At 58.1% G+C, this 114,409-nt stretch carries 103 protein-coding genes and 1 pseudogene (2 of these 104 only partly in view); 67 read left to right on the forward strand and 37 right to left on the reverse strand.

Annotated features, from left to right (window positions below; translation table 11 throughout):
• The 5 genes from ACWNZ1_RS01430 to ACWNZ1_RS01450 all read right to left on the reverse strand — a co-directional run.
• A protein-coding gene (locus ACWNZ1_RS01430; protein WP_135844347.1) for a GGDEF domain-containing protein crosses the window boundary here: on the reverse strand, positions 1-517 show its 5' portion. The gene continues 410 nt to the left of window position 1, outside the view; 517 of the gene's 927 nt are visible here — the first part of the coding sequence; its start codon is at positions 515-517; the stop codon falls past the left edge of the window.
• Positions 518-876: 359 nt separating this feature from the next.
• A complete protein-coding gene (locus ACWNZ1_RS01435) occupies positions 877-1,617 on the reverse strand; it encodes a YciK family oxidoreductase (protein WP_135844348.1) in 741 nt (246 codons plus the stop codon).
• Positions 1,618-1,807: 190 nt separating this feature from the next.
• Positions 1,808-2,479 (reverse strand): N-acetylmuramic acid 6-phosphate phosphatase MupP, encoded by a 672-nt coding sequence (mupP, locus tag ACWNZ1_RS01440; RefSeq protein ID WP_135844349.1) that lies wholly within the window; start codon positions 2,477-2,479, stop codon positions 1,808-1,810.
• A gap of 4 nt (positions 2,480-2,483) precedes the next feature.
• Positions 2,484-3,182 carry a bifunctional 2-polyprenyl-6-hydroxyphenol methylase/3-demethylubiquinol 3-O-methyltransferase UbiG gene (gene ubiG / locus ACWNZ1_RS01445; RefSeq protein WP_135844350.1) on the reverse strand — a complete coding sequence of 233 codons (699 nt, stop codon included), beginning with the start codon at positions 3,180-3,182 and terminating at the stop codon, positions 2,484-2,486.
• A gap of 61 nt (positions 3,183-3,243) precedes the next feature.
• Positions 3,244-4,575, reverse strand: a complete 1,332-nt coding sequence (locus tag ACWNZ1_RS01450) for a TRZ/ATZ family hydrolase (RefSeq protein ID WP_135844351.1) — start codon at positions 4,573-4,575, stop codon at positions 3,244-3,246.
• Positions 4,576-4,681: 106 nt separating this feature from the next.
• On the opposite strand from ACWNZ1_RS01450, the gene mtnA reads away from it, so the two are divergent.
• The 12 genes from mtnA to ACWNZ1_RS01510 all read left to right on the forward strand — a co-directional run bounded on the left by mtnA (position 4,682) and on the right by ACWNZ1_RS01510 (position 20,230).
• Complete coding sequence (gene mtnA / locus ACWNZ1_RS01455) at positions 4,682-5,758, forward strand: S-methyl-5-thioribose-1-phosphate isomerase (RefSeq protein ID WP_135844352.1); 1,077 nt, start codon at positions 4,682-4,684, stop codon at positions 5,756-5,758.
• Between the two features lie 447 nt (positions 5,759-6,205).
• On the forward strand, positions 6,206-8,869 hold the full coding sequence (gene gyrA / locus ACWNZ1_RS01460) for a DNA gyrase subunit A (protein ID WP_025212561.1): 2,664 nt from the start codon (positions 6,206-6,208) through the stop codon (positions 8,867-8,869).
• A 230-nt stretch (positions 8,870-9,099) separates the two neighbouring features.
• On the forward strand, positions 9,100-10,185 hold the full coding sequence (gene serC, locus ACWNZ1_RS01465; RefSeq protein WP_135844353.1) for a 3-phosphoserine/phosphohydroxythreonine transaminase: 1,086 nt from the start codon (positions 9,100-9,102) through the stop codon (positions 10,183-10,185).
• Complete coding sequence (gene pheA, locus ACWNZ1_RS01470; protein WP_135844354.1) at positions 10,185-11,279, forward strand: prephenate dehydratase; 1,095 nt, start codon at positions 10,185-10,187, stop codon at positions 11,277-11,279. Before serC ends, pheA begins: the two co-directional genes overlap by 1 nt.
• Positions 11,280-11,292: 13 nt before the next feature.
• On the forward strand, positions 11,293-12,405 hold the full coding sequence (hisC, locus tag ACWNZ1_RS01475) for a histidinol-phosphate transaminase (RefSeq protein WP_135844355.1): 1,113 nt from the start codon (positions 11,293-11,295) through the stop codon (positions 12,403-12,405).
• A 28-nt stretch (positions 12,406-12,433) separates the two neighbouring features.
• Positions 12,434-14,641, forward strand: coding sequence for a bifunctional prephenate dehydrogenase/3-phosphoshikimate 1-carboxyvinyltransferase (locus ACWNZ1_RS01480; protein WP_135847961.1), 2,208 nt, complete (start codon positions 12,434-12,436; stop codon positions 14,639-14,641).
• Complete coding sequence (gene cmk, locus ACWNZ1_RS01485) at positions 14,638-15,327, forward strand: (d)CMP kinase (RefSeq protein ID WP_135844356.1); 690 nt, start codon at positions 14,638-14,640, stop codon at positions 15,325-15,327. Before ACWNZ1_RS01480 ends, cmk begins: the two co-directional genes overlap by 4 nt.
• 120 nt (positions 15,328-15,447) lie before the next feature.
• Positions 15,448-17,142 carry a 30S ribosomal protein S1 gene (gene rpsA / locus ACWNZ1_RS01490; protein ID WP_007939922.1) on the forward strand — a complete coding sequence of 565 codons (1,695 nt, stop codon included), beginning with the start codon at positions 15,448-15,450 and terminating at the stop codon, positions 17,140-17,142.
• A gap of 225 nt (positions 17,143-17,367) precedes the next feature.
• Complete coding sequence (locus ACWNZ1_RS01495) at positions 17,368-17,646, forward strand: hypothetical protein (RefSeq protein WP_256452379.1); 279 nt, start codon at positions 17,368-17,370, stop codon at positions 17,644-17,646.
• A gap of 145 nt (positions 17,647-17,791) precedes the next feature.
• Positions 17,792-18,091: an integration host factor subunit beta gene (gene ihfB / locus ACWNZ1_RS01500; RefSeq protein ID WP_135844358.1), complete on the forward strand. Its 300-nt coding sequence runs from the start codon at positions 17,792-17,794 to the stop codon at positions 18,089-18,091.
• 26 nt (positions 18,092-18,117) lie between these two features.
• Positions 18,118-18,360, forward strand: coding sequence for a lipopolysaccharide assembly protein LapA domain-containing protein (locus ACWNZ1_RS01505; protein WP_135844359.1), 243 nt, complete (start codon positions 18,118-18,120; stop codon positions 18,358-18,360).
• A gap of 883 nt (positions 18,361-19,243) precedes the next feature.
• A complete protein-coding gene (locus tag ACWNZ1_RS01510; RefSeq protein WP_135844360.1) occupies positions 19,244-20,230 on the forward strand; it encodes a glycosyltransferase family 2 protein in 987 nt (328 codons plus the stop codon).
• Between the two features lie 74 nt (positions 20,231-20,304).
• Here ACWNZ1_RS01510 and ACWNZ1_RS01515 read toward each other — a convergent pair whose 3' ends face one another.
• The 7 genes from ACWNZ1_RS01515 to ACWNZ1_RS01545 all read right to left on the reverse strand — a co-directional run bounded on the left by ACWNZ1_RS01515 (position 20,305) and on the right by ACWNZ1_RS01545 (position 28,745).
• The gene (locus ACWNZ1_RS01515) at positions 20,305-22,020 is read right to left on the reverse strand and encodes a hypothetical protein (protein WP_265072829.1); all 1,716 of its coding nucleotides are present in this window, start codon (positions 22,018-22,020) and stop codon (positions 20,305-20,307) included.
• Positions 22,021-22,028: 8 nt separating this feature from the next.
• On the reverse strand, positions 22,029-23,150 hold the full coding sequence (locus ACWNZ1_RS01520; protein ID WP_456027303.1) for a hypothetical protein: 1,122 nt from the start codon (positions 23,148-23,150) through the stop codon (positions 22,029-22,031).
• Between the two features lie 53 nt (positions 23,151-23,203).
• Complete coding sequence (locus tag ACWNZ1_RS01525; RefSeq protein ID WP_135844363.1) at positions 23,204-24,604, reverse strand: ABC transporter ATP-binding protein; 1,401 nt, start codon at positions 24,602-24,604, stop codon at positions 23,204-23,206.
• Positions 24,601-25,452 carry an ABC transporter permease gene (locus ACWNZ1_RS01530; protein ID WP_135844364.1) on the reverse strand — a complete coding sequence of 284 codons (852 nt, stop codon included), beginning with the start codon at positions 25,450-25,452 and terminating at the stop codon, positions 24,601-24,603. Before ACWNZ1_RS01530 ends, ACWNZ1_RS01525 begins: the two co-directional genes overlap by 4 nt.
• Complete coding sequence (locus ACWNZ1_RS01535; RefSeq protein WP_256452382.1) at positions 25,445-27,010, reverse strand: hypothetical protein; 1,566 nt, start codon at positions 27,008-27,010, stop codon at positions 25,445-25,447. Before ACWNZ1_RS01535 ends, ACWNZ1_RS01530 begins: the two co-directional genes overlap by 8 nt.
• Before the next feature lie 192 nt (positions 27,011-27,202).
• Positions 27,203-27,628, reverse strand: a complete 426-nt coding sequence (locus ACWNZ1_RS01540) for a hypothetical protein (protein WP_135844366.1) — start codon at positions 27,626-27,628, stop codon at positions 27,203-27,205.
• A gap of 61 nt (positions 27,629-27,689) precedes the next feature.
• Complete coding sequence (locus ACWNZ1_RS01545) at positions 27,690-28,745, reverse strand: nucleotidyltransferase family protein (protein ID WP_202879086.1); 1,056 nt, start codon at positions 28,743-28,745, stop codon at positions 27,690-27,692.
• Positions 28,746-29,675: 930 nt separating this feature from the next.
• On the opposite strand from ACWNZ1_RS01545, the gene ACWNZ1_RS01550 reads away from it, so the two are divergent.
• The 20 genes from ACWNZ1_RS01550 (at position 29,676) to ACWNZ1_RS01645 (ending at position 51,968) form a co-directional block, all read left to right on the forward strand.
• Entirely contained in the window at positions 29,676-30,656 is a 981-nt protein-coding gene (locus ACWNZ1_RS01550; protein ID WP_135844368.1) for an NAD-dependent 4,6-dehydratase LegB, read from the forward strand.
• Between the two features lie 8 nt (positions 30,657-30,664).
• On the forward strand, positions 30,665-31,816 hold the full coding sequence (locus ACWNZ1_RS01555) for a LegC family aminotransferase (protein ID WP_135844369.1): 1,152 nt from the start codon (positions 30,665-30,667) through the stop codon (positions 31,814-31,816).
• Positions 31,813-32,967, forward strand: a complete 1,155-nt coding sequence (neuC, locus tag ACWNZ1_RS01560; RefSeq protein ID WP_456027304.1) for a UDP-N-acetylglucosamine 2-epimerase — start codon at positions 31,813-31,815, stop codon at positions 32,965-32,967. The genes ACWNZ1_RS01555 and neuC overlap by 4 nt, the downstream gene beginning before the upstream one ends.
• Positions 32,968-32,970: 3 nt before the next feature.
• Positions 32,971-34,056: an N-acetylneuraminate synthase gene (gene neuB, locus ACWNZ1_RS01565; RefSeq protein WP_135844371.1), complete on the forward strand. Its 1,086-nt coding sequence runs from the start codon at positions 32,971-32,973 to the stop codon at positions 34,054-34,056.
• Positions 34,053-34,745 (forward strand): acetyltransferase, encoded by a 693-nt coding sequence (locus ACWNZ1_RS01570; RefSeq protein ID WP_280944782.1) that lies wholly within the window; start codon positions 34,053-34,055, stop codon positions 34,743-34,745. The genes neuB and ACWNZ1_RS01570 overlap by 4 nt, the downstream gene beginning before the upstream one ends.
• Positions 34,742-35,797 carry a nucleotidyltransferase family protein gene (locus ACWNZ1_RS01575; RefSeq protein WP_456027305.1) on the forward strand — a complete coding sequence of 352 codons (1,056 nt, stop codon included), beginning with the start codon at positions 34,742-34,744 and terminating at the stop codon, positions 35,795-35,797. The genes ACWNZ1_RS01570 and ACWNZ1_RS01575 overlap by 4 nt, the downstream gene beginning before the upstream one ends.
• Positions 35,798-35,825: 28 nt before the next feature.
• Positions 35,826-37,130: an N-acetyl sugar amidotransferase gene (locus ACWNZ1_RS01580; protein ID WP_456027306.1), complete on the forward strand. Its 1,305-nt coding sequence runs from the start codon at positions 35,826-35,828 to the stop codon at positions 37,128-37,130.
• Positions 37,127-37,888, forward strand: coding sequence for an imidazole glycerol phosphate synthase subunit HisF (gene hisF / locus ACWNZ1_RS01585; RefSeq protein ID WP_135844375.1), 762 nt, complete (start codon positions 37,127-37,129; stop codon positions 37,886-37,888). The genes ACWNZ1_RS01580 and hisF overlap by 4 nt, the downstream gene beginning before the upstream one ends.
• Entirely contained in the window at positions 37,881-38,531 is a 651-nt protein-coding gene (hisH, locus tag ACWNZ1_RS01590) for an imidazole glycerol phosphate synthase subunit HisH (protein WP_135844376.1), read from the forward strand. Before hisF ends, hisH begins: the two co-directional genes overlap by 8 nt.
• Entirely contained in the window at positions 38,528-39,223 is a 696-nt protein-coding gene (locus ACWNZ1_RS01595; RefSeq protein WP_135844377.1) for an acylneuraminate cytidylyltransferase family protein, read from the forward strand. Before hisH ends, ACWNZ1_RS01595 begins: the two co-directional genes overlap by 4 nt.
• A 563-nt stretch (positions 39,224-39,786) precedes the next feature.
• Positions 39,787-41,058 (forward strand): lipopolysaccharide biosynthesis protein, encoded by a 1,272-nt coding sequence (locus tag ACWNZ1_RS01600; RefSeq protein WP_456027307.1) that lies wholly within the window; start codon positions 39,787-39,789, stop codon positions 41,056-41,058.
• A gap of 227 nt (positions 41,059-41,285) precedes the next feature.
• Positions 41,286-42,554, forward strand: a complete 1,269-nt coding sequence (locus ACWNZ1_RS01605) for a hypothetical protein (protein WP_456027308.1) — start codon at positions 41,286-41,288, stop codon at positions 42,552-42,554.
• Between the two features lie 306 nt (positions 42,555-42,860).
• Entirely contained in the window at positions 42,861-43,895 is a 1,035-nt protein-coding gene (locus ACWNZ1_RS01610) for a polysaccharide biosynthesis protein (protein ID WP_456027309.1), read from the forward strand.
• A gap of 5 nt (positions 43,896-43,900) precedes the next feature.
• Positions 43,901-45,019 (forward strand): UDP-2-acetamido-2,6-beta-L-arabino-hexul-4-ose reductase, encoded by a 1,119-nt coding sequence (wbjC, locus tag ACWNZ1_RS01615; protein WP_456027310.1) that lies wholly within the window; start codon positions 43,901-43,903, stop codon positions 45,017-45,019.
• A 22-nt stretch (positions 45,020-45,041) separates the two neighbouring features.
• Entirely contained in the window at positions 45,042-46,172 is a 1,131-nt protein-coding gene (gene wecB, locus ACWNZ1_RS01620) for a non-hydrolyzing UDP-N-acetylglucosamine 2-epimerase (protein ID WP_135847962.1), read from the forward strand.
• Between the two features lie 14 nt (positions 46,173-46,186).
• Entirely contained in the window at positions 46,187-47,443 is a 1,257-nt protein-coding gene (locus ACWNZ1_RS01625) for a glycosyltransferase family 4 protein (RefSeq protein ID WP_178084242.1), read from the forward strand.
• The gene (locus tag ACWNZ1_RS01630; RefSeq protein WP_135844384.1) at positions 47,440-48,405 is read left to right on the forward strand and encodes a UDP-glucose 4-epimerase family protein; all 966 of its coding nucleotides are present in this window, start codon (positions 47,440-47,442) and stop codon (positions 48,403-48,405) included. Before ACWNZ1_RS01625 ends, ACWNZ1_RS01630 begins: the two co-directional genes overlap by 4 nt.
• On the forward strand, positions 48,402-49,418 hold the full coding sequence (locus ACWNZ1_RS01635) for an MraY family glycosyltransferase (protein WP_256452385.1): 1,017 nt from the start codon (positions 48,402-48,404) through the stop codon (positions 49,416-49,418). The genes ACWNZ1_RS01630 and ACWNZ1_RS01635 overlap by 4 nt, the downstream gene beginning before the upstream one ends.
• A gap of 105 nt (positions 49,419-49,523) precedes the next feature.
• Positions 49,524-51,518, forward strand: coding sequence for a polysaccharide biosynthesis protein (locus tag ACWNZ1_RS01640; RefSeq protein ID WP_135847963.1), 1,995 nt, complete (start codon positions 49,524-49,526; stop codon positions 51,516-51,518).
• 114 nt (positions 51,519-51,632) lie between these two features.
• A complete protein-coding gene (locus ACWNZ1_RS01645; RefSeq protein WP_135844386.1) occupies positions 51,633-51,968 on the forward strand; it encodes a ComEA family DNA-binding protein in 336 nt (111 codons plus the stop codon).
• 245 nt (positions 51,969-52,213) lie between these two features.
• On the opposite strand, the gene ACWNZ1_RS01650 is transcribed toward ACWNZ1_RS01645, so the two are convergent.
• Positions 52,214-53,290 (reverse strand): acyltransferase family protein, encoded by a 1,077-nt coding sequence (locus ACWNZ1_RS01650; RefSeq protein ID WP_456027311.1) that lies wholly within the window; start codon positions 53,288-53,290, stop codon positions 52,214-52,216.
• 335 nt (positions 53,291-53,625) lie between these two features.
• On the opposite strand from ACWNZ1_RS01650, the gene ACWNZ1_RS01655 reads away from it, so the two are divergent.
• Both ACWNZ1_RS01655 and ACWNZ1_RS01660 read left to right on the forward strand, forming a co-directional pair.
• On the forward strand, positions 53,626-54,279 hold the full coding sequence (locus ACWNZ1_RS01655; protein WP_135844387.1) for a GntR family transcriptional regulator: 654 nt from the start codon (positions 53,626-53,628) through the stop codon (positions 54,277-54,279).
• A gap of 15 nt (positions 54,280-54,294) precedes the next feature.
• Positions 54,295-55,146, forward strand: a complete 852-nt coding sequence (locus ACWNZ1_RS01660) for an urea carboxylase-associated family protein (protein WP_135844388.1) — start codon at positions 54,295-54,297, stop codon at positions 55,144-55,146.
• A gap of 75 nt (positions 55,147-55,221) precedes the next feature.
• Here ACWNZ1_RS01660 and ACWNZ1_RS01665 read toward each other — a convergent pair whose 3' ends face one another.
• A complete protein-coding gene (locus ACWNZ1_RS01665; RefSeq protein WP_003183831.1) occupies positions 55,222-55,389 on the reverse strand; it encodes a DUF2897 family protein in 168 nt (55 codons plus the stop codon).
• Between the two features lie 120 nt (positions 55,390-55,509).
• The gene (gene eat, locus ACWNZ1_RS01670) at positions 55,510-56,874 is read right to left on the reverse strand and encodes an ethanolamine permease (protein WP_456027312.1); all 1,365 of its coding nucleotides are present in this window, start codon (positions 56,872-56,874) and stop codon (positions 55,510-55,512) included.
• A gap of 406 nt (positions 56,875-57,280) precedes the next feature.
• On the opposite strand from eat, the gene kdpF reads away from it, so the two are divergent.
• The 6 genes from kdpF to ACWNZ1_RS01700 all read left to right on the forward strand — a co-directional run bounded on the left by kdpF (position 57,281) and on the right by ACWNZ1_RS01700 (position 65,315).
• Complete coding sequence (gene kdpF, locus ACWNZ1_RS01675; RefSeq protein WP_123414586.1) at positions 57,281-57,370, forward strand: K(+)-transporting ATPase subunit F; 90 nt, start codon at positions 57,281-57,283, stop codon at positions 57,368-57,370.
• Between the two features lie 8 nt (positions 57,371-57,378).
• Complete coding sequence (gene kdpA, locus ACWNZ1_RS01680) at positions 57,379-59,073, forward strand: potassium-transporting ATPase subunit KdpA (protein WP_135844390.1); 1,695 nt, start codon at positions 57,379-57,381, stop codon at positions 59,071-59,073.
• An 11-nt stretch (positions 59,074-59,084) separates the two neighbouring features.
• The gene (gene kdpB / locus ACWNZ1_RS01685; RefSeq protein WP_135844391.1) at positions 59,085-61,139 is read left to right on the forward strand and encodes a potassium-transporting ATPase subunit KdpB; all 2,055 of its coding nucleotides are present in this window, start codon (positions 59,085-59,087) and stop codon (positions 61,137-61,139) included.
• A gap of 85 nt (positions 61,140-61,224) precedes the next feature.
• On the forward strand, positions 61,225-61,770 hold the full coding sequence (kdpC, locus tag ACWNZ1_RS01690; protein WP_135844392.1) for a potassium-transporting ATPase subunit KdpC: 546 nt from the start codon (positions 61,225-61,227) through the stop codon (positions 61,768-61,770).
• Positions 61,771-61,916: 146 nt separating this feature from the next.
• Positions 61,917-64,568: a sensor histidine kinase gene (locus ACWNZ1_RS01695; RefSeq protein WP_135844393.1), complete on the forward strand. Its 2,652-nt coding sequence runs from the start codon at positions 61,917-61,919 to the stop codon at positions 64,566-64,568.
• 48 nt (positions 64,569-64,616) lie between these two features.
• Positions 64,617-65,315, forward strand: coding sequence for a response regulator (locus tag ACWNZ1_RS01700; RefSeq protein WP_456027313.1), 699 nt, complete (start codon positions 64,617-64,619; stop codon positions 65,313-65,315).
• Between the two features lie 77 nt (positions 65,316-65,392).
• Here ACWNZ1_RS01700 and ACWNZ1_RS01705 read toward each other — a convergent pair whose 3' ends face one another.
• Positions 65,393-66,430, reverse strand: a complete 1,038-nt coding sequence (locus ACWNZ1_RS01705) for a patatin-like phospholipase family protein (protein ID WP_135844395.1) — start codon at positions 66,428-66,430, stop codon at positions 65,393-65,395.
• Between the two features lie 207 nt (positions 66,431-66,637).
• On the opposite strand from ACWNZ1_RS01705, the gene ACWNZ1_RS01710 reads away from it, so the two are divergent.
• The 3 genes from ACWNZ1_RS01710 (at position 66,638) to ACWNZ1_RS01720 (ending at position 68,711) form a co-directional block, all read left to right on the forward strand.
• Positions 66,638-66,928 carry a hypothetical protein gene (locus tag ACWNZ1_RS01710; protein ID WP_135844396.1) on the forward strand — a complete coding sequence of 97 codons (291 nt, stop codon included), beginning with the start codon at positions 66,638-66,640 and terminating at the stop codon, positions 66,926-66,928.
• An 85-nt stretch (positions 66,929-67,013) separates the two neighbouring features.
• Positions 67,014-67,775, forward strand: coding sequence for a CHAD domain-containing protein (locus ACWNZ1_RS01715; protein WP_135844397.1), 762 nt, complete (start codon positions 67,014-67,016; stop codon positions 67,773-67,775).
• 138 nt (positions 67,776-67,913) lie between these two features.
• Positions 67,914-68,711, forward strand: coding sequence for an acyl-CoA thioesterase (locus ACWNZ1_RS01720; RefSeq protein WP_135844398.1), 798 nt, complete (start codon positions 67,914-67,916; stop codon positions 68,709-68,711).
• 5 nt (positions 68,712-68,716) lie between these two features.
• Here the strand turns inward: ACWNZ1_RS01720 and ACWNZ1_RS01725 are convergent.
• The 3 genes and pseudogenes from ACWNZ1_RS01725 to ACWNZ1_RS01735 all read right to left on the reverse strand — a co-directional run.
• Positions 68,717-68,938, reverse strand: a pseudogene (locus ACWNZ1_RS01725) (terminase); the annotation flags it as partial.
• Positions 68,939-69,117: 179 nt separating this feature from the next.
• A complete protein-coding gene (locus ACWNZ1_RS01730; protein ID WP_256452389.1) occupies positions 69,118-70,599 on the reverse strand; it encodes a methyl-accepting chemotaxis protein in 1,482 nt (493 codons plus the stop codon).
• Positions 70,600-70,750: 151 nt separating this feature from the next.
• Positions 70,751-71,560, reverse strand: a complete 810-nt coding sequence (locus tag ACWNZ1_RS01735; protein WP_256452390.1) for a TatD family hydrolase — start codon at positions 71,558-71,560, stop codon at positions 70,751-70,753.
• A gap of 234 nt (positions 71,561-71,794) precedes the next feature.
• Between ACWNZ1_RS01735 and ACWNZ1_RS01740 the strand changes: the two genes are divergently transcribed.
• The 3 genes from ACWNZ1_RS01740 (at position 71,795) to ACWNZ1_RS01750 (ending at position 74,309) form a co-directional block, all read left to right on the forward strand.
• A complete protein-coding gene (locus tag ACWNZ1_RS01740; protein WP_256452391.1) occupies positions 71,795-73,216 on the forward strand; it encodes an MltF family protein in 1,422 nt (473 codons plus the stop codon).
• A 100-nt stretch (positions 73,217-73,316) separates the two neighbouring features.
• Complete coding sequence (locus ACWNZ1_RS01745) at positions 73,317-73,751, forward strand: DoxX family protein (RefSeq protein WP_135844402.1); 435 nt, start codon at positions 73,317-73,319, stop codon at positions 73,749-73,751.
• A gap of 249 nt (positions 73,752-74,000) precedes the next feature.
• Positions 74,001-74,309, forward strand: coding sequence for a class I SAM-dependent methyltransferase (locus ACWNZ1_RS01750; RefSeq protein WP_456027314.1), 309 nt, complete (start codon positions 74,001-74,003; stop codon positions 74,307-74,309).
• A gap of 25 nt (positions 74,310-74,334) precedes the next feature.
• On the opposite strand, the gene greB is transcribed toward ACWNZ1_RS01750, so the two are convergent.
• The 3 genes from greB to ACWNZ1_RS01765 are packed head-to-tail and all read right to left on the reverse strand — an operon-like array spanning position 74,335 to position 78,054.
• The gene (gene greB, locus ACWNZ1_RS01755; RefSeq protein WP_256452392.1) at positions 74,335-74,832 is read right to left on the reverse strand and encodes a transcription elongation factor GreB; all 498 of its coding nucleotides are present in this window, start codon (positions 74,830-74,832) and stop codon (positions 74,335-74,337) included.
• 34 nt (positions 74,833-74,866) lie between these two features.
• Positions 74,867-77,371 carry an ABC transporter permease gene (locus ACWNZ1_RS01760; RefSeq protein ID WP_135844405.1) on the reverse strand — a complete coding sequence of 835 codons (2,505 nt, stop codon included), beginning with the start codon at positions 77,369-77,371 and terminating at the stop codon, positions 74,867-74,869.
• Positions 77,371-78,054: an ABC transporter ATP-binding protein gene (locus ACWNZ1_RS01765; RefSeq protein ID WP_123342073.1), complete on the reverse strand. Its 684-nt coding sequence runs from the start codon at positions 78,052-78,054 to the stop codon at positions 77,371-77,373. The genes ACWNZ1_RS01760 and ACWNZ1_RS01765 overlap by 1 nt, the downstream gene beginning before the upstream one ends.
• 10 nt (positions 78,055-78,064) lie before the next feature.
• Between ACWNZ1_RS01765 and ACWNZ1_RS01770 the strand changes: the two genes are divergently transcribed.
• The 3 genes from ACWNZ1_RS01770 (at position 78,065) to ACWNZ1_RS01780 (ending at position 80,164) form a co-directional block, all read left to right on the forward strand.
• The gene (locus tag ACWNZ1_RS01770; protein WP_135844407.1) at positions 78,065-78,670 is read left to right on the forward strand and encodes an arylesterase; all 606 of its coding nucleotides are present in this window, start codon (positions 78,065-78,067) and stop codon (positions 78,668-78,670) included.
• Positions 78,671-78,726: 56 nt separating this feature from the next.
• The gene (locus ACWNZ1_RS01775) at positions 78,727-79,020 is read left to right on the forward strand and encodes a hypothetical protein (RefSeq protein WP_003199347.1); all 294 of its coding nucleotides are present in this window, start codon (positions 78,727-78,729) and stop codon (positions 79,018-79,020) included.
• A gap of 172 nt (positions 79,021-79,192) precedes the next feature.
• Positions 79,193-80,164 carry a L,D-transpeptidase family protein gene (locus ACWNZ1_RS01780; RefSeq protein ID WP_135844408.1) on the forward strand — a complete coding sequence of 324 codons (972 nt, stop codon included), beginning with the start codon at positions 79,193-79,195 and terminating at the stop codon, positions 80,162-80,164.
• A gap of 122 nt (positions 80,165-80,286) precedes the next feature.
• On the opposite strand, the gene oprI is transcribed toward ACWNZ1_RS01780, so the two are convergent.
• Entirely contained in the window at positions 80,287-80,538 is a 252-nt protein-coding gene (oprI, locus tag ACWNZ1_RS01785) for an outer membrane lipoprotei OprI (protein WP_003199355.1), read from the reverse strand.
• A gap of 635 nt (positions 80,539-81,173) precedes the next feature.
• On the opposite strand from oprI, the gene ACWNZ1_RS01790 reads away from it, so the two are divergent.
• Positions 81,174-81,455: a GNAT family N-acetyltransferase gene (locus tag ACWNZ1_RS01790; RefSeq protein ID WP_003183779.1), complete on the forward strand. Its 282-nt coding sequence runs from the start codon at positions 81,174-81,176 to the stop codon at positions 81,453-81,455.
• A gap of 85 nt (positions 81,456-81,540) precedes the next feature.
• On the opposite strand, the gene ACWNZ1_RS01795 is transcribed toward ACWNZ1_RS01790, so the two are convergent.
• Positions 81,541-82,617 carry a 3-deoxy-7-phosphoheptulonate synthase gene (locus ACWNZ1_RS01795; RefSeq protein ID WP_003183777.1) on the reverse strand — a complete coding sequence of 359 codons (1,077 nt, stop codon included), beginning with the start codon at positions 82,615-82,617 and terminating at the stop codon, positions 81,541-81,543.
• Between the two features lie 268 nt (positions 82,618-82,885).
• On the opposite strand from ACWNZ1_RS01795, the gene ACWNZ1_RS01800 reads away from it, so the two are divergent.
• The 4 genes from ACWNZ1_RS01800 to cysB all read left to right on the forward strand — a co-directional run bounded on the left by ACWNZ1_RS01800 (position 82,886) and on the right by cysB (position 86,448).
• Positions 82,886-83,839, forward strand: a complete 954-nt coding sequence (locus ACWNZ1_RS01800) for a putative 2-dehydropantoate 2-reductase (RefSeq protein ID WP_135844409.1) — start codon at positions 82,886-82,888, stop codon at positions 83,837-83,839.
• Between the two features lie 21 nt (positions 83,840-83,860).
• Complete coding sequence (locus ACWNZ1_RS01805) at positions 83,861-84,766, forward strand: 5'-nucleotidase (RefSeq protein ID WP_135844410.1); 906 nt, start codon at positions 83,861-83,863, stop codon at positions 84,764-84,766.
• Positions 84,767-84,862: 96 nt separating this feature from the next.
• Positions 84,863-85,363 carry a universal stress protein gene (locus ACWNZ1_RS01810; RefSeq protein ID WP_135844411.1) on the forward strand — a complete coding sequence of 167 codons (501 nt, stop codon included), beginning with the start codon at positions 84,863-84,865 and terminating at the stop codon, positions 85,361-85,363.
• 110 nt (positions 85,364-85,473) lie between these two features.
• Positions 85,474-86,448, forward strand: a complete 975-nt coding sequence (gene cysB, locus ACWNZ1_RS01815; protein ID WP_003199376.1) for an HTH-type transcriptional regulator CysB — start codon at positions 85,474-85,476, stop codon at positions 86,446-86,448.
• A 12-nt stretch (positions 86,449-86,460) separates the two neighbouring features.
• Here the strand turns inward: cysB and ACWNZ1_RS01820 are convergent, their stop codons facing one another.
• Positions 86,461-86,943: a GreA/GreB family elongation factor gene (locus tag ACWNZ1_RS01820; RefSeq protein WP_135844412.1), complete on the reverse strand. Its 483-nt coding sequence runs from the start codon at positions 86,941-86,943 to the stop codon at positions 86,461-86,463.
• 2 nt (positions 86,944-86,945) lie between these two features.
• The gene (locus tag ACWNZ1_RS01825) at positions 86,946-87,332 is read right to left on the reverse strand and encodes a cytochrome b/b6 domain-containing protein (RefSeq protein WP_256452393.1); all 387 of its coding nucleotides are present in this window, start codon (positions 87,330-87,332) and stop codon (positions 86,946-86,948) included.
• Between the two features lie 121 nt (positions 87,333-87,453).
• Here ACWNZ1_RS01825 and earP point away from each other — a divergent pair, with 121 nt between their 5' ends.
• Together earP and ACWNZ1_RS01835 are read left to right on the forward strand one after the other, a co-directional pair.
• Positions 87,454-88,587, forward strand: coding sequence for an elongation factor P maturation arginine rhamnosyltransferase EarP (earP, locus tag ACWNZ1_RS01830; protein WP_135844414.1), 1,134 nt, complete (start codon positions 87,454-87,456; stop codon positions 88,585-88,587).
• Positions 88,588-88,635: 48 nt separating this feature from the next.
• A complete protein-coding gene (locus tag ACWNZ1_RS01835) occupies positions 88,636-89,205 on the forward strand; it encodes an elongation factor P (protein WP_003199385.1) in 570 nt (189 codons plus the stop codon).
• 208 nt (positions 89,206-89,413) lie between these two features.
• Here ACWNZ1_RS01835 and ACWNZ1_RS01840 read toward each other — a convergent pair whose 3' ends face one another.
• The 3 genes from ACWNZ1_RS01840 to ACWNZ1_RS01850 all read right to left on the reverse strand — a co-directional run bounded on the left by ACWNZ1_RS01840 (position 89,414) and on the right by ACWNZ1_RS01850 (position 91,738).
• Positions 89,414-90,427, reverse strand: coding sequence for an alpha/beta hydrolase (locus ACWNZ1_RS01840; protein ID WP_456027315.1), 1,014 nt, complete (start codon positions 90,425-90,427; stop codon positions 89,414-89,416).
• Positions 90,428-90,462: 35 nt separating this feature from the next.
• Positions 90,463-90,882 carry an organic hydroperoxide resistance protein gene (locus ACWNZ1_RS01845; protein ID WP_135844416.1) on the reverse strand — a complete coding sequence of 140 codons (420 nt, stop codon included), beginning with the start codon at positions 90,880-90,882 and terminating at the stop codon, positions 90,463-90,465.
• A 394-nt stretch (positions 90,883-91,276) separates the two neighbouring features.
• Positions 91,277-91,738, reverse strand: a complete 462-nt coding sequence (locus ACWNZ1_RS01850) for a MarR family winged helix-turn-helix transcriptional regulator (RefSeq protein ID WP_135844417.1) — start codon at positions 91,736-91,738, stop codon at positions 91,277-91,279.
• Between the two features lie 129 nt (positions 91,739-91,867).
• On the opposite strand from ACWNZ1_RS01850, the gene ACWNZ1_RS01855 reads away from it, so the two are divergent.
• Positions 91,868-92,635: a sulfite exporter TauE/SafE family protein gene (locus ACWNZ1_RS01855; protein WP_406550129.1), complete on the forward strand. Its 768-nt coding sequence runs from the start codon at positions 91,868-91,870 to the stop codon at positions 92,633-92,635.
• Here ACWNZ1_RS01855 and ACWNZ1_RS01860 read toward each other — a convergent pair.
• A complete protein-coding gene (locus tag ACWNZ1_RS01860) occupies positions 92,625-93,479 on the reverse strand; it encodes a LysR substrate-binding domain-containing protein (RefSeq protein WP_178084303.1) in 855 nt (284 codons plus the stop codon). The genes ACWNZ1_RS01855 and ACWNZ1_RS01860 overlap by 11 nt on opposite strands.
• A 97-nt stretch (positions 93,480-93,576) precedes the next feature.
• Here ACWNZ1_RS01860 and ACWNZ1_RS01865 point away from each other — a divergent pair, with 97 nt between their 5' ends.
• Both ACWNZ1_RS01865 and ACWNZ1_RS01870 read left to right on the forward strand, forming a co-directional pair.
• Positions 93,577-93,795, forward strand: a complete 219-nt coding sequence (locus ACWNZ1_RS01865; RefSeq protein WP_003199394.1) for a DUF1127 domain-containing protein — start codon at positions 93,577-93,579, stop codon at positions 93,793-93,795.
• Between the two features lie 64 nt (positions 93,796-93,859).
• Positions 93,860-95,089 (forward strand): winged helix-turn-helix domain-containing protein, encoded by a 1,230-nt coding sequence (locus tag ACWNZ1_RS01870; protein ID WP_135844420.1) that lies wholly within the window; start codon positions 93,860-93,862, stop codon positions 95,087-95,089.
• A gap of 133 nt (positions 95,090-95,222) precedes the next feature.
• Here the strand turns inward: ACWNZ1_RS01870 and ACWNZ1_RS01875 are convergent, their stop codons facing one another.
• Entirely contained in the window at positions 95,223-96,569 is a 1,347-nt protein-coding gene (locus tag ACWNZ1_RS01875) for a class II 3-deoxy-7-phosphoheptulonate synthase (protein WP_135844421.1), read from the reverse strand.
• Between the two features lie 155 nt (positions 96,570-96,724).
• Here ACWNZ1_RS01875 and ACWNZ1_RS01880 point away from each other — a divergent pair, with 155 nt between their 5' ends.
• A complete protein-coding gene (locus ACWNZ1_RS01880) occupies positions 96,725-97,480 on the forward strand; it encodes a spermidine synthase (RefSeq protein ID WP_135844422.1) in 756 nt (251 codons plus the stop codon).
• A 402-nt stretch (positions 97,481-97,882) separates the two neighbouring features.
• Complete coding sequence (locus tag ACWNZ1_RS01885) at positions 97,883-99,556, forward strand: DEAD/DEAH box helicase (protein ID WP_135844423.1); 1,674 nt, start codon at positions 97,883-97,885, stop codon at positions 99,554-99,556.
• Between the two features lie 214 nt (positions 99,557-99,770).
• Here the strand turns inward: ACWNZ1_RS01885 and ACWNZ1_RS01890 are convergent, their stop codons facing one another.
• Positions 99,771-100,538, reverse strand: a complete 768-nt coding sequence (locus ACWNZ1_RS01890) for a DODA-type extradiol aromatic ring-opening family dioxygenase (protein ID WP_256452397.1) — start codon at positions 100,536-100,538, stop codon at positions 99,771-99,773.
• Positions 100,539-100,641: 103 nt separating this feature from the next.
• Here ACWNZ1_RS01890 and ACWNZ1_RS01895 point away from each other — a divergent pair, with 103 nt between their 5' ends.
• Positions 100,642-101,298: a thiopurine S-methyltransferase gene (locus ACWNZ1_RS01895; RefSeq protein WP_456027316.1), complete on the forward strand. Its 657-nt coding sequence runs from the start codon at positions 100,642-100,644 to the stop codon at positions 101,296-101,298.
• A gap of 56 nt (positions 101,299-101,354) precedes the next feature.
• On the opposite strand, the gene htpX is transcribed toward ACWNZ1_RS01895, so the two are convergent.
• Both htpX and ACWNZ1_RS01905 read right to left on the reverse strand, forming a co-directional pair.
• Positions 101,355-102,242, reverse strand: coding sequence for a protease HtpX (gene htpX / locus ACWNZ1_RS01900; RefSeq protein WP_135844426.1), 888 nt, complete (start codon positions 102,240-102,242; stop codon positions 101,355-101,357).
• Positions 102,243-102,544: 302 nt separating this feature from the next.
• On the reverse strand, positions 102,545-103,756 hold the full coding sequence (locus tag ACWNZ1_RS01905; RefSeq protein WP_025212629.1) for a pyridoxal phosphate-dependent aminotransferase: 1,212 nt from the start codon (positions 103,754-103,756) through the stop codon (positions 102,545-102,547).
• 220 nt (positions 103,757-103,976) lie between these two features.
• Here ACWNZ1_RS01905 and msrB point away from each other — a divergent pair, with 220 nt between their 5' ends.
• The 3 genes from msrB (at position 103,977) to ACWNZ1_RS01920 (ending at position 105,467) form a co-directional block, all read left to right on the forward strand.
• Entirely contained in the window at positions 103,977-104,372 is a 396-nt protein-coding gene (gene msrB / locus ACWNZ1_RS01910; RefSeq protein ID WP_135844427.1) for a peptide-methionine (R)-S-oxide reductase MsrB, read from the forward strand.
• 151 nt (positions 104,373-104,523) lie between these two features.
• Positions 104,524-105,009, forward strand: coding sequence for a glutathione peroxidase (locus ACWNZ1_RS01915; protein WP_135844428.1), 486 nt, complete (start codon positions 104,524-104,526; stop codon positions 105,007-105,009).
• Entirely contained in the window at positions 105,006-105,467 is a 462-nt protein-coding gene (locus tag ACWNZ1_RS01920) for a MarR family winged helix-turn-helix transcriptional regulator (RefSeq protein WP_135844429.1), read from the forward strand. The genes ACWNZ1_RS01915 and ACWNZ1_RS01920 overlap by 4 nt, the downstream gene beginning before the upstream one ends.
• Here ACWNZ1_RS01920 and ACWNZ1_RS01925 read toward each other — a convergent pair.
• Entirely contained in the window at positions 105,451-107,772 is a 2,322-nt protein-coding gene (locus tag ACWNZ1_RS01925; protein ID WP_135844430.1) for a hybrid sensor histidine kinase/response regulator, read from the reverse strand. The two genes, ACWNZ1_RS01920 and ACWNZ1_RS01925, sit on opposite strands and share 17 nt — an antisense overlap.
• A 163-nt stretch (positions 107,773-107,935) precedes the next feature.
• On the opposite strand from ACWNZ1_RS01925, the gene ACWNZ1_RS01930 reads away from it, so the two are divergent.
• Entirely contained in the window at positions 107,936-108,826 is an 891-nt protein-coding gene (locus ACWNZ1_RS01930; protein WP_135844431.1) for an ATP-binding protein, read from the forward strand.
• Positions 108,823-109,305: a GAF domain-containing protein gene (locus ACWNZ1_RS01935; RefSeq protein ID WP_135844432.1), complete on the forward strand. Its 483-nt coding sequence runs from the start codon at positions 108,823-108,825 to the stop codon at positions 109,303-109,305. The genes ACWNZ1_RS01930 and ACWNZ1_RS01935 overlap by 4 nt, the downstream gene beginning before the upstream one ends.
• 117 nt (positions 109,306-109,422) lie before the next feature.
• Here the strand turns inward: ACWNZ1_RS01935 and ACWNZ1_RS01940 are convergent, their stop codons facing one another.
• A complete protein-coding gene (locus ACWNZ1_RS01940) occupies positions 109,423-112,371 on the reverse strand; it encodes an HD domain-containing phosphohydrolase (protein ID WP_256452399.1) in 2,949 nt (982 codons plus the stop codon).
• Positions 112,372-112,487: 116 nt separating this feature from the next.
• Positions 112,488-114,409: the 3' portion of a transporter substrate-binding domain-containing protein gene (locus tag ACWNZ1_RS01945; protein ID WP_256452400.1), read on the reverse strand. The gene runs 1,699 nt beyond the window's last position; the window shows 1,922 of its 3,621 coding nt (coding positions 1,700-3,621); its start codon lies beyond the right edge, outside the window — the gene reads right to left on this strand; it ends in the stop codon at positions 112,488-112,490.

Consider the following 114,409-nt stretch of genomic DNA (forward strand, 5'->3'; position numbering starts at 1 on the left):
TGGCCATGTCGATTTCACGCACCAGGGTCTGGTCCATGGCAATGCGGTTACCCGTGCCGGTCAGCGGGTCGCGCAGGGCGCTCTGGGTGGCGGCCCGGTAAAGCAGGGCATTGCGCAGCGGGTACAGCAACGTCGAGAGCACCGACTCCAGGTCGCCCTGTTCCGCTTCGCTGAAGCGTTGGTTGCGGCGGAATACCAGCTCCCCCAGGTGTTCGCCTTCATGGCTGAGGGTGTAGCTGAGGCTGTGATGTCCGCGCTGACCGAATTCGAGACGCAGATCACTGGGCTTGTGCTGATAGGCCAATGCATCCAGGGGCACCAATCGCTGAACTTCCCGGAAAAACAGGCCCAGGATGCGTTGTGGCTCCAGGCTGGTCTGCAATTGTTGGCCCAGTTGCTGGCGCAATTGCGAAAGGCTGACCGAGCGTGCCACGAGCGGCGACGGCTGGCCGAAGCCCAGGCGCTGCAACTTGGCGCTGTCGAAGTCAATCGCGTTGATCTGGGTGGGCGTTTTCATTTGGCGTTAGCCCCTAAGCTAATCTGTCCTGCCGGGCTGGGTGATGCGGCTTTGGGCTGCGTGTCGTACTGGTCCTTCAGTCCCGTAGGACATCTGATCTGAGTTTAGTCCGCTTTCCCTGGCAGGCGTAAGACTCGTCTCAACGTCCGTTCCCCGCCGAACATGGCGTGTTTGAGGATATTTAGAGCGAAAGTCGTGCCATTCAGTTCATAAGAATAAAAAATCGATTGGAATCAATTGGTTGAGTCATGATCGGAAGTGTCGCGCAATCATTTTGGCGACGTGGACTTGGCGGTTCGCTTGGCTGGGTATCGAAGGCGCCCGCGTCGCGACGGGAAATCGTCGCGACGCGGGGGGGATTATTGCGCGTTGAAGGCTTGGCCGTTGACGCCGGTGCTGTCCGGTCCCATCAGGTACAAGTAGACCGGCATGATTGCTTCAGGCGTCGGGTTGTTGAGCGGGTTTTCCCCCGGATAAGCCTGGGCGCGCATGCTGGTGCGGGTGGCGCCGGGGTTGATGCTGTTGGCGCGCACCGCTGCGACGGTATCGACTTCGTCGGCCAAGGTTTGCATCAGCCCCTCGGTGGCGAACTTGGACACGCCATAAGCCCCCCAATACGCCCGGCCCTTGCGGCCGACGCTGCTGGAGGTGAAGACCACGGACGCGTCCTGGGACAGCTTGAGCAGCGGCAGCAGGGTGCTGGTGAGCATGAACATGGCGTTGACGTTTACATGCATCACCCGCATGAAGTTCTCGCCGGACAATTGCTCAAGTGGCGTGCGTGGACCAATGATCGAGGCGTTGTGCAGCAGGCCGTCCAGATGACCGAATTCGCTTTCGATCATGGCCGCCAGCTCATCGTACTGATGGGGCAGGGCGGTTTCGAGGTTGAACGGAATCACCGCCGGTTGCGGATGGCCGGCCGCCTCGATTTCATCATAGACCTGGGTCAGGTTGGCTTCGGTCTTGCCCAGCAACAGCACAGTGGCGCCGTGGGCGGCGTAGGCTTTCGCTGCCGCGGCACCGATCCCGCGACCGGCGCCGGTGACCAGAATGACCCGGCCATTGAGCAGGTCGGGACGGGCGGAATACTCAAACATAAAAAACCTCAACAATTAAAGCAGCACAGTACCTGCGGCACAGGGCTGTCATGGCAAGTGAGCTTTTTGTGGCGAGGGAGCTTGCTCCCGCTGGACCGCGAAGCGGTCCCTGAGTCAGCGGGCGACGGCTTTGCCGTCGAGCGGGAGCAAGCTCCCTCGCCACAAGAGCGTTAGCGCCGATTCGGTCAGCTCAACAGCCGCACAACGCGTTATCCAGCACTTTGCGCAGCGCCGAGGGGTGATCGATGACCACATCCGCGCCCCAGTGCCTGGGGTTGTCGTCCGGGTGGATGTAGCCGTAGGTCACCGCGCAGGTCTTGGTGCCGGCGCTGCGGCCAGACTCGATGTCCCGCAGGTCATCGCCGACGAACAGTACGCTGGCCGGGTCCAGGTCGAGCATCTTGCACGCCAGGGTCAGGGGCTCCGGATCGGGCTTGCTGTTTTTCACATGGTCAGGGCAGATCAGTACCTTCGAGCGTTCGGCCAGGCCCAACTGCTGCATGATCGGCTCGGCGAAGCGCACCGGTTTGTTGGTGACCACGCCCCAGATCAGGTTCGCCGCTTCAATATCGGCCAGCACCTCGGCCATGCCGTCGAACAGGTGACTGTGGACTGCGCAACCCTTGAGGTAGCGGTCGAGGAATTCCTGGCGCAGTTCCTCGAATCCCGGTGATTCCGGGTCCATGGAAAAGGTCACCGCGACCATCGCCCGGGCACCGCCGGAAATTTCGTCGCGAATGTGCTGCTCGTTCATGGCTGGCAAACCACGGTCGGCACGCATGGCCTGGCAGATGGCGATGAAGTCGGGCGCGGTGTCGAGCAACGTGCCGTCCATGTCAAAGAGAACCGCTTTGAGACGCATCGACTTATTCCTCGCGCAGGGTCTGGATCATGTAGTTGACGTCAACGTCGGCGGCCAGCTTGTAGTGCTTGGTCAGCGGGTTGTAGGTCAGGCCAATGATGTCCTTGACGGTCAGCCCGGCCATGCGGCTCCAGGCGCCCAGCTCGGAAGGCCGGATGAATTTCTTGAAGTCGTGGGTGCCACGTGGCAGCAGCTTCATGATGTATTCGGCGCCGATGATCGCGAACAGGTACGCCTTCGGGTTGCGGTTGATCGTGGAGAAGAACACCTGGCCGCCGGGCTTGACCATGCGAAAGCACGCGCGGATGACCGATGACGGGTCCGGCACGTGTTCGAGCATTTCCAGGCAGGTGACCACGTCGAACTGCTCGGGCATTTCTTCGGCGAGAGCTTCGGCGGTGGTCTGCCGGTATTCCACGCTGACGCCAGACTCCAACTGATGCAGTTGCGCAACCGCCAGTGGCGCCTCGCCCATGTCGATGCCCATCACCGTGGCGCCGCGCTGGGCCATGGCCTCGCTGAGGATGCCGCCGCCACAGCCGACGTCGAGGACCTTCTTGCCGGCCAGATTGACCCGCTCATCAATCCAGTTGACCCGCAGCGGGTTGATGTCGTGCAGCGGTTTGAATTCGCTTTCACGGTCCCACCAGCGATGGGCCAGGGCTTCGAATTTGGCGATTTCGGCGTGGTCAACGTTGCTCATGTGCAGATCCTCGAAAAACTTGAAAAATCGTGTACCCCGAGCCATGGCTCCAGGGGCATGGTTATTCGTTGTGGCCGCTGATGCGACGCCCCCAGGCCTGGGCCGAGGCGGTCAGTTGCGACTCGTCCAGGCGCGTCAGCCGGCCATCTTCGAGCAGCGGCTTGCCGGCCACCCACAGGTGTTTCACGCAGTCGCGGCCCGTGGCGTAGATCAGTTGCGACACGGGGTCATAGACCGGTTGCTGCGCCAAGCCCGACAGGTCGAAGGCCACCAGGTCGGCGGCCTTGCCGACTTCCAGTGAGCCCACCGTTGCCTCGATGCCCAGCGCCCGGGCGCCATTGAGCGTGGCCATGCGCAGCGCCCGGTGCGCGTCCAGGGCTGTGGCCGAACCGGCGACCGCCTTGGCCAGTAGCGCGGCGGTGCGCGTCTCGCCGAGCAAATCCAGGTCGTTGTTGCTCGCCGCCCCATCGGTGCCGACCGCCACATTGACCCCGGCCTGCCACAGGCGCTCCACTGGGCAGAAACCGCTGGCCAACTTCAGGTTCGATTCCGGGCAATGGATCACGCTGCAGTTGCTTTCTACCAGCAACGCCTGGTCTTCATCGCTGACCTGGGTCATGTGCACGGCCTGGAAGCGCGGCCCCAGGAGCCCCAGTCGGCCCAGGCGGGCCATGGGCCGCTCACCGGTGTTCTCCACAGCCTGCTGCACTTCGAAGGCGGTTTCGTGAACATGCATATGAATGGCCGCGTCCAGCTCTTCGGCGATCACGCGGATTTTCTCCAGGTTCTCGTCGCCCACGGTGTACGGCGCATGGGGGCCGAACGCAACTTTGATCCGTGGGTGGTGCTTGAGGTCGCCAAAAAGCTCGATGCCCTGACGAATGGCGTCGTCGGCGCTGGCGGCGCCTGGGATAGGGAAATCGAGGATTGGGATGGCGATTTGCGCGCGGATTCCGCTGTTATGCACGCGTTCACTGGCAACCTTGGGGTAGAAGTACATGTCAGAGAAACAGGTGATGCCGCCCTTGATCTGTTCGGCGATCGCCAGGTCGGTGCCATCGCGTACGAAGTCTTCATCGACCCATTTGGCTTCAGCTGGCCAGATGTGCTGTTCGAGCCAGGTCATCAGGGGCAGGTCGTCGGCCAGGCCACGGAACAAGGTCATCGCCGCATGGCCGTGGGCGTTGACCAGGCCCGGGCTGAGCAGCATGCCCGGCAACTCACGGACCTGGGCCGCGTCACACTTCAGGGCTTCTGCCCGTGGGCCGATGAACACGATGCAACCGTCGCGGATGCCCAGGCCGTGATCCTTGAGCACCACACCGGCGGGTTCGACAGGCACCAACCAGGTCGGCAGCAATAATAAGTCGAGCGCAACGGCAGGCTTGGGCATCGTGGAACGGTTCCATGGGTTATAAAGGATGGCGAAGTATACCCGAGCGTCTTCGCGGAGGGATCGCTATAATCGGCGGCTTTTGTTCATGAGTGCGGGGTGAAGGATGCGCGATCGACTGTTGGCTGCGGAGAAGGTGAAGGCCATCGATTGGCGGGATGGCGCCCTGTACCTGCTGGATCAGCGTATTTTGCCGTTCGAGGAAAACTGGATCGCCTGCACCAGCGCGGCCGGTGTGGCCGAGGCGATTCGCTCGATGGTGGTACGTGGCGCGCCGGCCATCGGTATCAGTGCGGCCTATGGTGTGGTGCTTGCGGCGCGAGCCAGGATGGCCGAGGGCGGTGACTGGCAAGCGGCGCTGGAAGCTGACTTTGCCTTGCTGGCCGATTCCCGGCCGACAGCGGTGAACCTGTTCTGGGCATTGGACCGCATGCGTGACCGACTGGGGCGCTTGAAAGAGCATGCCGAGCCGTTGGTTGCCCTTGAGGCCGAAGCTATCGCGATCCATGAAAGCGACCGTGAAGCCAACCTGACCATGGCCCAGCTCGGTGTTGACCTGATCCGCAAGCATCAGGGCAACGCCCAGGCCATCCTGACCCACTGCAACACCGGCGCCCTGGCCACCGGCGGCTTCGGCACGGCCCTGGGGGTGATTCGCGGTGCGTTCCTCGAAGGCATGGTCGAGCGCGTCTATGCCGACGAAACCCGGCCATGGCTCCAGGGCTCGCGCCTGACGGCGTGGGAGTTGGCCAACGAAGGCATCCCGGTGACCCTCAATGCCGATTCCGCTGCGGCCCACATCATGAAGACCAAAGGCGTGACCTGGGTGATCGTCGGCGCCGACCGCATCACCGCCAACGGCGACGTGGCGAACAAGATCGGTACTTATCAACTGGCGGTCTGCGCCATGCACCACGGCGTGCGCTTCATGGTGGTGGCGCCGAGCTCGACCATCGACATGAACCTGGCCAGCGGGGACGATATCCCGATTGAAGAGCGCGACGGACGCGAGCTGCTGGAAGTCGGCGGCAAGCGGGTCGGGGCGGATGTGGAGGCCTTCAACCCGGTGTTCGACGTCACCCCGGCGGACCTGATCGACGTCATCATTACCGAGAAGGGCATTGTCGAGCGGCCGGACACGGCGAAGATGGCGCAGTTGATGTGTCGCAAGCGGTTGCACTGACGATTTGTATTGCCTGGTCTATCGCCTTCGTGAGCAAGCCCGCTCCCACATGGTGACCGTGTCGTTCGTGTGATTGATGCACGACACAGGTCCAGTGTGGGAGCGAGCTTGCTCGCGAAGAGGCCCCAACAGTCAACAAATACCTTGCATTTACCCTTCCAATCTTCATTCACCCCGCCTCTAAGCCCCTCTCGTCCTCTATCAGCCTGTCACCGGTCAACTAACTATGCTCCATGCGCATCAGGGGGATAGGTGCGTGGCGGCTCTTGTGATAACATCCGGCGGTTTCCAGGGCTGCCTCGCGAGGTGGCCTTTACTGCGCAGATCCAAGGCATAACTCGTTGATTTGTCGTAAGTCGCTGCATGGCACTTGTTCTGCAGCGGCGAGCTTCGTTCGTCCCATCTGGATGTGACGAGGTTTCACCAGAAAAAGGAATCAGGCTTCTCATGGGCGAACTGGCCAAAGAAATCCTCCCGGTCAATATCGAAGACGAGCTGAAACAGTCCTACCTCGACTACGCAATGAGCGTAATCGTCGGGCGGGCGCTGCCGGATGCGCGCGATGGCTTGAAGCCCGTGCACCGGCGCGTGCTGTTCGCGATGAGCGAGCTGGGCAACGACTTCAACAAGCCGTACAAGAAATCCGCCCGTGTCGTCGGCGACGTGATCGGTAAGTATCACCCCCACGGTGACACCGCCGTGTACGACACCATCGTGCGGATGGCCCAGCCATTTTCCCTGCGCTACCTGTTGGTAGACGGCCAGGGCAACTTCGGTTCCGTGGACGGCGACAACGCCGCAGCCATGCGATACACCGAAGTGCGCATGACCAAGCTGGCCCACGAGCTGCTGGCCGACCTGCACAAGGAAACCGTGGACTGGGTGCCGAACTACGACGGCACCGAAATGATCCCGGCGGTCATGCCGACCCGTATCCCCAACCTGCTGGTCAACGGCTCCAGCGGTATCGCCGTGGGCATGGCGACCAACATCCCGCCGCACAACCTCGGTGAAGTCATCGACGGTTGCCTGGCCCTCATCGACAATCCCGAGCTGACGGTCGATGAGCTGATGCAATACATCCCCGGTCCGGACTTCCCGACCGCCGCGATCATCAACGGTCGTGCCGGCATCATCGAAGCCTACCGCACCGGCCGTGGCCGCATTTACATGCGCGCCCGTTCGACCATCGAAGACATCGACAAGGTCGGTGGTCGCCAGCAGATCGTTATCACCGAGCTGCCGTACCAGCTGAACAAGGCCCGCCTGATCGAGAAGATCGCCGAGCTGGTGAAAGAGAAGAAACTCGAAGGCATCACCGAGCTGCGTGACGAGTCCGACAAGGACGGTATGCGCGTCGTGATCGAGCTGCGCCGTGGCGAAGTGCCTGAGGTGATTCTCAACAACCTCTACGCCCAGACCCAGCTGCAAGCGGTGTTCGGTATCAACATCGTGGCGCTGATCGACGGCCGTCCGCGGATCCTGAACCTCAAGGACCTGCTGGAAGCCTTCGTGCGTCACCGTCGCGAAGTGGTCACCCGTCGCACCGTGTTCGAGCTGCGCAAGGCCCGCGAGCGTGGTCACATCCTCGAAGGCCAGGCCGTTGCCCTGTCGAACATCGACCCGGTCATCGCCCTGATCAAGGCCTCGCCAACGCCGTCGGAAGCCAAGGAAGCGCTGATCAGCACGCCTTGGGAGTCCTCCGCGGTGGTGGCGATGGTCGAGCGTGCCGGGGCCGATTCGTGCCGTCCGGAGAACCTCGATCCGCAATACGGCCTGCGCGAGGGCAAGTACTTCCTGTCCCCGGAACAGGCCCAGGCCATCCTGGAACTGCGTCTGCACCGCCTGACCGGTCTGGAGCACGAGAAGCTGCTGGCCGAGTACCAGGAGATCCTCAACCAGATCGGCGAGCTGATCCGCATCCTCAACAGCGCCACGCGCCTGATGGAAGTGATCCGCGAAGAGCTGGAAGTGATCCGCGCCGAGTACGGCGACGTGCGCCGCACCGAGATTCTCGATGCGCGTCTGGACCTGACCCTGGGTGACATGATCCCGGAAGAAGAGCGCGTGGTGACCATTTCCCACGGCGGCTACGCCAAGACCCAGCCGCTGGCCGCCTACCAGGCCCAGCGTCGTGGCGGCAAAGGCAAGTCGGCGACTGGCGTCAAGGACGAGGACTACATCGCTCACCTGCTGGTCGCCAACAGCCACACCACGCTGTTGCTGTTCTCCAGCAAGGGCAAGGTGTACTGGCTGAAAACCTACGAAATCCCTGAAGCGTCCCGTGCGGCTCGCGGTCGTCCGTTGGTCAACCTGCTGCCGCTGGACAGTGATGAATACATCACCACCATGCTGCCGGTGGAGGAATACACCGAAGGTCACTTCATCTTCATGGCTACCGCCAAAGGCACCGTGAAGAAGACCCCGCTGGAATCCTTCAGTCGCCAGCGCAGCGTTGGCCTGATCGCTCTCGAATTGGACGAAGGCGACGTGCTGATTTCCGCCGCCATCACCGACGGCGAGCGAGAAGTCATGCTGTTCTCCGACGGCGGCAAGGTCACCCGCTTCAAGGAATCCGACGTCCGTGCCATGGGCCGTACCGCCCGCGGTGTGCGCGGCATGCGCCTGCCGGAAGGCCAGAAGCTGATTTCCATGCTGATCCCCGAAGAAGGCAGCCAGATCCTCACCGCTTCGGCGCGTGGTTATGGCAAGCGCACCGCTATCAGTGAGTTCCCTGAGTACAAGCGTGGCGGCCAGGGCGTGATCGCCATGGTCAGCAACGATCGTAACGGTCGTCTGGTTGGCGCTGTCCAGGTACTCGATGGTGAAGAGATCATGTTGATCTCCGACCAGGGCACCCTGGTGCGCACGCGAGTCGCCGAAGTGTCGAGCCTGGGGCGTAACACCCAGGGCGTGACGCTGATCAAGCTGGCCAGCGATGAAACGCTGGTAGGGCTTGAGCGGGTCCAGGAGCCATCGGAAGTCGAAGGCGAGGAACTGGAAGGCGAGGAAGGCGTGGCGTTCGACGGCACCCTCGGTGCCGATGTCGACGACATGACTGGCGACCAACCGCTCGACGCTGCTGCTGACGAAGAAGAACCGCAGGACTAAGCGGACGCGCAAGGGGGCGGATGAGAATTCGCCCCCTTGTTGTTTGTCCCGTTTGAAAATTTGCGACACTGCACGTCCTATCCTTTGTGGAAGTGGGCTTGCTCGCGAATGCGGTGTGTCAACCAGTCAGATGTCGACTGACACACCGCATTCGCGAGCAAGCCCGCTCCCACATGGATAGATGTGTTGAACAAGATTTATGTGACCACCAGATCAGAGCGAGATTGGATGTGAGCAAGAGAGCCTATAACTTCTGTGCCGGCCCGGCGGCGTTGCCTGAAGCGGTCCTGAAACGTGCCCAGGGTGAACTTCTCGACTGGCATGGCAAGGGCCTGTCCGTCATGGAAATGAGCCATCGCAGCGATGAGTTCGTGTCCATTGCCACCAAGGCCGAGCAGGACCTGCGTGATCTGCTGAACATCCCGTCCAATTACAAGGTGCTGTTCCTTCAGGGCGGCGCCAGCCAGCAGTTCGCCCAGGTTCCGCTGAACCTGCTGCCGGAAAGCGGCACGGCTGACTACATCGACACCGGCATCTGGTCGCAGAAAGCTATCGAAGAGGCCTCGCGCTACGGCCACGTCAACGTTGCCGCCACCGCCAAGCCCTACGACTACTTTGCCATTCCCGGTCAGAACGAGTGGAAGCTGTCCAAGGATGCGGCCTACGTTCACTACGCGCCGAACGAAACCATCGGTGGCCTGGAATTCAACTGGATCCCGGAAACTGGCGACGTGCCCTTGGTGGCCGATATGTCTTCGGACATCCTCTCGCGCCCTGTGGATATCTCCCGTTTCGGCATGATCTACGCCGGTGCCCAGAAGAACATCGGCCCGAGCGGCATCCTGGTCAGCATCATTCGTGAAGACCTGCTGGGGCGCGCCCGTTCCCTGTGCCCGACCATGCTCAACTACAAGGTCGCGGCCGACAACGGCTCGATGTACAACACCCCGCCGACCCTGGCCTGGTACCTGTCGGGCCTGGTGTTCGAATGGCTGAAAGAGCAGGGCGGTGTCGAAGCCATCGGCAAGCTCAATGAAGTGAAGCAGCGCACGCTGTACGACTTCATCGACGCCAGCGGCCTCTACAGCAACCCGATCAACAAAACCGATCGGTCGTGGATGAACGTGCCGTTCCGCCTGGCCGATGACCGTCTGGACAAGCCATTCCTGGCCGGCGCCGACGAGCGCGGTCTGCTGAACCTCAAGGGCCACCGTTCGGTCGGTGGCATGCGCGCCTCCATCTACAACGCCGTCGACATCAATGCGGTCAATGCGTTGATTGCCTACATGGCAGAGTTCGAGAAGGAACATGGCTAATGTCTGAGCAAGAACTCAAGGCGCTGCGCCTGCGCATCGACGCCCTGGACGAAAAAGTCCTGGAACTGATCAGTGAGCGCGCGCGCTGCGCCCAGGAAGTCGCCCGGGTGAAGATGGCCTCTCTGGCTGAAGGCGAAGTGCCGGTGTTCTATCGCCCTGAGCGTGAGGCGCAGGTGCTCAAACGCGTCATGGAGCGCAATAAAGGGCCACTGGGCAATGAAGAAATGGCGCGGTTGTTCCGCGAGATCATGTCTTCGTGCCTGGCCCTTGAGCAACCGCTGAAAGTCGCCTACCTGGGGCCGGAAGGGACCTTCACCCAGGCCGCGGCCATGAAGCATTTTGGTCACGCGGTGATCAGCAAGCCAATGGCAGCCATCGACGAAGTCTTCCGTGAAGTGGCGGCCGGGGCTGTGAATTTCGGCGTGGTTCCGGTGGAGAACTCCACTGAAGGCGCCGTCAACCACACGTTGGACAGCTTCCTCGAGCACGACATGGTGATTTGTGGCGAAGTCGAGCTGCGCATCCACCATCACCTGCTGGTGGGCGACAACACCAAGACCGACAGCATCAGCCGGATCTATTCCCACGCCCAGTCCCTGGCCCAGTGCCGCAAGTGGCTGGACGCGCATTACCCGAACGTCGAGCGCGTGGCGGTATCGAGCAACGCCGAGGCGGCCAAGCGGGTCAAGGGTGAGTGGAACTCGGCGGCGATTGCCGGTGACATGGCGGCCGGCCTCTACGGCCTGACGCGCCTGGCCGAGAAGATCGAGGATCGTCCGGACAACTCCACGCGATTCCTGATGATCGGCAGCCAGGAAGTACCGCCGACCGGCGACGACAAGACGTCGATCATCGTCTCCATGAGCAACAAGCCCGGCGCGCTCCATGAACTGCTGGTGCCGTTCCACGACAACGGTATTGACCTGACCCGGATCGAGACCCGTCCGTCGCGCAGCGGTAAATGGACTTACGTGTTCTTCATCGATTTCGTCGGCCACCACCGCGATCCGTTGGTAAAAGGTGTGCTGGAAAAAATCAGTCAGGAAGCAGTGGCACTCAAAGTGCTGGGTTCCTACCCCAAGGCAGTTCTTTAAGGGCGGATAGCAAATGAGTGGCAACTTCCTCGCCCTGGCACAGCCAGGCGTGCAACAACTCTCGCCTTACGTTCCGGGCAAGCCTGTGGATGAGCTGGCTCGTGAGCTGGATCTGGACCCGGCCAGCATCGTCAAATTGGCCAGCAACGAAAACCCGCTGGGCGCGAGCCCCAAGGCGCTGGCGGCGATCCGCGATGAGCTGGCTGAGCTGACCCGTTACCCTGATGGCAACGGCTTCTCGCTCAAGAGTCTGCTGGCCGAGCGCTGTGGCGTGGAGCTGAACCAGGTGACCCTGGGCAACGGTTCCAATGACATCCTCGAGCTGGTGGCGCGGGCCTATCTGGCACCGGGCCTCAATGCGGTGTTCAGCGAGCACGCGTTTGCGGTCTACCCGATCGCGACCCAGGCCGTCGGTGCCGACGCCCATGTGGTTCCGGCCAAGAATTGGGGGCACGATCTGCCGGCCATGCTGGCTGCCATCGACGCCAACACCCGTGTGGTCTTCATTGCCAACCCGAACAATCCGACTGGCACTTGGTTCGACGCCCAAGCGTTGGACGATTTCCTGCAGGATGTGCCCGAGCACGTGCTGGTGGTGCTGGATGAGGCCTACATCGAATACGCCGAAGGCAGCGACTTGCCCGATGGCTTGGACTTCCTCGCGGCCTACCCGAACCTGCTGGTCTCGCGCACCTTCTCCAAGGCCTATGGCCTGGCCTCGCTGCGAGTCGGCTACGGCCTGTCCACCGCTGTGGTGGCCGATGTGCTGAATCGCGTGCGCCAGCCGTTCAACGTCAATAGCTTCGCCTTGGCCGCTGCCTGCGCCGCCTTGCAGGATGACGCCTATCTGGCCGAAAGCCGTCGTTTGAACGAGGCTGGCATGCAGCAACTGGAAGCCGGGTTCCGTGAGCTGGGCCTGAGCTGGATTCCATCCAAAGGCAATTTCATCTGCGTCGACCTCGGGCGTGTCGCGGCGCCGGTGTTCCAGGGCTTGTTGCGCGAAGGCGTGATCGTGCGTCCGGTGGCCAATTACGGCATGCCGAACCACCTGCGCATCACCATTGGCCTACCAGCGGAAAACAGCCGTTTCCTTGAGGCGTTGAGCAAGGTTCTGGCTCGTGGTTGATGTCACTTCACTGCAACCTGTTGCCCCTATGATCGGTCGCCTGGTAGTGGTCGGCCTGGGGTTGATTGGCGGTTCGTTTGCCAAGGGGCTGCGCGAAAGCGGCCTGTGCCAAGAGGTGGTCGGTGTCGATCTGGATCCGCAGTCGCGCAAGCTGGCGGTGGAGCTGGGGGTGGTGGATCGTTGCGAAGATGACCTGACGATCGCTTGCCAGGGCGCAGACGTGATTCAGCTGGCGGTGCCGATCCTGGCCATGGAAAAGTTGCTGGCGCGCCTGGCCACCATGGACCTGGGGCGCGCCATCCTCACGGATGTCGGCAGCGCCAAGGGCAATGTCGTGCGCGCCGCCACCGAAGCCTTCGGCGGCATGCCGACGCGCTTCGTGCCCGGTCATCCGATTGCCGGTTCGGAGCAGAGCGGGGTGGAAGCCTCCAACGCGGAACTGTTTCGTCGTCACAAAGTGATATTGACGCCGCTGGAGCAGACCGACCCGGCTGCGCTGGCGGTGGTGGACCGGTTGTGGCGCGAACTGGGTGCCGATGTCGAGCACATGCAGGTCGAGCGCCACGATGAAGTGTTGGCCGCCACCAGTCATTTGCCGCACCTGTTGGCATTCGGCCTGGTGGATTCATTGGCCAAACGCAATGAAAATCTTGAGATCTTCCGTTACGCTGCCGGCGGTTTCCGCGATTTCACGAGAATCGCCGGTAGCGACCCGGTCATGTGGCACGACATCTTCCTCGCTAACCGCGAAGCTGTCCTGCGCACACTCGATACATTTCGCAGCGACCTCGACGCCTTGCGCGACGCGGTCGATGCAGGGGACGGGCACCAATTGCTGGGCGTTTTCACACGCGCCAGGGTGGCCCGCGAGCATTTCAGTAAAATCCTGGCCCGTCGGGCCTATGTGGACGCTATGAACTCCAATGATCTGATTTTCCTGGCACAACCTGGTGGCTCCCTGAGTGGGCGTATTCGTGTACCGGGCGATAAATCGATTTCCCACCGTTCGATCATGCTCGGCTCCCTGGCCGAAGGCGTGACAGAAGTGGAAGGCTTCCTCGAGGGCGAAGACGCCCTGGCGACGCTGCAAGCGTTTCGCGACATGGGCGTGGTCATCGAAGGCCCGCATCACGGTCGCGTGACCATCCATGGTGTCGGCCTGCACGGCCTCAAGCCTGCCCCTGGCCCGATCTACCTGGGCAACTCCGGTACTTCGATGCGCCTGTTGTCCGGCCTGCTGGCCGCGCAGGACTTCGACAGCACCCTGACCGGTGACGCCTCGCTGTCCAAGCGTCCGATGAATCGTGTCGCCAACCCGTTGCGGGAAATGGGTGCGGTCATCGAGACCGCGGCCGAGGGCCGTCCGCCGATGACTATTCGCGGCGGCAACAAGCTCAAGGGCCTGACCTACACCATGCCGATGGCCAGCGCCCAGGTTAAGTCCTGCCTGCTGTTGGCGGGGCTCTATGCCGAAGGCAAGACCACTGTCACCGAGCCAGCTCCGACCCGCGACCACACCGAGCGCATGTTGCGCGGCTTTGGCTACCCGGTCACAGTCAACGGTGCCACCGCTTCCGTCGAGTCTGGCAGCAAACTGACCGCGACCCACATTGAAGTGCCGGGCGATATCTCCTCGTCGGCATTCTTTCTGGTGGCCGCCTCGATTGCCGAAGGTTCCGACCTGGTGCTCGAGCATGTCGGCATCAACCCGACCCGCACCGGCGTGATCGACATCCTGCGTCTGATGGGTGCTGACATCACCCTGGAAAACCAGCGTGAAGTCGGCGGCGAGCCGGTGGCAGACTTGCGCGTACGAGCAGCTAAACTCAAGGGTATCGAGATTCCCGAGGCGTTGGTTCCGCTGGCCATCGATGAATTCCCGGTGCTGTTCGTGGCGGCCGCGTGTGCCGAAGGGCGTACCGTGTTGACCGGCGCCGAAGAGCTGCGGGTCAAGGAATCGGATCGTATCCAGGTGATGGCGGACGGCTTGCTGGCCCTGGGCGTCAAGTGCCAGCCAACGCCGGACGGCATCATCATCGACGGCGGCCAGATCGGCGGTGGCGAAGTCCATGGTCACGGTGACCACCGCATCGCCATGGCCTTCAGTGTTGCGTCGTTGCGCGCCAGTGCGCCAATTCGCATCCATGATTGCGCGAACGTCGCGACGTCGTTCCCGAACTTCCTGACGCTGTGCGCGCAGGTTGGTATTCGAGTAGCACAAGAGGCACAGTCGTGAACATAAAGGCACCGGTCGTCACCATCGATGGCCCAAGTGGCTCGGGCAAGGGGACCGTCGCCGGGATCCTGGCCAGGCAACTGGGCTGGAACCTGCTCGATTCGGGTGCCTTGTATCGCCTGCTGGCATTCGCCGCCGCCAATCATGGCGTCGACCTGACCAACGAAGAGTTGCTCAAGGCGTTGGCCGCGCATCTGGACGTGCAGTTCATCGCGGCGACCGACGGTCAGTTGCAGCGCATCATTCTGGAAGGTGACGAAGTCAGCGATGTCATCCGGACCGAAAGCGTTGGCGCCGGGGCTTCCCAGGTCGCCGCGCTGCCGGCGGTGCGCGAGGCGTTGCTGCAACGCCAGCGCGCCTTCCAGGAGCCACCGGGGCTGGTGGCCGACGGTCGCGACATGGGCACGGTAGTGTTTCCCGATGCGCCGCTGAAGATTTTCCTGACCGCCAGTGCAGAGGAGCGGGCGCGTCGCCGATATTTGCAGTTGAAGGGCAAAGGCGAGGATGTTAGTCTGTCGAGTCTGCTAGATGAGATCCGTGCACGCGACGAGCGTGACACCCAGCGCGCAGTAGCCCCGCTCAAGCCGGCGGCTGACGCGATACAGCTGGATTCCACGGAGTTGTCCATCGATCAGGTGTTGCAACGCATCATGAGCGAGATCGCCATTCGCGATATCGCCGGGTGACCAGGAAGCTCCGCAGGGGACCAGTCATAGTCCTGTGGTGCTTCTTTTATATGAAACTAACCCACACCGTCTGGGGTGTGGAGGCGGGCGTATTCTTCGCCCTAATCAACAGGAATTAAAATGAGCGAAAGCTTTGCGGAACTCTTTGAAGAAAGCCTGAAAACCCTGAACCTTCAGGCAGGCTCCATCATCACCGGTGTTATCGTTGATATCGATTACCAAGCTCGCTGGGTAACCGTTCACGCTGGTCTGAAGTCTGAAGCACTCATCCCGCTTGAGCAGTTCTACAACGACGCTGGCGAACTGAACATCAACGTAGGTGACGAAGTTCACGTTGCGCTGGACTCGGTTGAAGATGGCTTTGGTGAAACCAAGCTGTCCCGTGAAAAAGCCAAGCGCGCTGAATGCTGGATCGTTCTGGAAGCGGCTTTCGCAGCTGAGGAAGTGGTCAAGGGCGTTATCAACGGTAAGGTTAAAGGCGGCTTCACTGTCGACGTTAACGGCATCCGTGCGTTCCTGCCAGGTTCCCTGGTTGACGTCCGTCCAGTGCGCGACACCACGCACCTGGAAGGCAAAGAGCTGGAATTCAAGGTCATCAAGCTGGACCAGAAGCGCAACAACGTTGTCGTTTCCCGTCGCAGTGTCCTGGAAGCCGAGAACTCCGCCGAGCGTGAAGCTCTGCTGGAATCGCTGCAGGAAGGCCAACAGGTCAAAGGTATCGTCAAGAACCTCACCGATTACGGCGCATTCGTCGATCTGGGTGGCGTCGATGGCCTGCTGCACATCACCGACATGGCCTGGAAGCGTATCAAGCATCCTTCGGAAATCGTCAACGTTGGCGACGAGATCGATGTCAAGGTTCTGAAGTACGATCGCGAGCGCAATCGTGTTTCCCTGGGCCTCAAGCAACTGGGCGAAGATCCATGGGTTGCTATCAAAGCCCGTTACCCAGAAAGCACTCGCGTCACCGCTCGTGTTACCAACCTGACCGACTACGGCTGCTTCGCTGAGCTGGAAGAAGGCGTTGAAGGCCTGGTACACGTTTCCGAAATGGACTGGACCAACAAGAACATCCACCCTTCGAAAGTCGTACAAGTCGGCGACGAAGTGGAAGTCATGGTTCTGGACATCGACGAAGAGCGTCGTCGTATCTCCCTGGGCATCAAGCAGTGCAAATCTAACCCATGGGAAGATTTCTCTGGCCAGTTCAACAAGGGCGATAAAATCTCCGGCACCATCAAGTCGATCACCGATTTCGGTATCTTCATTGGTCTGGACGGCGGCATCGACGGCCTGGTTCACCTGTCCGACATCTCCTGGAACGAAGTGGGCGAAGAAGCCGTACGCCGCTTCAAGAAGGGCGACGAGCTGGACACCGTTATCCTGTCGGTTGACCCAGAGCGCGAGCGCATCTCCCTGGGTATCAAGCAACTGGAAAGCGATCCGTTCTCCGAGTACGTTCAAGAGAACGACAAGGGCGCAATCGTTAAGGGCATCGTGAAAGAAGTTGACGCTAAAGGCGCCATCATCACCCTGGCCGACGATATCGAAGCGACTCTGAAAGCCTCCGAAATCAGCCGTGACCGCGTTGAAGACGCGCGTAACGTCCTGAAAGAAGGCGAAGAAGTAGAAGCCAAGATCATCAGCGTTGACCGCAAGAGCCGCGTAATCCAGCTCTCCATCAAGTCGAAAGACGTTGAAGAAGAGAAAGAAGCTATCCAGAGCCTGCGCGACAAGCCGGCTTCGGACACAGCTGCTCCTGGTCCTACCACTCTGGGTGACCTGTTGCGTGCACAAATGGAAAAACAGAACTGAGTTCTGTCAGACCATAGAAAAAGGGCGACTTCGGTCGCCCTTTTTTGTGCCTGCGATTTATCTGAATTCTTCCTCCGCGTCCGCGAGTACTGCAGTCTCTCACGTTCAATATGAAACCAATCCCGTTGCCAGGGTGTCTGTTTTGTTAAGCAGATCAATCATCTATTCAAGTCTGGCCGGCCTGAGATAAATCATCGGATCGAGCCTCTTGTACCAAGGATGTGAATGAACAAATTATTTTGGGTAATGGTCGTGCTGGCGCTGGCCGGCTGTGCCACAAGCGCCAAGACCCATGCAGTGCGGGGCGTCAGTGGTATCGAGATCGATTGTTCAGGATTGGGTTCCGGCTGGGAGAAGTGCCATAAGAGGGCTGCCAGAGAGTGCAAGGGCGCAGGCTACAAGGTGATTACCCGATCCGACGACGCGAAGGATGAAGATCAATACCCCTTTGGTTTCAATCCGGCAGGTTATCTGACGCGTACGATGCTGGTCATTTGTCGCTGAGTACATCCAAATGCAGCGCGTGCGCAGAAATGGGGCAAATACGACACCGAGAAGATATGTCAATACTCGGGCTGTTCAAAATCCTCCGGTCATGCTAAAACCTTTGAAGCGATTTTCCTAGCTGCTTGAAAAAGAAGGGAAAAATATGACGAAGTCGGAGTTGATCGAACGAATTGTCACCCATCAAGGGCTACTCTCATCCAAGGATGTAGAGCTGGCTATCAAGACCATGCTTGAGCAAATGTCCCAATGCCTGGCTACGGGAGATCGTATCGAGATCCGTGGCTTCGGCAGCTTCTCCCTCCACTACCGCGCCCCGCGGGTAGGTCGTAATCCAAAAACCGGTCAGTCCGTTAGCCTTGATGGGAAATTTGTTCCTCATTTCAAGCCGGGTAAAGAGCTTAGGGACCGGGTGAATGAGGAAGAGGAGGGGGATGACCTTTAACGGGATGTACAGAAGAAGGGATATTCATGTGGAACTTTAAACGTCTGGCGCTAGCCTTGCTCGTGATGCTGGTGGCTTCAGCTGTTGTTCTGTTCGTGCTTGAAAATAATCAGTCTGTCGCTCTGATGATTTTTGGTTGGGGCGCACCATCGCTGCCAGTTGCGGTACTGGTGCTAGGTGCCTTTTTGGCTGGCCTCACGCTGGGGCCTTTACTGGGTACCTATATTGCGCTGCGGGAGAGGCGTCGTACGCGCAAGACGGCTGTTTGAGCGACCTTTTTCTATAACTAGGTTGTTGACTACAGGTATAGGTCCGGAGCTCCTGACCGTTACGTCATGCATTTAGAATGCAATCATGGCGTTGTGGCTCGAATGGCTCATTTCATCGCTGCTCACCATGGCGTTACGTGTGGTGTCAGTAGCTATTGTCGTGATTATTCTCCGAGCTTTCGGCCAAACCTGGTCCTTCGTCCTCAAGATGCTATCGAAACCTCTGGAGAGTGTCTGACACCAGGGTTGTCGTACGCCATCGAGATGGGCTAACCCATCGTCGCTACTCTCTAGCAGGCCACGTCGCACGTCCTGTGCTTGCCTGTAAATGTAGGGAACAGCATGACCTTTTAGTCCCGTTGATCTGCAACCTAATTCAGGATTCGCTTGTCGAAGTGACACATTGATGCGGTATTTTGTTCAGAATAGAGCCAAAGTACGCTGGTGTTGGAGTTTTGTGGCCTGCAATTGTGCAACATTTAGGAAAAACTGCAGCAACCGCATAAGTCCAAGCTACGCTCAATGTGAGGCTGGAAGGATGTGTTGCGTCGGCGATATGCGAATTGCGGGTAGTATGCATATTCTGGATTTTTGATATTAAATTAGTGGCTCTATGCCACTCAGTAAAACCGATGCTCTACTCCCCTGAAGTGCCATTATTCCAATATCAAAGGATGGATAACGTGTGGAAAGAACGGCCAAGCGTCGACAATTGTGGTGGTAGCAGCCAAAATGTTGCTTAACGACATTACATTTTGCTGAAGTGATTGGGATGTTGAAGGATTGGAGTTCAGCACCTAATGTTTTAGTGATACTTAGACATAATTAGAAGCATGGATTTTTTCGTAGTGTCAGCGGCACGTGCGAATTTTGAGGAGAGCGAATGTTGAACGGGACTACAGCTGCATCTGAGTTTTTCCCTTTGGATGATCGCTCGAGCGTTAATCACGTCGCTACCGTAGCCGTACTGCTGTGTACAAGAAATGGCGAACGTTATCTGGCCGAACAAATGATCTCGTTGGAAAGGCAAACTTTTCAAAACTTTAAGGTCTTTGTTTCAGATGATGGTTCGAATGATGCAACAGTTGCAATGCTCAAAGAATATGCTGACCGTTGGGGGCATGATCGGATATCAATATACGAGGGGCCGCTGAAAGGTTTTGCTCGAAATTTTCTCTCAATAAGCTGCAGGCAAAATGTCGAGGCGGACTATTATGCTTGGTGTGATCAGGATGATATCTGGAACAGTGACAAGTTGGAAAAAGCAGTTGGCCAGTTGTCGAGAGTGCCTCGTAATGAACCCGCATTGTACTGCTCGCGGACCGAACTTATCGATGAGAGTGGCAAGCATATAGGCTTTTCTCCGTCGTTTTCTCGTCCTGCAAATTTTCGCAATGCACTGGTTCAAAATATCGCGGGCGGTAATACCATGGTATTCAATCATGCGCTAATGAACCTACTGCGTGAGGCGGGGGCGGAAGTGCCGGCAGTTTCTCATGATTGGTGGGCGTATATGATCGTAAGCGGCTGTGGTGGAAAAGTCCTGTATGATGTTGCCCCGTCTGTCCGTTATCGGCAGCATAGTGCCAACTGTGTAGGTTCGAATACGGGAATTTTTGAAAAAAGTAAAAGAATTAAACAGTTGTTACATGGTCGCTTCCGCTTCTGGATGGATCAGAATCTTGTAGCCTTGCAGGCGATCAGTCATCGTTTTACTTCTGAGAATATACAGACGTTGGAGAAGTTTGGTGCCGCTCGTCAATATAGGTTACTGCGCAGGGTGTTGGAAATTCAGCGAGCCGGAGTCTACAGACAGACGTTCCTGGGAAATCTGGGGTTGACAGTTGCCACGTTGATACGTCGTGTATAACTGCTGAACACTGTACTTAAAAATTTGGGAGGACTCGATTTCAGTGTAACGAAAGCGAGTCATCCCCCGTCCCGTTAGAACTTAAAGCTTGCTGGCCGCAGATCTTCTTTTTGAACATTTTTCAGTGTGATGGAGTCATCGGTTGTCAAAGTGATGATGATGTCCTCATCCACTTGGGTCGTCGCTTCCATTACTTCCTCGTAGGAGTGGAAGGCGCCTGCAAAGTCGACGATGTCCTGCTCAGTTGTACTCACTGAAAAGTCCCCAATGGTATCGTGGTCGATGCCCGAGCGTTTCCAGAAAGCAAAGGTGTCCACATCGGGGCCGCCCCACATTACGTCGTTACCAGGCCCACCGTCGAAAAAGTCATTTCCCTTAGCCCCCCATAACTCGTCGTCTCCTTCATCTCCGAAGAGGTAGTCATCGCCTTCGCGACCGTCTATACGATCATTCCCCAGTCCACCCGCAAGCAGGTTCGTTTTGTCATCTCCTTGCAGGACGTCTTCGTAGGGAGTGCCTTGAGCGCCTTGAATATTGATCAAGTGATCGGTTTCGCAGCAGTTCCAAGCCCTGCCAGTTGCCAGGTCGACATAGATCGGGTGTTTTGCTCTACCCGGGTAGAGTGGATGCCAGTAGTCCACCATATTGGCAGCGTTTTTACCTTCAATGGTTTTTTGGCCAACCCTGGTTTTGCTGACCGGTAGAAAGGCCGGTGACATCAACCGGTGTAATGGGGACAAATAGGTGGATATGGGGGGTTCAACAGTTTCGACCTGCCCTGGGGTTGCGCGACCTGGTTTCAGTAATAGATTCTGCTCATCGGATGAGTTGCCACCCAAGTCTCTTACGCGGGTTCTCTTGTGATTATCCGGTAGATAATAAGGAATGAAGGATGCTGTAACATTATTTCCTCCAAGGGCGCCAGACTCTGAGCGTTTGAAAGTAATGCCCTGTTGGAAGTTCTTGATAGTGTTATCGGCCACTAGTACATCGCTGATGCCATCACCACCCACCCATATGCCGTAGCTGGAGCGTGAGCGGGTAGTCCAGCCAGGTGAGTCGGTAGGGATTTCAAGGGAATTGTTGGTGATCCGATTGCCTTTCACGATGCTCCCGCTACCAAAGCGTGTGAGTGAGATGCCTACGCCTTCTCCTATGTCCGCTGCTCCTGTCCCGCGTACCTCTTCAACCTGATTGTTGAGGATCAGCGTCTTTTCTCCATAGGTTTCGATGCCCATGGCATAAGCGTTGTCGCTGGTCATATCGCCACCGACATTACTGATTTTATTCTCGCGAATTACAGTGTTCTGCCCTTCGGTACGAATCCCCCTGAAACTGCTCTGGCTTATGCTTAGGTGTTCAATGACGTGTCCGCCAGGGCCGAGGTCTTTCGACGTTTGAGCTTTGTCGGCATAGCCAGATAAATAGACGCCGTGCTGAAAGCCGCGAATCTTACCGTTTCTTATTTCAATGTGATGGTGGCCAAAAGAGACGATGCCAGACGATGTGGTGTCGGTAGTCAGAGGGCCGGTGATGGATTGCCCATTCAGGTCAATTATCACATTGTCGGCGGCAACAGATATACCGTCGGTAGTAGTGTCCAGAGAGGTGGCCAGTTTGTAGTGGCCACTTTTCTCAATCGTGTAAGGCAGCGCATTGATGTACCGGGGTTCGGTTTGTGGGTGAGGCGTTGTCGGCTGTGCGATGCTATGAGTGGGAATGAATCCTAAGGTGATAATAATCACCGTGTTTAATGCCGTTGGTCCAGTTTTCTTGATTTTTACTTGCATGGAATTATCTATTCAGAAGAGGGGGATTTCTGCAGGATCCGGCTGTTTGCAGAAATCATGTAATTTCGGTAGGCCGGGTTGAAATACCGGTTTATATGTTCTTGCGTGAGGGCGTGTTTCGTACGGGCGCCGGGGATGCGAGAAAAAAGAGCTGATGCCGAGGAAACTGAAATTATTTCGCAGCAGTGATGAAGTTTGGTAAATAACTCAATGGGTATGTGTTCAAGTTCACTCGGGAAGGCTGCAGCACAATACTCCTCCAGTGTGACTAAAAGCTTGCCCATGAATGCCTGGCTTGTTCCAGCATGCTTTTTTATATAGATATGGTCACCTGGCTTCAGATTGGCCCTGCAGATGGCTTTATACAGGGCCAGTTCGTCGTTTTGGCTGGTCAGCTTGCTGTTGGTGAAGTTGCTGAGGATCAGAATGGCCTTGTTGGCATTGTTGGGCTGCTTCGAAAGATATCGCTCGAAGTTTGCGATCTCGGGAAATGCGGCTTTCAATGCTGCAAGGGTGCGATTGAATATAGCGTCGGGGATGACAACGGGAAGGGGCAGACCGCATTCTTTTTCCCACTCGCCGAAGTCAACAGCAATCATGGCTGATTCAGCTGCCAGCCAAGGCGTGACATCGCCAATACGAGAAAACCAGAAGAGCTCCTTGAGCCAGCGTAAGCTCAGTGGCAAAGGTGTTCTGACTGGTTTTGTCGAAGGATAGAGAAAGCCCGGGGCATCGCCATAGCATATGTTTTTTTCGGCCTGCAGCGCCTGCATGAAGGCTTGGGCTGTGTGGTCCGCACTTGCATCGTGGGCATAGTAGAAGCTGAGCCGCTCTGAGCCCGAAATGCCAAGTGCTTTTCGTATCCAGTTCGCCCGGGAAGTCAATTTTCGGTAGGGCGAAAGTGCGAATCTGCGCTCGTGGCGCGAAAGGAATAGGCATTCGATGTGGGGATAATTGCGCAACGCCGAGTCGAAGAACTGGCGGGCACGGGAGCCTGGTTCGTGGTCGCTTTCTTGATATGACCACACGACAAGCAACGCTCTGGTATCAAGAGCTATGCCTCTGCCTGCCCTGTCATGCTGAAGCGCGCAGAGGGCGTGTAAAAGTTGATGCGGGAATGAGATCATCATTACCGCGCATCCAGGTGAAATATGACATGACGAGGCGCTTTGCATTTGTCTGTTCAAAGCAATCTGCGATTTACCGGTGATTGAATATCCCACGGAAGATGTGGGCGAAGCAGGCAACTGGGCCAAGCATTTGGCCAATTTCCGCGAACGCCTTCGGCAGCGCTGTCATCGACTACGGTAAAACTCAATGCCGCCATTTGAATGATGCGATGATCGACTTCCGAGCCAGGCCACAATTCAATGTCGAAGCGATAGTCTCCAACGTTGAGTAGCGGTGATTGGATAGTGCAGCGTTCGACGTACTGTCCCGCGGGTCGGAGACCTGAGTGTGCATGGTGGTTATCCATGCCTACCAGAATATAGTGGCCTGCCAAGTCCTTAAGGTGGATATGGACGTTCACCGGCCATTTTTCCTTCAGTACGGTGAACTTGACTTCAACGATGAAGCTTTGCTTTACGTCGAATTGGGATGTCACTTGTCCGTCCAGATCAACGATTCTCGCAGCGTCCAACCTTATACAGTCATCGAAAACCGGGGCTTCGGCTTCCGCCCACACCATCTCGGGTGTTAGCTGTATGCCTGAACGGATATATGATCGGGTAATGTCTGAGACGGTCTGAGTTGACTGGCTAGGCGCCGAGCTTGACTGCTCTTTTTCGATCTTGCTGTCATTTATGACTCGGCCATGTGCCATATGCACTGCGCGATTACAAATACGATTCACTGCATCCATATCGTGGCTGACGAAAAGCAGTGTGCGTCCTTGGTCTGCGACTTGAAGCATTTTTTCGGTGCATTTCCGTTGAAACGCCGCATCGCCCACAGCCAGGACTTCGTCCACGATCAGAATCTCTGACTCAAGGTGCGCAGCGACTGCAAAGGCCAGGCGTACATACATGCCGGAGGAGTAGCGCTTGACTGGCGTATCGATAAGCTCGCCCAGTTCAGAAAAGTCGATGATTTCCTCAAGCCGACGGCTAATCTCCCGCGGCTTCATGCCCATGATCGAGCCGTTAAGGAAGATATTCTCTCGACCCGAGAGATCACCATGAAATCCGGTTCCAATCTCCAGGAGGCTTATTAGTCGGCCGCGAAAGCGAAATAGCCCGGACGAAGGCGCTGTAATGCGTGAAAGAATCTTGAGTAGAGTACTTTTCCCGCAGCCGTTCGGGCCAATGATGCCTACCCGATCGCCTTGATTGATTTCCAGGCTAACGTCTTTTAGCGACCAGAAGTGATTGGCTGGCGCGTGTTGGGTTTGAAGCTCGTTCAAAATTGTATGAGCGGGGGGGGCGCTTGCTAGCGAGTCACCGCCCGACGGTTTGCTCAACGGTCTGACGACGCGGCCAAGCATCCATTTAAGTCGCTGATTGATCATTTCCGCAGCGGTCACATTGGACTTGCCGATTCGGTATAACTTTGAAATTTCCTCGCAACGAATGGCCCAGCTCATAGTGTATCCACCACATTCTTGTCGAAATGCTGAAAAACCAGTACCCCAGCGGAGAAGCACACGATGGCGATGGCTATCAGCGTCAATAGCGTGCTCTGCGCGGGCCAATGGCCTTGCATGGCGTCACGGTACCCGGTAATGACCAGCGATAGCGGGTTGACGGCGTACCACGGCTTGGCCCACGACGGGACTGCAGAAACTGGATAGATTGCCGGTGTCGAGTAGTAGAACAGTTGCAGCGCGAGCGGGACAAGGTGCTTGACGTCCCGGTACTTGGCGTTCAGGGGGGCGAGCATCAAGCCAACACCAAGACCGGTCATCAGCGTGCAGGCCAGAAGTAATGGCATCACCAGCAGAAGTTGCGGCGTCCATACGCCATATCCGATCGCAAAAGGGGTAATGAGCAATGTGTAAGCAATCAGGAAGTCCACGGCAGCCCCCACCGCATACGACCCACCTATGAGGAGTCTTGGAAAGTAAACTTTGCTTATCAGGCCCGCGTTACCCTCGATCATCTGGACCGAAGGGTTGAGCACGTTCATGAACGCGTACCAGGGGATTACCGCTACCAAATAAAACATGATGGTCGGTAGCCCGTCTGTGGGTACCTTTACCATCACGCCGAACACAATGACGAATACCCCAACGGTAATGAGTGGTGTGAGGATAACCCAGCCCAGCCCGAATATGGTTTGTGTATAACGGCCTTTCAGGTCACGTTTGCAAAATACCCAGAGCAGTAAGCGAAAGTCCCAGAGGTTTTTGAGCAAGGCCAGAAGATTGAACTGGCTATTGTTATTGACCACCGTTTCCTTGAGGGCAGGGCGGTTTTTTCCGTCGTTACTCATTGGCATGAAATTCTGATGGAGAGGTGGATTTGGATGGGGGGCCGGCCAGTTCATCGATCAGGTTGATGATGCGTTCCATGGAGCGTCCATCCTGCATGCCCCATTCCTTGGCACAGGCCATCTGTTTGGTGCGAGCTTCTTCATAAACTGTCTTGTTTTCAGTCAAGCGTTCAACCAGCGACACAAAAGTACTGTACCGATTGGTTGTGAATAGACCTTCGGCACCGTTGAAGTCCGTGTAGCCGTAGTCATAACAGTCATAGTTGATCGCCGGAATTGCGCAGGCAGCAGCCCAGCGCAAGGTTGAGGACACGCAGGCAACAAACAGATCACAGGCTGGAACCAGGTCCAGTGTGTCGATATCTGTCACGCGATGATGTAGGCGATAGGGACGTAGGACCTCCATCAACAGGTTGGGGTCGGTGACCGGATGTGGGCGGATCACGACATTGAAGTCGCTAAAGCGACTCGCCGCAGCCAGTGTCTTGGCCCAGGCCATGCACAATGCCTTGTAGTTGGGGAACTCCAGCGGTATATCGCGCGAACCATATTGGTCGGTCGGCCAGGCGCATACTAGCAATGGCTTGTTCGGGTCGAGCCTGAGACGGCGGAAAATCAAGCTTCTCGCAGTATCGGATTTGCGTGCAGTGTAGAGAATGTCGTCATAAGCCGCACCGGTGACCCTCAATTGGCTCGGTGGGAAGAGCATGCGCTGGTAGTAGCGTTGCATCTCCGGACTTTCTACCCCGATGCAGGTGGTGCGGCTATTGTTGGGGATCCAAGGGTGCTCTGGCGCAATACCGAGTGTCTCGAGCAGGAATATTTTCTGTCCGGGCAGGCGCAGCAGTTTTTTCGACGCGTAGTAGTTGACCCAGTGCGGGAATAGCGATGCAGCGAGTTTGTTGATGATATTTCGTTCAGCGTCGTAAGGCGGCTTGTCGGAAAGGCTCTCAACCATTTCCTTGGCGGTACCCACGGCGAACGGAATAATCAGCGTCGGGACATTGTCTCTGTTGCACAACTTGGTCAGGAGCGAGTTGACCGAGCCGGGAAACTCCTGGCCATAGATGACGAGCGCCGGAGTGACGTGTTTATAGACGAGGCGTGCATAGTTGAATGGCTGGAGAGTCCGCGCATGTTTCCTCTTCTTGCGAGCATCTAATACACCAGCGGTGCGCTCAGTCAGTGCCAGCAGGGGGGTTGCTAAGGCTGAGAGCAAGAGTGCGGCACCAGTGGCGAATGGGCGCTTGGGTTTCCTTTCCTGGCGCAGCGAATGCGGGATATAACCGTTTTCCAGCCCGTCGGCGATTTCCTGATACTGCTTCGACTGCAGCGAGCGCCTCAAGGAGCGGCCGGGGAAATAATCATCGAAACCATTCAGGCGGCAGGAGGCGCGATCCTGCTTGAGATTTATATATCCTTGTTGGGCGAAAAGGAACGCGACGCCATAACCTGCATCTTTCGCGGCCAGGGCAACTCGGCGGAGTTCTACGAACTCACCAGCTTCATTGACGACAAAAAGTATTTTTTTGTCGGGGGAGGGAGAACCGAATTTCATCCACCACCTCTTGCGCGCATTTTGTTTGAATCTCCGTTCTGAAACATTAGAGGAAACAGCCTGGGGGTCAGCCCATCCTGCTGATTCCGGAGCTGGTCCAGCAGCCTACCATAGCGATCATGCAGCAGAGCCGCGTCAAGCCTTAAAGGGGTTAGTCTTGATCCGGGCGGGAGATTCACTCCCGTCCACTGCCTACTTTTGCTTGGCGTCAGCGAGCGCGCTAACTGCCCGCAATCTTGCGTTTTCGGTTTTTTCAGCCGCATCGCGTAGGACTTCTGAGCTCGGTGATGCGGCAGCGATTGCAGCCGTCAATTGGGCGTAGGAGGTCAGTTTCAACATCGCTGATTCGGGTGAGATTTGAAGTTCGCTCAGTGCTTGCTCGGCTCCCTCGAGCGCCGCTTGAGCCACCGACTCGGGAGCTTTTGCTGCCATTTGAGCCGCCGATTCCGGTGAGGAAAGGGACATCTCAAGCACCTGACTCGCAATGACTTGAGAGGGGGTAGCGACCTGCTCAGGTCTGCCCACTACATTGTTCTGCGGCTGCGATGATTCGTCGCAACCGGTTAGCGTGACGCTGGCAACAGCGAGTGTTCCGAGGAACAAGACGATTTTTTTCATGAGGTCGCTCATTTTTTGAGTATTTTGCAATGGACTTCGATGTCTGGGGGGCGGCTTGAGTTCAAGCGATGTTTCCCGTGTGGGAAGGCCATTCATGCTGGGCTCGCTCGAACTCTTCCATCCGACCGATGTCCAGCCAATACTCTCGAAGAGGAAAGGCTGCTGTCGTTTCTTCGGCCGCGATCAATTCTTCGAAGAGGGTTGGCATGTCATAGAACGTATCCGATGGAATTCGGTCAAGCGCGCTGGGTGATATTGCGTAAATCCCTGCGTTCACATAGAAGTTATGAACGGGCTTTTCATCAATGCAGGCGATTTTTGATCCATTCATCCTCACGACGCCATAAGGTACTTGGAAGTCGTACTCGCGCACCGTCATGGTTGCTGCGGCGTCATGCTCGGAGTGAAACTGTAAAAGGCCATCGAAGCGCGCTTGTGTAAGCAAGTCGCCGTTCATTACGAGAATTGGATGCTCAGGGCGCGTGGTCAGTAGTGACAGTGCACCTGCTGTCCCCAAACGCTTGTTTTCTTCCAGGTATTGAATGCGAACCCCCCATCTGCTGCCATCGCCGAAGTGGTCGCGTACGACATTGGCCAGATAATTCACTGACAAGAAGAAATTACGGAAACCCTGTTCGACGAATTTTTCGAGGATGCATTCAAGGATGGGCTTGCCAGCGATCGTCAGCATCGGTTTTGGGCAGCTTTCGGTCAGTGGGCGCAGACGTTCGCCTAGTCCGCCAGCCATGAGGACTACCCAGTTGGGGCGCTCGATGATGCCGGTGAGTGCATCGAGTGTAGAAAGGCCGACGACGTGCTGCTGCTCATCCAGTAAAGGAAGATGGTGTATTACATTGCGGCGCATCAGTGCCAACTGTTCGCATTGCGAGGACGAGGCGCGTGCGGTTATGGGGCATCTATTCATGACTTGCGCAACAGGAGTGTCCAGGCTCACATCTCGAAGAACGGCCCGGCGCACATCCCCATCGCTCAGGGTGCCGACCAGTTTCTGCTGTGCGTCCAGCACCAAGGCCAATTGCGTCGCGCAGTTGTCAATGCGAACGATGGCATCACGTAGGGAGGTCTCTGCGGCAACTACTGTGTCTCTCCAATCCATCACTTAATGATTTCCTAATCTGATCTGGTTGCCGAGGACAGAAATGTCCTGTTGTATCAAGCCTAGCGGTACAGTATGGCTAATTGATATTGTTTTTTTGGTGGTGAGTATGGCGAAGTGATATTAATTTTTTGCGTCTGCGGTGATCTCGTATGGGTGGCGGTAAAAGCGTCTATTGTCTCTGATCTCAACAGGTTGATCTAGATCTATTACGGTGACTGGTCAAATGGAGTGTTTAGTTGCCCGTGCGAGGCGGGTTCAAGGTGGGCTTGTCCTTGCTGTGGATTCGGGTTGATGGCATGCGAGATAGTTGGTCTGAAGCTCGGTTATAATCCGTCTGCTTTGAATAGGGAGGAGCCTGTGTTGCAAAATGTTTAGTTAAGCAGGGTATGGCATTTGGCGCATTGCAATTGCGGGCTTTTCAGGCAAACTCTTTGGCTTGTGTGGGTGTGCGTAAGGTCCTAATGTATAGTGCCGGGGCGGTACGCCTTTAAGGTGCGGGTCGTCAAGAGTGGAGCTGGTCATGCTCGGCCGGAGGCAGGTGCTTCGCTATCTTGGTCGTCGTGCTCGATGCCTGGCATTTTTTGGCATGATGGTCTGGATAGGGTGGGATGCTCTGGGATCCAGATTGCGATAAGGCGGGCTGGGCGTGAAAGCTTGGTCGAGTGGATCGTTTTGGTATGCGTCAAGGCCAGGTCGCTGTGTTGTGTCAGTCTGTCGATGTTGTAGGGGTGTCTACGAACTCTCAGTTTGCGGGTCTGTTTGGCGTACTCTAAGATTTTCCGATAGCCTCGATGATGCCTTGAAATTTTCGAGGTGCAGTAACAGTGCTTTTGCAGTGAATGGCATGGATTTGGTGTAAGAATAGTCCTATTTATTTTTTGGTGGCCCTTTGGCTGTTGTGGTCTAGGGAACGTTAAGGGTTGAGCGATGACTACAGTTTTGGTAACCGGCGCCGATGGATTTATTGGTTCGCATTTGACTGAAATGCTGGTGCGTGAGGGCTACAAGGTCAAAGCGCTTTCCCAGTATAATTCGTTCAACTACTGGGGTTGGCTGGAAGATGTAGACTGTCTGTCTCAGATTGAAGTGCTTAATGGGGATGTTCGTGATCCGCATTATTGCAAGCATATTACCAAGGATGTGGATATTGTCTTTCATCTTGCGGCTCTGATTGCGATTCCTTATTCATATGTCGCACCTGATAGTTACGTTGATACGAATGTCAAAGGGACGTTGAATATTTGCCAGGCCGCTCTGGAAAACGGCGTAAAGCGTGTTATTCATACGTCGACCAGTGAGGTTTACGGTACCGCGCAGTACGTGCCGATCGACGAGCTCCACCCGCTGCAAGCGCAATCCCCTTACAGTGCATCGAAAATTGGTGCAGATGCGATGGCCATGAGCTTCTTCAATGCGTTCGATTTGCCGTTGACTATTGCGCGCCCATTCAATACTTATGGCCCGCGTCAGTCGGCCCGTGCGGTTATTCCGACGATCATCAGTCAGATTGCTTCGGGTCAGAAGCAGATCAAATTGGGCGATGTGACGCCGACGCGAGACTTCAACTATGTTACTGATACTTGCCGTGGCTTCCTGGAGCTGGCGCGTTGTGAGCAGGCTGTTGGTGAGACAGTCAACATTGGCTCGAATTTCGAGATTTCGGTAGGTGATACCCTCAACCTGATCCGCGAGCTGATGGGCAGTGATGTCGAGTTCCTTACCGACGAGCAGCGGATGCGTCCAGGAAAGTCCGAAGTTTTCCGTTTGTGGTGTGATAATTCCAAAATCAACGGACTTACCGGCTTCAAACCTGAGTACTCAATCCGCGATGGCTTGGAAAAGACTGTTGAATGGTTCACTCAGCCACAGAACCTTGCAAAGTATAAAGCCAATATCTACAACGTTTGAGGCTCGGTATGTTTGATTCCCTTGTCAGGTTTGTGCGCGAGCAATACGGCACGCAGGATTTCATCCCGCTGCATGCTCCGGTATTTGCAGGAAACGAGCAAAAGTATCTGGCCGATACCATCGTCTCGACTTTTGTTTCGAGTGTGGGAGCGTTCGTCGACCGATTTGAGCATGACATGCAGGCCTATACAGGCAGTGCGCGCGCGGTCGCTACTGTCAATGGTACGGCGGCACTCCACGTGGCACTGCTGCTTGCCGGCGTCAAGCCAGGTGAGTTGGTGATCACGCAATCATTGACGTTTGTGGCTACCTGTAACGCTATCACCTATTGTGGCGCTCAGCCGGTCTTCGTCGATGTGGATCGCGAAACGCTCGGTTTGTCACCTGTTGCGCTGGAGGCTTGGCTTGAGCAGGAGGCTGTTATCGATGCTGATGGTGTCTGTCGTCTACGCAGTGATGGTCGGGTAGTACGTGCCTGTCTGCCGATGCATACATTCGGCCATCCAGTCGCGCTGGACGAGTTGATGTCTGTGTGCTCGCAATGGGGGCTGGCGCTCGTCGAAGATGCCGCCGAGTCATTGGGTAGCACCTACAAAGGTCGTCATACGGGTACCTTCGGCCTCATTGGAACGCTGAGTTTCAATGGCAATAAAGTGATCACTACCGGCGGCGGCGGCATGCTGCTGACCAATGCAGAGTTGGGTGCGCGGGCGAAACATTTGACCACGACCGCCAAGCAGCCACATCCCTTTGAATTCGTTCATGACGAAGTCGGGTTCAATTACCGTTTACCTAACCTGAATGCGGCACTGGGATGTGCGCAGCTTGAGCAGCTCGATGGATTTCTGGCTGCCAAGCGCGAACTTGCGCTGAATTACCAGCAGGAGCTGCTGGCCAGCGACCTGCAATTTGTAGTTGAGCCGCATGAATGTCGCTCCAACTATTGGCTTAACGCGGTTATTTGCCAGGATCGCGGACATCGTGATGCCTTGCTTGAGGCGACAAATGGAGCGGGTGTCATGACGCGCCCTATTTGGGCTCTGATGAACCGTCTTCCTGCCTTTAAGGAATGTCTCAAGGGTGATTTGAGCAACGCCGAGTGGCTGGAGGCGCGAGTTGTCAACCTGCCGAGCAGTGTGCCTTCGAGACAGGCTTCATGACGCGTCGTGTTGCCGTTTTCACGGGCACTCGAGCAGAGTATGGCTTGCTCTATTGGTTGATGAAGGAGATTGAGGGCAGCGCGCATCTGGAGCTCCAAGTCATTGCCAGTTGCATGCATCTATCTCCGGAGTTTGGAGAAACCTGGCAGCAAATCGTTCAGGACGGCTTCCAGATCGACGCAAAAGTCGAGATGTTGCTCTCCTCGAATACCGATGTCGGTACTGTCAAGTCGATAGGCATCGGTACGTTGGGTTTTGCCGATGCGCTGGATCGGCTGCGCCCAGACCTGTTGGTCGTGCTAGGTGATCGGTTCGAGGCGCTGAGCATTGCCCAGGCGGCACTGATCATGCGGATCCCGATTGTTCACCTGCACGGCGGGGAATTGACCGAGGGCGCTTATGACGATGCTATTCGTCACGCGATCACCAAAATGGCGTATTTGCACTTTGTGGCGGCGGAGCCCTACCGCGATCGTGTGATTCAGATGGGTGAGTCGCCGGAGCGTGTGTTCAACGTGGGGGCCGTGGGTCTGGATCATCTCGCACGAACGCCTCCCATGTCGCTTGAGGCATTACGTGAAAGCTTGGACTTCGACCTGAGCAAACCGTTTCTGCTGGTCACTTATCATCCAGTGACAGTCCTTAACGAAGATCCAGTGAATAGTTTTGAGGCGCTGCTTCAGGCGCTGGAAATGTTTCCGGCTTATCAAGTGGTAATTACGTATCCGAACGCTGACAACGGAGGTCGCGCGATCATTCCGATGATCGAGAAATTCGCGGTGCTGCATAAAGAAAGGGTTCTGGTCGTACCATCTTTGGGGTTCCGTCGTTATCTCAGCGTGGCGGGGCGGGCTGCGGCAGTTGTGGGTAACTCTTCCAGTGGTGTGATTGAGGTGCCTTCGTTTGGTGTTCCAACCGTGAACATAGGTAGTCGTCAGGCTGGTCGCCTATGTGCGGACTCGATAGTTCACTGCGAGGCGGATAAGCAGTCGATCGTGGGGGCGTTGAGCAAGGTTCTGGAGGAGTCTTTCACTCAAGCCAGCCGGAAAACCGTGAACCCTTATGGGCGGGGCGATGCCGCGAGGAGCATCGTGGGTATACTCGAAAACTGTGACCTCTCGGGGCACAAATCATTTCACGATCTGAGTTGATCTATGAAACCAGAAAACAAGGATTCCGTGTACATCATCGCCGAGGCGGGGGTGAACCATAACGGTCAGCGTGATCTGGCATTCAAGCTGGTGGAGCTGGCGGCGGCGGCTGGCGCAGACGCGGTAAAATTTCAGACCTTCGATGCGCGCAAGCTGGCGTCAACGACTGCACCCAAGGCGCGTTATCAGCAGCAAACCACGGATGCCGCTGAAAGTCAGTTGGCAATGCTTCAGAAGCTCGAGTTGCCGCGAGATTGGCATGCGGAGCTGCAGGCCCATGCCAGGGCGAACGGCATAGAGTTCATCAGTACCGCGTTCGACGGCGATAGCCTGGAGTTCCTCTGCTCATTGGGTATTCCATTCTTCAAGGTCCCTTCCGGTGAGCTAACCAATGGTCCATTGTTGTGGCAGTTTGCCCGCACGGGCAAGCCGCTGATCGTATCCACTGGGATGGCAACGTTGAGTGAGGTGGAGCAGGGGCTTGCCATCATTTCTCATGCGCTGACCAATGATCGTGAGCCTGCGAGCATGGACGAGGTGTGGCGCTGCTGGAGCGATGAGCAGGCACGTAACCATTTGCACGGACATGTAACGCTGCTGCATTGCACCTCCCAGTATCCTACGCCGTTCACGGAGGTGAACCTGCGTGCAATGGACACCTTGCGGCAGGCGTTCGGACTGGAGGTCGGCTATTCGGACCATACGGAAGGGCTGCTCATCCCGCTGGCGGCAGTTGCTCGCGGGGCTTGTGTCATTGAAAAACACTTCACCTTGGACCGCAGCATGGCAGGTCCTGATCACAAGGCCTCTCTGGAGCCAGCCGAGCTGGCCGAAATGGTCGTAAAGATCCGTGGGTTGCAAGGCGCGTTGGGCGGTGCTGCCAAAGCGCCACAGCCGAGCGAGTGGGACACCCGCACCGCTGCCCGACAGCAGGTCGTGGCGGCTTGCGATATTGCGGCCGGCAGCCGCTTCTCGCGAGAGCATTTGACGACTGCTCGTTGTGGTGGCGGGCTTCCGGCCGTCGCCTTGTGGGAGCGCGTTGGCGCCGTTGCGGGCAGAAACTATCGGTCTGGCGAGGCGATTGAGTGACTTTGTCGGGCTATGGTTTCAGCTCCCCTCCCTTGATCGTTCTTGGTGCTGGAGGGCACGCGAAAGTTGTGGTCGCGTTACTCAGGGCGCTCGGTGCTGACGTGAAGGGGGTGTGTGACCCCGGCCTGGTGTCGACGTCGATCACATCCTGGCGTGGCCTTGAGGTATTAGGCGGTGATGAGGTTCTTCAGCGCCTTGACGCAGGGAGCGTCGCATTGGTCAACGGTCTCGGGCAGGTCGTTGGGTCTTCCCGGCGCAAAGATATGTTTTTGGAGTTGAAGGCACGGGGATATCAGTTTCCTTCGTTGGTGCATCCGACGGCCTGGGTCGATCCGAGTGTCGAACTGGGTGAAGGCGTACAAGTGATGGCGGGGGCGGTCATTCAGCCAGACGTCACCATTGGTGAGGATACGATCATAAATACCGGATCCAGAATTGATCACGATTGTATAATCGACCGTCATGTTCACGTTGCACCTGGTGCTGTCCTCTGTGGTGCTGTGCGCGTAGCATCCGATGTCTTCATTGGTGCGGGTTCCACAATCATCCAGGGCCTGTCGGTGGGACAGGGAGCCATAGTGGGAGCCGGGGTGACGGTCATAAGAGACCTGCAAGCGAGGCGCGTGGTGGTGAGTTCACCCGTGCGAATCCATGAATCCAAGTACCCAATTCAGCCGAAAAAATCATGAAACCACTTGATCAGAAAATTTGGCGAAAAGTGTTGCTTTCCCCTGCTGCAACCATTCAGCAGGCTATCAGTAACCTGGACGAGTCCGGACTACAGATCGTGCTGGTGGTCAATGCTGAAGGCTTGTTGCAAGGAAGTGTGACCGACGGCGACGTTCGGCGTGGTCTGCTGCGCGGGCTGAGTCTGAACAGTCCGGTAGACCAGATCATGTCAGTGAATCCTTTGGTCGTGCCGCCGGAAATGGGACGCGACATGGTGCTGCATCTAATGCACGCCAACAAAATTCACCAGATCCCGGTCGTTGACACGAGCCGTTGTGTCACTGGTTTGCACTTGTGGGATGAGGTTCTGGATACGAGCGAGCGTACAAACACGATGGTGATCATGGCGGGAGGCCTTGGCAAGCGTTTGCTTCCGCTGACAGAGGACTGCCCAAAACCCATGCTTTCTGTGGGGGGCAAGCCGATACTCGAACTGATTATCGAGCGTGCAAAGGCTGATGGTTTCGTAAACTTCGTACTGTCTGTGCATTACCTGGGGCACATGATCGAAGAGTATTTTGGTGACGGTCAGAGATGGGGGGTCAATATAAGTTATCTTCACGAGGACTCCCCGTTGGGTACAGCAGGCGCAATCAGTCTGTTGTCGCCTCGACCTACCTTGCCGTTTCTAGTAACCAATGGCGATGTCCTCAGCGACATTCGTTACGGAGAAATGCTTGATTTCCACTTACGACATGGAGCGTTGGCAACAATGGCAGTAAGGCTCCACGAATGGCAGAACCCGTTCGGGGTAATCCGCACGGATGGAATCAGGATTACCGGCTTCGATGAGAAGCCCGTTTATAGGACTCATGTAAACGCTGGTATCTATGTTCTGGATCCGATGGTACTCGATGAACTAGCTGTCGGCGCGCAATGCGACATGCCGACCCTGTTCGAACGTGTGCAGCAGAAAGGTGAAGGCACTATAGCCTATCCCATGCACGAGCCTTGGCTGGATGTGGGGCGCCCGGACGATCTACAGCTGGCTCGTAATAAGTACCCTGTTTGATTGTTGATTTTGAATTTGGAGACCGATTTTGAAAATTTCCCCTAGCTCATCTGTAGATCTTTCGAAGTTTGCCAAGCCTCACAGTGAACTCGAAGTGTTTTATGGGTTACCTCGTGATGTTAAGTTTTGCAAAGTCTGCAACATGTCGAACCAGCAGCCAATGTCGAGCAACGAGTATGCCCACAGCAATAGCTCGAAAAAATCGACATTGAGCTTCGATGAGCATGGCGTCTGCCATGCTTGCAATTTCAATAAGCTCAAGGAAGATGGCGAGATCGACTGGGATGAGCGCGAGCGCGAGCTGGTCGAGCTGTGCGACCGCTATCGCAAGTCCGATGGTACCTACGACTGCATCGTTGGCGGCAGTGGTGGTAAGGACAGTGCCATGCAGTCTCACCTGCTCAAATACAAGTATGGTATGAATCCTCTTACCGTTACTTGGTCTCCACACCTGTACACGGATATTGGCTGGAAGAACTTTCAGAATTGGCTGCACGTGGGGGGGTTCGACAACTTCCTGTACACGCCGAACGGCAAGATTCATCGGCTGCTCACCCGTAACGCCACCATCAATCTGCTGCATCCCTTCCAGCCCTTCATCCTGGGGCAGAAGACCTTCGTCGCGAAGATGGCTGCGCAGCTCAATATTCCCTTGATTTTCTACGGGGAAATGCCAGGCGAGTACGGCGAGAAAATTTCGCACAAGACGTCGAGCTATGCCGCCAAGGATCAGGAAGTCGAGAGCGAGGGCTTCTCTCTGGACTATTTGGGCGACAAGGACGTGCGTGATGTTTATCTGGGTGGCAAACAGATTGGTGAATACCTGGAAGAAGGCATTCCGCTGGTCGATCTCACGAGCTACCTGCCGATGGCGCCGGATGTGCTTGAGAAGAAAGGCATCGATTTCAAATACCTTGGCTACTACAAGAAGTGGGTACCGCAAGAAGCCTACTATTACGCAGTTGAGCACACGGGCTTTGAAGCCAACCCTGTTCGCACCGAAGGTACGTACTCGAAGTACAACAGCCTTGATGACAAAGTCGACGGTTTCTTCTATTTCACTCGCTGGATCAAGTTCGGTGTCGGTCGGACGATGATGGATTCCGCTCAGGAGATTCGTAACCATCATATCGACAAGCAGGAAGCGATTGCGCTCATGCAGCGTTATGAAGGCGAATACCCATCGCGCTACGAAAAAGAGTTCCTCGATTACATCAGCATGACGCGTGAAGAGTTTCTGGCCACTTGTGACAAATTCCGCTCTCCGCACTTGTGGCATGTTGTCGACGGTGAGTGGAAGCTGCGTTATACCCCGTGGGACCAAGCTGAATGAGTAATACGCGACTGATTGCCCGCCTGGATGTAAAGGGGGCCAACCTGATCAAGGGTATTCATCTAGAGGGGCTGCGCATCATTGGCTCCCCCGCCGAGCATGCCCAGTTTTACTACGATCAGGGTATTGATGAGTTGATATATATGGACTGCGTGGCGAGCCTGTACGGTCGCAACAGTCTCGGCGAGTTGATCAAGAAGACGGCTGAGAACGTCTTCATTCCCATGACTGTCGGCGGGGGCGTTCGTTCGATTGAGGATGTTGCTCATCTGCTGCGCTGCGGTGCCGACAAGGTTGCAGTGAATACCGCTGCCGTTGGCAACCCACAGTTGATTACTGAAATTGCGCGCCGCTTTGGTAGTCAGTGCATGGTGCTCTCGGTGGAAGCAAAGCGAGTCGGGAATCAGCGTTGGGAAGTGTTCACCGATAACGGTCGCGAAAGTACGCAGCTGGATGTCGTGGAATGGGTCCGTAAAGCTGCTGCTCTCGGAGCAGGCGAAATACTGCTGACTTCGGTCGATCGCGAAGGAACGCGAAAGGGCTTTGATTTGGAGTTGGTTGAGGCGGTCGCCGAGGCTGTTGAAATCCCGATTATAGCCAGCGGTGGCATGGGCAAGACGCAGGACCTCGTCGACGTGGTGGGGCGTGGCGCAGACGCCGTTGCAATGGCTGATATTCTGCACTACAAGCGGGCCTCTTTGAATGACATCCGGGCAGGCGCTTTGGCTGCCGGGATTCGAGTGCGTACTTATGAGTAATGTTGTGGCTGTTGTTGATTACGGCGTAGGCAACCTGTTCAGTGTCCAGAGAGCGCTGGAGCATTGCGGTGCCACTGTCGTTCTGGTGGATGATCCAGAGAAGCTGAAACAGGCTTCCAAAGTCCTGTTGCCAGGGGTCGGGGCATTTCCGGATGCCATGGCGGCTCTGAGTCGCAACGGTATGGATCAGGCTATCAAGGAGTATGCCCGCTCGGGTGCGCCGCTGTTCGGAATCTGTCTTGGTATGCAGATGCTGCTCGACAGCAGTAACGAGTTTGGATTTGCCAGCGGCTTGAGTTTGATCCCGGGTACTGTCGAGCCGATCCCGACGCGTGATGAGTCCGGCAAGCGTTTCAAAGTGCCGCATATTGGTTGGTCCGATCTTGTCTATCCCGAAGGGCGGAGCTCGTGGGATGGCACGTTGTTGTCCTCAATCGACTTGAGCAACAATGCCGTTTACTTCGTGCACTCGTACATGGCTGTTCCGGTGTCCCGTGAGCACCGTATTGCTGATTGTCGGTATGGCGATACTTCTGTTGCGGCGGTTATCGGGAAAGATAACGTATGGGGGGCTCAGTTCCATCCGGAGAAGAGCGGTAAGGTGGGCCTGTCCATGCTGCATAACTTTGTGAATCTGGTATGAGGATCCTGGCAATAGTCCCCGCGAGGGGAGGCTCCAAGCGCTTGCCTGGCAAGAATGTAAAAATTCTTGGCGGGCGACCGCTGATCGCCTGGACGCTCCAGGCTGCGTTGGACAGCCAGGTTATTCTGGAAACGCTCGTTTCCACGGATGATCCAACTATTGCCGAGGTTGCTCAGCGTTATGGCGGTGTGGTGCCGGGTTTGCGCCCGGCCCATTTGGCCACGGATACAGCGAGCAGCGTGGACGTTGTGCTGCATGTGTTGAATGACTTTGAAACTCAACATGGTGCAGTGGATGGTGTCATGCTGCTTCAGCCCACTTCTCCGTTTCGAACGGCGGAGTCGATCAGGCAGGCGGTCGCATTGTTTCATCAGGACCGCTCTCGCCCTGTTGTCAGCGTGTGTGCTGCCAGCATCCATCCTGCCTGGTGTTTCAGGTTTGAAAATGGCGCAATGGAACCCTTTATGGGGTGGGAGCCACTTGTCCAACGGTCACAGGATCTGGAGCCTGCCTTTACCCTCAACGGCTCCATTTACCTGATCGCACCGCAGGTATTGCGTGAACAACAACGATTCCTGTGCCCCGGTACGGTTCCGTTGGTAATCCCTGATGGGGTCGAGTCATTGGATATTGATACGGCGGACGATTGGGACGCGGCGGTGAATGCTGTTGATGAGCTCCGCAGCCGCTGATGTTGTTCTATCAATGTCTTAGGCGTCTAGCTGCGACAATTATCATGCGATATTGAATAGAGTTGGAGCCGCAATCCAGTGATTGCTGCTGTTGTACTGCATCTATATTGTCCGGGCAGTGCGCAGGATATCTAACGCTCTCCATTGCGCTGCAGCGGTGGCTGAGGGTGGCTTTCCAATAGATTTTTGGCATCGCCCAAGCCTGCGCCAGGAATCAGCAGTCCTTTGCTGCGTGGGGGGATTGGTGGTGCGGTTTTCCTACTGTCCCGCAGCGGTACTCTGGCGCTGCTTCCGAGGTTCATTGTAATCGCGTTGGCAGGTGCGTTAGATCTGCTCTCCTTATCCTGCGTGCGCTCGGATACCTTTAGTTCTCGTCGACAGTGTCTTAGAAAGCGACTGTGGGTGGTACGTGCCAGATGAGAACTTTGATATATTGGATGGATGCAACGAAAAAGGGCGTGGTGTAGGCACTGTTGAATGGTGTTGTTGTTGTTTTTTTGTATTATTTTGTGCTTGTGGAAAGCATGAATTTCAAAGGGTTGCCTGATTCGGTTGCTAACTAAATGCTGACTATTTTGAAGCGTGAAAATATAAGGCGCTTAATAAATTTAATGTTAAGGGCTGCTACGTTGGTAAGTAAGTTCGCTCTTGTTTTTTTTCTTGCTAAATACTTGGATGCCCGGGTTGTGGGTGTTTACGGTTTGATCTCTGCTACGATAGGCTATGCTATATATTTAGTTGGTCTTGAATTTTACAATTATTCTAGTCGAGAGATTATTGGTTCTGAGTCTGATCTGTTGTTTGGGTATTTGAAAGATCAGCTTGTATTATATCTAATTGTATATGCGCTTGTCGTGCCGTTAACAGTTGTGTTTTTTTTTAGTGGCTTTATTCCTCTGGAGTATGCCTATTGGTTCGGATGCCTGTTGGTTGTCGAACATCTGGCTCAAGAGTTAAATAGAGTTCTAGTGGCTGTTTCTCAGCAAATGCTAGCGAGTGTGGTTCTTTTTGTACGCAGCGGTGCATGGTGTTTGTTACTGATGTTGGCCATGTTTTTTTCGCCCGATTTGCGTAATCTGTATTCGGTTTTAGTGTTCTGGTTTGTCGGATGTTTGTGCGCGCTTTTTATAGCGTTCTGGGGGCTTAGGGTGTATAGCTTTAATTCATTTTTCAGGCCGGTGAACTGGTTGTGGATTAATAGGGGGCTAAAAATTGTTTGGCCTTTACTTATTGCAAGTCTTTGTATTCGAGGGATTTTTACAATTGATCGATATTGGGTTGAGGATGCTGCTGGTCTAGATGTTTTGGGGGCGTATGTTCTATATATTGGTATGGCTACGGCGGTGCTTTCCTTTGTAGATGCTGCGGTGATCGTCTTTTATTATCCTAAGCTTATTATTTTTGCGAAAAAAGAAGAGTGGCATCGATTTTGTTCCGTGATGTATGGTTTGGCTTTGAATGTCATTGTTTTTACTGTGTTGTTATCCTTCGCTTGTTATGTCGCAGGGTTATTTATGGTTGCATGGTTGGGGAAGGGTGTCTATATAGCTAATTTTTATGTATTGAAGTGGTTGATTGTGTCGGTGGCTTTGTACTCCTTTAGTATGATACCGCATGTGGGTTTGTATGCGCTCCATAAAGACAAGGTTATAGTTTTGAGTCAGCTTGCCGGTTTTTTTGTCTTTGTTGTCGCTTATTTTATGCTGCGTATGGCACAAGTTGATGGGGTTTTGTCTGTTCTCTGGGGTATGTGTGGCGCGTTCTTTACGATTTTTGCTTGGAAGTTTTTGGCATTTATTTTTGGCTTTTGGCTGGTTAGGGGAGTTGAGAGTTGAGAGTGGTCCAGGGCGGCCGAGGGGGTTATTTTTTTTGACTGTTGCTTTTATCGTTTGCTACTTCGAAGTGTATTGAGTTGTTTTTCGAGAGCATTGCTATTGGCTTTTGAATGTCGACGCTATGAGTGTGCTGTGTGCTATTTTTATGTTGTGCTGTTTGTGTTTTGCTTGGTAGAATGCCGGGAATTTTTTACGTGGTGAAATGTTCTGGAGGGGGCCGAGGGGAGATGAGTGTAGATAAAAGGTCATCCAAAAGACTAAAGTTGCTTATGCATTATCTCGCGGCTACAAAAAACGAAGTGGCTGTTGATAAAAGCGTTTATCTGCTTTGCTCATGCGAGCCTAGTAGTTTGGCCTATGCACCACGTCCCGCTAAATTGTTGAGTGTGGTCGGCGAAAACTTGCGTCTGGCTCGATTTGTTATTGTTTTAATTGGTTTTATATGGCGAATAGGTGGCGACAAGTGTTGGTTTTTTATTGAGTTTTTGAGGTTGATGGCTCTCAAGGATAGATTTGACAGTCGTTATTTGGAGTTGCCCTCAAATTCATCGGTAGGTTTTTGTTCTTCTCTCCGAGCTTTAAATGTTCTCCAATCTGCTGGTGCATTAGCCGATGTTGGCTGTTTGATTAAATGGCCTGGTTGTGATGCGCTGAGTTTGGGGCCTAAGGTGTCGTCAGTAGACTTTTCAACCCTTTTGACTTGGAGGGATTGTGTTCGAGCGTTAAGGCTCTCCTGTATCGTTTCGCGTAAGATGAGAAGTAGGTTTTTTTTTAAGAATTGGAGTTTGCAGAGCTATACGGCGTTCAAGTGGATAGCATTTTATTTGGCTGTTGAAAAAATACCTGCTCAGGAATTTATTGTGGCCGATCATTATAATCGGTGGGCGGTGCTCATGGATCGTCTTGTTGCTGAGAAGAAGAACGCAGTGCTGACCCTTGTTCAGCATGGGGCATTGCTTGGGCTGACTTCAACAAGCATGGATTCAAACTTTTCTTTAGATATTCCTACGAGATTGAAAAGTGTAACAAAGCTGTATGTGTATGACGAGGGGGCTGCTAGGGTATTTGGTGACAATATTTTGTCTTCTTCGGATCTTGGCGGGATAGATATAAATTTTTTCAAACCTAAAATTTCGTTGTCTCCTGTCTTGGCTGATTCTTCTGTGCTCAGTGTCTTAATAGTTGGGCATGCGATATGTGAAGATTTTCATCTGTTTGTATATGATCAGCTTGTGCACGACTTTGATGTTAATTTTTTTTATAAGCCCCATCCTACGGTTGCGCCAAGTAAAGCTATAAAGTCAAGAAATTGGCATGTGGTTGACGGTGCTGACTTTTTTCCTGAGGTTGACTTGTTAATATCTTATCCATCTACCTTGGTGGCTGAGTATGAGGGGTGCGGAATAGGTGCGGTTGTTCACCCGTTAGCGATTGAGTCCGATGGGTTTCATGAGGTTCTATCTATAATTTCTAATAAGTTACATTCGCTAAAGTGACTTTGTTTTTGGTTCTGATTTTTTACGTGTTGTCAAGGTGCTTTTGTTTGTGGTCGCTACATTGCGGAGTGCATCGGCTGTCGATCCTGTCAGGAAGCCAGGGGGGGGGCGTGAAGCGGGGCTGACCCCGGGTATTTCTGATAAGATAGACGTCGGCAATGTGGTGACGAGGCGGCGGGTAGCTGCTGCGTATTCGAGGAAGCGTGGTGCTGATCAGTTATCGAAGTGCTCAGCAGAGTGACGATATTATTATTCAGCTCGACGAGTCACGTAAAATTGCCCAGTTCATGACAAGGGTCAGTTCATATGTTCAATGGTAAAAAACTTCTTATCACTGGTGGCACAGGTTCCTTTGGCAACGCAGTACTCAAACGTTTCTTAGATACCGGAATCACTGAGGTCCGTATCTTCAGCCGGGATGAAAAGAAACAGGATGACATGCGCAAGCGTTACACTAATACCAAGCTAAAGTTCTACATCGGTGATGTCCGTGACTACCAAAGTGTGTTGAACGCCACTCGCGGTGTTGACTATATCTTCCATGCCGCAGCACTCAAACAAGTACCTTCCTGCGAATTCCACCCCATGGAGGCAGTGAAAACCAACGTTATCGGCACCGATAACGTGCTGGAAGCTGCTATCCAGAATGGAGTGCGGCGGGTGGTCTGCCTGAGTACTGACAAGGCTGTCTATCCCATTAACGCTATGGGCATTTCCAAGGCCATGATGGAAAAAGTCATGGTTGCCAAGTCGCGTAATGTCGACGAAAGCAAGACGACTATCTGCGGCACACGGTACGGCAACGTCATGGCTTCCCGAGGGTCAGTGATTCCGCTATTCATCGAACAGATCCGTGAAAGGCGCTCATTGTCAATCACTGACCCGAACATGACCCGTTTCATGATGACGCTTTCCGATGCCGTGGACTTGGTTCTTTACGCATTTGAGCACGGTCGAAATGGTGATCTGTTTGTACAAAAAGCACCGGCCGCCACAGTACATACGCTCGCCAAAGCCTTGACATATATGATGGGCAAGCCCGATCACCCTATTCAGGTGATCGGCACCCGACATGGTGAAAAACTGTACGAAGCCCTGTTGAGTCGTGAAGAAATGGCGTGTGCCGAAGACCGTGGCGGTTATTATCGAATCCCGCCTGATTTGCGCGACTTGAACTACAGCAAATTTGTCGAGCAAGGTGAGGAGAGAATTTCGCGTGCCGAGGATTACAACTCACATAACACTGAGCGTTTGGACGTCGATGGTATGCAACGCCTGTTGCTGAAGCTGGATTTCATGCAGGCCATTCAGCGTGGCGAGCATGCCACTCCAGAGGAGTGAGGGGCATGAAAGTTCTTATTACCGGGGCCAATGGCTTTGTCGGCAAGAACCTTACAGCCCACCTGCATGAACGCCACGACGTTCAGATCGTTCGATTTGGTCGCGAGGATGCGCCGTCCACTCTGTTGTCGATGTTGGAGGGTGTGGACTTTGTGTTTCATTTGGCCGGGGTCAATCGACCCCAAAATGTTCAGGAGTTCGGAGAGGGAAATACCGGCCTCACTGCAACGTTGTGTGCCGCCATCAAGGCCACCGGTCGATCGATACCTGTGATTTACACCTCATCCATACAGGCGCAGGTCGATAATCCTTATGGGGCGAGTAAACGGGACGCTGAGCAAGTTTTGCTTGATCTATCAAAACAGCAAGGCTCACCAGTTTACCTTTATCGTTTGCCCAACGTTTTCGGAAAATGGGCACGACCTGACTATAATTCGGCTGTAGCGACGTTCTGCCATAATCTGGTTCGAGACCTACCGATTACCGTTAATGATCCCGCTGCGCCACTACAGTTGGTTTATATCGACGATGTCATCCAGAGCTTTATCGACGTGATGGATGGTGGCCTCGCAGAAGGTCCCTATCTGGATGTGCAACCGGTCTATGCCACAACGGTGGGAGCGTTAGTCGATCAACTGCAGGCGTTCAAGCAAAGCCGCGACACCCTGATCACCGAACGGGTTGGGACGGGGTTGGTCCGTGCTTTGTACTCCACTTATCTGAGCTATTTTACCCCGGCAGTTTTCACCTACGAAGTGCCCAAGCATGGTGATGCGCGAGGCGTCTTCGTTGAAATGCTCAAGACCCCGGACTCCGGTCAGTTCTCCTACTTCACGGCCCACCCGGGTATCACACGGGGAGGGCATTACCATCACAGCAAAACCGAAAAGTTCCTGGTTATTAAAGGTCAGGCCTGCTTCCGTTTCCGGCACATCGTCAGCGGAGAGTTCTATGAACTCTTCACTGATGGTGAAACGCCCAAGATCGTGGAAACCGTGCCCGGTTGGAGTCATGACATCACCAACATTGGCGAAACTGAAATGATCGTAATGCTGTGGGCTAACGAAATTTTTGATCGTGAGCGGCCAGACACGTACGCCATGCCTGTTGTTACCCAGGCCTGAGGGATTGGTCATGAATACTGTATTGAAGAAGTTGAAAGTTGTCACCGTGGTGGGTACTCGTCCTGAAATCATCCGTTTATCGCGGGTCATGGCGGCATTGGATAAGTACTGTGAGCATGTACTCGTGCACACCGGTCAGAATTACGACTATGAGTTGAACGAGATTTTTTTCCAGGACTTGGGTATCCGCAAGCCCGACTACTTCTTGAATGCTGCTGGCAGCACCGGCGCAGAAACCATTGGCAATGTGATCATCGCCGTGGACCGGGTGTTGGCGACTATTCAACCTGAGGCCTTGCTGGTGTTAGGTGACACTAATAGTTGCATGGCAGTGATTCCCGCCAAACGGCGTAAAATCCCCACGTTCCATATGGAAGCCGGAAACCGTTGTTTTGACATGCGCGTCCCTGAAGAGATCAACCGACGCATCGTTGACCACACAGCTGACATCAATCTGACCTATAGCTCAATTGCCCGCGACTATTTGCTCAGTGAGGGCTTGCCCGCCGATCGTGTGATTAAGACCGGCAGTCCGATGTTCGAGGTGCTTGGTTATTACCGCGATAGCATTTTGGCGTCGGATGTTTTAACGCGACTTGATTTGGAAGCGGGCAAGTTCTTTTTAGTCAGTGCACACCGTGAAGAGAATGTCGATTCGGACAAAAATTTCCTGAAGTTGGTCGAGGTGCTCAACACGGTTGCCAGCACATTTGGCCAGCCCGTTATCGTTTCCACACATCCGCGTACCCAAAAGCGTGTCGATGCCATGGGCATCGTGTTCCATGAAAATGTCCGACTGCTGAAGCCGTTGGGGTTTATGGATTACAACAAGCTGCAACTAGAGTCTCGTGCGGTATTGTCTGACAGCGGTACCATCAATGAAGAGTCCTCCATTCTCAACTTTCCAGCTTTGAATCTGCGTGAAGCCCATGAGCGACCAGAAGGTATGGAGGAGGCAGCGGTGATGATGGTTGGTTTGGAGGTTGAGCGAGTCCTGCAAGCACTGAATATTCTCCAATCGCAACTATCAGGCACCGAGCGCAGCTTGCGTCTGGTGGCGGACTACAGCATGCCTAACGTTTCCGAGAAAGTAGCCAGGATTGTGCACAGCTATACCGACTACGTGAACCGTGTTGTGTGGAAACGGTACTGAGTCGAGCCTTGAATATGCCTGAGAGTAAGCTAAGTATTTTGGTGGTCACGCAATACTTCTGGCCGGAAAACATGCGCATCAACGATCTGGTGCGTGATTTTACTGAAAAAGGGCATTCGGTTACGGTGCTCACTGGAGTGCCTAATTATCCGGAAGGGAAGGAGTTCGAGACGCATAAGTCCGCACCTGAGCAGTTCGTCGAATATTATGGTGCGCGTATCGTCAGGGTCCCCATGGCTCCGCGCGGGAAACGCAGTATTCAGTTGGTTTTCAACTATCTTAGTTTTTTTACCAGCGCTTCCACCGTCGGCGCTTATGCGCTTCGCGGGCGTGCTTTCGATGCGATCTTCGTCTATGCAGTGTCGCCTATCATGGCGGCTATCCCGGCCTTGGTGATCGGTCGCTTGAAAAAAACTCCCGTTTTCATTTGGGTACTGGATTTGTGGCCGGAAACATTGAGAGCGGTTGGCGTTCTGAAGAAACCGGCGCTGCTGTCCTTGGTTGGCCGAATGGTGTCGCGAATCTATAACCGCGCTGACTACCTTCTACTGCAATCAAGTGGTTTTTTTGAGAACGTTAGAGGTTACTGCACTCGGCCTATAGATCCGCAACGTCTGATCTACTTCCCCAGTTGGGCTGAAGACGACTTTTCCGGGCCTTCGGATCACTCGGTCTCGATACTCGCGCGCGATGAGTCGGTATTTACCGTGGTTTTTGCGGGTAATTTGGGCGAGGCACAGGATTTTCCTGCCGTGCTGGATGCCGCAGAACAATTGCGTGGGAAAGTCGCGGTGCGTTGGGCCATCGTGGGGGATGGCCGGATGAGTAAATGGCTGAGTCAGCAGGTGAGCGCACGTGGCTTGGATAATGTTTTGCTCCTCGGTAGACATCCGCTGCAGGCTATGCCGACCTTGTTCGCGAATGCTGATGCTTTGTTGGTTTCGTTGAAGACCAACGATGTGTTTGAAAAAACCATACCCGGCAAAGTTCAAGCTTATCTAGCCTCAGGCAAACCTCTGCTGGGTATGATCAATGGTGAAGCCGCGCGCGTTATCAACGAGTCAGGTGCTGGCTTTACTTGTGCGTCGGGCGATGCGAAAGGCTTGGCGCGCATCACTCAAGCCCTGGCTGATACTTCCCCATCCCAACGTAAAGTCATGGGTGAAAACGGTCGTGACTATTACCTTCAGCATTATTCCAAAAAGCAATTACTGGCGCGTTTGGAAGACCTCTTCAGAAAAGCCACGCTACGCAAGGTGAGCCACCGATGAAGCACAATATCCTGGTGACTGGAGCGAGTGGGTTTGTAGGTGGGGCGGTAATCGAACGACTGCAAGCAGACGGTGAGAAGTCTGTAATCGCAGTCGTTCGCGGTGAAGGGCGTTTATCGGCGCCCGTCAGCATTGCGCGGATCGAAACATTTTCTCCGCAAACCCAATGGCAGCCACACCTGCTCAACGTGGATACCGTTATTCATTGCGGTGCTCGTGTGCATGTGATGAATGATACCGAAGCTGACCCACTTGGCGCCTTTCGGCGGGTCAATGTGGAAGGAACGATCAATTTTGCAAGGCAGGCAGCTGCGGCCAACGTGCGTCGTTTTATTTTTATCAGCTCTATCAAAGTCAATGGTGAAGGTACATTGCCTGGCAATCCTTACACCGCTGCTGATGTACCTGCGCCTGCGGACCCCTATGGCATTTCCAAGAGCGAGGCGGAGCAAAGCCTGAAGCAGATCGCGCAGATGACGGGAATGGAAGTGGTCATTATCCGCCCTGTCTTGGTATATGGGCCGGGGGTGAAGGCTAACTTTTTGAGCATGATGCGTTGGTTGGACAAAGGCGTACCTTTGCCATTCGGTGCGATTAATAATCGCCGCAGTCTGGTGAGCATCGACAATTTAGTCGACCTGATCGTGATATGCATCGATCACCCGCAAGCGGCGAATCAGACGTTTCTGGTTAGTGATGGGGAGGACCTGTCCACCACGGCGTTACTTAGTCGTATGGCCCGCTCGCTGGGTAAGCCTGCTCGACTTATTCCAGTTCCCAGCTGGATCCTGGAGTGTGGTGCCAAGGCGTTGGGTAAAGCCACATTGTCTCAGCGTTTGTGTGGTTCTCTGCAAGTCGATATCGAAAAGACCCGGGCACTCTTGAATTGGACCCCTCCCGTGAGCGTCGATGACGCACTGGACAAGACAGCGCGGCACTTCAGGATGAACCCAACGAAATGATGTACTTCTGGTTATTTGTCTCTGTCGCGACGGTTTCGCTGTTCTTGACAGCGGCGCTGCGACGCTACGCCATGGCGCGTAGCATCATTGACGTTCCCAACGCACGCAGCTCGCATAGTATCCCGACGCCCAGAGGCGGCGGTGTCTCCATTGTCGTGGCGTTCCTGCTGACGTTGGCTTTGCTGGGTCAACTGGGCTTGGTTCCGCTCGAATACGCCGTAGCGTTGGGTGGTGCAGGTGCATTGGTCGCCATCGTTGGGTTCATGGATGACCATGGGCATATTGCCGCGCGGTGGCGACTGCTTGGGCATTTTAGTGCGGCTGTTTGGGCATTGTTATGGCTAAAGGGTTTGGCGCCCTTGAGACTGTTTGGTGTGAGCTTCGATTTATCTTGGCTTGGGCATGTCCTCGCGGCTTTTTACCTGGTCTGGATTCTAAACTTATATAACTTCATGGACGGTATTGACGGTATCGCCAGTGTAGAAGCGTTGCTGGCATGCTTGAGCGCAAGCCTGCTCTATGTGCTGACGGGCTTCACTGATCTGGTCTGGCCACCGCTGATGCTGGCGGCTGCAGTGCTGGGTTTTCTGTTTTGGAATTTCCCGCCCGCGAAGATTTTCATGGGGGATGCGGGCAGTGGTTTCTTGGGCATAGCTCTTGGGGTTATCTCTCTGCAGGTAGCTTGGGTATCTCAGGACTTGTTCTGGGCCTGGCTTATTCTGCTGGGTGTCTTTATCGTCGATGCAACTGTCACTTTGCTTCGGCGCCTGATACGAGGCGACAAGGTCTATGAGGCTCATCGCAGCCATGCCTATCAGTTTGCTTCGCGTCAGTATGGTCGGCATCTGCCGGTGACGCTGGCGGTGGCTGCAATCAATTTGTTCTGGTTGTTGCCTCTGGCGGCATGTGTCGTGTTGTGGCAGCTGGATGGCGCGTTGGCTTTGATAGTGGCTTACGTGCCGTTGGTGCTGCTGGCCCATAGGTTTCATGCTGGCGGGGTTGAGAGCGCCTGATTTCAGGGTAAGGTTTCCGGTTTCCGTTTTTCCCACATTGATGATGTGACCGCGTGCATCAGGAATGGATTTGTTTAGGAGCGGGTCAAGGTGCGTGAAGGGTTTATAGATAAGTTAAGAGCCGCTTTGTTGGGATTGCCAAGACGCCATAAACGCGCGATCCAAGTGGCGACAGATATCATATTGGTCTGGATTGCCCTGTGGCTGGCGTTCATTGTTCGACTGGGGGTCGAGGTATTGGCCAGCCCTATCGCAACACATCTTTGGCTTTTCGCATCGGCCCCACTGGTTGCCATTCCGATTTTCATTCGCTTTGGCATGTATCGCGCCGTCATGCGTTATTTCGGTAACGACGCGTTGATCACCATCTGCAAGGCGGTGAGCCTCTCCGCTTTGTTACTGGCGCTCGTGGTGTACTGGTACAGCAACCATAAAACCGTGGTACCTCGCTCGATCATATTCAACTATTGGTGGCTGAGCCTCATCATGATTGGTGGCTTGCGCCTGGTGATGCGGCAATATTTCCTCGGCGACTGGTTTACCGCAGCCCAGCATGTCCCGTTTACCAATCGTGACGATGGCCTGCCCAAGGTTGCTATTTATGGTGCCGGGGCCGCAGGTAACCAACTCGTGGCCGCATTGCGTATGGGGCGGGTGATGCGTCCGGTCGCTTTCATTGACGATGACCGCAGCATCGCTGACCGCGTTATTGCAGGGTTACAGGTCTACCAGCCCAAACATATCCAAAAGATGATTGATGCAACTGGTGCGCAGGAAATTCTGCTGGCGGTACCTTCTTCATCCCGAGGCCGTCGTCGAGAGATATTGACGCTGCTTGAAAGGTTCCCGCTGCATGTGCGCAGCGTCCCGGGCTTCATGGATCTGGCCAGCGGCCGGGTCAAGGTCGATGATATTCAGGAAGTCGATATCGCGGACCTCCTCGGGCGCGATGCAGTGCCAGCTCAAGCCGATTTGCTTAAACATTGCATCACAGGACAGGCCGTTCTAGTGACCGGGGCCGGGGGATCCATCGGCTCTGAACTTTGTCGGCAAATCCTGACGCTAAAGCCAACAACGCTGCTGCTTTTCGAGCATAGCGAATTCAATCTATATAGCATCTTGTCAGAACTTGAGCCTCGTATAGTTCGAGAGTCGTTATCTGTTCGGTTGTTGCCTATCCTGGGGTCCGTAAGGGATCAGGACAAGTTGCTGGACGTGATGAAAACCTGGAATGTCGACACGGTCTATCATGCCGCCGCCTATAAACATGTTCCGATGGTTGAACACAACATCGCCGAAGGTATCCTGAACAATGTGATTGGAACGTTGAATACCGCGCAGGCTGCGTTGCAGGCAGGTGTGTCCAACTTCGTCTTGATCTCCACAGACAAGGCTGTGCGCCCGACCAATGTAATGGGCAGCACCAAGCGACTCGCTGAACTGACCTTGCAGGCCCTCAGTCGCGAGCTGGCGCCCGTGCTGTTTGGCGACAAAGCCAACGTATCCCGCGTTAATAAAACCCGTTTTACGATGGTCCGGTTCGGCAACGTACTGGGCTCGTCCGGGTCGGTTATTCCGCTGTTCCATAAACAGATCAAGTCCGGTGGGCCACTGACCGTCACCCATCCGAAGATCACGCGCTATTTCATGACCATTCCCGAAGCTGCTCAGCTGGTGATTCAGGCAGGCTCCATGGGCTTGGGCGGGGACGTGTTTGTGCTGGATATGGGCGAGCCGGTAAGGATTGTCGAGCTGGCGGAAAAAATGATTCATTTGTCTGGTTTGAGTATCCGCTCGGAGAAAAATCCCCACGGCGACATCTCGATCAAGTTCACGGGCCTGCGTCCAGGCGAGAAGCTTTACGAGGAGTTGCTGATTGGCGACAACGTCGTTGCGACCCAGCACCCGATGATCATGAGTGCCAACGAAGATCATCTGCCTTGGGATGTGCTCAAGGCCAGCCTGTCGGAGCTGCTCGCTGCCATTGAGCACGATGATTACGCCAGAGTCCGCCAGTTGCTTAGGAACACGGTCAGCGGCTACGCCCCGGACGGGGAGATTGTCGACTGGATCTATCAGCAGCGCCGCCTTGATCCCTGATTGTTACACATACTGTAACGTACACATTTTTGACAGTGATTCATCATCGCCTAAGTTTGAGAGGCAGCTTCGGAAAAGCTGCTTCTCTCTCAACGATGTCATGGAGCGTCACTTATGCGTACAGGCTATTTCTACTCTCTGCTTTTTGCCCTTCTGACCAGCGCCTCTATAGCGGTTATCGCTGCGCCTACGGTCAAAATCGAGACGGCAGTTGCGCCTCCGGCAACGGAAGTATCGGCAAAGCCGCAGGGCGCCAAGGTGGATCTTAACGGGGCAGATGCCGCTACGCTGCAACGCGAGTTGGCGGGGATAGGTGAGGCCAAGGCCAAGGCGATTGTTGCGTACCGTGAGAGTAATGGGGCCTTCTCGTCGGTGGAGGAATTGCTGGAGGTCAAGGGGATTGGCAAGGCGCTTCTGGACAGGAATCGTGACAAGCTGGAAGTGAACTGAGGCGCGGGAGCTGAAAGAGGCCGGTCGAATCTGACTGGCCTTTGTGCTTTCTCGCTAAACGCGCCTTTCTATCCATACCTCAGTCAGGCCAACACGGAGGGTGTTTTTCCTGATGCCCGCGTTAACGTTGTCCGGAACGGACGATTGGTTTTTGCTCAATTGCGAATAGTATTTTAATCATCTCCCTATTGATCTGCGGAGCTGCTCTCGCAGATCGTTGTGTGGTAACTCGCACCCAGGGTCTTTCAATTCGTTGCTGGAACAGCCAATTGTCGTCTACCGAGGTTTATTACTGGCTTTTCCACTAGATTGAAAAAATAATATGAGCAGGCAAGGGTGATAGGAAGGGTGAAGTACATGAGTAGTTGATATTTTGATTTCGGGTCAGTGATGTCTAATGCAGGCGCAATTAGTTGAAGTGTGAATTGGCCGAATACTCCATGGAACATGTAAATTGTATAGGATATGTCGCCAAGGCTCTTAAGGGGGATCGTTATGCTGCTGCTTAAATTTAGTTGGATGTTGAGTGCTGCGAAGCAAATAGCGCCACAGATTGCAGTGAAGACCATGCGATCAATTCCGGTTACAATAGAAATCTGATTGCCACTCGCTGGGTATATTACAAATAAAGCCGTGCTCATCGTTAGGGTGGCTATGAGCACGCTTTGCGGTATTTTAAATTTTAGGTTTTCACTAGCCCAAGCTATAAATATTCCAAGGGTAAATAGGAATGCATTATTTAGTGGGTTGATGTAGATTTTCCATTGGGTAGCGAGCGTTGCATCGGCGGAAAGTTTATGCAGTGCATAAAGTGAGAAGGTGCCGAAAGTTATTGTGAGTGCAAGTGTTATCGCATGGCTTCGCTTTTTGAAGCGCCACATAATGAGCGGAAACATGGCATAAAAAACAACTTCATTGCCAATTGACCAGCCGCCGACAGTTAGATAGTTTCCAGGTTTAAAGAAGCCAAAAGTTAGCGAAATATTATAAAATAGAGTTTTCCAGTGGATTGAGTAGTTGTCGATGGTGAGAAAAAATAAAATAGTAACTAGGAGGCATGCTGCCCAGAACGCTGGAATTAGTCTCAGATATCGCTTTTTTATAAAACTGATTAATTCGTCTTTGCTCCATGTGTAATTTTTGTATGCTGTGAAAAGTGACATTCCACTAATTATAAAAAATATTGAAACCGCATAGATGCCAAGTCTGCCTAACACAGAGCTGGCATCTGGGACTCCCACGCTCCAGCTAGCGAAGTGATAAAATAAAACAGACAACGCCATAAGGCCCCGTAGATAGTCTATCGAGTGGATTCTATGCATGTTTGTCCTGATGTTAGATTGATATTTTTTTTAATCATACCAACTTTTTTGATTCGTTGGCATGGCCTTTGGAAAAGGGGCACTGCCAATCGCTGCGCAGCAATGTGGAGAGATGGTTGATGTGGCATTGTCCGATAACGGGGGGAGTTGTACAGCACACCATCGTTGCCGGAGACCATCCAAGGGGATGCGTTTTGGCGACCTATCAGGTGATGCTGCGAACCTGTCCCAAGAGACTTTAGCGATGCATTATGAAAGGGGCAGGTGAGAGCAGCTGGCACAAATCGTGATTACTCATTACCAAACGATTGTTGAACAATCTCGAGCCCCCGACCATGAACAGCGAACTCTCACTAGCCGACCACATCACCCTCGAACTACGTGCCGACATCATCGGCGGTCGCTTGCTGCCCGGCATGGCTTTGGTGGAAAGCGACCTGGTGTCGGCCTACAACGTTTCACGCAATACCATTCGCGAGGCGTTGCATCGTCTGGGGCAGGAGGGGTTGACTCGTTATGTGCGTAACAAGGGGGTGATGGTCCGCAGGTTGAACGTTGGTGATGTGCAAGACTTGTTCAAGGTCCGTCGCACTCTGGAGCTCCAAGCCATCCTAGGCAGTCAGCCTCTGCGTGAGTATCAATCCGACCGAATGCTCGAAGCCCTCGAGGCAGCCGAGCTGGCTCGGGAGCGTGAGGACTGGCGTGCGGTCGGTACTCATGGCTTGGCGTTCCATCAACACGTCGTTGGGTTGATGGGCAGCCCGTTACTCAATGAGTTTTTCACCAACGTAGTTGCGCAATTACGCCTGGTGTTTTGCGCCGCGCCCGATGAACCGCGCTTCCAGGCACCGTGGTTATCCCGGGATCGCGACATTCATGACTGGCTGGCCGAAGGCGACAAGGGCGCGGCCTATGAAGCGATGAGTCTTTATCTCGACGATTCCGAGCAACAGCTTCTGCAGTTCCTGACCCCATCGATCCACCACTGATCAAGGATCCGCGCCATGTACAAAGACTACCCAGCCGCCTACCAGGTCAGCAAAGGCTCAGCCCTGCAGGTGGACAAACCCTTCTACGACCGCATCCGTGCCGAGCAGGGCCAGCGCACACTGATCGAACAGTTCGAAGTGCCAATCCGCACGGGGAGGGCGTGGCATGTGCCGGCTGGGCATGTGTTTCGTGTCACGACACCTGTAGGCCCGCAGGTGGGCGACTTCAACGTCTGGAACGCCCACGATCCGCGGGAGCGCCTGTGGGCGGCGCGCACGCGTCAGCTTCAGGGCGCCCACGTCAGCACCTATGATCGGTTGTGGTCGAACCTGCCATTCCTCAGGCCATTGGTGACGATCACTGATGACAGCCTCGCTGGCTACGGAATTGATGAGCATGGCGGGCGGTTGCACGATTTGCTGGGGACCCGCTGTGACCCCTACGTGAACAAGATGCTCACCGGCGAGGACTTCCACCATCACTGCCACTCGAACCTGACCCGTGCGGTGTTGCCCCATGGCTTGACGGAGTTCGATGTGCACGACGTATTGAATATTTTCCAGTGCACCGGGCTCAATCATGACGACATGTACTTCATGAAGGCTTGCCCGGCACAGAAAGGTGATTACCTGGAGTTTTTTGCCGAGATCGATTTGCTGTGTGCTTTGTCTACTTGCCCCGGCGGGGACTTGTCGTTGGCGATGTGGGGGCCGGATGCGCAGGATCCACTCAGTGTCTGTCGTCCGCTGGGGGTGGAGATCTATCGGTTGGAGGATTCATTGCTGGAAGGCTGGAGCCAGCCTGAGCGGGCGGCGTACAAGGGGCTGCATGGGTTGCACATTGCCAAGGCGGATTGGGAGAAGTAATTCGGCGACGGCAACAGGCTTTTTGTGGCGAGGGAGCATGCTCGCTCGCCACAAAAGCGGTGTACAGGCTACGGATCAACGATCCTTGGCCTCCTTCGCATCCATCTCCGCATTGCGCTCGGCAACACGCTTACGCTGTTCATCCGTCAGCTCAACCTTGTTGGCGGTGTCGCGCAGCATCATCAAACCACCAACGATCGAGCCGATTGCAACAATCAGAATCAACCAGGCATACCAGGGCATAGGGCTCTCCTTGAGGGGGCGATGGACGAACGCACATTTCGCCGGTCCATCGCACCTACCACTTATGAGCGAAGGTTGTTCGCCGTGGTTCAATACTACGCCCGTTATGCCTGGCTCACCTCATAGCCCGGTCAACATCGCATCGGCCGGCGCATCCGCACGCAGTTGTGCGGTGAGCATGAAATACAGGAAACCTACCGCCATGAAACCGAGGAAGATCAGCCCGATCAGCGCGTTGAACCAAGCCATCGCCACCAGGCACACCACGGCCAATACCAGGGCGATGCCGGGTACAAGTGGATAGCCCGGTGCGCGGAAGGTGCGTTCCAGGTTGGGTTCGGTTTTACGCAGTTTGAACAGGCTGAGCATGCTCATGATGTACATGACGATGGCGCCGAACACGGCCATGGTGATCATCGCCGCCGTCAGGGTCATGCCGCCGAGGTTGATCAAACTGTCGCTGTAGATCGCTGCGATGCCGATCAGCCCGCCGGCGATGATGGCCCGGTGCGGGGTCTGGAAGCGGGACAGTTTGGCGAGGGAGGCGGGCAGGTAGCCGGCGCGGGCCAGGGCGAAGAATTGCCGCGAGTAACCAAGGATGATGCCGTGGAAACTCGCCACCAGGCCGAACAGGCCGATCCATACCAGCATGTGCAACCAGCCGGAGCTTTCGCCAACCACGGTTTTCATGGCTTGGGGCAGCGGATCGTTGATGTTCGACAGCGTGCGCCAGTCGCCAACACCGCCGGCGAAGAACATCACGCCCATGGCCAGGACCACCAGGGTCAGGATGCCGCTGATGTAGGCCTTGGGAATCGTACGTTTTGGGTCCTTGGCTTCTTCAGCGGCCATCGCAGCGCCTTCGATAGCCAGGAAGAACCAGATGGCGAAGGGAATTGCCGCGAACATCCCGGCAATCGCCGGCGCGCCGAACACATCGGAGCCGGCCCAGCCGTTCAAGGCAAAGTTACTGAAACTGAACGCCGGGGCCACGACGCCCATGAACACCAGCAGTTCGGCCACCGCCAATACGCAGACGATCAGCTCGAACGTCGCCGCCAGTTTCACCCCGAGGATGTTCAGGCCCATGAACACGATGTAGGCACCGACCGCCGCGTGTTTCGGGTCCAGGGCCGGGAACTGCACGTTCAGGTAGGCGCCGATGGCCAGGGCAATGGCCGGTGGGGCGAAGACGAATTCAATCAGTGTCGCCAGCCCGGCGATCAAGCCGCCTTTCTCGCCGAAGGCGCGACGGCTGTAGGCAAACGGTCCGCCGGCATGAGGAATGGCGGTAGTCAGTTCGGTGAAACTGAAGATGAAGCAGGTGTACATGGCCGCGACCATGAACGATGTCACCAGAAAGCCCAGCGTCCCGGCAACGCCCCAGCCGTAGCTCCAGCCGAAATACTCGCCGGAAATTACTAAGCCGACGGCGATGCCCCATAAATGCAGGGTGCCCAGGGTCGGTTTGAGTTGTGTGTTCATCGGTGGCTCCCCTTTGATCTATAGCAAAAGCGCTGGAAGGGGGCATTGCAGTGGGCGTGCCAGGGTGGCGGGAGCCGTCGTAAAGGCTGAAATCGTGTCGTATCGGGGATGTTCGCTGCCGGATCGCTCGGTTTTGTGCTCCAGTTCAGGGCATCAGTGGCTGGGCTGGCCTCATCGCGAGCAAGCTCGCTCCCACGGGGGATCTTCAGTGGCCACAGACTTTCTATTCACAACAGGTCAAATGTGGGAGCGAGCTTGCTCGCGATGAGGCCATCCCAGTTAGCCGAAAAAACCATTCTTTACACATTCTTTATCACCCAAGCCCCCCTTAGATCTCGTTCCTTTACAGCCTCCCTGCCGACAATCACTCCACACACGGCACGACGCCGTACCACGGAGAAATCCCATGAGCCTTCTGGACGGGGTGTCGCTGCTGCTGGCAGTGGCGCTGTTCATTTATCTACTGGTCGCGCTGTTGCGCGCGGATCGGAACTAGGAGCGGCTATGCACGGTTATGACTACGGGCTGATCCTCGCCTTTTTCGCGTTGGTGCTGATTCCGGCCCCATTTCTGGGGCGTTTTTACTACCGGGTGATGGAAGGCCAGCGCACTTGGCTTTCACCCATTCTTGGCCCGCTGGAGCGTGGTTGCTATCGCCTGGCAGGGGTCGATCCCGCTGTTGAGCAGAGTTGGCAGAAATACACCCTGGCCTTGCTCGCCTTCAACCTGGCGGGTTTTTCGCTGTTGTTCGCAATCCTGCTGTTGCAGGGCCATTTGCCGCTCAACACTGAGAAAGTGCCGGGCATGGAGTGGACCCAGGCCTTCAACACTGCCGTCAGTTTCATGACCAACACCAACTGGCAGTCCTACAGCGGCGAAGCGTCCCTGAGCTACCTGAGCCAGATGATCGGCCTGACGGTGCAGAACTTCGTCAGTGCCGCCACCGGCCTGGCCGTGCTGGTGGCGCTGTGTCGCGGGATCGGGCGCAAATCCACCGCAACGCTGGGTAACTTCTGGGTCGACATGACCCGTGCCACCCTCTACGGGCTGTTGCCTCTGTGCCTGCTGCTGGCGCTGTTCCTGGTGTGGCAGGGCGTGCCGCAAACTTTCGCGCATTATGTGCACGGGGTGACGATGCAGGGCGTGGATCAGGTGATCCCATTGGGTCCGGCCGCCAGCCAGATCGCGATCAAGCAACTGGGCACCAACGGCGGCGGTTTCTTCGGCGTCAACTCGGCGCACCCGTTCGAGAACCCGACGGCCTGGAGCAATCTGTTTGAAGTCGCGTCGATCATCCTGATCCCCGCCGCGCTGGTGTTCACCTTCGGTCATTACGTCAAGGACCTGCGCCAGAGCCGGGCGATCATCGCCTGCATGCTTGTGCTGTTTTTGCTCGGCGGCGTCACGTCACTGTGGGCCGAATCCCAGCCCAACCCGGCGCTGAACAACGCCGCTGTGGAGCAGACCGCGCCACTGGAGGGCAAGGAGGCGCGCTTTGGCACCACCGCCACGGTGCTGTGGTCGGTGACCACCACGGCGGCGTCCAATGGCTCGGTCAACGGCATGCACGATAGCCTCAACCCGCTCAGCGGCATGGTCTCGCTGGTGAACATGATGGTCGGCGAAGTGATCTTCGGCGGCGTCGGCGCCGGTCTCTACGGGATGTTGCTGAACGTGCTGATTGCGGTGTTCCTGGCCGGGTTGATGATTGGCCGCACCCCGGAATACCTGGGCAAGAAGCTCGGGGCCAGGGAAGTACAACTGCTGGTGGTAACCCTGCTGGTGATGCCCGTGAGCGTGCTGGTACTCGGTGCTATCGCCGCGAGCCTGCCCGGGCCGGTCGCAGCGGTGAGTAACCCTGGCGCCCATGGTTTCAGCCAGTTGCTGTACGCCTATACCTCGGCGGGGGCGAACAACGGTTCGGCCTTCGCCGGTTTCGGCGCCAACACGCCCTTCCACAACCTGATGCTGGGCCTGGGCATGTTGATCGGTCGTTTTGGCTACATCCTGCCGGTGCTGGCGTTGGCCGGCAGCCTGGCGCTGAAGAAAACCGCGCCGATCGGCCAGAACAGCTTTCCCACCCACGGTCCGTTGTTTGTGACCTTGTTGACCGTGACCATCCTGCTGGTGGGCGGCCTGACCTTCCTGCCGACCCTGGCCCTGGGCCCGATCGCCGAACACCTGAGCCTGGGCTTCTGAGGGATATGAAGATGAATATGCCGATGAGCAAAACCGTCGTCGCCAAGGCGCCGGAGCAACCGAAAACCGCCATCTCCGCCCTGTGGCGGCCAGCCCTGGTACAAGCCTTCGTCAAGCTCGACCCGCGCCAATTGCACCGCGCCCCGGTGATGCTGGTGGTGGAGTTGACCGCGATCCTCACCACGGTATTGTGCTTCATTCCTGACAACGCCGTGCCGACCTTCGTTGCCGCGCAGATCGCCCTGTGGCTGTGGTTCACCGTGCTGTTTGCCAACTTCGCCGAAGCCTTGGCCGAGGGGCGCGGCAAGGCCCGGGCTGACAGTCTCAAGGCCGGCAGCGAAGGGCTGAGTGCACGTCGCCAGACCGCCGACGGTTTTGAAGACGTCCCCGCTACCCGTTTGCGCAAAGGCGATGTGGTGCGCGTCGCAGCCGGGGAGATGATCCCCGGCGACGGTGAAGTGATCGAAGGCATCGCTGCGGTCAACGAGGCGGCGATCACTGGCGAGTCGGCACCGGTCATCCGCGAATCCGGCGGGGATCGCTCGGCCGTCACCGGCAATACGCGGCTGGTCTCCGACTGGTTGCTGATACGCATCACCAGCAACCCTGGCGAGTCCACCCTGGACCGCATGATCGCGTTGGTCGAAGGCGCCAAGCGCCAGAAAACCCCGAATGAAGTGGCGCTGGATATCCTGCTGATCGGCCTGACGCTGATCTTCCTGCTGGTGGTGGTGACGCTGCAACCGTTCGCCCATTTCGCCAACGGCAACCTGCCGCTGGTGTTTCTGGTGGCGCTGTTGGTGACGTTGATTCCCACCACCATCGGCGGGCTGCTGTCGGCCATCGGCATTGCCGGGATGGATCGGCTGGTGCGCCTGAACGTGATCGCCAAGTCCGGCCGCGCGGTAGAGGCGGCGGGGGACGTGCATGTGTTGATGCTGGACAAGACCGGCACCATCACCTTTGGCAATCGTCGCTGTGCAGCGGTCTATACCGCCCCTGGTGTGAGCACCAAAGAGCTGGCCGAAGGCGCGCTGTTCGCTTCGCTGGCCGACGACACGGCTGAGGGCAAGTCTATCGTCGAGTACCTGCGAGGCTTGCATGCGCAACCCGAACCAAGCCATGAGGCGTTGACCGCCGTACCGTTCAGTGCTGAAACCCGGTTGTCGGGTGTCGATTATCAGGGGCGCATTTACCGCAAGGGCGCCGTGGATTCGCTGCTGAGCTTTATCGGCCTGGCAAAAACCGAGTTGCCGCCAGCGTTGGCCCGGGAGGTCGACAAGATTGCCCAAAGCGGCGGTACGCCATTGTTGGTCTGTGTTGACGGCAAACTGTTGGGTGCCATTCATCTGAAGGATGTGGTCAAGCCCGGTATCCGCGAGCGTTTCGCCGAGCTGCGCAAGCTGGGGATCCGTACCGTGATGGTCACCGGCGACAACCCGCTGACCGCCGCTGCGATTGCTGCCGAGGCGGGTGTCGATGACGTGCTGGCCGAGGCCACGCCGGAGAAAAAACTGGCGCGCATCCGTCATGAGCAGAACGACGGTCGGCTGGTAGCGATGTGCGGCGACGGCGCCAACGACGCTCCGGCCCTGGCTCAGGCGGATGTCGGCATGGCGATGAACGACGGCACGCAAGCGGCGCGGGAGGCGGCCAACATGGTCGACCTCGACAGCGACCCGACCAAGTTGCTGGACGTGGTGCAGATCGGCAAGGAGTTGCTGGTGACCCGTGGCGCGCTGACGACGTTTTCCATCGCCAATGACATCGCCAAGTACTTCGCGATCCTGCCGGCGTTGTTCGCCTCGATCTATCCACAGCTCGGGGTGTTGAACGTGATGCACCTGAGCAGCCCGCAGAGCGCGATCCTGTCGGCCATCGTCTTCAACGCTTTGATCATTGTGGTGCTGATCCCCCTGGCTTTGCGTGGCGTCCGGGTGCAAGCGGCGAGCGCGGCGGCGCTGTTGCGGCGCAATCTGTTGATCTATGGCCTGGGTGGGATCGTGGTGCCGTTCGTGGGGATCAAGGCGATCGACATGTTGCTGACGGCGTTGGGGCTGGTTTGAGCCTGTTAACGACACCAACTTTTGACGTTGTTGCGAGGGGATTTATCCCCTCGCCACAGATGTGTTTTCAACTGAGGAAATTTGGATGTTCACATTAATTCGTCCGGCCTTGAGCCTGCTATTGCTGATGACCCTGATCACCGGCGTCGCTTACCCACTGCTGGTCACTGGCGTGGCGCAAGTCGCCTTTCCCTCCCAGGCCAACGGCAGCCTGATCGTCGATGCCGCCGGCAAGGTTCGTGGCTCGACGTTGATTGCCCAGGATTTCACTGGCGATGCCTGGTTTCATCCACGGCCATCGGCCGGGGCCTTCGCCACGGTAGCCAGCGGCGCCAGCAACTATTCTCCGAGCAACCCGGCCCTGGCGACGCGGGTGATCGAAGACGCCGGCAAACTGCAAGTGCCCGGTCAGGGCCCGGTACCGCTGGCGCTGTTGACCACCTCCGGCAGCGGGTTGGACCCGCACTTGCCACCGGCCGCGATTGCCTATCAACTGGCGCGTGTCGCCGCGGCGCGTAACCTGCCGGTTTCGACGGTGCAGCAATTGCTCGATGCCCACATCGAGCAACCCCTGGTGGGGCCGCCGGTGGTGAATGTGCTGGCGTTGAATCTGGCCCTGGAAAAACTGTAAACCTGTGGAAGTAGAGCTTGTGGGAGCAAAGCTTGCTCGCGATCAGGACGACACGGTTCAACGGCAGAACCGCGTTATCGTTCATCGCGAGCAAGCTTTGCTCCCACAGGGTGATTGAACATATTCGAAACAAGAGATCCCCCAGCATGAGCGACTCCGGCCGCGCCGACGCACTGTTAGCCAATCTGCCCCGCAACGACCGTGGCCGGCTCAAGGTTTTCCTTGGCGCGGCGCCCGGTGTCGGCAAGACCTTCGCCATGCTGCAAGCAGCCCACACTCAACTGCGCCAAGGCGTGAAAGTCGTCGCCGGTGTGGTGGAAACCCACGGTCGCGCCGAAACCGAAGCGCTGCTGGGCGGCCTGGTGCAGCAACCATTGGTGCGTTCGGAGTATCGCGGGGTGATGCTCGAAGAGATGGACCTCGACGGCTTGCTCGCGGCCCGGCCGGCCCTGGTGCTGGTGGACGAACTGGCCCACAGCAACGCCCCCGGCAGCCGCCATGCCAAGCGCTGGCAAGACATTCAGGACCTGCTCGCCGCCGGCATCGATGTCTACACCACCGTCAACGTCCAGCATCTGGAAAGCCTCAACGATCAGGTCCGCGGCATCACCGGCGTGCAGGTTCGCGAGACACTCCCGGACTGGGTCTTGCAGGAGGCCGATGAACTGCTGCTGATCGACCTGCCATCGCGCGAGCTGCTGGAGCGTCTGCGCGATGGCAAGGTTTATGTGCCGGAGCAGGCGCGGGCGGCAATCGATGCGTTTTTCACCCAGACCAACCTGACCGCGTTGCGTGAACTGGCCATGCAAACCGCCGCGGCTCAGGTCGACAACGACCTTACCCAGGGTTATCGACAACTGGGCCAGGCCGCTCCGGCGGTGCGCGGGCGACTGCTGGTGGGGGTCGACGGTGACGTTCAGGCTGAACGTCTGGTACGCCACGCCAGCCGCGTTGCCCAGCGCCGACATCTGCCGTGGAGCCTGGTGCATGTGGACAACGGTGGCGCGCGGGACGAGTCGTCGCGCCAATACCTGCAAAGTGCTCAGCAACTGGCTGAGCGTCTCGGCGGGGAAGTGGTGCTGCTGCGGGCCGGCGAAGTCGCCAAGACCTTGATCCAGCACGCCACCGAGCGACGCGCGACGTTGGTGCTGGTGGGGCAGTCGCGGCCACGCCTGCGCAGGCGGCTGTTCGGTGGCGGCCTCGCTTCACGCCTGCTGCGCGATGCGCGGGGCCTGGAAATCAATGTGCTGGACAGCGATGAACAACCGCGTCCCGCTCGCGTGCGTTCAAGTGCGGTGCAGACGGGGTTTGACTATGTGCTGGCGCTGCTGGCGACCGTGGCGGCCAGCGCCTTGGCCTGGGGCGTTTCGGGGTTGCTGGCGTTGCCCAATATTTCCCTGGTGTTTCTGATGGCGGTGTTGCTGGTAGCGGTACGCAGCAGCCTCGGCCCGGCGTTGGCCTGCGCGGCGCTGTCGTTCCTGGCCTATGATTTTCTGTTCATCCCGCCGAATTTTTCCCTCACCATCCAGCGTGAGGAAGATGTGCTGACGCTGGTGTTTTTCTTACTGATGGCCGCCCTGACCGGCAACCTCGCGGCCCGTCAGCGCCGCCAGTTGCAGGCCCTGCGTGATACCCAGCAGGAAACCGGTGAGTTGCTCGATCTGTCGCGCAAACTCACTGCCGCCACCGACCGCCAGGCAGTGGTCAGCGCCGCCGCGCAGCACCTCAACAGCTTGCACGATTTGCAGCTTTGCTTGCTTAACCGCGACAGCCAGGGCAGTTGGAAGGTCGAGACCGGCGAGCCGTTGACCTTCACCGAAGCCGAACGTGCGGCGGCCGACTGGGCCTGGCAGCACGATCAGCCGGCCGGTGCTGGCACCGGGACGCTGCCGTCCGGGCGCTGGTGGTGGTGGCCGTTGTCGGCGGAGGGTGGGCCGCTGGCGCTGCTGGGCGTGTGCCCGAACGAAGGCAAGCCGCTGAGTGGCCAGCGACGCCGCTTGCTGGCCGCCCTCAGTCAGCCCCTGGCCCAGGCGCTGGCACGGGCGCAACTGGCCCAGGACCTGGAAGCGGCACGCTTGCATGGCGAGACCGAGCAACTGCGCAGCGCCTTGCTGGCGTCGGTGTCCCACGACTTGCGCACGCCGCTGACGTCCATGCGCGGCAGTATCGACAGTCTGCTGGCGCTGGGGGAGGCGATCCCGCTGGCGGATCGTCGTGAACTGCTCGAAGGCACCCGCGATGAGGCCGAGCGGCTGGATCGCTACATCCAGAACCTGCTGGACATGACCCGTCTCGGCCACGGCGCCCTGAAGCTGGCGCGGGACTGGGTGGCGCCGGCCGATATCGTCGGCAGCGCGCTGAACCGTCTGCGGGCGGTGCTGGCACCGCTGGCGGTCGGTGTCGAAGTGCCTGCCGAGTTGCCCTTGCTGTATGTCCACGCGGCGTTGATCGAGCAGGCCCTGGTCAACGTACTGGAGAACGCCGCGCGATTTTCACCGGCTCACGGGCGGTTGCTGCTGAGCGCCGGCACGACCGACAGCGAAGTGTTTTTTGCCGTCGCCGATGAAGGGCCGGGGATCCCTCAGGAAGAGCGGGAGAAAATCTTTGATATGTTCTACACCGCTGCCCGCGGCGATCGGGGTGGGCAGGGCACCGGGCTGGGGCTGGCGATCTGTCAGGGCATGGTCGGCGCCCACGGTGGACGAATCAGCGTCGACGACGGCCTCGACGGGCGTGGCACCTGCATCACGTTGCACCTGCCGTTGCAGCCTCAGCCGGGCATGGACGATGAAGCCTGAGCGGCGCTGCGTTATTCTCTTTTCACCTGATTGCCTTGAATGGACCCCATGAGCCAGACCGCGACCCTTTTGGTCATCGATGACGAACCGCAGATCCGCAAATTCCTGCGCATCAGCCTGACTTCCCAGGGCTACAAGGTGCTGGAAGCCGGCACCGGTACCGAAGGCCTGGCCCTGGCGGCGCTGAATAAGCCCGATTTGCTGGTGCTCGACCTGGGCCTGCCAGATATGGACGGCCAGCACGTGCTGCGCGAGTTTCGCCAGTGGTCGACGGTGCCGGTACTGGTGCTCTCGGTGCGGGCCAGCGAAGCGCAGAAGGTCGAGGCGCTGGACAACGGCGCCAACGATTACGTGACCAAGCCGTTCGGCATCCAGGAGTTCCTCGCCCGCGTCCGCGCACTGCTGCGCCAGGCCCCGGCAGGCGAACCCCAGGAAGCGGCGCTGCGGTTCGGCCCGCTGACGGTGGACCTGGCGTATCGCCGGGTGCTGTTGGACGGCGCCGAAGTGGCCCTGACCCGCAAGGAGTACGCGGTGCTGGCGCAACTGGCACGACACCCGGGGCGGGTCATCAGCCAGCAGCAATTGCTCAAGGACATCTGGGGCCCAACCCACACCGAAGACACTCATTACTTGCGGATCGTGGTCGGTCATCTGCGCCAGAAACTGGCCGACGATCCGACCCGGCCGAAGTTCATTGCGACCGAGGCGGGGGTGGGGTATCGGTTGTTGGAAGAGGGTGGCAGTTAGTTCTTCACTGCCTGGGCTGCCGCCATCGCGAGCTTGCTCGCGATGAGGCCTGCGCAATCAATCGAGATTTCCCGGATTCAGTTCTGCTCACTCTCATACCGATCCAACGTATCACTGGCAATCTCCCGCCCAAGGGCGATCAACTCCGGCGCCTTGTAAAACTCAAAAAACCGACACACCCGTTTCGGCACGTTGATCAGTACGTCCGGCGGATAACCGGCGATTTTGTACTGGGCCAGCGATGTCTGCATCACCTCGAAACTCTGGTTGATCAAATCCAGTAGCGAAGCCGGGCCGACGTTATCGATGATGAACGAGCCGGTGGCGGATTTTGGTGCGCCTTCGGTTTGCGGCGCGGCGGCTGGTTGCTGGCCTTCAGGTTCGGCCGATTCGATCCACGGGTTGATCTCGGCGGCCTCGGCCTTCAACGCTTCCTGCTCCAGCAGCAACAATTGCTCGGCCTGCTTGCGGCGAAACGGCAGGCGCGAGCCCAGGGAACTGACGAGGGTGTCGAAGCGGCGCCTGAACGCGGCGGGGCGCGGGATCACCGGCAGTCTGTACTGTTTCTGGTTGGTGGCATTGAGATTGACCGCGATGATCAGGTCACAGTGGCTTGATACCACCGGCACGATTGGCAACGGATTGAGCAGGCCGCCATCTACCAGCATGCGGTTGCCCTGCATCACCGGCGTGAACAGGCTGGGAATCGCTGCCGAAGCCCGCATCGCTTGATGCAGGCAACCTTCCTGGAACCAGATTTCCTGCTGATTGGTGAGGTCGGTGGCCACGGCGGTGTAGGGAATGCGCAAGTCCTCGATATTGATGTCGCCGACGATCTTGTGGATCTGCCCGAAAACTTTCTCACCGCGAATAGCCCCCAGGCGAAAGCTGACGTCCACCAACCGCAGGACATCCAGGTAGTCCAGGCTCTCGATCCAGTCGCGGTAATCCTTGAGCTTGCCCGCGGCATAGATCCCGCCCACGACCGCGCCCATGGAGCAACCGGCGATGCAGGCAATGTCGTAGCCTCGTCGTTCGATTTCTTCGATCACCCCGATATGGGCATAGCCCCGGGCGCCGCCCGAACCCAATACCAATGCGACACGTTTTGTCATGATCCGGCCTCTTGTCGAACAGACTTCAACAATGCACTCATCGACGGCTGGGCTCAATCGTTCTGGCGAGGGCGTCGTTTTTTGACACGCCGTGGCGGCATTTGCGTATGCTCGGCCACACATGAATTTCCGTGGTCAAGCCAAGGCACTTTTCGCCTTTGCCACCGTCTTAACAGCACGACTGTTTTCTGACTTGAGGTGTAATCGATGAAAGCCCGGATCTGCCTGCCCCTGGTGGCGTCCCTGATGGTTCTGGCCCTGGCCGGTTGTGCAGGCAAAACCGCTTACCGCGACAGCTGCGGCAGCCAGCTCGACAGCGCCTGGCGTGAACTTGACCTGGCCAAGGCCGAAGGTTTTGCCGGCACCGTCAGCTACTCAAAGGCCCTGTCGTTGCTGACTGGCGCTAAGACCCAACAACAATTCGAAGCGTTCGAGGGCTGCTCGAAGAAGGCCGAGAAGGCGCGTTTCTACATCCGCGAATCCCGCGCAGGACGATAGAAACAGCGGCAAGCTGCAAGCTTCAAGCTAAGGGTGCACACTGCTGCTCACCCGAAGCTTGAAGCTGCGTACGGAGTACGTCCCCATGATTGATCGGCTAGTGGCCCAAATACTGGGCCTGGAAGTCCGGTTGCTGGCCTGTCAGGCCCGCTTGAATGCCCATACCGACAGCGAAGCACTGCATGACCTGCGGACCACGGTACGCCGATTGCGCAGCCTGCTGCGCCCTTTGCGCGGGTTGCCCGGCGTCGAACAGCTCGAAGCAGCCGCTTCGGCAGTCGGCACCCTGACCACGCCCTTGCGCGACCGGGAGGTGCTGGCGGCTTACCTTGAGCAGCACGGCAAAAGTGAAGCGGCGAAGCGGCGTCAGGTGCAAATGGCCGATGCTTATCCCGCCGTAGCCGCCAGCCCGGAATTGGCGCAGTTGCTGATGTTCCTCGATGCGTTTCCCCGTTTCATTCGCGCCGCCCAGCGCGAGGGACTGCTCAGGGGATTGCGCCAGCGCATCGAAAAGCGCCTGGATAAACAGTGGAAAAAGCTCGGTGAAGCCCTGCGCGATCCGGCCCATGACCGTCACCGGTTACGCCTGCTGATCAAGCGCGTGCGCTACGCCATCGAAGCTTATCCTGAACTCGACCGCCTGCCTGAAGCGGCCATGCCACGACTCAAATCCGCCCAGGGCGCATTGGGCGACTGGCACGATTGCTGGCAATGGTTGGCCAGGGCCGAGGAGGAGGCCGATCTGCAATCTTGTGTGCTGGTCTGGCAGGTGACCATGGAAAAGGCCGAGTCCAAGTCCGATAAGGTGCTCGATAAGCTGATGGCGAGCTGCTTCGAAAAATCCTGAGTTCGCTCCCACAGGGACTCATGGTGGATTCAAGGTTTGCGGCCTATCTGTCAGTCTCTTTGGCCGGAATGAGCGCTGTGCCGCCTGCCCGGGCTGGTTAAGATCCTTCCATCTTGTTCCCCTGTTTTCGAGGTCGTCATGCGCTTTTCCGATTTGATCGATGCTGTGCGCCGTCAGCCAGACGCCGTGACCATCGCGCCTGAATGGGGCCAGGGCCGCGCCAGTTTTGGCGGGTTGGTGGCGGCGTTGCAATATGAGGCAATGCGTGCCCGGGTGCCGGCGGATCGTCCGGTGCGCTCGCTGGCGATTACCTTTGTCGGCCCGGTCGAGCCCGACGTGCCCGTCAGTTTCGAAGTCGAGGTGGTGCGTGAAGGCAAGGCCGTCAGCCAGGTCTTGGGGCGTGCCGTGCAGAAAGGTCAGGTGGTGACCGTGGTGCAAGGCAGCTTCGGCGCATCGCGTCCCTCCGTGGTGGCGGTGCCGGCCGATCCCGCGCCTGAATTCAAAAGCGTGGAGCAATGCCAGGAGCTGCCTTACATCAAGGGCGGCACCCCGGAGTTCATGCGTCACCTGGCGCTGTGCTGGAGCGTCGGTGGCCTGCCGTTCACCGGCAATAAATCCCGGAGCATGGGCGGCTGGGTGCGCTTGCGCGGGGACGTGAAGGAGGAGCCGTTGAACGAAGGCCACATTCTGGCATTGGTGGATGCCTGGCCGCCGGCATTGTTGCCGCACCTCACGCAAATGGCCCCGGGCAGTACGCTTACCTGGACCATTGAGTTCGTCCAGCCGCTGCTGGAGCTTACGACACTGGACTGGTGCAAATACCTGGCCGACATCGAGCACGCCCAGGACGGTTACGGCCATGTTGCTGCGAAGTTCTGGAGTGCCGACGGCCGCTTGATCGCCATGAGCCGGCAGACGGTGACCGTTTTCGGCTAAGGCTCTGCGTGACTGTGGTGCTGCAACCCGAGTGCAGCGACCACGCCGATAATGCCGATGGCGACATCGGCCAGACTCTGGCTGAACACTCCCGACACCATCAGCACAAACGCAATGATGAACAGCGGAACGGCCATCAGGTACGACGCCTGGTGGGTCGGCTGGCGATGATTTTCAGGGTGGGCGCGCCATTGCCAGGCCGCAAGGTTGGGGTGACGTTTGCCCATGATGCTGATCCTTGAGTTCATGAAACTGAATGACCCAAGAATAGGCTTGGCCGGGCAGGGCGGCGAATCACGGTTGGCTATCGACGCGATAGGTGGCGATAGCTCTTTCACCCTCGTGGCAGGGACTGTTTTTGTGGCGAGGGGATAAATCCCCTCGCCACAAGAGCTGCTGCGCGGTTCTACAGCTTGAGCTGTCCGATCGCCCTGTTCAACTCACCGGCCAAGGTCGCCAGTTCATGGCTGGTGGTGGCCGAGTCCACTGTCTGGCGCACGGTGTTTTCGGTCACGTCGCGAATACTCACCACTGCCCGATTCATCTCCTCGGCGACCTGGCTTTGTTGTTCGGCCGCGACGGCAATCTGGGTGTTGCTCTCGCGCATCTGCGCCACAGCCCCAGTAATCTGCTCCAGTGCCTCGCCGGCCTCGCGGGCCTGTTGTACGCAATCGTCGGCCTTGTGCGAGCTCTCCTGCATGAAATCCACTGCGTCTTTGGTTCCGGCCTGCAGTGCCGAGATCATGGTGGTGATTTCATCCGTGGAGATCTGCACTCGCTTGGCCAGGTTACGTACCTCGTCGGCCACCACGGCAAAGCCCCGGCCCATCTCGCCAGCGCGTGCGGCTTCAATGGCCGCGTTGAGGGCCAGTAGATTGGTTTGTTCGGCGATGCTGTGAATCACACTGACCACGCTGTTGATCTTCTGGCTGTCTTCAGCCAGGCGCTGGATCATCTCGGCGGTCTGCTGCACGCCCGAAGACAGCCCGGTGATCGACTGTTGCACGCGGCCGACCACTTCGCGGCCATTCCCGGCCAGGGCGTCGGCGGTTTTCGACAGGTCACGGGTGGCGCCGGCATGTTGGGCGATGTGATAAACCGTGGTGGACATTTCATTGATCGCCGTGGCCGCCTGATCAGTTTCGCTTTGCTGGCCGAGCATGCCGTGGCGAACATCGTTCATGCTCGACGCCAGGCGCGCCGCGCCGCTGTCGAGTTGCCGGGCAGTGCTGGCGACGGTGTCCACCACACGTTGATATCCGGCCTGCATGGCATTGAATGCGGCGGCCATCTGGCCCACTTCATCCTTGCAGGCCAATGGCACGCGGGCGGACAGGTCACCGGTTTTTTCCACGTGCAGCATCACGTCCTTCAGGGTGTTGAGCTGGCTGAGCAGAAAACGGATCAATAACTGCGACGCCCCCAGCATTGCCAGCATCAGCACGAACACTGCCACGGCGTATTGGCTGAAGCGCTCGCCGAACACTTGGCTCAGGCTGGCGCCATGGGCCAGTACGGCGAGGCGTTGGTCGTCGCCTCGACGGATCACTTCGGCGCCCAGCAGGGGATCGTCGCCGAACAGCGCTCCGGCGTTCAGTTCAACCCAACCATCGGCCTGCACCAACGAAGGCAATGGTTGTTCGTTGAAAACGGGGGCCTGATCACGCTGGAACGTCAGGAGGTAGTCGGCCTTGGGCAAGGGTTGTCCGGCAGGCCAGGCGTTGAGCAAGTGAGCCTGTGCCTGGGCGTTCGCCTGGGCCGCATGGTTGCGCGCTTGTTGCTCCAGATGCACGGCGTAGAGCACCAGCAGCAAGGTGGTGACAAAGGCGACCGCATTGACCGCCCAGAATTTGTACTTCAGTGAGATATTGCTAAGCCAGGCACCCATGGAAGGTCTTCTCTGATAGCGGAAACAGCATTGGCAAGGTGCCATTATTGTGCCGCTACTCAGGTGCCGGGATTTTGATGTGGGTCAACAGACACCGCAGATCCTCTAATGTGGGAGCGAGCAAGCCCGCTCCCACAAGGGGGATGTGTGTTTAATCGGAAATGATGGGCAACCCAAAAAACGCCCGGGCACAGGCCGTGCTGTGGGCCGCCAGGTCTTCCTGGGTTTCGCCTCGATGCACGGCGACTTCACGCAAGACCTCTGGCAGGTAGGCCGGCTCATTGCGACCATTCTTCGGTTTGGGTCGCAGCGTGCGGGGCAGCAGGTACGGCGCGTCGCTTTCGAGCATCAGCCGACCGCGGGGTATTTCGCGCACCAACGGATGCAGGTGCGTGCCTCGGCGTTCATCGCAGATCCAGCCGGTGATGCCGATGTGCAAATCCAGATCGAGGTAGCTGAACAGGGCCTTTTTTTCACCGGTAAAGCAATGCACCACCGCAGCAGGCAACTGGTCGCGAAATTCCCGGAGGATTTCCAGCAGGCGTTGATCGGCGTCCCGTTCGTGGAGGAAGACCGGCAGTTGCAATTCCACCGCCAGGGCAAGATGTTCCTCCAGGACTTTTTCCTGCTGCGGTCGGGGGGAGAAGTCCCGGTTGAAATCCAGTCCGCACTCACCCACGGCGCGGACGCGGCTTTGCCTCAGCAAATCCTTGAGGTGCCTGGCACTGTCGGCAGTCCAATCGCTGGCGCTGTGAGGGTGAATGCCAGCGGTGGAAAACAGCCGCTCTGCGCTGTCGTCGAGGCGTTCGCACAGCGCCAAAGCCTGTTCGCTGCCCTCGATGCTGGTGCCAGTCAGGACCAGTTGGCAGACCCCGGCTTCATAGGCGCGCTCAAGCACCGCCTGGTGTTTGTCGGCAAAACTGGGGTTGGTCAGGTTGACGCCGATATCGATGAGTTGCATGGTGCTACCTCGGCCCAAAGGCCGGAAAGCATATCAGAGCTGTAGATTTATAAGAAAAGCCAAGAACTACAACGAGTTGAGGCTGTCTGTTGAGGCCGCGAGACACGTCAGGTTGGTATAAACGCCATCACTGTGCCAGTCTTGCGCACTTTTTCAGCGCCCCAGGTGCTCTGTTTCTGTCGACCCAGCCTGGTTTTCAAGAAGGCGGTCCACAGTATTCCTTCCGGAGAGTGGATGACACGTCCCCAGGTGTTGCTACTGTTGTGTTGTTCGCTGTTGCTGCCGATGCCGGCCGAAGCGCGGCTGCCTGGCCCGGTGCAGGCCGTGGCGCCGGGCACGGTGCGCGATCTGGCGCAAATCCGCAGCAGCCGGGTGCTGAAGGTTCTGGTCAACCAGAGTCGCAACAGCTCCGGTGAAGTCCAGGGCCAACCCATTGGGGGCGAATACCATCGGTTGCGGGCGTTCGAGCAATACCTCAACGGCCACGCCCGGGATGGCCAGGAAATCACCCTCAAGATCATTCCCATGGCCAAGGACCAGCTACTTGGCGCCTTGCGGCGCGGCGAGGGCGACCTGGTGGCGCCCGGTGAGTTGCTCGATCCCCTGACTGGCCATGGGGTCAGCGCCAGTGATCCGATCCGTACCGACGTGCCGTTGTTGCTGGTGGGCATCAAAGGCGAGAAGCGCTACACACGAGTAGAACAGTTGTCCGGCAAGACCCTGGCCCTGCCTAACGGCAGTGCGGCGGGGGATGCGGTAAGCCAGATCAACCAGAAGCTCGCGTTGCTCAAGTTGCCACCGGTGAAGGTCGAATGGGTTGACCCAACCCTGGCGGTGGAAGATGTGCTGGAAATGGTCCAGGGTGGAATTTTCCACCTGACGATCGTCGAGCAGCCCATCGCCGAACGCTGGGGCAAGATCCTGCCCAAGCTGCGCTTTGATCGCCAGGTGCTGATCGGTGAACCGGCTGACGAGTATTGGTTCGTTCGTCGCGACGCTGCCATGCTACGGGCGAGCATCGACCAGTTCCTGGCGATCTACAAGGTACCGGCCAACCAGGATGCTGCGTTCCTGCGCATCTACCGCCGCTTGTACCAGGTTCACTATCCGCTGGCCCGGGCTGATCGCCAGCGCCTGGAGAAACTGCGTCCGGTGTTGCAAAAACATGCCGAGGCCCAGGGCATGGACTGGCTCAACCTGGCGGCCCTGGCATTCAAGGAGTCAGCCCTGCAACCCAACGCCCGCAGCGGCAGCGGCCCTACCGGCCTGATGCAGATTACCCCGTCGGCGGCCCAGCGAGTCGGGGTCAATAACATTCAGAACCTGGATGCCAACGTGCAGGCCGGCGCCAAGTACCTGGCCCTGATCCGCCGCAAGTTCTTTGCCAGCCCCAAGCTTAACGAGCGCGAACGCATGGCTTTCGTGTTGGCGGCCTACAACATGGGGCCTGAGCGCGTCCAAGGCATGCGTGCCGAGGCCCGGCGACGAGGGTTGAACCCCAACCAGTGGTTTTTCCAGGTCGAGCGCATTGCCATGGAGCAAGTGGGAATGGGCGCCGTCAGCTATGTTAATAGTGTGAACAAATACTATCTGGCGTTTGATCGTGAGCGGGAGTCGCTGGAACCGAAGGAGCAAAAGGTTGCATTGCGTAAGTGATCGAATAAACTGATTGGTATCACGGAATTATTCCGCTTTTAACATGAGTTTTATTGATTAATATGGCGGCCAACCCAACACATCCCAAGGAATGCACCTTATGAGCACTCTCATCAACAAAGTTCTGTTCACCCGCGCCGGCTACGGCCTGACTGTCCTGCGCATCGTTGTCGGTATCATTTTCGCCGCTCACGGCTCGCAGAAACTCTTCGGCCTGTTCGGTGGCTACGGTCTGGCGGGGACCGCGCAGTGGATGGAAAGCATCGGCCTGACCCCAGGTTATGTGATGGCGACACTGGCGGGCGGTACCGAGTTTTTCGCCGGCCTGGCGCTGATCATTGGCCTGTTGGCCCGTCCAGCAGCATTGGGCCTGGCCTTCCTGTCGCTGGTGGCGATTTTCTCCGTGCACATCGGCAACGGTCTGTTCATGGCCAACAACGGTTATGAGTTTGCCCTGGCGTTGCTGGCCGGCAGCATTGCGGTGTTGATCGAAGGGGCTGGCAAACTGTCGGTCGATCGTGCCATCGCCGGTTGATTACCTGATTTGATCCCGAGGCCCGTCTTGCACGGGCCTTTTTTGTCGGCGTCGATTCTTGACACTGGCCGGTCAGCTTCTCTAGGATGCTGCTCATGCGCCGATTTAAACAGCTACTTGCGGGGCGCCAGGTGACTGATCCAGTTGCCGACAGAAGCCGGAAAGCCGGGCTTCGAAATACCGCTAAAGCGCTGGTTCGGTGTTGCCTCTCACCTGCCATGCAGACTTTTGAGGCAGAGACACGACACGATGAACGCACCCAGCCCCCTTGTACGTCTTGCGCCGATCACGGCGAACCTTCTGCAGCGCAATCCAAAAATTCTCCTGGGCGGTACCCACCAGCCAACGCTGTTGCGCTATCTCGATGGCTGGCCACGACGCAGTCACGGGCCGGCTGCTTTCCTGATCCAATTCATAGAAGACGGTGAGTCCCTGGCACGTTTCGCCGACGACAGTTTCGACCTGGCCGTCATCCAGTCCCCCAGTGCCGCGCAAGCGCCTGAAATGATCCGGCAACTGATCCGTGTTGCACGACAGGGCTTGATCACTCGTCGTTGAGGTGATCGGCTCTTACGAATGCAGGTTACGGATAATTGATATCCACGATGTAAACCTGCTTTTCTCCGGTCGGTGTCTGTACTTTGACTTCAGCGTCCAGGGCCTTGCCAATCAGGGCCCGTGCCAACGGTGAGTCGATGCTGATCAGGTTCTGCTTCAAATCGAGCTCGTCCGGGCCGACGATGCGGTAGCGTGATTCTTTGCCATCCTCGTCTTCGACCGTGACCCAGGCGCCGAAATACACTTTGTTTGGATCGCTGGGTTTTTCACTGACTACTTTGAGCGCTTCAAGGCGCTTGGTGAGGAAGCGCACGCGACTGTCGATTTCCCGCAGCATTTTCTTGCCGTAGGTGTATTCGGCATTTTCCGAACGATCACCCTGGGCCGCCGCCTCGCTGACTGCCTGGGTCACTTGCGGACGGCGCACATGCCACAGTTCATGGAATTCAGCACGCATCCGCGCCTCACCCTCGGGGGTGATCAGCGCGGTGCCGGCGATGCGGGGTGGACGATAGCGGCTCATGGCAACTTCTTGTAAGGGTGAAGCCCGGAGTCTATCAACCCTCGCGCAACACTGTCAGCGGGCTGGCATTGAGCGCACGACGGGTGCCAAACACGCCGGCGGCGCCGATCAGCAAGGCGCCCACCAGCGGCAATACCAGCAGCCACGGATGCGGATGCCAGGGCAGGTCGAAGGCGTAACGGTAGAGCACCAGGCTCACCAGTTCCGACCCCAGGGCCGCGAGCAGGCCGCTGACCGCACCCAGCAAGCCGAACTCGATGCGCCGGGCCTTGACCAGCAATGGCCGCTCGGCGCCCAGGGCACGCAGCAGCGCACCTTGGCGAATCCGTTCGTCGAGGGTGGCCTGTAGACCGGAGAAGAGCACGGCCATCCCCGCCGCCAGCACGAACAGCAACACATACTCCACGGCCAGCGTCACCTGGGCCAGGATGCTGCGCAGTTGTTCCAGCAAGGCTTCGACCTGCAGGATCGTCACCGCCGGGAAGGATCGGGCCAGGTCGACAATCTGTTGGTCGTGACCGGCCGCCAGATAGAAACTGGTGAGGTAGGTGGCTGGTAGATCCTTCAGCGTGCCCGGCTGGAAGATCATGAAGAAGTTAGGCTGGAAGTTGTCCCAGTTGATCTCTCGCAGGCTGGTGACCTTCGCTTCACGGTTGACGCCACCTACGCTGAAGACCAGGCGATCGCCCAACTTGATCTTGAGGTTCTCGGCCACTTTGCCTTCTACCGAAACCCCTGGGATATCGTCCGTTGGTTGCTGCGACCACCAGGTCCCGGCCGTGACGACATTGCCCGGCGGCAGGTCGGCGGCCCAGGTCAGGCTCAGGTCGCGCTGCAGCGCCCGGTCGCCCGCCGAGTCCTTGGTGACAAACTCCTTGGCCGGTTCGCCGTTGATGCTGATCAGCCGCCCCGGGACAACGGGGTAGAGCGGCGCCGATTGCGCCGACAACGCCAGCAGCTTGTCGGTGAAGGCCTGCTTGTCGTTGGGCAGGATGTTCAGGGCGAAATAGTTCGGGGCATTTTTCGGCAACTGGTTTTGCCAGGTGTCCAGCAATTCGCCGCGCAACAGCGCGATCAGCGCCATGGACAACAGAATCAGGCCGAATGCCAGTGCCTGTCCGGCCGCCGCCAAGGGATGGCGCAGCAACTGACCGAGGCCCAGTCGCCAGGGCAATGAGGCGCGGGCCAGCATGCGGCGCAGGCTCTGGAGCAGTAACAGCAGCAGGCCGCCGAGGACCAGCGCCGCCACGACGCCACCACCGAGCAGGGCGAAGGTGAGCACCAGGTCCAGGCTCAGACGCCACATGATCAGGCCAAGGGCACCCAATGCGGCACCGTAGATCACCCAGGAGCTGGAAGGGATCGGCAGCATGTCCCGGCGCAGCACGCGCAACGGCGGTACCCGGCCCAGCGCGGCCAGTGGCGGCAGGGCGAACCCCGCCAGCGCCACCAGCCCGGTGCCGATCCCGGCGATCGCCGGCAGCAGGCCACCCGGCGGTACGGTGGTGGGCAACAAGTCATGCAACAGGGCGAACAGGCCCAACTGGGCGATCCAGCCAAGCAGGGCGCCGCTGATGCTGGCCAGCAGGCCCAATATGGTCAATTGCAGGCTGAACAACACCATGGTTTCCCGGCGTGACAGACCCAGGCAGCGCAGCAGGGCGCTGGCATCGAAACGCCGGGTGGCAAAGCGATTGGCCGAGAGCGCGACGGCGACGCCGGACAGCAACACCGCCACCAGGCTGGCCATGTTCAGGTAGCGCTCGGCCTTGCCCAGGGCACCACCGATCTGCCGGTTGCCGTCGCGGGCATCCTGCAGGCGCTGGTTGGCCTCCAGGCCCGGCTTGATCAGGTCGCGGTAGGTCTGCAGTGCGGTCGCCGGGCCGCGCCACAGGTCGCGATAGCTGACGCGGCTGCCGGGCTGCACCACGCCAGTGGCGTCCAGGTCCTTGAGGTTGATCAGGACCCGGGGTGTAAGGCTGTAGAAGTTACCGGCGCGATCCGGTTCATACGTCAGCACCCGGCTCAGGCGCAGGGTTTGATTGCCGACGTCGATGCTGTCGCCGATCTTCAGGTCCAGGGCCGTCAGCAGCCGTGCTTCGACCCAGGCCTCGCCAGGGTTCGGTCGGCCGCCGGTTTCTTCCGGGGCGAATGGTGCAGGGGCGCTTTTCAGTTCGCCGCGCAGTGGGTAGATGTCGTCGGCGGCCTTGACGCTGGAAAGCTGGATGCCATTGTCGGTGGCGACGACGCTGGAAAACTCCACGACCCGGGCATGTTCCAGGCCCAGCTCGGTGCCACTGCGGATTTGTTCGGGACGGGCGGGCGAGCTGCCTTCGAGCAGCAGGTCGGCGCCAAGGAATTCGGTGGCGCGCATCATCATCGCGCCGTTGAGGCGGGCACCGAAATAACCGATGGCGGTGCTCGCCGCCACCGCCACCAACAGGGCGAAGAACAATACGCGCAATTCGCCGGCGCGGGCATCGCGCAGCAATTGACGGACAGCGAGACTGAACAGGCGCAACAGCGGCAAACGTGCCATCAAGGCTCCAGGGGCGCGACCATCTGGCCCGCTTCAAGTCGGATCAGGCGCCGGCAGCGATGGGCCAGGCGTTCATCATGGGTGACCAGCACCAGGGTCGTGCCGCTTTCCTTGTTCAGCTCGAACAGAAGATCGCTGATGCGCTCGCCGGTGTGGCTGTCGAGGTTGCCGGTGGGCTCGTCGGCGAACAGCACATCGGGCTCGGCGGCAAAGGCGCGGGCGATCGCCACGCGTTGTTGCTCGCCACCGGAGAGCTGGCGGGGCGAGTGGGTCAGGCGCTGGCCCAGGCCGACCCGCTGCAGCAATTCCGTGGCGCGTTCGCGAGCGTCGCGGCGACCGTCCAGTTCCAGCGGCAGCATGACGTTTTCCAGTGCGTTGAGGCTGTCGAGCAATTGGAACGACTGAAAGACAAAACCGACATGTTCGGCACGAATCCGCGCCCGCTGATCTTCATCCAGCGCGCTGAGGGCCTGGCCGGCGAGGGTCACTTCGCCGCTGCTGGGCAGGTCGAGGCCGGCCAGCAAGCCCAGGAGGGTGGATTTGCCGGAACCTGATGCGCCAACGATGGCCAGGCTGTCGCCCTTGTTCAGTTCCAGGCTGAGTTCGTGCAGGATGGTCAGTTCACCTTCCGCGCTGGGAACCACTTTGCTAAGGTCCTTCGCGGTGAGAATGCTTGAGCCCATGGAGAATCCGATGCGTGTGTGGTTTTTGAGTGCCGGCCTGGCCTTGATGTGCATGGCCCAGAACGCAGCGGCGGGTACAGTCCTGATCGTTGGCGATAGTATCAGCGCGGCTTTCGGCCTGGATACCCGGCAAGGTTGGGTATCGTTGCTCGAGCAACGGCTCAAGGCCGAGGGTTTCGACGACAAAGTGATCAATGCATCGATCAGTGGCGACACCAGCGCGGGAGGCCAGGCGCGCCTGCCAGCGCTGCTTGCAGCCCATAAACCGGAACTGGTGATCCTCGAGTTGGGGGGCAACGATGGCTTGCGCGGACAGCCGCCAACACAATTGCAACAAAACCTTGCAGCGATGATCGACAGCTCCCGCGCCAGCGGTGCCAAGGTGCTGTTGCTGGGCATGCAACTGCCGCCCAACTATGGGCGTCGATACACCGATGCCTTTGCCCGGGTCTACAGCACTCTGGCCGAGGAGAAACAGGTGCCGCTGGTGCCGTTTTTCCTCAAGGACATCGGGGGTGTCCCCGGGATGATGCAAGGCGATGGCCTGCACCCGTCCGTCGCGGCCCAGGGCAAGTTGCTGGAAAATGTCTGGCCGACGCTCAAACCGCTGCTTTGACGCTTTTCTACAGGCGGTCTTTCGGCTAATGTGGCGCCCCCGATTTGGAGCCCCTGATGCCGCGTCCCGCCTGGTCCCTGTTTGCCTACCAACTGATCGAGCCTGACGAGCAGCTGGACCTGTTCGCCTGCCAGGAAGTGCGGGTGCATCTGGTGACCCGGCAGTTGGAACTCGGCGGCTCGGCCGACCGGACCCTCTGCGGCAGCCTTCTACCGGCCCAGCCGCGATGGTCGAGTGTCGACCGCAAGATCTTCCAGGATCATCGCCTGTGTTCATTGTGCCGGGCGATTCTGGAGTCGCAGAAACGCGGCACCTCGCCGATCTGGCCGGAGTTGCGGTTCGAGTTGTAGCGCACTGATTCGAAGCCCGCCTCCACAGGAGTTTGTGGTGGATGCCAATCCGGTGAATGCCTCAAAAAATGCTGCGCATCGGACGCCTCATTGCCGCCCTCCCCGAAATAACAGGTGGCGGTGTACAATCGCCGTTTTCATACCCTCTGTTCGATTTGCGAAGGATTTCCGGATGTTGCCGCGCTTGCCTGCCGTCGCCCGCTGCTTGTCTCTTGCCGCCCTGTGTATGGCTGGCCCCGTTGCAGCATTGGAGCTGCCCCTGCCACCGCCGGGTGAAGACATCATCGGCCAGGTGCAGGTCATCAAGGCCAAATACGAAGACACCTTTGCCGACCTGGGCACTGCCTACGACCTGGGCTATACCGAGATGGTCGCCGCCAACCCGGGCGTGGATCCGTGGTTGCCGGGCGCCGGCACCGAGATCGTGCTGCCGACCCGGTTCATTCTGCCGCCGGGCCCGCGCCAGGGTATTGTGATCAACCTCGCCGAGTACCGTCTCTACTACTTCCCCAAAGGCCGCAACGTGGTCTACACCTTCCCACTGGGGATTGGTCGGGAAGGCTGGGGTTCGCCGATCGCCCACACCAGCATCATCGCCAAGACCCCGAACCCGAGCTGGACCCCGCCGGCCTCGATCAAGGCCGAGCATGCCGCCGACGGCGACCCGCTGCCTAACGTGGTGCCGGCTGGCCCTGATAATCCGCTGGGGCCGTTCAAGTTCACTTTGGGCACCCCGGGCTACCTGATCCATGGTTCGAACAAAAAGTTCGGTATTGGCATGCGCACCAGCCATGGTTGCTTCCGGATGTTCAACAACAACGTCCTGGAAATGGCCGGCATGGTGCCGGTAGGCACTTCGGTGCGGATCATCAACGACCCGTACAAGTTGGGTTTGAGCGGTGGCAAGGTTTACCTGGAAGCCCATACACCGCTGGACGACAAGGGCAACCCGTCGGTGGTGGACAAGCACACCGCGGTGATCAACGCGATGCTCAAGCGTGAAGACATTACCAGTAACCAACGCATGAACTGGGATGTGGTGCGTGACGTGGTGGCTGCCGAAGACGGCCTGCCAGTCGAGATCGCTGTTCCGAGTACTTCCGCACCGATGGTCTCAAGTGCACCGCTTGATCTGCAGCAATAAAGGCTGATTAGAGCCCGCCGATGTTTTGCGACGTCGGCGGGTTTTTTATTGCCTGGGTAAACACCGGGCAAAAAAAAGCCGACCCAAAAATGGGTCGGCTCGATAACAATCCCGAAGGACTATTACTTGCGGCTAGCTTTGTCCAGCATGCGCAGAGCACGCTCGTTAGCTTCGTCAGCAGTCTGTTGTGCTTTTTGAGCAGCAGCCAGAGCTTCATCAGCTTTACGGTAAGCTTCGTCTGCACGAGCCTGGGAGCGAGCTGCTGCGTCTTCGGTAGCAGTCAGACGTGCTTCGGTTTCTTTCGATGCGCTGCTGCAACCGGTAGCCAGAACTGCGGCCAGGGCCAGAGCAGAGAATTTCAGAACGTTGTTCATCGTGTTCCCCTTCAAGGACTTTCTATTAGTGACTGTCTCCTCAGACTGAGGAGTTAGCCGGCGTACATACTACCCATTACTCGTAGTAAGTAAACTGACGTAGCGCAAGAAGCAAAAAAATTGTAGGCGGTGATTCTTTTTCGAGCAACTTTTCTGAGGATTGTTTGAAAAATATACAGCCTCGGGCCCCTGGCGGGAGCGCGCGGATGAAGGAAAGTTCCGCTTGCAGGAGAACACTTCCAACCCGCGCTAACGTCGTTGTTTATTGATTCAGATGCACTTTTGTACAAAATTTGCTCAATGCCTCAAGCATCTTTATTGGTTATTGGCGGTGACTTTAATAACGGGCGCTCGTCTCAAGACTCAACAACTGGCGATGTTCAGCTATTGCACCTTGGCCGACTACCGCACGACGGTGGCGCTCAATCGATAAACCCGAGAGGGTTTCCCCTTCAATGACGGGCGTGCCTTGAGCATTTGCGTCATTGGTGCCTACTATTCACGACGTGCTCGGGTTTGAGCGGCTGGGTTTTTGACGCTCGGTGACCAGACAGGCACGGGGTGGCGTAGATGTTCCTTCGCCGGAAAAACATCGGTAAGGTAGGGGTCAGCATTCAGACCCGCGAGGAGTAGTGATGAGCGAGGCGTTGTCCATCCACCATGACCAGGCTGGTCATCAGTTCGAGACCAATGTGGACGGTCATCGTGCTTATCTGACCTATATGGACCTGGGCAAACAGACCTTGGATATCTATCGCACTTTCGTGCCCAACGCCTTGCGCGGCAGAGGCATTGCGGCGGCGTTGACCGAAAGGGCGTTGCAGTATGCCGAAGAAATGGGCTACACGGTGATCCCATCCTGCTCCTACGTGGAGCGCTACATGGAGCGTCACCAACGGCACGCGGCGAAGCTCTGACACAACGGATTCCCCAATAAAAACGCCGGACTGAAAAGCCCGGCGTTTTTTTATGCGTTGCTTTTTATGCGTTGAAGCAGGCCGATCAGCTGCGCTGGCGCTTGGGCAGCACGTCCTTGAGTTTGGCGTGCATGCTACGCAGGGTGTTCTCGGTTGCGCTCCAGTCGATGCAGGCATCGGTGATGGAGACGCCGTATTGCAAGTCGGCGAGATCCTTGGGGATCGCCTGGCAGCCCCAGTTCAGATGGCTTTCGACCATCAGGCCGATAATCGACTGGTTGCCTTCCAGGATCTGGTTGGCCACGTTTTCCATCACCAGCGGTTGCAGCGCCGGGTCCTTGTTGGAGTTGGCGTGGCTGCAGTCGACCATGATGTTCGGCTTGATCTTGGCCTTGTTCAGCGCCTGTTCACACAGGGCGACGCTGACCGAGTCGTAGTTCGGCTTGCCGTTGCCACCACGCAGTACCACGTGGCCGTAGGCGTTGCCCTTGGTGGTGACGATCGACACGCCACCTTCCTGGTTGATACCCAGGAAACGATGTGGGCTGGAAACCGACTGCAAGGCGTTGATCGCCACGGTGAGGCCGCCGTCGGTGCCGTTCTTGAAGCCCACGGCCGAGGACAGTCCGGAGGCCATCTCGCGGTGGGTCTGGGATTCGGTGGTGCGCGCGCCGATGGCCGACCAGCTGATCAGGTCCTGCAGGTATTGCGGGGAGATCGGGTCCAGGGCTTCGGTGGCGGTGGGCAGGCCCATTTCGGCCAGGTCCAGCAACAACTGGCGGCCGATGTGCAAGCCGTCCTGGATCTTGAAGGAGTCGTCCAGGTATGGATCGTTGATCAAGCCTTTCCAGCCGACGGTGGTGCGCGGCTTTTCGAAATACACCCGCATCACCAGGTACAGGGTGTCGGAGACTTCCGCGGCCAGCACTTTGAGGCGCTCGGCGTATTCGTGGGCGGCCTTGATGTCATGGATCGAGCAGGGCCCGATGACCACGAACAGGCGATGATCGGTGCCGTCGAGAATGTTGCGAATGACTTCCCGGCCCTTGGTCACGGTGCGCAGGGCAGCATCGCTCAAGGGAATATCGCGCTTGAGCTGGTCAGGCGTGATGAGGGTCTCGTTGGAGGCGACGTTAAGGTCGTTGATCGGTAAATCAGCCATCGTGTTACTCGTCAGGTCACGGGTGCCGGCCGCCAGCGATCCCCGCGCGGCGGTGCACAGCGGATTTTAAGCGCGTCGGGGAGCCGAACCTTATCGCGTTACGAGGCTGCTCGACAATGGGCAAGGGCGGGTTTAATCCCCTATTGACTGGGTAAAAGCCTTTAAGGGGGGGCTGCAAGAGATTCGTGAGCGGATGTAATGAAGATTGCGCGGCGCGCCGCTCACGCTGATAGTGTGCAGGGGCCGTTTACCAGAGGAGGTTGCAAAGATGCAGGCAGGCGTTAAACCGCGGATCGGGATGATCGGCACGGGGGCGATTGGCGGATTCTACGGCGTGATGCTGGCGCGCGCTGGTTTCGACGTGCACTTCTTGCTGCGCAGCGAATTTGGTGCCGTGGCCGACGGCGGCCTGCAGGTCGACAGCGCGGTTCATGGCGCGTTGACCCTCAATCCGGCCCAGGCATATCGCTCGGCGGCCGACATGCCGCCTTGCGACTGGTTGCTGGTCGGCGCCAAGACCACCAGCAATGCCGACCTGGCCCCGGCCATCATCCAGGCTGCCGCTGACGGTGCAAAAGTCCTGTTGCTGCAGAACGGCCTGGATGTCGAGGACGAGCTTCGCCCGTTGCTGCCGGACTCTCTGCATTTGCTGGGCGGCCTGTGCCTGATCTGCGTGCATCGTGTTGGCCCCGGCGTCATCGCCCACCAGGCCCTTGGCGCGGTCAACATTGGGTATCACAGTGGTCCTTGCAATCATCAGGCTGAGCGCATGGCGATTGTCGAGCAAGGGGCGGGGCTGTTCCGCAGTGCCGGTATCGACTCCCAAGCCATGCCTGACCTGCAACAGGCCCGTTGGCAGAAACTGGTGTGGAACGTGCCGTACAACGGCCTTTCGGTGCTGTTGGGCGCCAGCACCACGCCGTTGATGGCTGACGATCACAGTCGTGGATTGATCCAGGCGCTGATGGGGGAAGTGGTGCGCGGCGCCCAGGCGTGCGGCCACCATGTTGCGCCGGGCTACGCCGAGTATCTGTTCGCGATGACCGAAAAGATGCCCGACTACTGGCCGAGCATGTATCACGACTATTCCCACAAACGTGCGCTGGAGCTGGAGGCGATCTACGGCCGGCCATTGGCGGCGGCGAAAGCTGTGGGGTGTGAGCTGCCGAAAATCGAAGCCTTGTATCAGGCGTTGGCGTTCATCGATCGACGCAACCGCTGATCGGGCGAAAGGGGAAGCGACATGGCAAATAACATCGACGACAAACTGGTGCTGGCGATTTCGTCGCGAGCGCTTTTCGATTTGAGTGAAAGCCACAAGGTGTATCTGTCCAGCGGTGTCGAGGCCTATCGGCAATACCAGATCGAGCATGAAGACGAAGTCCTGGCCCCCGGGGACGCGTTCGCCCTTGTGCAAAAGCTGTTGAACCTCAACGAACATTTGGGCCGGGCCCGGGTCGAGGTGATCCTCGTCTCGCGCAACAGTGCCGATACCGGTCTTCGCGTGTTCAACTCGATTCATCACTATGGCCTGGCGATCTCCCGTGCGGCGTTCGTCGGTGGGCGCAGTCCTTATCCTTACCTCAAGGCGTTCGGTTGCGACCTGTTTTTGTCCACTCATGCCGAGGATGTGCGCAGCGCACTGGATGCCGGGTTTGCCGCGGCGACCATTTTGTCGGGTGGCGCCAGCCGCGCCGCCAGCGAAGAATTGCGCATCGCCTTCGACGGCGATGCGGTGCTGTTTTCCGATGAGTCCGAGCGGGTCTACCAGACCGGTGGTCTGGAAGCGTTCCAGGCCAGCGAGCGCCAGGCTGCACGCGAGCCGTTGCGAGGCGGACCGTTCAAGGGTTTCCTGGCGGCGCTCAATGCGCTGCAACGCGAGTTTCCCGAGGACGCCTGTCCGATCCGCACGGCTTTGGTTACTGCCCGTTCGGCGCCAGCGCACGAGCGGGTCATCCGCACGTTGCGCGAGTGGGATATTCGCCTGGACGAATCGCTGTTTCTCGGCGGCCTGACCAAGTCGGCGTTCCTCGAAGCCTTCGCCGCCGATGTGTTTTTCGACGATCAGACGGGCCACTGCGAACTGGCCCGCGAGGTGGTCGCCACGGGGCACGTGCCCCATGGCATCAGTAATGAAGTGAAGCTCTAACTGCCCGTTGTTCAGGACGTTACACCGCACGTCACGCTCCTCTAGGCACTGCTAAGCTGAATCAATCTCCGCCATCTTGGCACGCGAGGAGGTCACATGATTCGTTCGATGCTGTACGCCACAGACCTGGGGCTCTATGCCCCCTATGTGATGCAGCATGCCTTGGCGCTGGCACGGACGTTTGAAGCCGAGTTGTATGTAGTGCATGCGGTAGAACCGATGGGGCTGTTCGCCGAATCGGTGTTGCAAAGCTATCTCGATGAGCAGGCGCTGAACGAATTCCATAGCCAGGGTCTGAATACGGTGATGGCCAATATCGAACAGCGGGTGCTCGACAGCTTTCGAGAGGAGTTGGGGGAGGGGCAGCAGGACTTGAAGCTGATCAAGTCGGTGAGGGTGTACCAGGGCGATCCTTCGCAAGTCATTCTCGAACAGGCTGCGAAACTCTCCGTCGATTTGCTGATCGTCGGCAGCCATTGCCAGGGAGCAAGTGGCGAGAGCCCCTTGGGTAGGACCGCCGCACGGGTATTGCAGTTATCCCGGGTGCCGGTCTACCTGGTGCCGTTGGTGCAGCGCCGACGGCAGGGGGAGGCTTGAGGCTAAATAATAGTGTCTTATAAAAAGTTCTAGATTTATTGTCTAAACCTTCCATATAGTTATATACCGTCGCTGATGCCCGTGGCGTCCAACTGCTTTGAGGGATACATATGAAGCTTCAACAACTGCGCTACATCTGGGAAGTGGCGCACCACGACCTCAACGTTTCCGCTACTGCCCAAAGTCTCTACACGTCGCAACCCGGCATCAGCAAGCAGATCCGCCTGTTGGAAGATGAACTGGGCGTCGAAGTCTTCGCCCGCAGCGGCAAGCACCTGACCCGCGTGACCCCGGCCGGTGAGCGCATCATCACCACGGCTGGCGAGATCCTGCGCAAGGTCGAAAGCATCAAGCAGATCGCCCAGGAATTCTCCAACGAGAAAAAAGGCACCCTGTCGATTGCCACCACCCACACCCAGGCCCGTTATGCGCTGCCTCCGGTGATCAGCAACTTCATCAAGCAATACCCGGACGTGGCGCTGCACATGCACCAGGGCTCGCCGATGCAGATCGCCGAAATGGCTGCCGACGGTACGGTGGATTTCGCCATTGCCACCGAGGCCCTGGAGTTGTTCGGTGACCTGGTGATGATGCCGTGCTATCGCTGGAACCGCTGCGTCGTCGTGCCCCAGGGCCACCCGCTGACCAAGCTGCCAAAGCTGACCCTCGAAGCCTTGGCCGAGTACCCGATCGTCACGTACGTATTTGGTTTCACTGGCCGTTCGAAACTCGACGAAGCCTTCAGCCATCGCGGCCTGACTCCGAAAGTGGTGTTCACCGCCGCCGACGCCGACGTGATCAAGACCTATGTTCGCCTCGGGCTGGGCGTGGGCATCGTGGCGAAAATGGCCGTTGACACCAAGCTCGACAGTGACCTGGTGGTGTTGGATGCCAGCGAGTTGTTCGAGTCCAGCGTGACCAAGATCGGCTTCCGTCGTGGCACCTTTCTGCGCGGTTTCATGTGCGACTTCATCGAGAAGTTTGCCCCGCACCTGACCCGGGAAGTCATGGCCAAGGCCATCCAGTGCCACAACAAGCAGGAACTCGAAGAGCTGTTCGACGGTGTCGAACTGCCGGTGCACTAAGGCCCGACCCTTCTAGATCGCCTCGGTGACAGCGAACTGTTGCCGGGCGCCCGCTACGACGATCTCCACCTCATCCCCTTCGAATTTGCCCAACAGGCCTCGGCCCAGTGGCGAGCGAGGGGTGATGACCGTGATCGGCTGTCCCACCAGCGAAACCTTCAACCCCGCCGCATCGGGCCCCAGAAACAGCCATTGCTGGCGACCCTCCTCGTCCTCCAGCCCGATCAACGTGCCCACCTGAATGCCGCGCTGATCGTCGTATGGCCTGAGCGTCAGGTTTTGGCAAAGGGTCAGGGCCTGGCGGATTTCTTCCACGCGCCTGGCTTGTCCGGCGGCGAGGTAAGACGCTTCCAGGCCCAGGGTGTCGTACTTGTTCTCGGCGATGTTTTCCTCGTGGGTCGCGGTTTCGTAGGCGGTCTGCGCGGCGCGCTCGGCGATGTCGAGATCAATCTTGAGCTTGTCGAGAATCAACTGGTGGACGGTCTGTTTGTTCATGATCATTCACAGAATTGCAAAACGTTGGCGCGGCTTTTTTCGCTGGGCGCGTTCTGGTCCTGTTGCAACCAGAACTGGCACTTGGGGTTGGACAGGTTGCGCGGGTTGCTACGGACCTGATCGAGCGCCTGGCGCTGCTCGTTCCTTTGCAGGTTTTGCTGATACTGCTCGAACATCGGCGTTGGCGGTTCGGGGGGCGGTTGCACGGCCGGTGGTTGCGCCAGTTGATGGACGGCGGCGGCCACCGGGGCCAGTTGTTCGTTGAACAGGAATCTGGACAGCAGCCAGCCGGTCAACACGATGGCGAGGAACCCCAGCCACAGGCCCAGGGCAATGCTGACGGTCAATTGCAAGGCTGAGAGACGCGGGGCTGGCGGGTGATCAGGCATGGCTGCATCCTGGCAGGGGCACGGGGAGGCGATGATTGTCGCATGAAGATTAATCGCCGTCGGCTCTTCTGCATCATCGGTTTATTCGGGACAATCGGAGCTTTGCCACAAGGAGTCGGGAATGACCGTGCGTTGGGATATTTTTTGCACCGTCGTCGATAACTTTGGCGACATTGGCGTTACGTGGCGCCTGGCTCGGCAATTGGTAGCCGAGCATCAATGCACGGTGCGGTTATGGGTCGATGACCTGCGGGCCTTCGAACGGCTGTGTCCGGAAATCGACGTCAGCCTCGGCGAGCAATGGCAGCAGGGCGTGCAGGTGCGTCACTGGCCCAAGGAATGGTTGCCTACCGAGGCGGCTGATGTGGTGATCGCTGCGTTTGCCTGTCAGTTGCCGAGCGCCTACATGGATGCAATGGCCGAGCGCCAGACCACGCCATTGTGGATGAACCTCGATTATCTGAGCGCCGAGGATTGGGTGGTCGGCTGCCATGGCTTGCCGTCGGTCAAATACAAGCATGTGCAGAAGTACTTCTTTTTCCCCGGCTTCCAGGCGGGGACAGGTGGCCTGCTGCGTGAGGCAGGTCTGCTGGAGCGCCGTCGGCAATTTCAACAGAATGCCCAGGCGCAACGAATATTCCTGCAAGGGTTGGGTGTCGATCGGGAGGCGGATGCCTGTCTGATTTCGCTGTTTGCCTACGAAAACGCCGGGCTGGCGAGTTGGTTCGACGCCATGGCAGCCGATACCCAGGCATTTCACGTGCTGGTGCCCGAAGGGCGGGTACTGGGCGATGTCGAGCGTTGGCTTGGGGTCGATGGCCTGAAGGTGGGGGCGCTGCATCGGCGCGGCGCACTGACGGTGCAGGTACTGCCGTTCGTCCGGCAGGATCAGTACGATCAACTATTGTGGTGCTGCGACTTCAACGCCGTGCGTGGCGAAGACTCCTTTGTGCGCGCCCAGTGGGCCGGTCGACCGCTGCTCTGGCACATCTATCAGCAGGAAGAAGACGTTCATCTGGAAAAGCTCGAGGCATTTCTCAGGCTCTATACCCAGGGGCTTTCGCCGGCGGCGCAAAAAGCGATCAGCGGTCTTTGGCGGGCCTGGAATGCCGGCCAGGACATGACCGAACACTGGAAAGCCACCCGCCAAGAGCAGCAGGAACTGGCCGAGCATGCCCAGGCGTGGTGTCTGGAACAGGCCTCGCGAGCCGATCTTGCCGCAGCGCTGGTGAAGTTTTATGGAAATTGGATATGATACGCGGCCTAGATTTTTGTAAATCCCATCCAAATTCGGATATTCGCAATGAAAACTGGTAAAGAACTGAAACCCGGGACCGTGATCCGTCTCGAAAACGATCCTTGGCTGGTTCAGAAAGCTGAGTTCACCAAGTCGGGTCGTAACAGCGCGATCATGAAGACCAAGCTGAAGAACCTGCTGACCGGTTACAAGACCGAGATCGTCTACAGCGCCGATGACAAACTGGACGACGTGATCCTCGACCGCAAAGAAGCGACCCTGTCCTTCATCAGCGGCGACACCTACACGTTCATGGACACCACTGACTACACCATGTACGAGCTGAACGCCGAAGACATCGAAAGCGTTCTGCCGTTCATCGAAGAAGGCATGACCGACGTCTGCGAAGCCGTGTTCTTCGAAGAGCGCCTGGTTTCCGTAGAGCTGCCGACCACCATCGTGCGTCAGGTTGACTACACCGAAGGCTCCGCTCGCGGTGACACTTCCGGCAAGGTGATGAAGCCTGCCAAGCTGAAGAACGGTACCGAGCTGTCGGTTGCTGACTTCATCGAAATCGGCGACATGATCGAGATCGATACCCGCGAAGGCGGTTCCTACAAAGGCCGTGCTAAATAAGCGAAGTCTTGTGTATAAAAAAGCCCGACCATTGAGTCGGGCTTTTTTATTTCCGATGTCTTCTGTTAGACCGGGGGGACAGCGGGAGCTTGTGTGGGGGCAAAGCTTGCTCGCGATACAGACACCTCGGTTCCAGAGGCACCGCGTCGCTTTCATCGCGGGCAAGCCTTGCTCCCACAGCCCTCGCCACAAAGGCTTTGGCCTGCAGTCACTTCAGGTGTTGCTTGAGCTCTTCGGACGCCTGCAACATCGCCGAACGCACCGCTGGCACCTGGCTCACCACGTTGAGTAAACCGTAGTCGTGGATCATGCCGTTATAGCGCACGGCGGTGACGGGCACTCCGGCCGCGTCCAGTTTGCGGGCATAGGCTTCACCCTCATCGCGCAACACATCGGCCTCGGCGGTCTGTACCAACGCTGGCGGCAGGCCCTTGAGTTGTGCGGTCGTGGCCCGCAACGGCGAGGCATAGATCTCGTTACGCTGCCCGGCATCGGTGGTGTAGTTATCCCAGAACCACTTCATCATGTTTTTGCTGAGGAAATGTCCTTCAGCGAACTGGTTGTAGGACGCGGTCTTGAAGCTGGCGTCGGTCACCGGCCACAACAGCGCCTGGAAACGGATCGCCGGCGTGCCTTTGTCCTTGGCCATCAGCGCCACGACGGCCGCCATGTTGCCACCGACGCTGTTGCCTGCCACGGCCAGGCGCTTGCCATCGACGTTGATTTGCTTGCCGTGTTCGGCCACCCATTTCGTCGCGGCGTAAGCCTGGTTGATCGCCACCGGATAGTGCGCCTCGGGTGAGGGCGTGTAGTTGACGAACACCGCGACGGCGCCCGAACCCGCCACCAGATCCCGAACCAGCCGTTCATGGGTCGGGAAGTCTCCCAGGACCCAACCGCCGCCGTGGAAAAACATGAACACGGGCAGCTCACCCTTGACCCCGGCCGGCCGGACGATGGTCAGGCTGATCGGCTGGCCATCGACCTGGATGGTTTTCTCGCTGACGTCAGCCTTGGGCAAGGTCAGTTTCACACCTGCCTGGGCGCCGACCAGGACGGCGCGGGCGTCCTTGGGCGACAGCTGCTCCAATGGCTTGCCGGTGCCGGCATTCAGCGCATCGAGAAACGCCTGGGTGTTGTGTTCGACGATGCCGTCGGCGAAGGCGCTGCTGACGCTGAGCGCGAGAAGGGTGCCGGTCAGGGCTTTGCTGAGCGTGTTCATGTGCATCTCCTTAAGTTCGGGTCCAAGGTGGGTGGTTAGACGGTGACGTGCAGGCGCACATCAACGTTGCCGCGGGTGGCGTTGGAGTACGGGCAGACTTGGTGAGCCGCATCCACCAGGCTTTGCGCGTCGGTCTGCTCCAGGCCTGGCAGGCTGATATGCAGGTCGATGTCGAGGCCGAAACCGCCGGGGATCTGGCCGATGCCGACATGGGCGGTAATCGAGGCGTCGTCGGGGATTTTGCGTTTGCTTTGGCTGGCAACGAATTTCAGCGCGCCGATGAAGCAGGCCGAGTAGCCAGCGGCGAACAGTTGCTCAGGGTTGGTGGCCGCGCCACCGGCACCGCCGAGTTCCTTGGGCGTGGCGAGTTTGACGTCGAGGATGTTGTCGCTGGAGATCGCACGACCGTCACGGCCGCCAGTGGAGGTTGCGATTGCGGTGTAGAGAGTTTGCATGGTGAGAGCCTCGCTTTGGGTTGGTTTTTTCGCGCTAAATGTTTGCGCGCTAAGTAGGTGTGAAGCGAATGTATAGCGCTAATATTTTGCGCGCAAGTTAAATTTTCGAGATGAGTTGAATTTGAGAAGCTGAAAGGGCGTGTAACCCTTGAGCTAGAGCTGTTTCAGAGGGTTGAATTTTTTTTCAGTGACGCCAGGCTGAACGCAACATTCAGGCTCGCCACGATTCTCCTGTGGGAGCGGGCTTGCTCGCGAAAGCGGTGGGTCAGTCAGAGATAATTCAGGATGTGCCGCCGCCTTCGCGAGCAAGCCCGCTCCCACATTGGATTTGTGGTGTTCACAGCGTTTGGGTTTGACTCAGGTACCTGTGGGAGCGTCGCTCCCACAGGGAAAGTCAGAGGCTGCCCTGCAAATTCCCGCGCAGTGCCTGCAGGTCCAGTTGCAGTTTTTTCAACTGCTCCAGGGTCTGGCCGCTGGCGGCGAGGATGCATTGGGGGATGTCGAGGGCCTTTTGCTGCAGGGCGCGGCCCTGTGCGGTGAGTTCGACAATCACCACGCGTTCGTCTTCACGGCTGCGGGTGCGGCTCAGCAGGCCTTCGGCTTCCAGGCGCTTGAGCAGCGGGGTCAGGGAGCCGGGGTCAGTGAGCAGGCGTGTGCTGATTTCACCGACGGTCAATCCGTCCTTTTCCCACAACACCATCATCGCCAGGTATTGCGGATAAGTCAGGCCGAGGGCCTGTAGCAGCGGCTTGTAGACTTTGGTCATCAGCAGCGATGTGGAGTGCAGGGCGAAACAGACCTGGTTGTCGAGCAACAGGGCTTCGCAGGCTTCGGGGGTGTCGCGCGGGGTGCTCATGGCAAAAACCTTCAATCAATGATCGTGACAAATCTAGCGGGCGAACCTTTAATGCGCCAGATAATTCTGACGTTCTGATCAGATGTTACGTTCCCCCGCTGGCGCCGACTGCGTAGGATAAGCGTCCTGATGAAAGGGGAATCGTCTGTGATCGAATTTGTAATTTTTGTGGCGTTCGGTGCCGTGTTAGGCACCCTTGGGGGATTGTTCGGCATTGGTGGCGGCTTGATTGCAATTCCGGTGCTGGGCGTTTGGTTCGGCCTCGACCAGCAACTCGCCCAAGGTACGGCCCTGGTCATGGTGGTACCCAACGTGATGCTCGCGTTGTGGCGCTATCACCAGCGCAATCGCCTCGAGTTGCGCCATGTGCTACCGCTGGCTTGCATGGGTTTTTGCTTTGCCTGGTTGGGTTCGATCTGGGCCGTGGGTATTGATGCAGAAAGCATGCGTATTGGCTTCGTGGCGTTCCTGATTGCCTTGACGATCTACAACCTTGTACGAATGTTCGCGGCCACTGCCCCCGTGTCGGCGCAGATGCGTTATGGCTGGCCATGGCTCGCCGTGTTGGGAGCGGCATCCGGGACCATGGGCGGTTTGTTTGGTGTGGGTGGGGCCGTTGTCGCGACACCGATCCTGACCAGTGTGTTCGGCACTACCCAGGTGGTTGCCCAAGGCTTGTCCCTGGCGCTGGCCTTGCCCAGTACCGGCGTGACCCTCGCCACTTATGCGTTTCATCACGAGGTGGACTGGAGTATCGGCCTGCCGCTGGCGATCGGTGGCCTGCTGAGCATCAGTTGGGGGGTGAAAGTTGCCCACGCGCTGCCGGAGCGACTGCTGCGCGGGCTGTTCTGCGGTTTCCTGGTGATCTGCGCGGTGCTGCTCGCCTTTAAAGTTTGAAGCCTTCGACGATGTGTTCGGCCAGGCACTCGGTGATCGGCGACGGATTATGCAGGTTGCGGATCAACATGATGCTGGCCTCGGGCAGCTCCGGGAGGTCTTCGGCTTCGCCGAGCACGCGCATGTCCGCGGGCAACAGGCTTTCCAGTTGTGCGGTGATCGCCAGGCCCGCGCCCACCACTGCCATGAGCGCCGACAAGCTGGAGCTGTTGTACGCCACGCGATAATCGCGGCCCATGGCATCCAGCGCATTGCAGGCCCATTGCCGACAGAAGCAATCACTGTTGAACATCGCCAGTGGCAGCGGTGTTTTTTCATGGACGTTGAAGCAGGCGGCTTCGGCCCAGACAAAGCGTTCCTTGCGCAGTAACTGGCCGATTTCGTCCCCCGGTTTACGGGTGACGATGGACAGGTCCAGGTCTTGGCGCTGCAGCAGCTGCTTGGACGATTCGCAGTGCACTTCAATTTCGATCAGCGGGTAGAACTGGGCGAAACGCTGGAGGATCCCCGGCAGGAACCGCATCACATAATCGTCCGGCGTGCCGATGCGCACCGTGCCGACCATGTGCGGCTCGCGCAGGGTATTGAACACCTCACTGTGCAGTTTGAGGATCCGCCGGGCGTAACCCAGCAGCACCTGGCCTTCGGCGGTGAGTTTGACCTGGCGACCGTCGCGCTCGAACAGCCGGCGCTGCAGCACATCTTCTTCCAGCCGCTTCATCTGCATGCTGACGGCCGACTGCGTGCGATTGACCAACTCACCGGCCCGAGTGAAGCCGCCCTGGTCAGCGATGGCGACAAAGGTGCGCAGTACTTCGGTATCGATGCTCGGGTAACTCGACAATTGATCAATCTCCGAGATGTATTGCATAAGAAACATTCGTTGGATTGATCTTAGCGTTAGCGTGAGACTTGAGCCATCCCCAACGGAGGACATCACGATGAAAGGTCAAAAAGGATATCTACTGATAGACAAACTCTCCCACGGCTTTTCGGTCAGCGCCCTGCTGCACAAGTTTAGTCGCTGGTACGAATTGCACCATGAACGCGAACTGCTCGCCGGAATGAGCGACGAGGCGCTCAAGGACATTGGTGTCAGCCGTGCCGACGTGGAGCAGGAAGTGGTTCGGCCATTCTGGGATGACCCAATGCACAAATGAGCCATCCTTTCCTACACAAACCCCTTATTGGTGAGGTAGGTTGCGAGCAGACAAGGAGATCTTCATGCCCGCGACTCAGTCCTTTACCCTCAAACAGGCCCGGCGTCTGGCGTTGTCCGCCCAAGGATTCGATGGGCGGTCATCGCCGGCTTCGGTGCAACCGGCGCGCCTCAACCGTCTGATCGAACGCCTCGGTGTCGTGCAGATCGACTCAGTCAATGCGTTGGTGCGCTCGCACTACCTCCCGCTGTTTTCCCGTCTTGGTCACTACAACCCCGATTTGCTCGATCAAGCTGCCTGGAGTCAGGGCCGACGTCGCACGCTGTTCGAATACTGGGGCCATGAAGCGTCGCTGCTGCCAATGTCCATGTATCCGCTGATGCGCTGGCGCATGAATCGTGCGTCCCGTGGCGAAGGTATTTATCAGCAGTTGGCGCGTTTCGGTCATGAACGCCGGGATGTCATTCGCCGCGTCCTGGCTTCGGTCCAGGAGCAGGGCGCCATTGGCGCGGGCAGCTTGTCCACGCGCCAGGAAAAGGCCGGACCCTGGTGGGACTGGAGCGTCGAAAAGCACGCGTTGGAATGGCTGTTCGCCGCAGGTGAAGTCACGGTGGCGGGGCGGCGGGGTTTCGAGCGGCTTTACGATTTGCCGGAACGGGTACTCCCGGCCGCAGTCCTGCAGCAAGCGCTGCCCGACGAGGCCCAGGCTCAACGCGGCTTGCTGCTGCATGCCGCTGACGCCTTGGGCGTTGCCACCGAGAAAGACTTGCGCGACTACTTTCGCCTCGCTCCGGCTGACTGCCGTGGGCGACTGGCCGAACTGGAAGAGGCCGGTGATCTGTGGCGTTGCCAGGTGCAGGGTTGGAAGCAACCGGCCTGGTGTCGACCCACCGTGAAAATCCCGCGCAAAGTGACGGCCAGCGCCTTGCTGTCGCCGTTCGATTCGCTGGTCTGGGAGCGCAGCCGTACCGAGCGGCTTTTCGATTTTCGCTATCGATTGGAGATTTACACCCCGGCTGACAAGCGGGTGTACGGCTACTACGTCTTGCCGTTCCTGCACAATGAACGCATCGCGGCGCGGGTCGATCTGCGGGCAGAGCGAGCCCTCGGGCGATTGGCGGTGCATGCCGTGCATGAGGAGGAGCCGGGGCTGGACGAGGAGGGGATACAGGCGTTGGCGATAAACCTGCGGCGCATGGCTGACTGGTTGGGGTTGGCGCGGGTTCAGTTGAATTGCCGGCGGGTGAGTGGGGTTCGGTTGGCGGTGGCGTTGGCTGAGATTGGTGGTGACTGAACTGGCCTCTTCGCGAGCAAGCCCGCTCCCACATTGACTGCGTCGTTCACAAATATTGTGTTCACCAGAGATCAAATGTGGGAGCGAGCTCGCTCACGATAGCAGTCCAACAGCCGACGAATGCTTTACTGACTCACCGCCGAACCTGCTTCAACGTCTCGGCAATCAAGAACGCCAATTCCAGCGACTGATCGGCGTTCATCCGCGGGTCGCAGTGGGTGTGGTAGCGGTCCGATAGTCCGTCTTCGGTGATCGGTCGCGCGCCGCCGATGCATTCGGTGACGTTCTGCCCGGTCATCTCGATGTGAATCCCGCCGGCATAGGTGCCTTCGGCCTGGTGGACCTGGAAGAACTGCTTCACTTCGCCGAGGATCTGCGCGAAGTCCCGGGTCTTGTAGCCGCTGCTGGCCTTGATGGTGTTGCCGTGCATCGGGTCGGAGCTCCACAGCACCTGCTTGCCTTCGCGCTGCACGGCGCGCAACAGCGGCGGCAGGTGCTCGCCGACCTTGTTTGCGCCCATCCGCGCGATCAGGTTCAGCCGGCCCGGGTCGTTGTCCGGGTTGAGCACGTCGATCAGGCGGATCAGATCGTCGGGGTCCATGGTCGGCCCGACCTTGACCCCGATCGGGTTGTTCACCCCACGCAGGAATTCCACATGGGCACCGTCCAATTGACGGGTGCGGTCGCCGATCCACAGCATGTGGGCCGAGCAGTCGTAGTATTCGTTGGTCAGGCTGTCACGGCGCACGAAGGCTTCTTCGTAATTGAGCAGCAGCGCTTCGTGGGCGGTGAAGAAGCTGGTCTCGCGCAGTTGCGGCGAGCTGTCCATGCCGCAAGCGCGCATGAAGGCCAGGGTTTCGTCGATGCGGTCGGCCAGGTGGCTGTACTTTTCCGCCAGGGCCGAATTGGCGATGAAATCCAGATTCCACTTGTGCACCTGGTGCAGATCGGCGAACCCGCCCTGGGCGAACGCTCGCAACAAGTTCAGCGTGGCAGTGGACTGGTGGTAGGACTGCAGCAGCCGCTCCGGGTCTGGTACACGGCTTTTCTCGTCGAAACCGATGCCGTTGACGATGTCGCCCCGGTAGGCCGGTAGGGTCACACCATCAATGGTCTCATCGTTGGCCGAGCGCGGCTTGGCGAACTGGCCGGCCATGCGCCCAACCTTGACCACCGGGCAACCGGCGGCAAAGGTCATGACGATCGCCATTTGCAGCAACACCTTGAAAGTGTCGCGAATCTTCGCCGCCGAGAACTCGGCAAAGCTTTCGGCGCAGTCGCCGCCCTGTAGGAGGAAGGCCCGGCCCTGGGTCACCTCGGCGAACTGACGGCGCAACTCCCGGGCTTCACCGGCAAACACCAGTGGCGGATAACTGGCCAGGGTCTGCTCCACCTGCAACAGATGCGCTGCATCGGGGTACCGGGGTTGTTGCTGGATCGGCAGGGCGCGCCAGCTTTCAGGGCTCCAGGGTTGGCTCATCATGATCTCTAAGGTGATTTAAGCTCGGGTGGCCATGTTATCAGCAATTAGTGCGTGACCTGTTTGTGTCGCTTCGCGGACAATTGCACCTTTGCCCAGTTTGCGCATAGGTTCAACGGGTTGCTGCAGTCGTCCGGTGACCATCAGGAGATGAAATGACAGAGGAGCGCGTCGAGCATCTGCTCGCCGAGGTGCATGACGAGTTCGGCATGATCCGCGTACTCGAAGTGGCCGATTACCGGTTTCTTGAATTCGGTGATGCCATCGAGCAGAGCTGCGTGTTCACGGCTGATCCGAGCTGGCTCGAATACGATTACACCCGTGCGATGCTGATCGGTGCGCTGTGCCATGAGCAGCCGGAGAGTGCGTTGTTCCTGGGGCTGGGGGCGGGGACGCTGACCCAGGCCTGCCTCAAGTTCCTGCCGCTGGAAGATGTCGAGGCCATCGAACTGCGCCCCGATGTGCCGCGCCTGGCCATCGAGTACCTGGGGTTGGACGACGATCCGCGGCTGTACATCCGCGTCGGCGATGCCCTGGAACTGCTGGAAACCGCCGAGCCGGCGGACCTGATTTTCGTCGACCTTTATACCGATGTGGGCCCTGGCGTCGGGCACCTGGCCTGGGGTTTCCTGGAAAACTGCCAGAAACGCCTCAACCCGGGCGGCTGGCTGGTGATCAACCAGTGGGCCACCGACGATGGCAAACCGTTGGGCGCGGCATTGCTGCGTGGCCTGTACCATCGTCATTACTGGGAGCTGCCGGTGAAGGAGGGCAATGTGATCCTGATCGTGCCGGCTGACCTGGACCAGTCGCTGGACATGCAAGGCCTGGTGGCCCGGGCTGAAGGGCTGGCACCGCGATTGGGTTATTCGCTGCAGTCGTTGATCAAGGCGATCCGGCCGGCGACTTGAAACACGTCCAGGGTGTGACAACCCCACAGGTAAAGATGAACCGTTTTAGCATCCCGCCCCCACAGCGCCGGGCCTTTGCGAAACAGACGATTTTGCAGTGATCCCCAAAGCCTGTGGCAGAGAGCCATATACCGGGCTTTTCCGATAAAAAAAGCTCCCTTTTTGGGCAAATTCCGGTATAGTGCGCGCCGGCCTTTAGCCGGGCCGCGTCAAGGTAGCGCAATTCCCCGAAGCCAGCTTCGGTTGCATGTCCGCACAACGGATGCTTCCACGACGTTCTTATTCATTCATTCGTTTTCGCAAATCCCCGCCGACAAAGCAGCCAGGGCGACTCTTGAGTCTCAACACGGCACGCGCAGCTTTGGAGCATGGGTCTTTGCGGATGCACTTAGAGGCAGACCCATGACCCAGGAAACCGGCGGCTTCGCCGCTTTTAATCTTAATCCGAACATTCTTGCAGCCGTCACCGCGACCGGCTACGAAGAACCTTCGGCGATTCAGCAGCAATCGATCCCGATCATCATGGCCGGCCACGACATGATTGGCCAGGCGCAAACCGGTACGGGTAAAACCGCTGCGTTCGCCCTGCCGATCCTGCATCGCATCGATCCTGCCAAGCGCGAGCCGCAAGCCCTGATCCTGGCGCCAACCCGCGAGTTGGCGCTGCAAGTAGCAACCGCTTTCGAAACCTACGCCAAGCAAATGCCCGGCGTTACCGTTGTGGCCGTCTACGGTGGTGCCCCGATGGGCCCACAACTGAAAGCCATCCGTAATGGCGCCCAGATCGTGGTCGCCACTCCGGGTCGTCTGTGCGACCACCTGCGTCGTGACGAAAAAGTTCTGGCTACCGTGAACCATCTGGTTCTCGACGAAGCCGACGAAATGCTCAAGCTGGGTTTCATGGATGACCTGGAAGTCATCTTCAAGGCCCTGCCAGCGACCCGTCAGACTGTACTGTTCTCGGCCACCCTGCCGCAGTCGATCCGTGCCATTGCCGAGCGCCACCTGCGCGATCCGCAACACGTGAAGATCCAGACCAAGACCCAGACCGTTACCGCGATCGAGCAGGCTCACCTGCTGGTTCACGCTGACCAGAAGACCTCGGCTGTATTGAGCCTGCTGGAAGTCGAGGATTTCGACGCCCTGATCATGTTCGTGCGCACCAAGCAAGCGACCCTGGACCTGGCCAGTGCCCTGGAAGCCAAAGGCTACAAAGCCGCTGCGCTGAACGGTGACATCGCCCAGAACCAGCGTGAGCGCGTGATCGAGTCCCTCAAGGATGGCCGTCTGGACATCGTTGTGGCAACCGACGTCGCCGCCCGCGGCCTGGACGTTCCGCGCATCACCCACGTGTTCAACGTGGACATGCCGTACGATCCGGAATCCTACGTTCACCGTATCGGCCGTACTGGCCGTGCCGGTCGCGAAGGTCGTGCACTGCTGCTGGTCACCCCGCGTGAGCGCCGCATGCTGCAAGTGATCGAGCGTGTGACCGGTCAGAAGGTGGCTGAAGTTCGCTTGCCGGATGCCCAGGCCGTTCTCGATGCCCGCATCAAGAAACTGACCAACAGCTTGTCGCCGCTGGTGGCTGACGCCGAATCGACCCACGGTGATCTGCTCGATCGCCTGACCGCCGACATCGGTTGCACCCCGCGTGCCCTGGCCGCCGCACTGCTGCGCAAGGCCACCAATGGCCAGGCGCTGACCCTGGCTGCGATCGAGAAGGAACGTCCTCTGGTGCCGAACAACGCACCGCGTGGCGACCGTCCTGAGCGTACCGGTGACCGTCCGGACCGTGGTGATCGCGAGCGTCGTGCGCCGATCCCGCTGGCCGAAGGCCGTGCTCGTTGCCGTACCGCGCTGGGTGCCCGTGACGGCATCGCAGCCAAGAACCTGCTGGGGGCCATCCTCAACGAAGGCGGCCTGGCGCGTGAAGCCATCGGTCGCATCCAAGTGCGTGACAGCTTCAGCCTGGTGGAACTGCCGGAAGATGGTCTGGAGAAGTTGCTGACCAAACTGAAGGACACCCGTGTGGCCGGCAAGCAGCTCAAACTGCGTCGCTATCGCGAAGATTGATCGGCTTGCGGGCTGATTGATCGAACATAAAAAATCCCCGACTGGTTCGGGGATTTTTTTGCCTGTCGTTTGGGTTTCTTCAGGTTGACTGGCGTTGCCTCATTCGTGAGCAAGCCGGCTCCCACACCGGACTGCGGTGCGCACAGAGGCAATGTTCACCACAATCACCTGTGGGAGCGGGCTTGCTCGCGAATGCAGCGACTCGGTCTATCTGTCAGTCAAACCGATAGATATCCATCCCCAACGTCCCCATCGTGAACCCCGTATGGGCAACACTGAATTTCCCACCCGCACCCCGGGCGAAATACAGCGGCAACAGATGCTCGTCACTGGGGTGGCTGCGCACGGCGTTCGGCGCCTGGCGCCGGTAATCATGCAGCGTGGCCTCATCGTTGGCCGCCAGTTGCTCCACCATCCAGTCACGAAAGGCTTTCGCCCAGGGCTCGATGCTTTCAGGGCCGGCGTTCCAGTCCAGGTCGCGCAAGTTGTGGGTGATGCTGCCAGAGCCGATCAGCAGGACGCCCTGCTGGCGCAGGCTCGCCAGGGCATGGCCGACTTGCGTCTGCAATGCCGGTCCCTGGCGGCTGGGCAGGGAGATCTGCACCACCGGGATGTCGGCCTCCGGATACATCAAGGACAGTGGCACCCAGACGCCGTGATCGGACGGCCGTTGAGGGTCGAGGCGTGTCGGCAGGTGCGCGGCGTTGAGCAGGTCTGCTACTTGCGCCGCCAGCTGCGGGTCGCCCGGCGCGGGGTACTGCACCTCGTACAACGCCGCTGGGAAGCCGCCGAAGTCGTGCCAGGTGGGTGGTTGCGGGTTCGCGCTGACCAACAGTTCACTGCTTTCCCAGTGGGCGGACACGATGACGATGGCGCTGGGGCGGGGCAGTTGAGCGGCCAGGCGAGCCAGCGCCGGGCCACTGTCGCCGGGTTCCAGGGCCAACATAGGTGAACCATGGGAGATAAACAGGCTGGGCAGCATGAACAGGCTCCTGAGCGTTAAGATGTTGTCATCTTCCGCCAGGTCAATGATCTAAATCTAATATAAGTTTTAGCCCGTTTTGATCGAATTTTTGGAGCGAATCATGGAGCCTGAGTTTTGGCACAAGCGCTGGTCATCGAACCAGATTGGCTTTCATTTGCCGGAGGTGAACCCCTATCTGCAACGTTTCTGGTCGCAACTGGGGGTAGAGCAGGGCAGTCGGGTGCTGGTGCCCCTGTGCGGGAAAACGCTCGACCTTTTGTGGCTCGCCCAGCAGGGGTATTCGGTACTGGGGGTGGAGCTGTCGGAAAAAGCCGCCGCGGATTTCTTCCTTGAGCATCAGCTTGAGCCGAGCGTGAGTGAAGAGGGCGCGTTCAAGGTGTTTCGTGCCGGGGATATCGAAATCCGTTGCGGTGATTTTTTTGCCTTGGGTGCTGCGGATGTGGCCGATTGCGCGGCGTTGTATGACCGTGCTGCGTTGATCGCCTTGCCTGGGGCGATGCGGGAGCGGTATGCGGCCCATTTGCAGAAGATCTTGCCGGAGTGCGTTGGGTTGTTGATTACCCTGGATTACAACCAGGATGAAATGCCCGGCCCGCCTTTCTCCGTAGGGGATGATGAAGTGCAACGGTTGCTGGGTGGGGGCTGGCGGCTGGAGGTCTTGCAGGAGCAGGATGTGCTGGGGGAAAGCTGGAAGTTCTTGCAGGCTGGGGTGAAGAGGCTGGAGGAGCGGGTGTATCGGGTCTCCAGGCGCACCTAAACCAGCAGACAAAAAAAGCCCGCATCTCTGCGGGCTTCCTATGATGCTCGAACCTGTCAGCCGCGACGACGCAGTGCGTCGATACGCTCTTCCAGGGGCGGGTGGCTCATGAACATGCGTGCCAGGCCCTGCTTGATGCCACCGTTGATGCCAAAGGCATTCAAGGTATCGGGCATGTGAACAGGCAAACCCTGCTCGGCACGCAGGCGTTGCAGTGCGCCGATCATGGCGCTGGTGCCAGCCAGGCGTGCGCCGGCTTCGTCGGCGCGGAACTCGCGTTTGCGCGAGAACCACATGACGATGGCGCTGGCGAGGATGCCCAGTACCAGTTCGGCAAAAATGGTTGCCACGTAGTAGGCGATACCCTGGCCTTCTTCATTCTTGAAGATCACCTTGTCGACGAAATTGCCGATGATGCGGGCAAAGAACATCACGAAGGTGTTCACCACGCCCTGGATCAACGCCAAGGTCACCATGTCGCCGTTGGCAACGTGGCCGATCTCGTGGGCCAGCACGGCCTTGACTTCATCGCGTGAAAACCGCTCGAGCAAACCCTGGCTGACCGCGACCAATGCGTCATTCTTGTTCCAGCCGGTGGCAAAGGCGTTAGCCTCGTAGGCCGGGAAAATCCCGACTTCCGGCATCTTGATACCGGCTTCGCGAGACAACTGCTCGACGGTTTGCAGCAGCCATTGTTCGTGGTGAGTGCGCGGCTGGCTGATGATCTGGGTGCTGGTGCTCATCTTCGCCATCCACTTGGAGATGAACAGCGAGAACAGGGAACCGGCGAAACCGAACACCGCACAGAAGATCAGCAGCTGATTGAGGTTGAGGTCAACCCCGTTGGCCGCCATGAACCCGTTGAAGCCAAAAAGGCTCAAGGTGATGCTGGCAATCAGCACGACCGCCAGGTTAGTGGCCAAAAACAGCAGGATGCGCATCATGGTGGTGGAAATCTCCTCATGCTAAAGATGTAGCGTTATGCGGGGTATATAAGGTGCTGCCGCAGGCTATTCAACTCGCCGACTATTTCAAACTGTGTCCTACAGACGTCCCAAATGATTGAAAGACTTTTCTGAAAGTGTCCGGGGAAAAGAAATATGGCGCCGATCTCCCGTGAACGTTGGGCCGGGAGGCCCGCTAGCTGCTCAGCCCCTAGTGTAGAAGGCTTGCCGGAACCGGCGCAGCGGATATGTTGCTGAATCAAACAGCGTGCGAGGCGAGGGCTCCTCGCACGCGGTCCGGCTTATTGGCGGTAGGACTTGAGGAAGTTGCCGATCCGGCCGATGGCCTGGTCGAGGTCATCGACCCGCGGCAGGGTCACGACGCGGAAGTGATCCGGCCACGGCCAGTTGAACGCGGTGCCCTGGACCACCAGCAGCTTCTCGGACAGCAGCAGGTCGAGGACGAATTTTTCATCGTTGTGGATCGGGCAGACCTTCGGGTCGATCCGTGGGAAGGCATACAGCGCCCCCATCGGCTTGACGCAGCTGACGCCGGGAATGTCGTTGAGCAGTTCCCAGGTACGATTGCGTTGTTCCAACAGACGGCCCTGGGGCAGGACTAGGTCGTTGATGCTCTGGTAGCCGCCTAGCGCTGTCTGGATCGCGTGCTGGCTCGGCACGTTGGCACACAGGCGCATGTTGGCCAGCATGTCGATGCCTTCGATATAGCTCTGGGCGTGATGCTTGGGGCCGGTAATGACGATCCAACCGGAGCGGAAGCCCGCGACCCGATAGGATTTGGACAGGCCGTTGAAGGTCAGGCACAGCAGGTCCGGCGCCAGGGAGGCGGTGCAGATGTGCACGGCATCGTCGTAGAGGATCTTGTCGTAGATCTCGTCGGAAAACACCACCAGGTTGTGCTGGCGGGCCAATTCCAGCATGCCCAGCAGCACTTCCCTGGAATACACCGCGCCGGTCGGGTTGTTCGGGTTGATGATCACCAGCGCCTTGGTATTGGGCGTGATCTTGGCCTTGATGTCCGCCAGGTCAGGGAACCAGTTGGCCTGCTCGTCGCACAGGTAATGCACCGGGTTGCCGCCGGACAGGCTCACGGCGGCGGTCCACAATGGATAATCCGGCGCCGGCACCAGCACTTCATCGCCGTTGTTGAGCAGGGCCTGCATCGACATCACGATCAGCTCGGATACGCCGTTGCCCAGGTAGATGTCTTCGATGCCGACACCTTCGACCTGCTTCTGCTGGTAGTACTGCATCACGGCCTTGCGGGCGCTGAACAGGCCCTTGGAGTCGCTGTAGCCCTGGGCGGTCGGCAGGTTGCGGATGACGTCCTGGAGAATTTCATCGGGCGCTTCGAAACCAAAGGGTGCCGGGTTGCCGATGTTCAGCTTGAGGATGCGATGGCCTTCCTCTTCCAGGCGTTTGGCGTGCTTGAGCACCGGGCCGCGAATGTCGTAGCAGACGTTGGCGAGCTTGTTCGATTTGCTGACCTGCATGGCGATGTGTTCCCGAAAATGAACGATCCAGGCGGCGTATGAACTACCGTACTGGGGATCCTGCGTCTGTGCCCAGGCCTGACGCGGTACATGCGTCACAATCCGTTTGAATGCGCATGACGTGACTGCCAGACTGGCGCCTGACGAGGCGCAATCATACGTGCCGCCCGATCTGCGGAAAAGCGTCGGATCGGGCTTTTTCAATTGCCGAGGTAGGACGATGGAAAAGTTGCAGAAAACCCTTGAAGAATGGCGCGCCATGCTCGACCCGGAGCAGTACAACGTCTGTCGGCTGAAGGGCACCGAACGGCCATTCTCCGGTAAATACAACGACACCAAGACCGACGGCGTGTACCACTGCATCTGCTGCAACGAGCCGCTGTTCGATTCGCGGACCAAATTCGATTCCGGCTGTGGCTGGCCGAGTTTCTACGCGCCGATCGAAGGCAGTGCGGTGGTGGAAGTGCGCGATGTCAGCCACGGCATGATCCGCACCGAAGTGGTCTGCGCCCAATGCGACGCCCACTTGGGCCATGTTTTCCCCGATGGACCGCCGCCTACCGGCCTGCGCTACTGCATCAACTCGGTGTGCCTGGATCTCGTGCCCCGCGATTGAGTCCTGTGGCGAGGGGATAAATCCCCTCGCCACAGGTTGTGTTCGTCTAAGGATCATCGGTGCAATTGCTGCGGCTTCGAGCAATTAAATTGCACACAATTGAATCGTTCGCTATCTTCAGCGTCCTCTTCTTTCCATCTGGAGCCTTGCCATGAGCGACAACCTGCTGAGCATCCCCTGCACCACCATCAAAGGTGAGCAAAAGACCCTCGCCGATTTCGCCGGCAAGGCTGTGCTGGTCGTCAACACCGCCAGCCAGTGCGGCTTTACTCCGCAATACAAGGGGCTTGAGGCGCTGTGGCAGACCTACAAGGACCAGGGCCTGGTGGTGCTGGGCTTTCCCTGCAACCAGTTCGGCAAGCAGGAGCCGGGCAACGAAGGGGCGATTTCCGAGTTCTGCGAATTGAACTTCGGCGTGAGTTTCCCGCTGTTCAAGAAAATCGAGGTCAACGGGGCCAACGCCCATCCCCTGTTTGTCCAGCTCAAGCAGCGTGCGCCCGGCGTACTGGGGTCCAAGGGGATCAAGTGGAATTTCACCAAGTTCCTGATCGGCAAGGACGGTCAGGTGGTCAAGCGTTTTGCCCCGACCACCAAACCCCAGGAGCTGACCGGTGAGATCGAAGCGCTGCTCAAATGAATGATATGTCAGTCGATTCGCTGAAGCTCGACAACCAGTTGTGCTTCAAGCTGTACGCTGCATCCCGGGCGGTGATCCGTGGCTACAAGCCGATGTTGGATCAGCTTGGCCTGACCTATCCGCAATACCTGGCAATGCTGGTGCTGTGGGAGTGGCAGGAAAGCGCCCCGCAGCAACCTACGGTCAAGGCCCTGGGGGAGCGGTTGTCGCTGGATTCCGGCACGTTGACGCCGCTGCTCAAGCGCCTGGAACAACTGGACCTCGTCCAGCGTCAGCGTTCGGCCCACGACGAGCGGGAGGTGCATTTGAGTCTGTCCCAGGCAGGTCGGGCCTTGCGTGAGCAGGTTGGCCCGCTCAAGGCGCGCCTGTTGTGCGACAGCGGGATTGATCTGGACCGTCTGGGGAGTTTGCGAGACGGTCTCGATCATCTGCTGGGACAGATCAAAGCGCTGACGTAGTGGGTATCCACTGGTCCAGCAGCGCCGCCAGTTCTTCTCGGCGGAATGGCTTGGACAAGTAATCACTCATGCCGGCAACCCGGCAGCGCTCGCGTTCCTCGGGCATGGCGTTGGCCGTCAGCGCGACTATCGGCAGATCCGACCAACGCCCGCTGCGACGAATCTGCCGGCTGGCTTCGTAGCCGTCCATCACTGGCATGTTGCAGTCCATCAACACCAGGTCGAAAACCCGCTGTTCGAGCTGATCCAGGGCCTCGACGCCGTGGGCCGCGACCGTGACTTCGCAGCCCAGTTTTAACAGCATGCCCTTGGCCACCAGTTGGTTGACTGGATTGTCCTCCACCAGCAACACCCGACCGCGCTTGGACGGTGCCAGGGCTTCGATCTGTGCGTCATTGATGGTGGTCGCCTCGCTTTGCAGGGCGCGCCGCAAAATCTGATACAGCGCATGGCGCGCCAGCGGCCGAGCCTGTTGTATCAGGGGGACGAGGGCGGCGGCTTCTTCGCCGGGCATGAAACTGCCGTAAGCGGTTACCAGCAGGATCGGGGCGTCGAAGGTTGGCCGCAGTTGGAACAGGCATTCCGGGCAATCAGTGATCAGGACATCAGGCTTGAGCCCCAGCAGGCTGTCATCCACGGAGCGTCGTGAGTAATCCAGCCCCCAGCCTGGCAGCAACATGCCCAGTAACTCGGCCAGGCCGCTGCTACCGGCGGTAATGGCGACGACGTTGCCGTGCAGGGATTCAATGGGGGGCGCAGGGGTATGGCAGGGCAGGGGCAGGTCTGCGCAGAATTGACTGCCAAAACCGGCTTCGGAACTGATCGTCAACCGACCCTGCATGGCTTCGCAGAGGTTGTAGGTCAGTGCCAGACCCAGCCCGGTGCCACCAAACTGGCGGGTAATACCGGCGCCGGCCTGGGTGAACGGCTGCAAGATTTTCGCTTGATCCTCCTGGGGAATACCAATGCCCGTATCACAGACCTCAATGCGCACGCCGCCTTCGTAGTGGCTCAATTTCACATCGACCCGGCCGAAGCGCGTGAACTTCAGGGCGTTGGACAACAGGTTGCTGACGATCTGGCGCACCCGGGTCGGATCGCCCAGTACCTGCGCCGGGAACCGCGGGTCGATCAGGCAGGCCAGCTCGACACTGGGCGCGGCGTTCTGGGAAAGCAGGTTGGCGGTGTCCTCCACCAGCGAGCCGAGGTCGAACGGGATGCGTTCGAGTTCCAGTTGACCGGCGTCGAATTTCGACAGGTCGAGAATGTCGTTGAGCAGTTCGACCAAGACCTTGCCCGAGTCATGGGCAATCGATAGCTGCTGCTGTTGTTCAGCGGTCAGGGGGCCATCCAGGGACAGTGCGATCATCCCCAGCAAACCGTTGAGTGGCGTGCGGATCTCATGGCTCATGTTGGCCAGGAACGCAGAGCGGGCTTCGGCCATGTCCAGGGCCGTGCGTCGGGCCACCTCCAGTTCTTCGTTGGATTGGCTGAGGCGGGCGTTGATTGCCTTGAGTTCGGCGGTGCGTGCCGAGACGATGTTTTCCAGTTGCGCCAGGTATTCGGTGAGACGATTTTCGGCCGTGCGCCGCTGCTGGATTTCGGTGGTGATATTTTCGAACTGCTGGTTGGCGACCGACACCAGTACACCGATTTCATCGGACTGGTGGCCGGAAGGGCACTCCAGGCGGTTCTGTTCACTGCTGCTCGGGTCGCGACTGCTCAACTCGCGGATGACCCGTACCAGCGGTTTGGTCAGCATCACGTAGAACAGCGCCAGCAGAATACCGGTCAGGATCAGGCTGCGGGCAAAGCCGTTGAGCAACGTGACCTCGGCGCGCCGCAGGAAGCGGCTGCCGAACGCGTAGGTGTCGACCTCCAGTCGCAGCACACCGAGGGATTCGGCGGGCAGGTGGTCCAGGTAGAGGCGGTCCTCGAACTGACGCTGGGCGCCGAACAACGAATCGCTGATGAACCGGTAACTGCTTTGCAGTTCGGGCCGTTTGACGCTGGCCAGTACGGTATTGTTGTTGTCGATCAGCTCGGCACCGATGATCGCCGGTGAGCGCAGCAGGCCCATGGACAGCTCCTGGGCGAGTTCGGCGTCAATGTTGTAGGCGATGCGCGAGGCCGGGTTGTGGCTGATTTCCAGCAACGAGAGGATTTCACGGTTGATCGAAGCGTCTTCGCTGGCATAATCGATGCCGATCTGCATCAGGCTGAGCAACGTGCCCAGCACGAAACCCACCAGGACGGTCAGTCTGGCCTGTTTATAGGACAGCCGTTGGGTGAATCTGATGTCCATTGAGTGATGAACCACTTACGTTTCCCTTCGCCGGTCAAGCATAGCTGATCATCTCTGAATACCGGAGTAACCGGTTTGTGTCGTGTGGGGTAGACCCGCCATTGAATACGGCGTTTCGTTGCCGTTGCGCCATCATTACTGTGAACCTGCCCGAGGAGAAGACGTGGACTCGCGATTGAATGCTTTTCTTGAGCGTGCCGATGCGGTGCTGGCCCGGATCGAGCCGCTGTTGCCTGCTCCCCGGCCCAACATTGATTGGACCCAGACCCTGGCCGCCCGCTGGCAACGTGACGGGCGCAGCGGCTACCTGCTGCCGCTTCAGGTCAGCCTCGACATGCGCCTGTCGGACCTGATCGGCGTCGACCGCCAAGTTGAACAGTTGGGTCGCAATACCCGGCAGTTCATCGATGGCATGCCCGCCAACCATGCCTTGCTTTGGGGCTCGCGTGGCACTGGCAAGTCGTCCCTGGTGCGCGCCTTGCTGGCCGAGCATGCCCAGGATGGCCTGCGGTTGATCGAGATCGAGCGCGATCACCTGGCCGATCTGCCCCGGGTGGTCGAGCAGGTGGCAAAACTGCCGCAGCGCTTCGTGTTGTTCTGCGACGACTTGTCGTTCGAGTCTGGCGAAGGCGATTACCGCGTGCTTAAAAGCGTGTTGGACGGTTCCCTCGAGCAGGCGCCGGACAACGTGCTGTTGTATGCCACGTCCAACCGCCGACACCTGGTGCCGGAAAAGGAAAGCGACAACGAGAACTGGAAACGTGTGGACGGTGAACTTCACCCCAGCGAAGCGGTGGAGGACAAGATCGCGTTGTCCGACCGGTTCGGGTTGTGGTTGTCGTTTTATCCGTTTACCCAGGAGCATTTCCTCAACGTGGTAGAGCACTGGATCGGCGAGCTGGCGGCCAAGGCCGGGCTGGCCTGGCAGCGCGACGAAGCGCTGGACGTGCTGGCGGTGCGCTGGGCCACCGGTCGTGGCAACCGCAACGGACGTTGCGCTTATCAGTTTGCCCGTTATTGGGTGGGCCTGAAACTGCTGGAGCACAAGGCATGATCGATTTGAAAAACACCGGCGAAGGCCTCGACGGCTACCGCTTGTTATCGGCACAGCTTGAGTCCTTGCTGGCGGATGAGCGTGATTTCATCGCCAACGCCGCGCAGTTCTCGGCCTTCCTGTTCAGTCAGCTGGACGACCTGAACTGGGCCGGTTTTTACCTCAATCGAAACGAAGAACTGGTGCTGGGACCCTTCCAGGGCCAGATCGCCTGCGTGCGGATTCCCTTCGGACGCGGTGTGTGCGGCACGGCTGCGGCAACCGGCCAGACCCAGCGCGTCGAAGACGTCCATGCCTTCGCCGGCCACATCGCCTGCGACAGCGCGTCGAACAGCGAGTTGGTGGTACCGCTGGTCAAGGACGGGCGCCTGATTGGCGTGCTCGACCTGGACAGTCCGAAACTGGCGCGTTTTACCGAACATGATCAGGTCGGTATTGAAGCATTGGCCACGATTTTCCTGCGCTTGACTGATTGTTGACCGGCTTTGTGCAGGAGCTGGTGCAGCCTGCGATCCTTTGATCTTTCGCTTGAGATTCAAGCGTCAGGGGAAAGATCGCAGCCTCGCTTCGCTCGGCAGCGCCTACAGGGATAGCTTTCATGCCTTCAGCCCCGCCTTGACCAGCAGGCTTTGCGGGTCGACGTCGTCGATCTGGTGCGGGTCGAGAAACTGGTTGGCGTAGTCGAGGTAGATCTGCTCTTCGATGAACAATTCGAACAGTTCGGGATCGATGTGGGCGTCACGGCACATGGTGGCCATGATGCCCAAGGCTTCGCTGAGTTTCTTGGCTTTCTTGTAGGGACGGTCGGCCGCCGTCAGCGCTTCGAAAATATCTGCAATGGCCATCATGCGTGCCGGCAGGCTCATCTCCTCGCGTTTGAGTCGCTTGGGGTACCCGCTGCCGTCCATCTTCTCGTGATGACCGCCGGCAATCTCCGCCACGTTGTCCAGATGACTGGGGAAGGGCAACTGACTGAGCATCAGGATGGTTTGCACCATGTGATGATTGATGACGTAGCGCTCTTCACGGGTCAGCGTGCCCCGCGTAATGCTCAGGTTGTAGAGCTCGCCGCGATTGTACTTCCACGGCGGCACGTCGAGCTGGAAGCCCCATGGGTTATCCGCCGGGATCAGTTCGGCGTCGTTGCGCTCCACCAGGTGCTCGGGCTTGTCCGCCAACAGCGGCTCGGTGACCGGCAGGGTTGGCTTGGGTGTGCGCGCCTGGCGCCGGTTCTCTTCCCAGGACACCCCCAGGCGATCATCGAGGGTCCGGGTCCACGGGTGCTGGGCGATGTGTTGCAGGCGTTGCAGGTCGGCGTCGGCCATGGCTTCGGAGCCCAGATTGCAGTGGGCGACAAAGGCGAAATCGCTATCGAGGCTGGCCAATGTCGCGTCGCGCCGCTGCGCCAGGGCTGACGGCTCGCCACCCGTCGCCACGGCTTGCCAGTAATCGACCCAGGCGTCGCGCTTGAGCACCTCGAAGCGGGTGCGGATTTCGTGGATCCGGTCGTTCAGGGTTTCCAGTTTGGTGGCTTTGTCCACCACGTACTCCGGCGTGGTGACCTTGCCACAATCGTGCAGCCAGGCGGCGATGTGCAGCGCTTCCCATTCATCTTCCGTCGGCCGGTAGGCCTGGAACGCCGGTGCCTGGCTGGCGGCGGCGGCCTGGGCGAGCATCAGTGTCAGGGCCGGCACCCGTTGGCAATGGCCGCCGGTGTAGGGGCTCTTGGCATCGATCGCACCCGCCAGCAGTTGGATGAATGAGTCCAGCAATTGTTTTTGCCTGGCTTGCAGGCGCTGGCCTTCGATGCTCACGGTGGCGGTGCCGGACACGGCCTGCAGGAAGGCGATGCGGTCCGGTTGCAGTTTTTCCAGGTCGGCTTCGGTGCCACTGTCGCTGATCAGCAGCACCAATAGGCCGACGGTTTCCTGATGACGGTTGCGCAGGTGGATACCGATCAGGTGAACCCGCGGAGAGTTCAGGGCCAGCAGGACGCTGCGCAGGTCGCCAGCTTGCTCGAAGCCCAGTGAGGTCACGAGGTTTTCCGCGGCGGTCAATTGCTGGAGCCATGGCGGGCTGCCGGCTGCGTTGAGCGTGTACCCTTGCAGCTCGAAAGCCCCAAGGTCACGAGGGGTTCCGTCGATCACCAACCCGTAGGGCTTGACCCGATCCTCGTCGTTTTCCCGCAGGTAGATCAGGCCGGCCTGGGCCTGGCCGATTTTCACGGTCTCGAACAGCACTCGCTCCAGTAACGGGGCGAAGCGGGTTTCGGCGCGCAAGCTGGCGGTAATTTCAAAGAAGCTAGCCAAGGTGTCTTTCATGCGCGCCATCGAGACGCTCAACTGATCGACCTCCAGCACTGGCGAGCGACGCGACACCGGGTAGTTGAAATCAAAGCTGCGAATCGCATCGGCCTCCTGCACCAGTTCACGCAGGGGCTTGACCAGGATTCTGGAGGTCAGCCAACCCAGGGGCAGGCACAGCAGCAAGGTGGTGAGGGTGACAAGCGCGCCTTGCCAGCGCATGCGATAGGCGTCGGCCAGCAACTCGTCTTCAGGGACCAGTAATGCCAGCTCCAGGCCCTGCGGCCCGCCTTCCTGCATGTGGCTGCGAGAGACGATCCACTGGCGTCCGGCCGCCGTCAGGCGGGGGGTGTCAATGTTGTTGTCGAGCGCGGCGGCGATGGCCGGGCTGAGGTCGCGGGCCTTGGTCAGGCGTACCGGCTCGGTATCGGCAATCAGCCGGTCGCTGTCGGGATAGCCCACGGCATTGCCTTGGGGATCGAGCAAGACGATCTCGGTGCCAGCGGTCACTTTGTGCTTGGCCAGGGTCTGGGACAGGGCGGCCAGGGTCAGGTCGGCACCGATGACTGCTTGTTCGCCGCTGCGCCGGGCCAGCGTGGTGCCGATATGGCGGGTGGAAAAAAATGCATAGGGTTCGGTGGTGATCTGGCCTGTGTTGTCCAGAGCGCTGCGAAACCAGCCGCGACTGCGCGGATCGTAGGTTTCGTCGGCGATGTCCTGGCGAGCGATGAGCACCAGGGCCTCGTCGTAAAACAATGACTGGGAGCGAACCTGGCCTCCGTTGTTCGCCCGCTCTATGGTCCAGATCTGGTAAGCCGCGTTGGCCGGTGCCTTCAGGGTGGTTTTCAGGGCCGCGGTGCGCAGTGGCCGGACCATCAGGAAGTCGCCGTTGCTGTCGCCCAGGTACAGCGACGCCAGGTTCGGGTTGTCCCGCAGCGCCTGGCTGAAGGGCACGATCAAGGCCAGGCGTTGAGTCATTTGGGGCGCGCGTGTCGCCGGGTAGTCGGCCAGCAGGCCCAACAGATGACGGATCGGTTCGTAGGTGTCGTACAAATCCAGGCGCACATCCTGTTCAATGCGGTTGAACAGTTTTTCGCTGCTGGACAGGATAATTTGCGTGGTTTGTTGGTAATTGAAAATGCCCAGCACCACGCCGGTCAGCAGCAGAAGTAGCGTGAACATCATGCTGATGTGGACGTGCAGGGGGAACCGACGTTTTTCCGGACGCGGTGCGCTGGGCATTGCAGTCACTCCAAGTGTTAGGGGCGTTCTCAATCAGTTTTCCGGTGCGCTGGGGCAACTGATTGAGAACGCCCCCTGGTACGCACTGCTGAGCGAACAGCATAGTAAACACCGGATTATTTTGCCTTGGCGATCTCTGTTTCCAGGGCGCGCTCCAATTCCGCCATGGCGTGATCGAGGGCCTTGGCGCATTCGATCATTCGCCCTGGCGCCCGTGCTTGATGGCATGCCTGTTCCAGAGCCTCGCACCGTTGAATCAACGAGGTCGCCTGCACAATCCGAGCGACGCCTTTTATTTTGTGCGCCGCTTCGATCAGTGCCTGCCGGTTGCCGCTGCGGGCAACATCGAGCAGTTCCTGGCGGTCCGAGCGGTTGCTGCTGAGCAACTCGGCCAACAGACGCTGGGTGGAGCAAGGGTCGCCACCGGTCAATGCCTGTAGGTTCAGCACACTGAAAACACGGGGCCGGTTGGTGGGTTTGAGCGCCTTCATCCATTGGCTCAGCGCGTTCAGGCTGATCGGTTTGAACAGGCAGTCGTCCATACCGGCGTCCAGACAGCGTTGTTTTTCCTCCGGTTGTGCATTGGCGGTAAACCCCAGGATGGTGCAGGGCTGTCGCTGTTGTTCGGACTCTCGCCGCCGAATCGATCTGGCCAGTTCGTAGCCGCTCATGACGGGCATGTTGCAATCGGCAATGACCAGGTCGAAATGCCCCCCGTGCCAGGCTTCGAGCCCCTGTGCGCCATCGTGGGCGACCTGATAGTGATGACCGAGATATTCCAGTTGCTGTGACATCAACAAGCGATTGGCTGGATGATCGTCCACGACCAGAACGTTCAAAGCGCTCGCAGCCGTTTCGATCACTGGATCAGTGGGCACGTCTGCCGTTGTCGTTGGCAGGACGGTCAGTTGCAGGTCAACCAGGACCTGCGTGCCGACGCCCGGCTGGCTACTCATGTGCAGGCTACCGCCCATCATCTGGCAGAGGTTGCGACTGATTACCAGGCCCAGCCCTGCACCTTTTCGGGCCATCCGACCGGTATTGTCGACCTGGGCAAAGGGTTCGAACAAACGTTGCAGGTCCGTCGGACTGATGCCGATGCCGCTGTCACTGACTTCCAGCTGCATGTGCACGACGTTGTCCTGGACCGTTCGAGACAGGTGGACCTTGACCTGTACCTGTCCCTGTTCGGTAAATTTGAGGGCATTGCTGATCAGGTTCGAGAGCACCTGCTTGAATCGCAATGGGTCCAGCAGTACGTGTGGGTCGCCTTCGGCAGGGTCGAACTGCAATGACAACACCAGGTTTTTCTGCCGGGCCAAACCTTCGAAGACCCGTATGACCGATTGCAGCATGGCCCTGAGGTTGACGCGCTCGGGTGCCAGGCTCAGATGGCCTGATTCGATCCGTGCGATGTCCAGGATGTCGCCTATCAGTTCGAGCATACCGGAGGCCGACTCGTAGGCGACTTCGATGGCCGAGCGGTCCAAATGGCCCTTGTCGGCATGTTTCAAGGCCAGTTCAAGCATGCCGATCACCGCGTTCATGGGGGTGCGGATTTCATGGCTCATGGTCGCCAGGAACGTGCTTTTGGCCCGGTTCGCGTCATCGGCCTGTTTCTTGGACGCACGCAGTTCGTCGAAAAGCTGTCGTCGCTCACTGATGTCGATCCAGCCGCCGATGATGCCTTGCACTTCAGCAGCGCTGTTACGGTAAGGGAGGATCCAGTGATAGATCGTCAGCTGTTTATCACCGATGTGCAGCGGTCGGTCCACGATCAGGGCCGTGCCTTCGGCCATGACACGCTGATAGTCCGCCTGGTACTCCTGCGCTTCGAATGCATTGCTCACGGACCCGGGCATGACGTTTTTGCCGATGACGTCTTCGCGTTTGGCCCCGAACGTTTGCAGGTAGCTGTCGTTGCAGCTTTGCAGGAAGCCGTTGCGATCCCTCACGTAAATGGGGTGAGGGGTGCCGTTGAGCAGCGCGTGCATGAACTCGAGCTGGTCGTTGAGGGCCAGTTCGGCCCGTTGCCGCT

The organism is Pseudomonas sp. CFBP 5748 (assembly GCF_053850495.1).

Coding starts and splice junctions, on each gene's coding strand:
- ACWNZ1_RS01435 (WP_135844348.1), bottom strand. CDS start 1,617: ATGTTTGAGTATTCCGCCCGTCCCGACCTGCTCAATGGCCGGGTCATT.
- mupP (WP_135844349.1), bottom strand. CDS start 2,479: ATGCGTCTCAAAGCGGTTCTCTTTGACATGGACGGCACGTTGCTCGAC.
- ubiG (WP_135844350.1), bottom strand. CDS start 3,182: ATGAGCAACGTTGACCACGCCGAAATCGCCAAATTCGAAGCCCTGGCC.
- ACWNZ1_RS01450 (WP_135844351.1), bottom strand. CDS start 4,575: ATGCCCAAGCCTGCCGTTGCGCTCGACTTATTATTGCTGCCGACCTGG.
- mtnA (WP_135844352.1), top strand. CDS start 4,682: ATGCGCGATCGACTGTTGGCTGCGGAGAAGGTGAAGGCCATCGATTGG.
- gyrA (WP_025212561.1), top strand. CDS start 6,206: ATGGGCGAACTGGCCAAAGAAATCCTCCCGGTCAATATCGAAGACGAG.
- pheA (WP_135844354.1), top strand. CDS start 10,185: ATGTCTGAGCAAGAACTCAAGGCGCTGCGCCTGCGCATCGACGCCCTG.
- hisC (WP_135844355.1), top strand. CDS start 11,293: ATGAGTGGCAACTTCCTCGCCCTGGCACAGCCAGGCGTGCAACAACTC.
- ACWNZ1_RS01480 (WP_135847961.1), top strand. CDS start 12,434: ATGATCGGTCGCCTGGTAGTGGTCGGCCTGGGGTTGATTGGCGGTTCG.
- rpsA (WP_007939922.1), top strand. CDS start 15,448: ATGAGCGAAAGCTTTGCGGAACTCTTTGAAGAAAGCCTGAAAACCCTG.
- ACWNZ1_RS01495 (WP_256452379.1), top strand. CDS start 17,368: ATGAACAAATTATTTTGGGTAATGGTCGTGCTGGCGCTGGCCGGCTGT.
- ihfB (WP_135844358.1), top strand. CDS start 17,792: ATGACGAAGTCGGAGTTGATCGAACGAATTGTCACCCATCAAGGGCTA.
- ACWNZ1_RS01505 (WP_135844359.1), top strand. CDS start 18,118: ATGTGGAACTTTAAACGTCTGGCGCTAGCCTTGCTCGTGATGCTGGTG.
- ACWNZ1_RS01510 (WP_135844360.1), top strand. CDS start 19,244: ATGTTGAACGGGACTACAGCTGCATCTGAGTTTTTCCCTTTGGATGAT.
- ACWNZ1_RS01515 (WP_265072829.1), bottom strand. CDS start 22,020: ATGCAAGTAAAAATCAAGAAAACTGGACCAACGGCATTAAACACGGTG.
- ACWNZ1_RS01520 (WP_456027303.1), bottom strand. CDS start 23,150: ATGATGATCTCATTCCCGCATCAACTTTTACACGCCCTCTGCGCGCTT.
- ACWNZ1_RS01525 (WP_135844363.1), bottom strand. CDS start 24,604: ATGAGCTGGGCCATTCGTTGCGAGGAAATTTCAAAGTTATACCGAATC.
- ACWNZ1_RS01530 (WP_135844364.1), bottom strand. CDS start 25,452: ATGAGTAACGACGGAAAAAACCGCCCTGCCCTCAAGGAAACGGTGGTC.
- ACWNZ1_RS01535 (WP_256452382.1), bottom strand. CDS start 27,010: ATGAAATTCGGTTCTCCCTCCCCCGACAAAAAAATACTTTTTGTCGTC.
- ACWNZ1_RS01540 (WP_135844366.1), bottom strand. CDS start 27,628: ATGAAAAAAATCGTCTTGTTCCTCGGAACACTCGCTGTTGCCAGCGTC.
- ACWNZ1_RS01545 (WP_202879086.1), bottom strand. CDS start 28,745: ATGGATTGGAGAGACACAGTAGTTGCCGCAGAGACCTCCCTACGTGAT.
- ACWNZ1_RS01550 (WP_135844368.1), top strand. CDS start 29,676: ATGACTACAGTTTTGGTAACCGGCGCCGATGGATTTATTGGTTCGCAT.
- ACWNZ1_RS01555 (WP_135844369.1), top strand. CDS start 30,665: ATGTTTGATTCCCTTGTCAGGTTTGTGCGCGAGCAATACGGCACGCAG.
- neuC (WP_456027304.1), top strand. CDS start 31,813: ATGACGCGTCGTGTTGCCGTTTTCACGGGCACTCGAGCAGAGTATGGC.
- neuB (WP_135844371.1), top strand. CDS start 32,971: ATGAAACCAGAAAACAAGGATTCCGTGTACATCATCGCCGAGGCGGGG.
- ACWNZ1_RS01575 (WP_456027305.1), top strand. CDS start 34,742: ATGAAACCACTTGATCAGAAAATTTGGCGAAAAGTGTTGCTTTCCCCT.
- hisF (WP_135844375.1), top strand. CDS start 37,127: ATGAGTAATACGCGACTGATTGCCCGCCTGGATGTAAAGGGGGCCAAC.
- hisH (WP_135844376.1), top strand. CDS start 37,881: ATGAGTAATGTTGTGGCTGTTGTTGATTACGGCGTAGGCAACCTGTTC.
- ACWNZ1_RS01595 (WP_135844377.1), top strand. CDS start 38,528: ATGAGGATCCTGGCAATAGTCCCCGCGAGGGGAGGCTCCAAGCGCTTG.
- ACWNZ1_RS01600 (WP_456027307.1), top strand. CDS start 39,787: ATGCTGACTATTTTGAAGCGTGAAAATATAAGGCGCTTAATAAATTTA.
- ACWNZ1_RS01605 (WP_456027308.1), top strand. CDS start 41,286: ATGAGTGTAGATAAAAGGTCATCCAAAAGACTAAAGTTGCTTATGCAT.
- ACWNZ1_RS01610 (WP_456027309.1), top strand. CDS start 42,861: ATGTTCAATGGTAAAAAACTTCTTATCACTGGTGGCACAGGTTCCTTT.
- wbjC (WP_456027310.1), top strand. CDS start 43,901: ATGAAAGTTCTTATTACCGGGGCCAATGGCTTTGTCGGCAAGAACCTT.
- ACWNZ1_RS01625 (WP_178084242.1), top strand. CDS start 46,187: ATGCCTGAGAGTAAGCTAAGTATTTTGGTGGTCACGCAATACTTCTGG.
- ACWNZ1_RS01630 (WP_135844384.1), top strand. CDS start 47,440: ATGAAGCACAATATCCTGGTGACTGGAGCGAGTGGGTTTGTAGGTGGG.
- ACWNZ1_RS01635 (WP_256452385.1), top strand. CDS start 48,402: ATGATGTACTTCTGGTTATTTGTCTCTGTCGCGACGGTTTCGCTGTTC.
- ACWNZ1_RS01645 (WP_135844386.1), top strand. CDS start 51,633: ATGCGTACAGGCTATTTCTACTCTCTGCTTTTTGCCCTTCTGACCAGC.
- ACWNZ1_RS01650 (WP_456027311.1), bottom strand. CDS start 53,290: ATGCATAGAATCCACTCGATAGACTATCTACGGGGCCTTATGGCGTTG.
- ACWNZ1_RS01655 (WP_135844387.1), top strand. CDS start 53,626: ATGAACAGCGAACTCTCACTAGCCGACCACATCACCCTCGAACTACGT.
- ACWNZ1_RS01660 (WP_135844388.1), top strand. CDS start 54,295: ATGTACAAAGACTACCCAGCCGCCTACCAGGTCAGCAAAGGCTCAGCC.
- ACWNZ1_RS01665 (WP_003183831.1), bottom strand. CDS start 55,389: ATGCCCTGGTATGCCTGGTTGATTCTGATTGTTGCAATCGGCTCGATC.
- eat (WP_456027312.1), bottom strand. CDS start 56,874: ATGAACACACAACTCAAACCGACCCTGGGCACCCTGCATTTATGGGGC.
- kdpF (WP_123414586.1), top strand. CDS start 57,281: ATGAGCCTTCTGGACGGGGTGTCGCTGCTGCTGGCAGTGGCGCTGTTC.
- kdpA (WP_135844390.1), top strand. CDS start 57,379: ATGCACGGTTATGACTACGGGCTGATCCTCGCCTTTTTCGCGTTGGTG.
- kdpB (WP_135844391.1), top strand. CDS start 59,085: ATGAATATGCCGATGAGCAAAACCGTCGTCGCCAAGGCGCCGGAGCAA.
- kdpC (WP_135844392.1), top strand. CDS start 61,225: ATGTTCACATTAATTCGTCCGGCCTTGAGCCTGCTATTGCTGATGACC.
- ACWNZ1_RS01695 (WP_135844393.1), top strand. CDS start 61,917: ATGAGCGACTCCGGCCGCGCCGACGCACTGTTAGCCAATCTGCCCCGC.
- ACWNZ1_RS01700 (WP_456027313.1), top strand. CDS start 64,617: ATGAGCCAGACCGCGACCCTTTTGGTCATCGATGACGAACCGCAGATC.
- ACWNZ1_RS01705 (WP_135844395.1), bottom strand. CDS start 66,430: ATGACAAAACGTGTCGCATTGGTATTGGGTTCGGGCGGCGCCCGGGGC.
- ACWNZ1_RS01710 (WP_135844396.1), top strand. CDS start 66,638: ATGAAAGCCCGGATCTGCCTGCCCCTGGTGGCGTCCCTGATGGTTCTG.
- ACWNZ1_RS01715 (WP_135844397.1), top strand. CDS start 67,014: ATGATTGATCGGCTAGTGGCCCAAATACTGGGCCTGGAAGTCCGGTTG.
- ACWNZ1_RS01720 (WP_135844398.1), top strand. CDS start 67,914: ATGCGCTTTTCCGATTTGATCGATGCTGTGCGCCGTCAGCCAGACGCC.
- ACWNZ1_RS01730 (WP_256452389.1), bottom strand. CDS start 70,599: ATGGGTGCCTGGCTTAGCAATATCTCACTGAAGTACAAATTCTGGGCG.
- ACWNZ1_RS01735 (WP_256452390.1), bottom strand. CDS start 71,560: ATGCAACTCATCGATATCGGCGTCAACCTGACCAACCCCAGTTTTGCC.
- ACWNZ1_RS01740 (WP_256452391.1), top strand. CDS start 71,795: ATGACACGTCCCCAGGTGTTGCTACTGTTGTGTTGTTCGCTGTTGCTG.
- ACWNZ1_RS01745 (WP_135844402.1), top strand. CDS start 73,317: ATGAGCACTCTCATCAACAAAGTTCTGTTCACCCGCGCCGGCTACGGC.
- ACWNZ1_RS01750 (WP_456027314.1), top strand. CDS start 74,001: ATGAACGCACCCAGCCCCCTTGTACGTCTTGCGCCGATCACGGCGAAC.
- greB (WP_256452392.1), bottom strand. CDS start 74,832: ATGAGCCGCTATCGTCCACCCCGCATCGCCGGCACCGCGCTGATCACC.
- ACWNZ1_RS01760 (WP_135844405.1), bottom strand. CDS start 77,371: ATGGCACGTTTGCCGCTGTTGCGCCTGTTCAGTCTCGCTGTCCGTCAA.
- ACWNZ1_RS01765 (WP_123342073.1), bottom strand. CDS start 78,054: ATGGGCTCAAGCATTCTCACCGCGAAGGACCTTAGCAAAGTGGTTCCC.
- ACWNZ1_RS01770 (WP_135844407.1), top strand. CDS start 78,065: ATGCGTGTGTGGTTTTTGAGTGCCGGCCTGGCCTTGATGTGCATGGCC.
- ACWNZ1_RS01775 (WP_003199347.1), top strand. CDS start 78,727: ATGCCGCGTCCCGCCTGGTCCCTGTTTGCCTACCAACTGATCGAGCCT.
- ACWNZ1_RS01780 (WP_135844408.1), top strand. CDS start 79,193: ATGTTGCCGCGCTTGCCTGCCGTCGCCCGCTGCTTGTCTCTTGCCGCC.
- oprI (WP_003199355.1), bottom strand. CDS start 80,538: ATGAACAACGTTCTGAAATTCTCTGCTCTGGCCCTGGCCGCAGTTCTG.
- ACWNZ1_RS01790 (WP_003183779.1), top strand. CDS start 81,174: ATGAGCGAGGCGTTGTCCATCCACCATGACCAGGCTGGTCATCAGTTC.
- ACWNZ1_RS01795 (WP_003183777.1), bottom strand. CDS start 82,617: ATGGCTGATTTACCGATCAACGACCTTAACGTCGCCTCCAACGAGACC.
- ACWNZ1_RS01800 (WP_135844409.1), top strand. CDS start 82,886: ATGCAGGCAGGCGTTAAACCGCGGATCGGGATGATCGGCACGGGGGCG.
- ACWNZ1_RS01805 (WP_135844410.1), top strand. CDS start 83,861: ATGGCAAATAACATCGACGACAAACTGGTGCTGGCGATTTCGTCGCGA.
- ACWNZ1_RS01810 (WP_135844411.1), top strand. CDS start 84,863: ATGATTCGTTCGATGCTGTACGCCACAGACCTGGGGCTCTATGCCCCC.
- cysB (WP_003199376.1), top strand. CDS start 85,474: ATGAAGCTTCAACAACTGCGCTACATCTGGGAAGTGGCGCACCACGAC.
- ACWNZ1_RS01820 (WP_135844412.1), bottom strand. CDS start 86,943: ATGAACAAACAGACCGTCCACCAGTTGATTCTCGACAAGCTCAAGATT.
- ACWNZ1_RS01825 (WP_256452393.1), bottom strand. CDS start 87,332: ATGCCTGATCACCCGCCAGCCCCGCGTCTCTCAGCCTTGCAATTGACC.
- earP (WP_135844414.1), top strand. CDS start 87,454: ATGACCGTGCGTTGGGATATTTTTTGCACCGTCGTCGATAACTTTGGC.
- ACWNZ1_RS01835 (WP_003199385.1), top strand. CDS start 88,636: ATGAAAACTGGTAAAGAACTGAAACCCGGGACCGTGATCCGTCTCGAA.
- ACWNZ1_RS01840 (WP_456027315.1), bottom strand. CDS start 90,427: ATGAACACGCTCAGCAAAGCCCTGACCGGCACCCTTCTCGCGCTCAGC.
- ACWNZ1_RS01845 (WP_135844416.1), bottom strand. CDS start 90,882: ATGCAAACTCTCTACACCGCAATCGCAACCTCCACTGGCGGCCGTGAC.
- ACWNZ1_RS01850 (WP_135844417.1), bottom strand. CDS start 91,738: ATGAGCACCCCGCGCGACACCCCCGAAGCCTGCGAAGCCCTGTTGCTC.
- ACWNZ1_RS01855 (WP_406550129.1), top strand. CDS start 91,868: ATGAAAGGGGAATCGTCTGTGATCGAATTTGTAATTTTTGTGGCGTTC.
- ACWNZ1_RS01865 (WP_003199394.1), top strand. CDS start 93,577: ATGAAAGGTCAAAAAGGATATCTACTGATAGACAAACTCTCCCACGGC.
- ACWNZ1_RS01870 (WP_135844420.1), top strand. CDS start 93,860: ATGCCCGCGACTCAGTCCTTTACCCTCAAACAGGCCCGGCGTCTGGCG.
- ACWNZ1_RS01875 (WP_135844421.1), bottom strand. CDS start 96,569: ATGAGCCAACCCTGGAGCCCTGAAAGCTGGCGCGCCCTGCCGATCCAG.
- ACWNZ1_RS01880 (WP_135844422.1), top strand. CDS start 96,725: ATGACAGAGGAGCGCGTCGAGCATCTGCTCGCCGAGGTGCATGACGAG.
- ACWNZ1_RS01885 (WP_135844423.1), top strand. CDS start 97,883: ATGACCCAGGAAACCGGCGGCTTCGCCGCTTTTAATCTTAATCCGAAC.
- ACWNZ1_RS01890 (WP_256452397.1), bottom strand. CDS start 100,538: ATGCTGCCCAGCCTGTTTATCTCCCATGGTTCACCTATGTTGGCCCTG.
- ACWNZ1_RS01895 (WP_456027316.1), top strand. CDS start 100,642: ATGGAGCCTGAGTTTTGGCACAAGCGCTGGTCATCGAACCAGATTGGC.
- htpX (WP_135844426.1), bottom strand. CDS start 102,242: ATGATGCGCATCCTGCTGTTTTTGGCCACTAACCTGGCGGTCGTGCTG.
- ACWNZ1_RS01905 (WP_025212629.1), bottom strand. CDS start 103,756: ATGCAGGTCAGCAAATCGAACAAGCTCGCCAACGTCTGCTACGACATT.
- msrB (WP_135844427.1), top strand. CDS start 103,977: ATGGAAAAGTTGCAGAAAACCCTTGAAGAATGGCGCGCCATGCTCGAC.
- ACWNZ1_RS01915 (WP_135844428.1), top strand. CDS start 104,524: ATGAGCGACAACCTGCTGAGCATCCCCTGCACCACCATCAAAGGTGAG.
- ACWNZ1_RS01920 (WP_135844429.1), top strand. CDS start 105,006: ATGAATGATATGTCAGTCGATTCGCTGAAGCTCGACAACCAGTTGTGC.
- ACWNZ1_RS01925 (WP_135844430.1), bottom strand. CDS start 107,772: ATGGACATCAGATTCACCCAACGGCTGTCCTATAAACAGGCCAGACTG.
- ACWNZ1_RS01935 (WP_135844432.1), top strand. CDS start 108,823: ATGATCGATTTGAAAAACACCGGCGAAGGCCTCGACGGCTACCGCTTG.
- ACWNZ1_RS01940 (WP_256452399.1), bottom strand. CDS start 112,371: ATGCCCAGCGCACCGCGTCCGGAAAAACGTCGGTTCCCCCTGCACGTC.